The 87,038-nt window shown below is 56.8% G+C and carries 83 protein-coding genes and 1 tRNA gene (1 of these 84 cut by a window edge); 32 read left to right on the forward strand and 52 right to left on the reverse strand.

The genetic code is table 11. The features are described 5' to 3' along the window. Both EDC26_RS04195 and EDC26_RS04200 read right to left on the reverse strand, forming a co-directional pair. Positions 1 to 648, reverse strand: the start of a protein-coding gene (locus EDC26_RS04195) for an MFS transporter (RefSeq protein ID WP_132579991.1). Its footprint begins 660 nt before the window's first position; the window shows 648 of its 1,308 coding nt (coding positions 1-648); the start codon lies at positions 646 to 648; its stop codon lies off the left edge, out of view. Positions 649 to 750: 102 nt separating this feature from the next. Continuing rightward, positions 751 to 1,980 (reverse strand): M20/M25/M40 family metallo-hydrolase, encoded by a 1,230-nt coding sequence (locus EDC26_RS04200; protein ID WP_132579992.1) that lies wholly within the window; start codon positions 1,978 to 1,980, stop codon positions 751 to 753. Positions 1,981 to 2,469: 489 nt separating this feature from the next. Between EDC26_RS04200 and ahpC the strand changes: the two genes are divergently transcribed. The 13 genes from ahpC (at position 2,470) to EDC26_RS04265 (ending at position 16,926) form a co-directional block, all read left to right on the forward strand. Continuing rightward, on the forward strand, positions 2,470 to 3,033 hold the full coding sequence (ahpC, locus tag EDC26_RS04205; protein ID WP_132579993.1) for an alkyl hydroperoxide reductase subunit C: 564 nt from the start codon (positions 2,470 to 2,472) through the stop codon (positions 3,031 to 3,033). 136 nt (positions 3,034 to 3,169) lie between these two features. After that, the gene (gene ahpF / locus EDC26_RS04210) at positions 3,170 to 4,753 is read left to right on the forward strand and encodes an alkyl hydroperoxide reductase subunit F (RefSeq protein WP_132579994.1); all 1,584 of its coding nucleotides are present in this window, start codon (positions 3,170 to 3,172) and stop codon (positions 4,751 to 4,753) included. A gap of 627 nt (positions 4,754 to 5,380) precedes the next feature. After that, on the forward strand, positions 5,381 to 7,834 hold the full coding sequence (gene pgaA, locus EDC26_RS04215) for a poly-beta-1,6 N-acetyl-D-glucosamine export porin PgaA (protein WP_132579995.1): 2,454 nt from the start codon (positions 5,381 to 5,383) through the stop codon (positions 7,832 to 7,834). Between the two features lie 9 nt (positions 7,835 to 7,843). Continuing rightward, the gene (gene pgaB, locus EDC26_RS04220) at positions 7,844 to 9,874 is read left to right on the forward strand and encodes a poly-beta-1,6-N-acetyl-D-glucosamine N-deacetylase PgaB (protein ID WP_132579996.1); all 2,031 of its coding nucleotides are present in this window, start codon (positions 7,844 to 7,846) and stop codon (positions 9,872 to 9,874) included. After that, positions 9,871 to 11,208: a poly-beta-1,6-N-acetyl-D-glucosamine synthase gene (pgaC, locus tag EDC26_RS04225; RefSeq protein WP_132579997.1), complete on the forward strand. Its 1,338-nt coding sequence runs from the start codon at positions 9,871 to 9,873 to the stop codon at positions 11,206 to 11,208. The genes pgaB and pgaC overlap by 4 nt, the downstream gene beginning before the upstream one ends. Further along, positions 11,205 to 11,675, forward strand: coding sequence for a poly-beta-1,6-N-acetyl-D-glucosamine biosynthesis protein PgaD (gene pgaD, locus EDC26_RS04230; RefSeq protein WP_132579998.1), 471 nt, complete (start codon positions 11,205 to 11,207; stop codon positions 11,673 to 11,675). The genes pgaC and pgaD overlap by 4 nt, the downstream gene beginning before the upstream one ends. Positions 11,676 to 12,342: 667 nt before the next feature. Further along, entirely contained in the window at positions 12,343 to 12,792 is a 450-nt protein-coding gene (locus EDC26_RS04235; RefSeq protein WP_132579999.1) for a curli production assembly/transport protein CsgE, read from the forward strand. Continuing rightward, positions 12,793 to 13,257: a curli assembly protein CsgF gene (locus tag EDC26_RS04240; RefSeq protein ID WP_243700771.1), complete on the forward strand. Its 465-nt coding sequence runs from the start codon at positions 12,793 to 12,795 to the stop codon at positions 13,255 to 13,257. Further along, on the forward strand, positions 13,254 to 14,195 hold the full coding sequence (locus tag EDC26_RS04245) for a CsgG/HfaB family protein (protein ID WP_132580000.1): 942 nt from the start codon (positions 13,254 to 13,256) through the stop codon (positions 14,193 to 14,195). The genes EDC26_RS04240 and EDC26_RS04245 overlap by 4 nt, the downstream gene beginning before the upstream one ends. 47 nt (positions 14,196 to 14,242) lie before the next feature. Continuing rightward, positions 14,243 to 14,791 carry a hypothetical protein gene (locus EDC26_RS04250; RefSeq protein ID WP_132580001.1) on the forward strand — a complete coding sequence of 183 codons (549 nt, stop codon included), beginning with the start codon at positions 14,243 to 14,245 and terminating at the stop codon, positions 14,789 to 14,791. 53 nt (positions 14,792 to 14,844) lie between these two features. After that, the gene (locus tag EDC26_RS04255; protein ID WP_132580002.1) at positions 14,845 to 15,315 is read left to right on the forward strand and encodes a hypothetical protein; all 471 of its coding nucleotides are present in this window, start codon (positions 14,845 to 14,847) and stop codon (positions 15,313 to 15,315) included. Between the two features lie 100 nt (positions 15,316 to 15,415). Next, entirely contained in the window at positions 15,416 to 15,724 is a 309-nt protein-coding gene (gene csgH / locus EDC26_RS20070) for a curli-like amyloid fiber formation chaperone CsgH (RefSeq protein ID WP_165930903.1), read from the forward strand. Between the two features lie 395 nt (positions 15,725 to 16,119). Then, positions 16,120 to 16,926, forward strand: coding sequence for a response regulator transcription factor (locus EDC26_RS04265; RefSeq protein WP_132580004.1), 807 nt, complete (start codon positions 16,120 to 16,122; stop codon positions 16,924 to 16,926). Positions 16,927 to 16,932: 6 nt separating this feature from the next. Here EDC26_RS04265 and EDC26_RS04270 read toward each other — a convergent pair whose 3' ends face one another. Next, complete coding sequence (locus tag EDC26_RS04270) at positions 16,933 to 18,135, reverse strand: CaiB/BaiF CoA transferase family protein (RefSeq protein WP_132580005.1); 1,203 nt, start codon at positions 18,133 to 18,135, stop codon at positions 16,933 to 16,935. 35 nt (positions 18,136 to 18,170) lie between these two features. Next, the gene (locus EDC26_RS04275; protein ID WP_132580006.1) at positions 18,171 to 18,551 is read right to left on the reverse strand and encodes a cupin domain-containing protein; all 381 of its coding nucleotides are present in this window, start codon (positions 18,549 to 18,551) and stop codon (positions 18,171 to 18,173) included. 196 nt (positions 18,552 to 18,747) lie between these two features. Between EDC26_RS04275 and EDC26_RS04280 the strand changes: the two genes are divergently transcribed. Further along, positions 18,748 to 19,722, forward strand: coding sequence for a Bug family tripartite tricarboxylate transporter substrate binding protein (locus EDC26_RS04280; protein WP_165930904.1), 975 nt, complete (start codon positions 18,748 to 18,750; stop codon positions 19,720 to 19,722). 182 nt (positions 19,723 to 19,904) lie between these two features. Here the strand turns inward: EDC26_RS04280 and sufT are convergent, their stop codons facing one another. The 8 genes from sufT to EDC26_RS04320 form a co-directional block, all read right to left on the reverse strand. Next, positions 19,905 to 20,462 (reverse strand): putative Fe-S cluster assembly protein SufT, encoded by a 558-nt coding sequence (sufT, locus tag EDC26_RS04285; protein WP_132580007.1) that lies wholly within the window; start codon positions 20,460 to 20,462, stop codon positions 19,905 to 19,907. 12 nt (positions 20,463 to 20,474) lie between these two features. Continuing rightward, positions 20,475 to 20,930, reverse strand: coding sequence for a Fe-S cluster assembly sulfur transfer protein SufU (gene sufU / locus EDC26_RS04290; RefSeq protein ID WP_132580008.1), 456 nt, complete (start codon positions 20,928 to 20,930; stop codon positions 20,475 to 20,477). After that, positions 20,927 to 22,186 (reverse strand): cysteine desulfurase, encoded by a 1,260-nt coding sequence (locus EDC26_RS04295; RefSeq protein WP_132580009.1) that lies wholly within the window; start codon positions 22,184 to 22,186, stop codon positions 20,927 to 20,929. Before EDC26_RS04295 ends, sufU begins: the two co-directional genes overlap by 4 nt. Further along, positions 22,183 to 23,490, reverse strand: coding sequence for a Fe-S cluster assembly protein SufD (sufD, locus tag EDC26_RS04300; RefSeq protein ID WP_132580010.1), 1,308 nt, complete (start codon positions 23,488 to 23,490; stop codon positions 22,183 to 22,185). The genes EDC26_RS04295 and sufD overlap by 4 nt, the downstream gene beginning before the upstream one ends. Beyond that, positions 23,487 to 24,257: a Fe-S cluster assembly ATPase SufC gene (gene sufC, locus EDC26_RS04305; protein WP_132580011.1), complete on the reverse strand. Its 771-nt coding sequence runs from the start codon at positions 24,255 to 24,257 to the stop codon at positions 23,487 to 23,489. The genes sufD and sufC overlap by 4 nt, the downstream gene beginning before the upstream one ends. Positions 24,258 to 24,269: 12 nt before the next feature. Continuing rightward, positions 24,270 to 25,718, reverse strand: a complete 1,449-nt coding sequence (sufB, locus tag EDC26_RS04310; protein ID WP_132580012.1) for a Fe-S cluster assembly protein SufB — start codon at positions 25,716 to 25,718, stop codon at positions 24,270 to 24,272. Further along, entirely contained in the window at positions 25,715 to 26,212 is a 498-nt protein-coding gene (locus EDC26_RS04315) for an SUF system Fe-S cluster assembly regulator (protein WP_132580013.1), read from the reverse strand. The genes sufB and EDC26_RS04315 overlap by 4 nt, the downstream gene beginning before the upstream one ends. 159 nt (positions 26,213 to 26,371) lie before the next feature. Further along, a complete protein-coding gene (locus tag EDC26_RS04320; protein WP_132580014.1) occupies positions 26,372 to 28,156 on the reverse strand; it encodes an ABCB family ABC transporter ATP-binding protein/permease in 1,785 nt (594 codons plus the stop codon). A gap of 297 nt (positions 28,157 to 28,453) precedes the next feature. On the opposite strand from EDC26_RS04320, the gene EDC26_RS04325 reads away from it, so the two are divergent. Both EDC26_RS04325 and EDC26_RS04330 read left to right on the forward strand, forming a co-directional pair. After that, on the forward strand, positions 28,454 to 28,990 hold the full coding sequence (locus EDC26_RS04325; protein ID WP_132580015.1) for a sigma-70 family RNA polymerase sigma factor: 537 nt from the start codon (positions 28,454 to 28,456) through the stop codon (positions 28,988 to 28,990). Next, positions 28,987 to 29,724 (forward strand): anti-sigma factor, encoded by a 738-nt coding sequence (locus EDC26_RS04330; protein WP_132580016.1) that lies wholly within the window; start codon positions 28,987 to 28,989, stop codon positions 29,722 to 29,724. The genes EDC26_RS04325 and EDC26_RS04330 overlap by 4 nt, the downstream gene beginning before the upstream one ends. A gap of 42 nt (positions 29,725 to 29,766) precedes the next feature. On the opposite strand, the gene EDC26_RS04335 is transcribed toward EDC26_RS04330, so the two are convergent. Continuing rightward, entirely contained in the window at positions 29,767 to 30,540 is a 774-nt protein-coding gene (locus EDC26_RS04335; RefSeq protein ID WP_132580017.1) for a sulfite exporter TauE/SafE family protein, read from the reverse strand. 348 nt (positions 30,541 to 30,888) lie between these two features. On the opposite strand from EDC26_RS04335, the gene EDC26_RS04340 reads away from it, so the two are divergent. After that, the gene (locus tag EDC26_RS04340; protein WP_165930905.1) at positions 30,889 to 31,350 is read left to right on the forward strand and encodes a MarR family transcriptional regulator; all 462 of its coding nucleotides are present in this window, start codon (positions 30,889 to 30,891) and stop codon (positions 31,348 to 31,350) included. A 99-nt stretch (positions 31,351 to 31,449) separates the two neighbouring features. Next, positions 31,450 to 32,967, forward strand: coding sequence for a DHA2 family efflux MFS transporter permease subunit (locus EDC26_RS04345; RefSeq protein ID WP_132580117.1), 1,518 nt, complete (start codon positions 31,450 to 31,452; stop codon positions 32,965 to 32,967). A gap of 137 nt (positions 32,968 to 33,104) precedes the next feature. On the opposite strand, the gene EDC26_RS04350 is transcribed toward EDC26_RS04345, so the two are convergent. The 9 genes from EDC26_RS04350 to EDC26_RS04390 form a co-directional block, all read right to left on the reverse strand. Next, on the reverse strand, positions 33,105 to 33,497 hold the full coding sequence (locus tag EDC26_RS04350) for a MerR family transcriptional regulator (protein WP_132580019.1): 393 nt from the start codon (positions 33,495 to 33,497) through the stop codon (positions 33,105 to 33,107). An 87-nt stretch (positions 33,498 to 33,584) separates the two neighbouring features. Further along, positions 33,585 to 33,899 carry an integration host factor subunit alpha gene (locus EDC26_RS04355; RefSeq protein ID WP_425012266.1) on the reverse strand — a complete coding sequence of 105 codons (315 nt, stop codon included), beginning with the start codon at positions 33,897 to 33,899 and terminating at the stop codon, positions 33,585 to 33,587. Positions 33,900 to 33,912: 13 nt separating this feature from the next. Further along, complete coding sequence (gene pheT, locus EDC26_RS04360) at positions 33,913 to 36,327, reverse strand: phenylalanine--tRNA ligase subunit beta (RefSeq protein WP_132580021.1); 2,415 nt, start codon at positions 36,325 to 36,327, stop codon at positions 33,913 to 33,915. A 44-nt stretch (positions 36,328 to 36,371) separates the two neighbouring features. After that, the gene (pheS, locus tag EDC26_RS04365) at positions 36,372 to 37,394 is read right to left on the reverse strand and encodes a phenylalanine--tRNA ligase subunit alpha (RefSeq protein WP_132580022.1); all 1,023 of its coding nucleotides are present in this window, start codon (positions 37,392 to 37,394) and stop codon (positions 36,372 to 36,374) included. A 68-nt stretch (positions 37,395 to 37,462) separates the two neighbouring features. Further along, complete coding sequence (gene rplT / locus EDC26_RS04370) at positions 37,463 to 37,822, reverse strand: 50S ribosomal protein L20 (RefSeq protein WP_132580023.1); 360 nt, start codon at positions 37,820 to 37,822, stop codon at positions 37,463 to 37,465. A 16-nt stretch (positions 37,823 to 37,838) separates the two neighbouring features. Next, entirely contained in the window at positions 37,839 to 38,036 is a 198-nt protein-coding gene (gene rpmI / locus EDC26_RS04375) for a 50S ribosomal protein L35 (protein WP_132580024.1), read from the reverse strand. A gap of 529 nt (positions 38,037 to 38,565) precedes the next feature. After that, positions 38,566 to 39,252, reverse strand: a complete 687-nt coding sequence (locus EDC26_RS04380) for a TetR/AcrR family transcriptional regulator (RefSeq protein ID WP_132580025.1) — start codon at positions 39,250 to 39,252, stop codon at positions 38,566 to 38,568. A 97-nt stretch (positions 39,253 to 39,349) separates the two neighbouring features. Beyond that, positions 39,350 to 39,712 (reverse strand): DUF6285 domain-containing protein, encoded by a 363-nt coding sequence (locus EDC26_RS04385; RefSeq protein ID WP_132580026.1) that lies wholly within the window; start codon positions 39,710 to 39,712, stop codon positions 39,350 to 39,352. Beyond that, on the reverse strand, positions 39,705 to 40,736 hold the full coding sequence (locus EDC26_RS04390; RefSeq protein ID WP_132580027.1) for a phosphotransferase family protein: 1,032 nt from the start codon (positions 40,734 to 40,736) through the stop codon (positions 39,705 to 39,707). The genes EDC26_RS04385 and EDC26_RS04390 overlap by 8 nt, the downstream gene beginning before the upstream one ends. 388 nt (positions 40,737 to 41,124) lie before the next feature. On the opposite strand from EDC26_RS04390, the gene EDC26_RS04395 reads away from it, so the two are divergent. Then, positions 41,125 to 41,487, forward strand: coding sequence for a PAS domain S-box protein (locus EDC26_RS04395; RefSeq protein ID WP_132580028.1), 363 nt, complete (start codon positions 41,125 to 41,127; stop codon positions 41,485 to 41,487). Positions 41,488 to 41,601: 114 nt separating this feature from the next. Here EDC26_RS04395 and EDC26_RS04400 read toward each other — a convergent pair whose 3' ends face one another. After that, positions 41,602 to 43,146: a YifB family Mg chelatase-like AAA ATPase gene (locus EDC26_RS04400; protein WP_132580029.1), complete on the reverse strand. Its 1,545-nt coding sequence runs from the start codon at positions 43,144 to 43,146 to the stop codon at positions 41,602 to 41,604. A gap of 324 nt (positions 43,147 to 43,470) precedes the next feature. On the opposite strand from EDC26_RS04400, the gene kynA reads away from it, so the two are divergent. Beyond that, on the forward strand, positions 43,471 to 44,313 hold the full coding sequence (gene kynA / locus EDC26_RS04405; protein ID WP_132580030.1) for a tryptophan 2,3-dioxygenase: 843 nt from the start codon (positions 43,471 to 43,473) through the stop codon (positions 44,311 to 44,313). A gap of 13 nt (positions 44,314 to 44,326) precedes the next feature. Here the strand turns inward: kynA and EDC26_RS04410 are convergent, their stop codons facing one another. Beyond that, a complete protein-coding gene (locus EDC26_RS04410; protein WP_132580031.1) occupies positions 44,327 to 44,566 on the reverse strand; it encodes an accessory factor UbiK family protein in 240 nt (79 codons plus the stop codon). Positions 44,567 to 44,664: 98 nt separating this feature from the next. Next, positions 44,665 to 45,045, reverse strand: a complete 381-nt coding sequence (locus EDC26_RS04415; RefSeq protein WP_132580032.1) for a hypothetical protein — start codon at positions 45,043 to 45,045, stop codon at positions 44,665 to 44,667. Positions 45,046 to 45,680: 635 nt separating this feature from the next. On the opposite strand from EDC26_RS04415, the gene EDC26_RS04420 reads away from it, so the two are divergent. Beyond that, positions 45,681 to 46,019 carry a P-II family nitrogen regulator gene (locus EDC26_RS04420; protein WP_132580033.1) on the forward strand — a complete coding sequence of 113 codons (339 nt, stop codon included), beginning with the start codon at positions 45,681 to 45,683 and terminating at the stop codon, positions 46,017 to 46,019. Positions 46,020 to 46,116: 97 nt separating this feature from the next. Further along, a complete protein-coding gene (locus EDC26_RS04425) occupies positions 46,117 to 47,343 on the forward strand; it encodes an ammonium transporter (RefSeq protein WP_132580034.1) in 1,227 nt (408 codons plus the stop codon). 4 nt (positions 47,344 to 47,347) lie between these two features. Here EDC26_RS04425 and ptsP read toward each other — a convergent pair whose 3' ends face one another. The 6 genes from ptsP to thrS all read right to left on the reverse strand — a co-directional run bounded on the left by ptsP (position 47,348) and on the right by thrS (position 53,405). After that, the gene (gene ptsP / locus EDC26_RS04430) at positions 47,348 to 49,102 is read right to left on the reverse strand and encodes a phosphoenolpyruvate--protein phosphotransferase (RefSeq protein WP_132580035.1); all 1,755 of its coding nucleotides are present in this window, start codon (positions 49,100 to 49,102) and stop codon (positions 47,348 to 47,350) included. Between the two features lie 34 nt (positions 49,103 to 49,136). Then, positions 49,137 to 49,406 carry an HPr family phosphocarrier protein gene (locus EDC26_RS04435; RefSeq protein ID WP_132580036.1) on the reverse strand — a complete coding sequence of 90 codons (270 nt, stop codon included), beginning with the start codon at positions 49,404 to 49,406 and terminating at the stop codon, positions 49,137 to 49,139. Positions 49,407 to 49,449: 43 nt separating this feature from the next. Continuing rightward, positions 49,450 to 49,851 carry a PTS sugar transporter subunit IIA gene (locus EDC26_RS04440; protein WP_132580037.1) on the reverse strand — a complete coding sequence of 134 codons (402 nt, stop codon included), beginning with the start codon at positions 49,849 to 49,851 and terminating at the stop codon, positions 49,450 to 49,452. Then, positions 49,852 to 50,811, reverse strand: coding sequence for a glutathione synthase (gene gshB / locus EDC26_RS04445; RefSeq protein ID WP_132580038.1), 960 nt, complete (start codon positions 50,809 to 50,811; stop codon positions 49,852 to 49,854). Positions 50,812 to 50,883: 72 nt separating this feature from the next. After that, positions 50,884 to 51,429 (reverse strand): translation initiation factor IF-3, encoded by a 546-nt coding sequence (gene infC / locus EDC26_RS04450; protein ID WP_132580039.1) that lies wholly within the window; start codon positions 51,427 to 51,429, stop codon positions 50,884 to 50,886. Positions 51,430 to 51,467: 38 nt separating this feature from the next. Next, entirely contained in the window at positions 51,468 to 53,405 is a 1,938-nt protein-coding gene (gene thrS / locus EDC26_RS04455) for a threonine--tRNA ligase (RefSeq protein WP_132580040.1), read from the reverse strand. Positions 53,406 to 53,936: 531 nt separating this feature from the next. Here thrS and EDC26_RS04460 point away from each other — a divergent pair. Next, positions 53,937 to 54,013 (forward strand) — tRNA-Val (locus EDC26_RS04460). Positions 54,014 to 54,154: 141 nt separating this feature from the next. Here the strand turns inward: EDC26_RS04460 and EDC26_RS04465 are convergent. Together EDC26_RS04465 and EDC26_RS04470 are read right to left on the reverse strand one after the other, a co-directional pair. Next, on the reverse strand, positions 54,155 to 54,928 hold the full coding sequence (locus EDC26_RS04465) for a DUF2182 domain-containing protein (RefSeq protein ID WP_243700772.1): 774 nt from the start codon (positions 54,926 to 54,928) through the stop codon (positions 54,155 to 54,157). 18 nt (positions 54,929 to 54,946) lie between these two features. Then, entirely contained in the window at positions 54,947 to 55,579 is a 633-nt protein-coding gene (locus EDC26_RS04470) for a DUF1326 domain-containing protein (RefSeq protein WP_132580042.1), read from the reverse strand. A gap of 253 nt (positions 55,580 to 55,832) precedes the next feature. Between EDC26_RS04470 and queC the strand changes: the two genes are divergently transcribed. Beyond that, on the forward strand, positions 55,833 to 56,540 hold the full coding sequence (gene queC, locus EDC26_RS04475) for a 7-cyano-7-deazaguanine synthase QueC (protein ID WP_132580043.1): 708 nt from the start codon (positions 55,833 to 55,835) through the stop codon (positions 56,538 to 56,540). On the opposite strand, the gene EDC26_RS04480 is transcribed toward queC, so the two are convergent. Genes EDC26_RS04480 through EDC26_RS04495 form a run of 4 tightly spaced genes read right to left on the reverse strand, consistent with a single transcriptional unit; the run spans position 56,537 to position 60,474 of the window. Then, positions 56,537 to 57,343, reverse strand: coding sequence for an ABC transporter permease subunit (locus EDC26_RS04480; protein WP_132580044.1), 807 nt, complete (start codon positions 57,341 to 57,343; stop codon positions 56,537 to 56,539). The genes queC and EDC26_RS04480 overlap by 4 nt on opposite strands. Then, positions 57,340 to 58,251: an ABC transporter permease subunit gene (locus EDC26_RS04485; protein ID WP_132580118.1), complete on the reverse strand. Its 912-nt coding sequence runs from the start codon at positions 58,249 to 58,251 to the stop codon at positions 57,340 to 57,342. The genes EDC26_RS04480 and EDC26_RS04485 overlap by 4 nt, the downstream gene beginning before the upstream one ends. A gap of 5 nt (positions 58,252 to 58,256) precedes the next feature. Next, a complete protein-coding gene (locus EDC26_RS04490; RefSeq protein WP_132580045.1) occupies positions 58,257 to 59,384 on the reverse strand; it encodes an ABC transporter ATP-binding protein in 1,128 nt (375 codons plus the stop codon). 4 nt (positions 59,385 to 59,388) lie between these two features. Continuing rightward, positions 59,389 to 60,474 carry a polyamine ABC transporter substrate-binding protein gene (locus EDC26_RS04495; RefSeq protein WP_425012272.1) on the reverse strand — a complete coding sequence of 362 codons (1,086 nt, stop codon included), beginning with the start codon at positions 60,472 to 60,474 and terminating at the stop codon, positions 59,389 to 59,391. A 227-nt stretch (positions 60,475 to 60,701) separates the two neighbouring features. On the opposite strand from EDC26_RS04495, the gene EDC26_RS04500 reads away from it, so the two are divergent. Both EDC26_RS04500 and EDC26_RS04505 read left to right on the forward strand, forming a co-directional pair. Further along, the gene (locus EDC26_RS04500; protein WP_207915050.1) at positions 60,702 to 62,078 is read left to right on the forward strand and encodes a chloride channel protein; all 1,377 of its coding nucleotides are present in this window, start codon (positions 60,702 to 60,704) and stop codon (positions 62,076 to 62,078) included. Positions 62,079 to 62,316: 238 nt separating this feature from the next. Then, a complete protein-coding gene (locus EDC26_RS04505; protein ID WP_132580047.1) occupies positions 62,317 to 63,114 on the forward strand; it encodes a class I SAM-dependent methyltransferase in 798 nt (265 codons plus the stop codon). On the opposite strand, the gene EDC26_RS04510 is transcribed toward EDC26_RS04505, so the two are convergent. The 6 genes from EDC26_RS04510 to EDC26_RS04535 form a co-directional block, all read right to left on the reverse strand. Beyond that, the gene (locus EDC26_RS04510; protein ID WP_132580048.1) at positions 63,021 to 63,872 is read right to left on the reverse strand and encodes a DeoR/GlpR family DNA-binding transcription regulator; all 852 of its coding nucleotides are present in this window, start codon (positions 63,870 to 63,872) and stop codon (positions 63,021 to 63,023) included. The genes EDC26_RS04505 and EDC26_RS04510 overlap by 94 nt on opposite strands. A 158-nt stretch (positions 63,873 to 64,030) precedes the next feature. Beyond that, the gene (locus EDC26_RS04515; protein ID WP_132580049.1) at positions 64,031 to 64,834 is read right to left on the reverse strand and encodes an ABC transporter permease; all 804 of its coding nucleotides are present in this window, start codon (positions 64,832 to 64,834) and stop codon (positions 64,031 to 64,033) included. A 5-nt stretch (positions 64,835 to 64,839) separates the two neighbouring features. After that, positions 64,840 to 65,613: an ABC transporter ATP-binding protein gene (locus tag EDC26_RS04520; RefSeq protein ID WP_132580050.1), complete on the reverse strand. Its 774-nt coding sequence runs from the start codon at positions 65,611 to 65,613 to the stop codon at positions 64,840 to 64,842. Positions 65,614 to 65,628: 15 nt separating this feature from the next. After that, a complete protein-coding gene (locus EDC26_RS04525; RefSeq protein ID WP_132580051.1) occupies positions 65,629 to 66,633 on the reverse strand; it encodes an ABC transporter substrate-binding protein in 1,005 nt (334 codons plus the stop codon). A gap of 67 nt (positions 66,634 to 66,700) precedes the next feature. Continuing rightward, positions 66,701 to 68,419 carry a hydantoinase B/oxoprolinase family protein gene (locus EDC26_RS04530; RefSeq protein ID WP_132580052.1) on the reverse strand — a complete coding sequence of 573 codons (1,719 nt, stop codon included), beginning with the start codon at positions 68,417 to 68,419 and terminating at the stop codon, positions 66,701 to 66,703. Then, a complete protein-coding gene (locus tag EDC26_RS04535; protein ID WP_132580053.1) occupies positions 68,416 to 70,536 on the reverse strand; it encodes a hydantoinase/oxoprolinase family protein in 2,121 nt (706 codons plus the stop codon). The genes EDC26_RS04530 and EDC26_RS04535 overlap by 4 nt, the downstream gene beginning before the upstream one ends. Positions 70,537 to 70,835: 299 nt before the next feature. Here EDC26_RS04535 and EDC26_RS04540 point away from each other — a divergent pair, with 299 nt between their 5' ends. Continuing rightward, positions 70,836 to 71,450 carry a TetR/AcrR family transcriptional regulator gene (locus EDC26_RS04540; protein ID WP_243700773.1) on the forward strand — a complete coding sequence of 205 codons (615 nt, stop codon included), beginning with the start codon at positions 70,836 to 70,838 and terminating at the stop codon, positions 71,448 to 71,450. A gap of 151 nt (positions 71,451 to 71,601) precedes the next feature. Here the strand turns inward: EDC26_RS04540 and EDC26_RS04545 are convergent, their stop codons facing one another. Both EDC26_RS04545 and EDC26_RS04550 read right to left on the reverse strand, forming a co-directional pair. Next, positions 71,602 to 72,501 (reverse strand): LysR substrate-binding domain-containing protein, encoded by a 900-nt coding sequence (locus EDC26_RS04545; RefSeq protein ID WP_132580055.1) that lies wholly within the window; start codon positions 72,499 to 72,501, stop codon positions 71,602 to 71,604. Positions 72,502 to 72,520: 19 nt separating this feature from the next. Beyond that, entirely contained in the window at positions 72,521 to 73,726 is a 1,206-nt protein-coding gene (locus tag EDC26_RS04550; protein ID WP_132580056.1) for a M20 aminoacylase family protein, read from the reverse strand. 256 nt (positions 73,727 to 73,982) lie between these two features. On the opposite strand from EDC26_RS04550, the gene EDC26_RS04555 reads away from it, so the two are divergent. The 4 genes from EDC26_RS04555 (at position 73,983) to EDC26_RS04570 (ending at position 77,974) form a co-directional block, all read left to right on the forward strand. Next, positions 73,983 to 74,834 (forward strand): transporter substrate-binding domain-containing protein, encoded by an 852-nt coding sequence (locus tag EDC26_RS04555; RefSeq protein WP_207915051.1) that lies wholly within the window; start codon positions 73,983 to 73,985, stop codon positions 74,832 to 74,834. A 71-nt stretch (positions 74,835 to 74,905) separates the two neighbouring features. Then, entirely contained in the window at positions 74,906 to 76,201 is a 1,296-nt protein-coding gene (locus tag EDC26_RS04560; protein WP_243700774.1) for an NAD(P)/FAD-dependent oxidoreductase, read from the forward strand. A gap of 16 nt (positions 76,202 to 76,217) precedes the next feature. Beyond that, positions 76,218 to 77,186 carry an amino acid ABC transporter permease gene (locus EDC26_RS04565; RefSeq protein ID WP_132580058.1) on the forward strand — a complete coding sequence of 323 codons (969 nt, stop codon included), beginning with the start codon at positions 76,218 to 76,220 and terminating at the stop codon, positions 77,184 to 77,186. Between the two features lie 38 nt (positions 77,187 to 77,224). After that, a complete protein-coding gene (locus EDC26_RS04570) occupies positions 77,225 to 77,974 on the forward strand; it encodes an amino acid ABC transporter ATP-binding protein (RefSeq protein WP_132580059.1) in 750 nt (249 codons plus the stop codon). A 187-nt stretch (positions 77,975 to 78,161) separates the two neighbouring features. On the opposite strand, the gene EDC26_RS04575 is transcribed toward EDC26_RS04570, so the two are convergent. From EDC26_RS04575 to leuC, 7 genes are all read right to left on the reverse strand, one after another. Continuing rightward, positions 78,162 to 78,821 (reverse strand): phosphoribosylanthranilate isomerase, encoded by a 660-nt coding sequence (locus tag EDC26_RS04575; RefSeq protein ID WP_132580060.1) that lies wholly within the window; start codon positions 78,819 to 78,821, stop codon positions 78,162 to 78,164. A 166-nt stretch (positions 78,822 to 78,987) separates the two neighbouring features. Beyond that, a complete protein-coding gene (truA, locus tag EDC26_RS04580) occupies positions 78,988 to 79,800 on the reverse strand; it encodes a tRNA pseudouridine(38-40) synthase TruA (protein ID WP_132580061.1) in 813 nt (270 codons plus the stop codon). A gap of 1 nt (position 79,801) precedes the next feature. Further along, the gene (locus tag EDC26_RS04585; protein ID WP_165930908.1) at positions 79,802 to 81,733 is read right to left on the reverse strand and encodes a type IV pilus assembly protein FimV; all 1,932 of its coding nucleotides are present in this window, start codon (positions 81,731 to 81,733) and stop codon (positions 79,802 to 79,804) included. A gap of 41 nt (positions 81,734 to 81,774) precedes the next feature. Continuing rightward, positions 81,775 to 82,905 carry an aspartate-semialdehyde dehydrogenase gene (asd, locus tag EDC26_RS04590; protein ID WP_132580063.1) on the reverse strand — a complete coding sequence of 377 codons (1,131 nt, stop codon included), beginning with the start codon at positions 82,903 to 82,905 and terminating at the stop codon, positions 81,775 to 81,777. An 84-nt stretch (positions 82,906 to 82,989) separates the two neighbouring features. Next, complete coding sequence (gene leuB / locus EDC26_RS04595) at positions 82,990 to 84,066, reverse strand: 3-isopropylmalate dehydrogenase (protein WP_132580064.1); 1,077 nt, start codon at positions 84,064 to 84,066, stop codon at positions 82,990 to 82,992. Between the two features lie 475 nt (positions 84,067 to 84,541). Beyond that, the gene (gene leuD / locus EDC26_RS04600) at positions 84,542 to 85,204 is read right to left on the reverse strand and encodes a 3-isopropylmalate dehydratase small subunit (RefSeq protein WP_132580065.1); all 663 of its coding nucleotides are present in this window, start codon (positions 85,202 to 85,204) and stop codon (positions 84,542 to 84,544) included. 9 nt (positions 85,205 to 85,213) lie between these two features. After that, a complete protein-coding gene (gene leuC / locus EDC26_RS04605; protein WP_132580066.1) occupies positions 85,214 to 86,617 on the reverse strand; it encodes a 3-isopropylmalate dehydratase large subunit in 1,404 nt (467 codons plus the stop codon). A 169-nt stretch (positions 86,618 to 86,786) separates the two neighbouring features. On the opposite strand from leuC, the gene EDC26_RS20205 reads away from it, so the two are divergent. Further along, positions 86,787 to 87,038, forward strand: a 252-nt coding sequence (locus EDC26_RS20205) for a hypothetical protein (RefSeq protein ID WP_207915052.1), incomplete at its 3' end; no start/stop codon positions are given.

Genomic DNA, 87,038 nt, shown 5'->3' on the forward strand with positions numbered 1-87,038 from the left:
GGGTGTCTCATCAAGTCCCTGGCGGATCCAATACCCGAACGGCACGACGACCAAACCAAGGATGAAAGGCAGTCGCCAGGCCCAGCTTGTGATTTGTTCCGGACTGAAGTGCGAGTTGAGCCCCAGACTGACCAAGCCGGCCAGCCCAGTTGCGAGGCCGATTCCGACCACCTGATAGCTGGCGAAGTAACCGCGCATATGCTTCGGTGCATGCTCGGTCACGAATGCCACGGAGGTGCCGAATTCACCTCCGGCCGAAAAGCCTTGAATGAACTTGCCAAGCACCACCGTGATCGCACCGAATATGCCCCATGATGCATAGGACGGCGCAAAGGCAATGATTCCCGTGCCGACGCCCATTGCCCAGATCGTCAGTATCATCCCGGCCTTGCGTCCATGCCTGTCCGAGTAGCTGCCGATAAGAATAGCGCCCAGCGGCCGCACAAAATAGCTGATGCCAAACGTGGCCAGCGTTATCAGCAAGGAGGTGTAAGGATCATCGGTAGGGAAAAAGATATTTGAAATGTAAACGGCCAAAAAGCCGAACATGAACAAGTCGTAAAACTCAAGCATGTTGCCTACGAGCGCCGACGCAATGATCCTTCTGAAATAACGTCTTTTCTCTGGCGTCAATTCTGTCGCTGACATGGTGTTGTCTCCTTATAATTACATTTTTAAATTACCCGGCACTCGTCGTTGCGGGGCCGATAAATCAGTACAACCGTTTCGCGTTGCAGCCTTCGGCCCCGGCTACTGTGCCGGAAGGTTCAGGAAGTCAAGCGCGGTCAGCGCAAAAACCTTGGCCAGAGCACGCAGTTCGTCCACATCGACGTGCTCGTCGGCGCTGCCCATGTTGTACGAAGTCAGGCCGCATACGACGGCCGGCACTCCGGCGTACCGATAGAGTCGCGCGTCCGATGCGCCGACGCGCATGTTCACGGCCGGCGTAGTCTCAAGCACCGCTTCGCAGTTCGAGACCAGTGAACGAATCACCGGATGCTGCGGGTCCGTCCAGTTCGGTTCGTATCGGCGCGCAACATTCACGCTCACACCCGAATGCCGGGCGACTATTTCACGCACCCTGGCTTCGATCGCTACGGCGGCAACACCGACCGGTATGCGGACATCAGCGGTCGCCTCCGCCTGATCCGCAACCAGGTTCGAAAGCGTGCCGCCTCTAATGGTCCCAAAGGTGACCGTGACGTTCTTGAGCACCTCCGATTCGCCTGCACCGGAACTCGCTTCCGACACAACGCTCGAGGCGTCGATCGACGCGACCACTTCGGGAATGGCTTGGACCGGAAAATCCCGTAGTGATTTCAGCTCGTTGACGACGTCAATCAGCTTTTCGATTGCACTATCCCCGCGATGCACGTGCGCGGCATGGGCAGACTTTCCTTCCGCCAACAGGCTAAGCCACACCATGCCCTTTTCTCCAAAGCGCAGCACATAGGGCGATCCGGTATCGGCGCTAATCATCGCGTCACCGCGTGCATGCGGCACGTTCTCCAGCAGCCACTGCGTGCCCTCGGTGCCCATGCTCTCCTCATCGCCCACGAATGTGGCAACCACTTCCCCGTGGAAAAGATCGCGATGACCCGCCAGGAAGCGCATGGCCGTCAGGATGGCGGCGATACCGCCTTTCATGTCCGAGACTCCCAGGCCATAGAGCCTGCCATTGCGTTCTTCTCCGGCGGGATCGGCCGTCCAGCGAGAGGCGTTGACGAGGGGAAAGGTATCCATGTGCCCGTTAAAAACCAGTCGACGTCCGGGGCGATTTCCGCGCAGGCGCAACACCAGATTGGTGACATGCGGCAAAGTGCAGTAACGCTCTACTTCGATTTCAGGGACATCCGCGATGGCTTGGGCCACAGCGTCGGCCATCAGATGGGTATCGCCAGGTGGATAAGCGCTCGGCACGCCAACCAGGTGACGTGCGAGCGCCGCCACGTCATTGCCTGCCGCGTCAAACCATGCCATGGGGTTGCCGGTCTGTGCTGTAGTAAGGGAAGAGCTTGTAAGATACATATTGTCCTTATCTGTTAACGGCGTACGTGCAATCGAGCCTCTGATGGAAAGTATGGTGGACGCAACGTGACAAGACCAGTTACCAAAGCGGGGTAAGGTATAAGGGCGCCTAATACCTTACCGTTCGGGTGCACGGCGATTGCGCTGGCATGACCCAATGGTTCGCCCGGATGGGCTGAAAAAAATGGCACCCACAAGGGGTGCCGCTACAAAAACGTTGTCACACACCGGTACAAAAACGTTGCCACGCGGACGGTATCTACAAAAACGTACTCGTCACACGTAGCGGCAGCCCTTGTGGGTGCCAGGCTGGCCCGGTATTCAAGCTCTCTCAATAGCCTAAAACCATTAGTTTTATAGTAACTATCAATTTTACTTATTACTAGAGATCGCCTAAAGTAACACCATCATCTGTTGTTAACCACTGAACAAGGAGTTCTGATGTCTTTAATCAATACCAAAATAAAGCCTTTCAAAGCAACGGCCTTCCATAATGGCAAATTCGTCGAAGTCAGCGATACCTCCGTCGCGGGCAAGTGGGCGGTATTCGTTTTCTATCCCGCCGATTTCACCTTTGTATGCCCGACCGAGCTTGAAGATCTGGCCGATCATTATGCCGAATTCCAGAAGCTCGGCGTCCAGGTGTACAGCGTTTCGACCGACACGCATTTCGCCCATAAGGCCTGGCACGACACGTCTGAAGCGATCAAGAAGGTCACCTACCCAATGATCGGCGACCCCACCCAAGTGCTGACGCGCAACTTCGACGTGCTGATCGAAGAAGAGGGTTTGGCGCTGCGCGGAACCTTTGTGGTCAATCCCGAGGGTGAGATCAAAGTCCTGGAAATCCATGACAACGGCATCGGCCGCGACGCTTCCGAGTTGCTGCGCAAGGTCAAGGCGGCTCAATATATTGCTGCCCACCCCGGCGAAGTATGCCCGGCCAAATGGGAAGAAGGCGCCAAGACACTGACTCCCTCGCTGGATCTGGTCGGCAAGATCTGACCCGGGCACTGCCCAACTGCATGGCTCGCCGCGCTTGTATCCTGGCACGGCGGGCGATCCCTCAACCCAAAGCAAAGCCAAAACCGTGCCCAACGGCACGGTTCGCGGACGTTTGCATAACTAAAAGGACATGACTATGTTGGATGCAAGCCTCAAAGGTCAATTAGGAACGTATCTCGAACGGGTCACACAGGCCGTCGAATTGCGCGCGTCGCTCGATGACAGCGCGAAGTCGCAAGAGCTGCGCGCTTTCCTCCAGGACATTGCCAGCCTGTCGGACAAGATCACGATAGTAGATGACACAACGGACGATCAACGCGTGCCGTCCTTCGCCATTGCCCGTACCGGTACCGATATTTCGGTGCGCTTTGCGGGAATCCCGCTGGGCCACGAGTTCACCTCGCTGGTGCTCGCGTTGCTGCAGGTAGGCGGCCACCCCCCGAAGCTGGACGAGGCAACCGTCAATCAAGTTCGTAGTCTACCCGGCGAATATCTGTTCGAAACCTATTTTTCGCTGTCGTGCCAGAATTGCCCGGATGTGGTCCAGGCCTTGAACGCCATGTCGGTCATCAACCCGAAGATTCGTCACGTGGCGATCGATGGCGCGTTTTTTCAGCAGGAAGTCGAAAATCGCGAAATCCTGTCTGTGCCCGCGGTGTTTCTGAATGGCAAATTGTTCCACCAAGGCCGTGCCGGCGTCGAAGAATTCCTGGCCCAGCTGGATGCCGGAGACGACACACGCAAGGCGGCAGAGCTTAATGCCCGCGATGAATTCGATGTGCTGGTCGTCGGCGGCGGCCCGGCAGGCGCGGCGGCGGCGGTCTATGCGGCGCGCAAAGGCATTCGCACCGGCGTCGTCGCCGAACGTTTCGGCGGTCAGGTTCTCGACACTATGGCCATCGAAAACTACATCTCGGTGTTGGAGACCGAAGGGCCCAAATTCGGTGTCGCGCTCGAGCAGCACGTCAAGGCTTACGAGGTCGATATCATGAACTTGCAGCGCGCCAGCAAGCTGGTGCCGGGCAAGTCCATCCAAATTGAACTGGCCAATGGCGCGACCTTGAAGGCGAAGTCGGTCATTCTATCTACCGGTGCACGCTGGCGCGAGATCAACGTACCCGGCGAGCACGAATACCGCAACCGCGGCGTGGCCTATTGCCCGCACTGCGACGGCCCCCTGTTCAAGGGTAAACAGGTCGCGGTGATCGGCGGAGGCAACTCCGGCGTTGAGGCGGCGATCGATCTGGCAGGCATTGTGAGTCACGTCACCTTGATCGAATTCGGCGATGCCTTGCGTGCCGACGACATCTTGCAGCGCAAACTGCGCAGCTTGACCAATGTGGCTATTTTGACCTCGGCGCAGACCACGGAAGTCCACGGCGATGGCAAGCGCGTCACCGGGCTAAGCTACAAGAACCGCAAAGATGGAACGACGCATCAAATCGAACTGGACGGCGTGTTCGTGCAGATCGGCCTGGTGCCCAATACCGAATGGCTCAAAGGCGCCCTGGATCTTACGGCTCATGGCGAGATTATCGTTGATGCGCGCGGCCAGACTTCGGTGCCCGGTGTATTTGCGGCCGGGGATGCGACGACAACGCCCTACAAGCAGATCATCATTGCCGCTGGCGAAGGGGCCAAGGCCGCATTGGGCGCATTCGATTACCTGATCCGTAGCTCGGTCAGCGACGAAGCGCCGGCGGATGCCAAGGCCGCCTGATTGCCGGATTCGAAAATGGCAGCCACAAGGGCTGCCGCTACAAAAACATGCCCGTAACCCATGTAGCGGCAGCCCTTGTGGCTGCCATTCGACGTCTCATCACGGTTCGCGGGGAACTCAAAAACCATACAAAGCGTAACCAGACCTCTCGCTTATTTTGCTTCCTCACATAAATAGCGACACACGGCAAGGCCAAGTCAAAAAGCACCAGGCCGCACACTAGGCACCCACCACGCTATACGCCGCCAGACAGGCTATCGCTTCGATGCCGATTACCCGAGGGAAGCCCGGTGCCGCAGGCTCAACGCCCTGCCCGAGAAACATCGGGAACAACACACGCAGATTAAGGAGTAAGGCTTACAGCCAATGGTGATCTAAACCATATAGCGCATGCCGACGCTTCCTTTCATCCCTATGATTGACCTCATAGTGCCTGTGTCAAAACGTTAAAGAAGTGTCCACGGAAATATGAACCGTGCGATGTATTTGTATCGAACCCATACATCGCCTGCTCATCGTGTTCCCTGCGACCCGAAAACAACGAATACGAATCGTCAAGGGGAAAACAAAATGCCCAAGCACAACAAGCCTTCCACCCCGATTGTCGCCATCGGATAATGGCCAGCCATGAATACGCCTAGGCGCTATTACTGGGTATTTGCCGCGATGTTATTGGCAAGCGCACCCTCCATGGCTGCATCGCCAAAATCCTACGACACGCTCATCAACGAAGCCCGCGCCGGGAATTACGAGCCGGCTCTTGCAATGCTGCGCGAATACACACAGCAGCATCCATCGGATCGCCGCGCCGCTTACGACCATATCATTGTTGCGCAGTGGGCCGGCAAGAACGACGAGGCGTTGAACGTCTATGAAACGCTCGGGCCATCCTCTGCGCAAATGCCGCCGGCCGCCCTGTCGGCCGTTGCGCGCGCCAGCCGCGACACGCGGCGCTGGACTCAGGCGCTGGCGCTTTATCGCCAAGGCAGGCAGCGTTTCCCACAGGACTCCACATTTGCACTGGGCGAAGTCATGGTTCTGGCCGACTCCGGCGAAACCGACCAGGCGATGGCGACCGCTCAGAGCCTGGTTGACGCAGAGCCGGCAAACCCCGCCTACCGCCTTGCGCTGCAGTACGTGTATGAAAGTACGCATTCCCCCTACGACGCACTGCACGAAGCTGACCGCGCCATCACCCTGGCCCCCAAAAACACCTCGGCAATGCGTGGTTATATTCTGGCATTGCAGCGCGCAGGCCTGCCCGAGCCGGCCCTGCGCCTGGCACAGAGCCATCCTGCACTTCTGAACGCCGCCGAACTGCGACGGCTGCAGGGTGACTATGCAGCCGAACTGGCGCGCCTGGCCGACATCCCCACCCGCCAGGAGGCGGAACGGTTTGCAATCGCCGACCGGGCCCTGGCCCAATATGACAAGTTGATTCCCGCCTGGCAGGCGCTGGGGCCCGACGCCCACGACGATCTCGTGCGAGCCCGCATCGACCGGCTCAGGGCATTGAGTGCCCGCATGCGCATGAAAGACGTCGTGAGCGAATACGAAGCCCTGCGTGCCCAGGGTGTCGAGATTCCCGATTACGCTCTGAGCGACGTGGCGACGGCGTATCTTTATTTGCGTCAACCTGAAGCCGCGCGCGATCTCTACCAAAGGGCGGTGGACAGCCCTGCCAATAAAAACAACAGTGCAAACAAGCAGGTTACCGACGAAACCGGGCTGTTCTATTCATTGATGGAAAGCGGATCGTACGACGATGCAAACCGGCAAATGCAAGCAGCGCAAGCTCGCCAAAGCACCTGGCTTTATTTCAAGGGACAGCCCGAGCCCGAACCTAATGAGCAGAAGTTGGCTGCGGAACAAACCGCGATTTTGGGCCGCTACGATGCCAACGACACCGAGGGTGCGCAACAGCGGCTCGCCCGGCTCGTAACGCTGGCCCCCGCCAATATCGGACTGCGCACTTCGCTGGCCGCCGTCGACCGCGGGCGCGACCAGCCGCGCCAGGCCGAGCGGGAGTTGAAAATGGCCGAAACACTGGCTCCGCGCAATCTGGGCGTAGAGTCGGAACAGGGGTTTACGGCCTTGAGCCTGCAGGAATGGCGCCAGGCGGAACAGCTCAGCCGCGATACGCTGGCGCGCAATCCACAAGACCCTGGCATCCGGCGTCTGGCACGCGAATGGGAAGTCCATAATAAAGCGGAACTACGGGTATCGGGCTATCGTGATGTGGCATCGAACAGCCCTGTTGCCGGCAACGGCGATTTCGGATTCGACACCGTGCTGTACTCGGCACCGATCGATTACAACTGGCGCGTATTCGGCGGCGGCGGCTACGCCAGCGGCAACTTCGACGAAGGACGGGCCAACTACCGCTGGTTGCGCACCGGCGTCGAATGGCGCGGCAGAGACCTTACAGTAGAAGCCGAAGCCTCAACCAACAACTACGGTCACGGAATCAAGCCGGGCGTACGCCTGACGGGCACATACGACCTGAACGATCATTGGCAGATTGGCGGATCCGCCGAGATCCTGGCGCGAGCCACGCCCTTGCGTGCATTGATGAACGACATCTCGTCCAACAGCGTGAGCGTCTTTGCGCGCTGGCGGGAAAATGAACAGCGCGAATGGAAAATTGCACTTGCGACGTCGCATTTCACCGACGGCAACAACCGCTATGAACTGGACATAAGCGGGCGCGAACGGCTCTATACGGCGCCGCGCGTCAAGTTGGATCTGGAAATGAATGTGTCCACATCAGGCAATTCAAAACAAGACACCCCTTATTTCAATCCGCGCTCCGACCTGACCGTGCTGCCCACCCTGAATCTGACCCATGTTCTTTATCAGCACTACGACACCGAACTGGAACAAAAGCTCATGCTGGGCGCCGGAACCTATACGCAAAAGGGCTTCGGCACGGGCGCCATCGGGTCTATCGGCTATGGGCTGACCTATCGCAGCAATAAGGTGTTTGAGATCGGCGCCAGCGTAACGGCCATCAGCCGTCCGTATGACGGCGTGCGCGAACGTGACATTCAGTTCGTCCTGAACATGACCTACCGTTTTTAGAGAGATACGATGTTTACCCGATATCCATTCGTACGATCTTTGTGGGGCCTTTTATGCGCACTGGCCCTCATAGCCGGCTGCGCACGCGACATCCCCGTCTACACGCCGCCCGATCAACGCCCGGTGCAAGCCTCCCAATTACCCTGGCCGGCAAACCAATTCCTGACGCTGGCCTATCACGATATCGAAGACAGCGATCCCGACCAGACTTTCGTTGCTGTACGCACCGACCATTTTGTGCAACAGATGGCGTGGCTGCGTGAAAATGGCTATCAACCGGTCTCGGTCGATCAGATCCTGGCAGCCCGGCAAGGCGGCAAGCCGCTTCCCGCCAAAGCCATATTGCTTACCTTTGACGATGGCTTCAGCAGCTTCTACACACGCGCATTCCCGATTCTGAAAGCTTACGGATGGCCTTCCGTTCTGGCGCCCGAAGGCGCCTGGATAGATACGCCGGCAAACCAAAAGGAAGATTTCGGCGGTGTGCCGATCAAGCGTGATCGCATGCTCACCTGGTCGCAGATACGGGAAATGTCGCAATCGGGGCTGGTAGAAATCGGGGCGCACACCGACGCCTTGCATCACGGCATGCTGGCCAATCCACAAGGCAATATGGAGCCTGCCGCGACAATTCGCAGCTATAACCCCGAGACCCATCAATATGAAACCGAAGCTGCCTTCAAGGCTCGGCTCGCGCACGACATAGAACAGATCACACAGAAGGTGCGTCGAGTCACCGGCCGCGCGCCCCGCGTATGGATCTGGCCCTATGGTGAAGCAAGCGGCACCGCATTGACGATCATCGGCGCCCACGGCTACTCGATGGCGTTCACCCTGGACGATGGCGCAAACACGCTTGATCGGCTGATGAGCAGCCCCCGCCTGTTGATAACGCCCGACCCGCCCATCCAGGACTTTGCCAGCGCGGTGGCCCGCAGGGCCGATAGCCCCGTCATCCGGGTGGCGCATGTTGATCTCGATCAGGTCTACGACCCGGATCCCGCACAAACCGAACGCAATCTGGGCAAGCTGGTGCAGCGGATTTCCGATATGCAAATCACCACCGTTTTCCTGCAGGCCTTTGCCGATCCCGCCGGTGATGGGCTGGTGAAATCGGTGTACTTCCCCACTCACGTCCTTCCGATGCGCGCCGACCTGTTCAATCGGGCCGCCTGGCAGCTGCGCACACGTGCGCATGTGGAGATCTACGCCTGGATGCCGGTGCTCAGTTTTGATCTGGATGCCAAACTGGCCCGCGTTACCCGCTGGGTTCCGGCCACTGGCAAGGCCACCGTCGACCCGCGGCAATACCGTCGTTTGTCGCCGTTCGACCCCAATGCGCGCAAACAGATCATTCAACTCTATGAAGACCTGGCTCGTTCGGCAATCTTTGACGGGATCCTGTACCACGACGACGCCACCTTGTCCGATTTCGAGGATGCCGGGCCTCAAGCATTGGCGGCCTACCGCGCGGCAGGGTTGCCCGGCACGATCGAAGCGCTGCGCAGCGATCCGGCAACCCTGCAACGCTGGACACGCTTCAAAAGCCGCACCCTGATCGACTTCACCAACACGCTTACCCAACATGTGCGCGCCATACGAGGCCCAAGAATTAAAACGGCCCGCAATATCTTCGCCATGCCAATACTGAACCCGAAAAGCGAAGCGTGGTTCGCCCAGAACCTGGACGATTTCCTGGCCAACTATGACTGGACCGCACCGATGGCCATGCCTTTGATGGAAAATGTTCCCGCCCGCGAAGCCGACGCATGGCTCGATCATCTGGTCGACACCGTGGCCACCCGCCCCGGCGCTTTGAAGAAAACCGTATTCGAACTGCAAAGCCGCGATTGGCGCGCGCAGCCCGGGAAAATTGATACCGGGCACATCGACTCGGCCCTGCTTGCTCACTGGATGGAACGCCTGCAGTTGCGCGGAGCAGGCAGCTTTGGCTATTACCCCGACGATTTCGCGCAAAATCAACCCAGGCTGGAGATAATCAGGCCGGCGATTTCGACCGCCTGGTACCCGTTCAAATGATCGACCGACTGCTTGCCCTTCTGGTCCTGTGCGTCGTACTTGGCGCGCCTCTTGGCATGGCCATGGCGTTCACCAGCACGATGCTGCTGAATTTCATCTTTTTCTACCCGCTTTTCATGTCCGGGATCTGGATTGCGGGCGGCCTCTGTTTCTGGCTCCACTGGGAGAGGCACTGGACGTGGGGCCCAGGACAGCCGGCTCCGATCCTGCCGGGCAACCCTCTCATCACCATTCTGGTTCCCTGCCACAACGAAGAGGAACATGGCGAAGAAACCCTGCTGGCCGCGCTGGGCCAACGCTATTCGAACATCGAAGTCATTGCCGTCAACGATGGCTCGACCGACAACACAGCCGCCCTGTTCGATGCAATGGCCGCTCGCCACCCGCGGTTGCGGGTCATTCATCTGGCGCAGAACCAGGGTAAAGCCATGGGGCTGTGCATGGGTGCGATGGCGGCGCGCGGCGAATACATCGTTTGCATCGATGGCGATGCATTGCTGGACCCGGACGCCGCCGCCTATCTGGTTGCCCCTCTGGTAAATCATCCGCGCGTGGGTGCTGTGACGGGAAACCCGCGGGTTCGAACCCGCTCCACCCTGATCGGACGCATCCAGGTGGGCGAGTTTTCGTCGATTATCGGCCTGATCAAGCGCACTCAACGCCTTTACGGCCAGGTGTTCAGCGTATCCGGTGTGGTCACGGCCTTTCGGCGCCAGGCGCTTGACCAGGTGGGCTACTGGAGCCTGGACATGATCACTGAAGACATCGACATCACATGGAAACTGCAGCGCGATCAGTGGGAAGTTTTCTATGAGCCACGCGGACTATGCTGGATTCTCATGCCCGAAACACTGCGAGGCTTGTGGAAGCAGCGCTTGCGTTGGGCACAGGGAGGAGCGGAGGTATTCCTGAAAAATCTGGATTGCATCGGGCGTTGGAAAAGCCGCCGCCTGTGGCCCTTGATGTTCGAATTCAGCCTGTCAACCGCCTGGGCCTTTTCCCTGACTCTGTCCATTGTCCTGTGGAGCTTGGGCCAGGTTGTCGAATTGCCTGCGGCAATTCGGGTTACGGCCCTGTTTCCGCCTTCGTTTACGGGCCTGGTATTGGCCCTGGTGTGCCTGTTGCAGTTCGCCATCAGCGTCCTTATCGACCGTCGGTACGAGCCCGGTTTAGTACGTTCGCTGTATTGGATTATTTGGTACCCCTTCGTATATTGGATCATCAGCCTGTGCACGACTTTGTGCAGTTTCCCCAAGGTTGCGCTGCGTATCCGCCGCCAACGCGCACGCTGGACCAGTCCCGATCGCGGCATCAAGGAATTGAGGAAATCATGATTATCAATACACGCTGTTCCCTCTTTGCAATGATTATCGACGCCCTGATGACGGCCGTTGGCTGGGTCGGCTTCTATTATCTGCTGAGCCAAGGCTTCCCGACGTTAAGCGCAAGCCCGCTTGATGTGGTGCAAGCACCGCTGCCGACGCCGTGGCTGCCGACGCTCCTCACCCTATCCATTTACCTCACCGTTGCCGCATTCAACGCGCTCTTGCTAATGCTCTGGGTGCGATATCACAAATTGTTTTTCATCAAGCTGAGGCGCCATGGGACGCCGTCAAATCTGAACGATAATGCAGTAGCGTCCAGTTTCATGTTGTCATGTAATTTGTTGCACAAGCTGCAAGACAGCCGCGTTTCGGTGATCCATCATAATGCCCGCGGCGATATCGCCCGCCTTGAGCTCGACGAGCTCCTGCAGCCGCCCAGCAATTGCGAAATCTTTGAACTCACGCGCGCAGCCTAAGGGCTGGCGTTGCGGTTTCGATTTGCGGCGATCGTGGCAGCCACAAGGGCTGCCGCTACATGATTCCTGCGGGTGATGGTCGTATTTGGCTCGTGGAATTTTGGCAGCCACAAGGGCTGCCACTACATGATTGACGGGTACGTATTTGTAGCGGCACCCCTTGTGGGTGCCATCCAAACGACGATTATGTTTTTGTGGCGGCACCCTTTGTGGGTGCCATCTCACCACGCTTATAAACACCCTCTCATCACGCACCTTGCTGGTGCCCCATCACCGCACCTTCCGCGAGCATTACCTCACCGCGCACCTTACGAGTGCGATCTCACCGCGCATTCATACCGACGGTTTACCTCATCCGGCGGATAAGCAGCGCGCCGGCAGCCTGCATTCCAACCGATGGTCTAGAACGTCCGGCTGGCAAGGGTTTACATCATCTAACCTATTTTTTAAAGCACTTGTCACGCCTAAGATTTGCCTCATCAACCGCGATTTCAAAACGTTAAAACCGTAGCAGTTGTAAGCGAAAGAAATAATACGAGCAGGGGCGAAGCAAACAAAATTCGGTAGTGACCCAGGGCCTGGAACATAACGCATTGCCACATTCCATTTGGCTTGTCCGCAATAAAGAACCTGGAACATGTATTGCAATAGATAAAGGAAGAACAAGGTGCAATTGACGATAAAAAAATTGAGCGCACTGATATTTCTTATTGTGACTCCAGTTGCGTACTCAAAATCCTTGCCGCCTGCCGCCGACAGCCAAAGCCTGGACCACGGAAGCCTCAGCGACGAGCCCCTGGCCGGTGTGGTCATCAACCGAACCGTCACGGTTCTGGGCTGGGATTTTTATCAGAATTTTGCGGCGATATGGCGGGCCAAGTTTGCGGACAGCCGATATACGGTTTCAGTGCATGAGCGGCCCACGGCCCAGTTTGGCAGCGAAATGTGGGTTGAGTACAAGCAGAAACGCATGTTTCACGCGTTCCTGGCACCGGCCAGATCCGCCACAAAGCCCGTAGCGGCTGCGGCGGTGGATATGGTTTACAAAAATATCATCGATAGCAATGTTCAAAGTTTGTTGTTTACCGATGTGGACTTAGCACCTGAGGAGATGTAAATGAAAAACACAAGGATGTCCACGCAAATCAAATCCGGCTTGCGCGTGTCCATGGTGCTTCTGGCATGGGCCGCTTGCGGATCTGCATACGCCACAGAAATGGTCTATGTTCCCCTGAACCCGTCGTTCGGCGGCAACCCGCTCAATGGCCCCAATCTTCTGAACACGGCCCAGGCAACCAACACGCACACCGATCCGAATGCGCCCGACCTGAGTGCGCTTGGGGCGGCAACGCAACAAACCCCCTTGCAACAGTTCAACGATACGTTGCAGCGCTCGATTCTCAGCAGCGTGGCAGCGTCGGCCACTTCGTCGATCATCGGCCCTAACGGCACGCTGCACCCCGGCACAATCCAGACGGGCAACTTCACCATCAGCGTTGTGGATGCGGGCGGCGGGCTGCTGACGATCACCACCACCGACAAAACCACCGGCGCTCAGACTTCCTTTCAGGTGGGGCAATGAACGCGCCGCGCAGGTCCCGCGCCCTAGGGCTTCGCAGGCGATCCAGCCTGGTGTGCACGGCTGCCCTGGCAACAGTATTGCTGGGCGCGTGTGCCGCGCCACGTACACCTTCGCAGGTAATGGATGCCGCGCAACTCACGCCCGCCACACCATCCACAAGCGATTTGCTCAAGCTTCCTTTACCGGCGAAAAAAACCGTGGTGGCCGTTTACGGCTTCCGGGATCAGACAGGGCAATACAAGCCCAGCCCCGACAGCTCTTTTTCAACCTCGGTGACACAAGGCGCGGCCTCCATGCTGATCAAGGCGCTCAACGATTCGCACTGGTTCATACCGGTCGAGCGCGAAGGCCTGCAAGAACTTCTGACCGAACGCCGGATCATTCGCGCCGAAGCGCCGCCGGTGCCCAAGGGAGCGCCGCCGATCAACAACGTACCTGCTTTGATGCCGGCGTCGATCATGATTGGCGGAGGCATCGTCGCCTATGAAAGCAATGTGCGTACCGGCGGGGCAGGCGCCAATTTCCTGGGTATAGGGTTATCGACGCAATACCGGGTCGATCAGGTCACGATAAACCTGCGCACCATCAACGTTGACACGGGCCAGATACTGGAAAGCGTCTCCACGACCAAGACTATCTTTTCCTATGAAATCAATCCAAGCGTATTCAAGTTTGTCAATTTCAAGGATTTGCTGCAAATCGAAGCCGGCGTCACCAACAACGAACCCGGACAACTTTGCGTGAAAGAAGCCATTGAAGCGGCCGTTTTGCATTTGACAGTGCAAGGCCTGAAAGACCACACCTGGGCGCTGAAAAATCCTAATGATTGGAACTCGCCCGTTATTCAGCACTACGTGAATGCGGAAAGAAACTATGCGATAGCGGCGATGAAACCCGCCAACACCGCGCCCAGTGTCACCCCTCAGCCAACCCCCTGAGCGGACGACCCACCCGAAATACACAAATTGACCATTTGGAGAACGCCATGATCGATTCAATACGCTCACGATACGGTGGAAGCGAACCCCGTCGATACGGGCACGCCCTGCTGCTCGCATTGGCCTTGACGGCTCTGGGAACTCAGGCCGGGTACTGCCTCGACACCGATCTGGGCGCCCCGCCCGAACTGACCCTGGGCGATTCCACTGCAAGCATATTTCAGATTGGACGGCAAAACACCGCCGGCGTGCAACAGCAAGGGTCATTGAACACGGCGCGACTCAGCCAGGCGGGGTCCGACAACGGGATCAGCGCCGCGCAACAAGGCAACGGCAACTCGGCGTTCCTGACCCAGGCTGGCGCGGAAAACCTGATCAGCCTCGCCCAATACGGGAATGCCAACTATGCCTCGGCGGCGCAATTCGGTTACGCCAACACCGCGGCCGTGGCGCAATTCAACAATGCGGGCGATGCGCGAATCGCCCAGGTCGGCAATCTGGATTCCGCCACCGTCATCACGCTATCGGCAGGGGCTCCGCCCGTGAAACTTAACCAGTACGGCAACGGAGCCGTTGCAAAAGTTATCCAGTACTAAAGACCGCTGGGTTGGGCTGCACGTTTCAGGTCTTAATTTTGAGGAGAATCACAATGAAAACCAGTCTTTCCGCACTTGCTCTAGGTATTGCTGTCGCATTTGGGGCTCCGGCCATGGCAAGCAATACTGCAACCGTCGGTCAAACCGGCTATAACAACGACGCTAGCATTACGCAAGCGTATAACGATTCGGGGATGTCTTCGATTAGCCAAAACGGCACCTACAACATCGCCAAATCCAACCAGCAAGGCAACGACAGTGCGACCAGCCACATTACTCAAAGCGATTACAACAATTTCGCCGACGTAGACCAGACGCATAATTGGTCGGCCGATTCAACGGTCATGCAGGATGGCACGTACAACATCGCCAAGGTTAAACAATGGGACGGTTGCGACCTCTCGTCGACGGTGAGCCAGACGGGGTATAACAACTACGCCAATGTCAGCCAGACAGGCTGGCACCAAACCGCAACAGCAACCCAGGTCGGTACCTATAACGTCGCCAACATTTCGCAAAAATAATGAATCGACGCTAGCAACAGACGGCAAGCGTGCGGGCGGGTATTTTTTACCTGCCCGTGCGGCCCTCTTTAGTAGTAAGCAGTTATTCCAGGAGAACAAAATGGTCGCGGATACCAACTTACAGGTTTGGCTGGAAACCAATGCCAACACAACGCCAAGCATTGTCGTGCCTTATGTGCAAAGTTCGGAAGAAAAAAAGATTCACTACGAACTGCACGCCATTAAAAAAGGCCGGGCCGGCACGTCGGAAGTAAGCCAGAGCGGCATCGTCCGGGTTCTTGCCAAGATGCCGACGGCCCTGTCGGGAATGGCATTGAGCGCCAGCAAGGATGACACTTGCCAAATCGTACTCATTCTGGCCGAAGGCGGCGTGCCTGTCGGCAACTACCATTTTGATTGCCCAAGATAGGCCTAAAAAGAAACCATCAGACGCAAACATGCCGTCAACATGAAAACCGAATAAATTGTTCCCGATGTAATAGAGTATGTACTCAAGAAGAAGGAATTGACAAATGAAAATCGCTAAAATTATCATGCTAACCGTATAAAATCGCTACGATAATGCCAAAAACAAGAACATAGCTTACTCATACACAACACGTTAATTAAACCTGAAAGTATCGGCGTTCATCTGGCCACGATTAATTGGGACGAATGCAGAAAACATATTGCGATGCAATGTTGTATTGATTAACCTTTGACGATTTTCGAACCACTCGACGCGACAATGCCAAAAACCCAATGATTTTTGGGGCCTCGAAGGCTCCGAAACTTGAATAAAAACCGTATAACGGAAGAATTAAAATGATCAAAATCATTGTAATTGAACCGCAACACTTGCTTCGGCTTGGAATCATGCAGGTTCTGGCTGCCATAGAACCTGACGCTCAAATCGAAGGAGTCGACTACAGCTTCACCGCGCATGAGGCACCGGCCGACCGGGAAGTGGACCTGGCCGTCGTTTCCGTCTCATCGGCACAGGAAATGACCGGGTTGGTACAAGCCGCAAAACGCGTATATTCCCCCAAATGGACTCTGCTATTGTCCGATACCGCAACAGCACCGAACTGCTTGCTGGATTTTCCAGCCGTTATCGCGGGGTGCATCAACAAACACGCGTCTCCCGAGGTGCTGGCTGCATCCATCAAATTGATCTTGTTGGGAGGGAGCTGTTTTCCGGCGCCAACCAAAAGCGACGCATTCACGCCCATGAGCAACAGTGCGGCGGTGGCGCCGCCCATGATGCTGCAGACCGACCTCAATCCCGCCGCCCAATTCGTCCCGTCAGATCCGGCCTGCAAACCCATTTATATTCCGGCCCAGATCCGCTCGGAAAACAAGCCGTCAACGATGACAAATGCCGAGGCAAAGATGCTGAACATCACTCAGCGTCAATACGAAGTATTGGTGCTCCTGGCGCGAGGCTATCCCATCAAAACCGTCAGCCGGCACCTGAATATTTCGGTAGCAACGGCCAAGGCGCACACTGAAACGCTGTATCAGCGCCTGGACGTACACAATAGAAACGAGGCTGTATACGCCGCTATCTCTCGTGGCGCGTCGCTAGGCTGGACGCACACGGAAGCCGACGGCCATGCGCAGGCGGCATAGGCGCGCCTATGCCGCGGCGCCGCTGGCCAGCATTGCGTCGATATCGGCCGCGTTCAAGCCTGCCTCACCAAGGATTTCCCGGGTGTGCTCGCCCAATTTTGGCGCACTGCGGCGTATGCTCAGTGGAGTTTTAGAGTACGAACCGATAGGCGCAGGAGTGCGAATCGCACCTTCGCTGGGATGCTGCAAATCAACCAGTTGGCCTACCGCTTGCATGTGCGGATCATCGATAAGATCGTCCACGCTATACAAAGGCGACACCGGAATATCAGCCTGCGTAAAACCCTCCAGCCAATATTCGCTGGTGTGGCCGATCAGGGTTTCGGCGACAAACCGGTAGACCTCGGCAATATGTTCACCCCGGGCCGTGTGGTTGGCAAACACCGGGTCATTGGCCAGTTCGGGTCTGCCGATCAGGTCAAAAAATGAGCGCCACTGCTTGTCGTTATAGATCAACAGGCACACGTAGCCATCCGAGGTTGCATAAGGCCGACGGTTTTCCGTCAGCATGCGTGCGTAGCCCGACGGCCCGATCGGCGGCTTAAAGGTCTGCCCTCCCAAATGATCGCCCAGCACCAGTTGCGACATGGCCTCGAACATGGGCACTTCAATTTGCTGGCCCACGCCCGAGGATCGGGCTTGCAGCACGCCGGCCAGCATGGCGATGGCAACGTGCATGCCCACGACACGATCGGCCAGCGCCAGAGGCGCGTAGCGCGGTACTTCGCCCGAGCTCTGTTGATATAAAGAAGCCAGGCCTGTCATGCCCTGAATCAGATCATCGTAAGCGGGTTTTCCGGCATAAGGCCCGCGCCCGCCAAAACCGTACGCCCCGACATATACCAGCTTCGGATTGACGCGCTCCACATCGGCATAAGCCAAACCCAGGCGAGCCATCGCTTGCGGCCGCGTGTTGTACAGCAATACGTCGGCCGTTTTGGCCAATTCCAGGCAAGCATGACGCCCTTGGGGCGTTTTCAAATCCACCACCGCCGAGCGCTTGTTGCGGTTCAGATGCAAATAAATAGCACCCATGCCCGGATTACGCATCGGGCCCGCCGCACGCATATTGTCGCCCGAAGGCGATTCAATCTTGACCACATCGGCCCCGAGATCACCCAGAATCTGCGTGGCAAAAGGCCCCATGATCACCGAGCTTAAATCCAGAACCCGTATTCCCGCCAAAGGGCCTGTGTTCGAAACAGCCATTGTTTTATCTCCCGTAGCCAATCCGCAAAACGTTGTTATCTGACCACCCTGGCCGGATTTTCTTCATAAGGGGGTGAATAGATTACCAGCACACGAGCGGGTTCGTCGCTGGTAACCGTGAATACGTGTTTTTCGTCGGCCGCAAAATAACAGCAATCGCCCGGTTCCAACTCGCCGCGCTCGCCGTTGAACTCTACCACCGCACTGCCGGACAACAGATAGCAAACCTGCTCGATGCCGGGATGCGCATGAGGCAAGGCGCCCTGGTTTTTTTCAATCACCCCCAGCAACACCTCGACATGCCGGGAACCCACTGTTTCCGGGCCGATAAGCCGACGGTTCAGGGTACCGGTGTGATTGGCCGGATGGTAACCCGGCACTTCGTTTTCTTTAACAATCCAGCGAGGGTGAGTCATGACGGGTTTCCTATGTATCCGAACCGAGCGTCAAACTCCGCTCAGGCCAGCTCTCCAGCGCAGCCAGCGTTTGAATGATACATCGGTCGACGCACGTCAAGCCGATTAAGCCGCCTGTCAGAGCGGCTTCAGTATAGTAGCCGGGCTGCCGAACGTAGCAGCCCGGCCGTCCACGCTAATTACAAAGGAGATCGTTTTGCGTACTTTCAAATTAGGAACATGCGCCCTGCTTGTCGGCACCGCGCTCGTTGCGCTACCAGCATGTGCCGCCGGCACCTGGCCCGATCACACCATCGTATTCGTAGCGCCGTTTTCCCCTGGCGGAGCCAATGACCTGGTCGCGCGCATCTTCGCCAAAGAAGTCAGCAAGGAACTCAAACAATCGGTCATTGTCGAAAACCGTCCCGGCGCAGGCGGCGTGGTGGGGGCTGCGCATGTCGCTCATAGCAAACCCGACGGCTATACCTACCTCGTGGGCGCAAACGGCACTATCACCAATAGTCTGATCCGCGCCACCCAGCCCTACAAGGATGCGCAGTTGACGCCTGTCGCCCTGATGGGCGTGGCGCCATCGGTTATCGTCACCAACGCGTCGAACCCGGCGAACAATCTTAAAGAATTCGTGGAAAACGCCAAAAAGAATCACGTCAACCGCATTACTTTCGCGGTGGCCGGCGTGGGTAGCACACCCGATTTCGTGGGTGAAATGATGAAAGAAGAAACCGGGCTACCGATGCAGGCGATCCCTTACAAAAGCGGCTCCGAAGACGTCAATGCGGTGATGGGCAATCAGGTGGACGCCACCTCGGAGGCCAGCATCGTCACATTGCCGCTCGTCAAGGCCGGCAAGCTCAAGGCGCTGGCGACAACCTGGGGAGGGAAACTGGCGAGCGCTCCCAATATTAAAACCACGGCTGAAGAAGGCTATCCGAACATCCGGATTGGTCACTGGGAAGGGCTTTTCGCTCCTACTGGTACACCCGCAACCGTGCTCGATAAAATGAATGCGGCGATACAAAAGGCGGCAAAATCCAAAGAAGTGCTTGATGCCCTGGACAAAAGCAGCATCGAGCCTGGCAGGGGCACCCGTGCGGAATTCATCAAATTTACTCAGGATGAGCGCGCGAGGCTGGGTAAAGTCGTGGCCAAAGGCCACATGAAGGCGAGCTAATCGCCGGAAATTTGCGCGGCTTTCGTTTTTTTAGATGGATGGCAGCCACAAGGGCTGCCGCTACATGAACGACGGATTCGTTTTTGTAGCGGCAGCCCTTGTGGCTGCCATTTTCGATTCTGTAATCACGTAGCGGCACCCCTTGTGGGTGCCAAACACCCACGGCGCAAGCTACCGACCGATCAATACAAACCCATTTCCAGCCGCGCCACCTCGCTGATCATATCGCGGCTCCACGGAGGATCCCACACCAGATCAACCGTAACGTCTTCCACTCCATGTATGGCCAAAAGCTTGGCGCGCGCTTCATCGGCCAGCAAGGTGCCCATGCCGCAGCCGGGAGCGGTCAAGGTCATTTTAACGACAATATTAAAATGAGCGTCTCCCATCTCGCTGACCAGGCAGCTATACACCAGGCCCAGGTTGACGATGTCGATGGGGATTTCGGGATCGAAACAAGTCGCCAGCTGTTCCCAGGCGGCCGCTTCGACTGATTCGGCCGTGGCCGGCCCCTCGGGGGCGTCCATCTCTTCCCGCTCGGCGGCCGACAGACCCAAAGCATCGGCATTGCTGCCATCGATGCGATACAGGTTGCCGCCCACCAGGACCGTGTAGCTGCCGCCCAACTGCTGCGTAATCTGTGCACGGCTGCCCTCGTCCAGCGTCACCGCCGAACCCCAGGGCACCTGAACTGCCGCACAATCGCGGGTCAGCTCTACTTCATGCATACGACTGTCCATTCCATCTCTTCCTTATTCCGTTTGCGCCGTCTCGCGCGCCGCAACCAGTGCGTTGTGCAGCGTGTGCCAGGCCAGCGACGCACACTTGACGCGCGCCGGAAACTCGCGCACTCCCGCCAATACTTCAAGCTTGCCGAAATCGCGGCCTTGCGGCTTGGTCTGCGTCAGCATCGCGTGCACGTCGTTAAACAGGGCCTCGGCCTGGGCCACCGGCATTCCCTTGACGGCTTCGGTCATCAAAGACGCCGAGGCCGTTGAAATGGCGCAGCCGTGTCCCACAAAACTGACATCGGCAATCAGGCCATCTTCGGTACGCAAATACACCGTCAGCTGATCGCCGCACAAAGGGTTGTAACCCTCGGCCGTATTGGTCGCATCGGCCATGGCATGAAAGTTGCAAGGGTTGCGATTGTGATCGAAGATCACCTCTTGATAGAGTTCGCGCAAATCACCGCCGAAATCGCTCATGACCGTTTCTTCCCGCCAAACATATCCTGAGCCTTGTGTATCCCGGCCACCAGCGCATCGATATCGCTTTCAGTGTTATACAAGGCCAGCGAGGCACGAGCCGTGCCCGGGATGCCAAAGCGCGTCATGACCGGCATGGCGCAGTGATGCCCCGCGCGGATGGCTATCCCTTCGGTATCCAGAATAGTGCCCAGATCGTGGGGGTGTATGCCATCGAGCACAAAAGACAGAATAGCGGCCTTGTGGGCGGCCGTGCCGATCAGCCGCAAACCCGGTACGCGCAACAGGGCTTGGGTGCCATAAGCCAGTACGGCCTGCTCGTGAGCGGCAATCCGGCCCATGCCCAGCGCTTGCACATAGGCAATGGCGCTGGCCAGGCCCGCTACACCGGCGATATTGGGTGTGCCCGCTTCGAAACGCTGAGGCACGTCGGCGTAGGTGCTGCGTTCAAAGCTGACTGTGCGGATCATGTCGCCGCCGCCTTGCCAGGGCGGCATGGCGCGCAGCAGTTCATACCGCGCGTACAACGCGCCTGTGCCGGTTGGGCCATATAGCTTATGCCCCGAGAACACATAAAAATCGCAATCCAGCGCCTGGACATCCACCGCCTGATGCGCCACGGCCTGGGCGCCATCGACCAGCACCTTGGCGCCGACCGCGTGGGCTTGGGCGACAATATCGGCAACAGGATTGACCGTGCCCAACGCATTGGAGACATGCGCAATAGCCACCAGGCGGGTTTTGGAACCCAGCAAAGACCGGTAGGCGTCCATATCCAGCTCGCCTCGGTCATTGATAGGCACCACTTTCAGAACCGCGCCCGTCTGTTCGGCCATTAATTGCCAAGGCACGATGTTGGAGTGATGCTCCATGCCGCTGAGTATGATTTCGTCGCCGGACGCAAGATTGGCCCGGCCCCAACTATAGGCCACCAAATTGATCGCCTCGGTCGTTCCGCGGGTGAAAACAATTTCTTCAGATCGGGCAGCATTAAGAAAGCCACGTATCTGCTCACGCCCCGCTTCATAAATATCGGTTGCCCGCTGCGACAGCCAGTGCACCCCACGATGAATATTGGCATTATCGTTGAGATAAAAGTTACGCTCGGTCTCGATCACCACACTGGGCTTTTGCGTGGTCGCGCCGTTATCCAGGTAAACCAGACGCTTGCCGCGCACAGATTGCTGCAAAATGGGAAAATCTTGCGCCTGTTGCACGCGTTCGGCCGCCAGCGAAAAAATTTCAGGAGCACTCATGCCAGTTCCTCCAGCATTTCACCGCCGGGCAGACGCGCGCGTATGGCCTTCGCCGCGCGGCGGCGCAGGGGCTCCAGCGGAATACGTGCCAAAGCCTCGGCCGCAAACGCATAGGTCAGCAGATTGCGCGCATGAGCAACGTCGTAGCCGCGCGTGCGCAAATAAAACAGACTGTCCTCATTGATCTGGCCGACCGTCGCGCCGTGCGCGCATTTGACATCGTCGGCGTAGATTTCAAGCTCGGGTCGCGTGTCGGCCTCGGCCATGCGCGACAGCAACAGGTTGTCGGAACGCTGTACGGCGTCGGTGCGGTCAGCGCCTTCGGCCACATAGATACGGCCGGCAAAGACGCCTCGCGCAGAACCATCGAGTATGCCGCGATAATATTCGCGGCTGGTGCCATGGGGCTTTGCATGATCGATGCGCGTGTGATGATCGACATGGCGGCGCCCATTGGCGTAATACAAGCCATTGAGCAAGGTTTCGCAACCGTCGCCATCAAAGCGCGTGCCGATATCCGTACGAGCCAGCCGGGCGCCGAAAGACAGCGCATGCGAATTGAATACCGAGCCCTTGGTCTGCGTGGTCTCGATGGCCTGCAAATGAAATGCCTGCTCGCCTTCTTCCTGCAATTTGGCGTGCGTGATACGGGCACCCGCGCCCAAATGAGAGCGGGTGACCGCATTGGTAAAGGTGACCGCGCCTTCAGCGCCCAGATAATGCTCAACGATCGTCGCCTGAGAGTTCTCCGCGGCGATGATCAGATTGCGCGGAAAACTGGCGCCCTGCGCGCTGGCAATGAAAACCAGATGAACGGGCGCGTCAAGCGCCACGCCAGCGCCCAAGCGAATCACGGCGCCGTCGGTGGCCAAGGCAAGATTAAGCGCCTGGGTGCTGGCGCCATCATCATCGGTGCCCAAAAAAGCTTGCATGTCGTCATCGCCGCCATCGAGCAGCGCAGCCAGCGTATCGATGCGCGCACCGTCAGGCAAGGCGCCTGTCTGCGACAGCCCCGACGCATGGCGGCCGTCTACAAAGACCAGCCAGTGACCTTCTTCACCCTGACGCAGAGCATCGAGCAGTGCTTTGGAATCGGCCTGAACCTGCGGCGTCTCGAACGTTTGCTGCGCAAGCAAAGCCAGCGACGTATGGTGCCAGTTTTCCTGCTTGGAATGCGGCCAGCCCTGCTGGGCAAAACGATCGATGGCCCGCTGGCGACAGGCCGAAAGCCACGGCGCGCGTGCACCCGGCAACGTGGCAGCGCGACGTTGAAACTCATCTACCCAGGTTTGCACGGCGCTCATAACGCGACGCCCTCCTGCGCCGGAACGGGAACATCCAGCCAGCCATAGCCACGCTCTTCGAGCTCGAGTGCCAGTTCGCGTCCGCCCGAACGCACAATGCGGCCCTGCGCCAGCACATGCACATAATCGGGCACGATATAGTCAAGCAAGCGTTGATAGTGCGTGATGACAATCAGGGAGCGCTCAGGCGTGCGCAGGCGATTGACCCCATCGGCCACGATTTTAAGGGCGTCGATGTCCAGCCCCGAATCGGTTTCGTCGAGAATCGCCAACTTCGGCTCGAGCAGCGACATCTGCAGTACTTCGTTGCGCTTTTTCTCGCCGCCCGAAAAGCCCTCGTTGACCGAGCGATACAGGAACTCCTGGCTCATGCCCACGGTCTTCATTTCGCTCTTGACGCGTTTAAGAAAGTCCATGGCATCGAGCTCGGGCAGGCCGCGATGACGACGCACCGCATTGACCGCCGCCTTCAGAAAATAGGCATTGGACACTCCGGGGATTTCAATGGGGTACTGAAACGCCAGAAACAAACCGGCGCGCGCCCGCTCTTCGGCCGGCATCGCCAGCAAGTCTTGCCCATACCACTGCACCGAGCCGCTATCGACCCGGAAGCTGTCCCGCCCCGCCAACACTTGCGAGAGCGTGCTTTTACCCGCGCCATTGGGTCCCATGATGGCGTGAACTTCGCCGGGACGCACGACCAGATCAAGGCCGCGCAAAATAGTTTTACCTTCAACCGAGGCGTGCAGATCTTTAATATCCAGCATGTTTCTTTCTCCTTAACCTATGCTGCCTTCCAGGCTTACGCCGAGCAGCTTCTGCGCCTCGACTGCAAACTCCATGGGTAGTTCCTTGAATACTTCTTTACAGAAGCCGTTAACAATCATCGATACTGCATCTTCGGCCGACAAGCCGCGCTGCATGGCATAAAAAAGCTGGTCTTCGCCAATTCGCGAAGTGGTCGCTTCGTGCTCGACCTGAGCGCTGGGGTTGCGCACCTCGATCGTGGGAAACGTATGCGCCGCACAGGTTTTCCCGATAAGCAGCGAGTCGCACTGGGTATAGTTGCGCGCGCCTTCGGCTTTGGGCGTCATGCGCACCAGGCCGCGAAACACATTGCTGCCATACCCGGCCGAAATCCCTTTGGACAAAATGGTGCTGCGGGTATTGCGGCCCATATGGATCATCTTGGTGCCGGTGTCGGCCTGTTGCCGATGATTGGCCAGCGCGACCGAGTAGAACTCGCCCACCGAATCGTCGCCGCGCAGAATCACGCTGGGATACTTCCAGGTAATGGCCGAGCCGGTTTCAACCTGAGTCCAGGCAATATGAGAACGCGGGCCGCGGCAATCGCCACGCTTGGTCACGAAGTTATAGATGCCGCCCTTGCCGTCCTTGTCGCCGGGGTACCAGTTTTGCACGGTGGAATACTTGATGCGCGCATCATCGAGCGCCACCAGTTCGACCACCGCCGCATGCAGCTGATTTTCATCGCGCATGGGCGCCGTACAGCCTTCCAGATAGCTGACCGACGCGCCTTCTTCGGCAATGATCAGGGTCCGTTCAAACTGGCCGGAATCTTTGGCATTGATACGGAAATAGGTCGATAGCTCCATGGGGCAGCGCACCCCTTTGGGAATAAAGACAAATGAACCGTCGGTGAACACCGCTGAATTCAATGCGGCGTAAAAATTATCGCCCGGTGGAACCACGCTTCCCAGATACTTGCGCACCAGATCCGGATGGTTTTTGACAGCCTCGGAAAACGAACAGAAGATCACGCCGTGCTCGGCCAACTGCTTCTGAAATGTGGTGGCGACCGATACCGAATCAAATACGGCGTCAACCGCCACACCCGCCAAACGGGCGCGTTCATGCAAGGGCACGCCCAGCTTTTCGTAGGTGCGCAACAACTCGGGATCGACCTCATCCAGGCTTTTTGGGCCGTCTTTTTTCTGTTTCGGAGCCGAGTAATAAATAATGTCCTGAAAATCGACCTTTGGATAGCTCACGTGAGCCCACTCGGGCAGGCTCATCGTGAGCCAATTCCGATACGCCGAAAGCCTCCATTCGAGCATGAATTCAGGCTCGCCCTTCTTGGCCGAGATCATGCGTATGGTGTCTTCCGACAGACCCTTGGGCACGCTATCGGTTTCCAGTTCGGTCACGAAACCGGCCGCGTACTCACGATCAAGAAACGAGTCGATCTTGTCGGTAACGGTATTCATTTATGCAAACTCCATGTCGTAAGGGTAATATCCTTGCCGCCGGCTTGCGGCTTGATGACCGGGCGTTCGTGCATGGGATAGTCAAGAGGGATCGGGCGCACCATATCGGCGATACTAATGTCTTCGAGGGTGCGCCGTACAATGGCGTTAATACGTTGCCAGTTCGAGCGGCCGTGGCAATTGGCCTCGAAACTGCAGGCGCCCGGCGTGGAACTGCACTCGGTCATGCCAAAGGGCTGGTCTTCCAGTGCATCGACTACCTGGGCGATGCTGATCTGGCTGGCGGGCCGCGCCAGGATATAGCCGCCATGCGAGCCGCGGCTGCTTTTGACCAGGTCGCGGCGGCCCAGTGCCTTAAGCACTTTACTGACCGTGGGCTGGCCCAAGCCGATAACCGACGCAAGATCGGCCACGCTAAACAGCCGCTCAGGGCTGCTCGCCATGTGCGTGAGCACAAGGGTGCCATAATCGACGATTTTGCTGATGCGCAACATTCAAGGGCTCCAGAACCCGTTGGTTAAACATACAGTACTTGTTTAGTCCTATATGTGTCAAGAATCACCCTAATGCGAAAAGGGCTAAATACATCGACGATGTTGCCGCGCAACAAAATCACCCGAATACGGCTTTATAGGCGGGTCAGCCAAACACAGCTACGAAAGAGCGTGCCCGGCCTGCTGCAAGCGCCACATTTGCGCGTAGCGCCCGCTTTCCTGTAACAAGCTCTGGTGCGAACCGCGCTCGATGACCCGGCCATGATCGAGCACGATAATTTCGTCCGCGTTGGCGATGGTCGACAGGCGGTGGGCAATGATCAGCGTCGTACGGTTTCTGGCGATCTGGTCAAGCTCCTTTTGTATGGCCCTTTCCGTGCGCGTATCCAACGCACTGGTCGCTTCATCGAAAATCAGGATAGGTGGATTTTTCAACAAAGTGCGGGCAATCGCCACGCGCTGTTTTTCGCCGCCCGACAGTTTCAGTCCACGCTCGCCCACCTGCGTCTCGTAGCCGTCGGGCAGGCTCATGACAAAGTCATGGATGCTGGCTGCCTTGGCGGCCCCAATGATGTCATCTTGACTGGCGCCGGGGTTGCCGTAGGCAATGTTGTACAAAATACTGTCATTGAACAGCACCGTGTCCTGAGGCACGATCCCTATATGACGGCGCAGGCTGGCCTGGCTCAGATCGCGCGTATCGACGTCATTAATCTTTATGGCGCCGGCACCCACATCGTAAAAGCGGAACAACAGGCGGGACAATGTCGACTTCCCCGCTCCGGATGAGCCTACGACGGCCAGTGTTTTTCCGGCAGGAATGGTGAAACTCACGTCAAACAGAATCTGCCGCTTCGCCTCGTAGCCAAAATCGACGTGATCAAATGTAATGCTTGCCTGCGGCGTGTCGAGCGTCTGCGCATTGGGTCTGTCCGCCACCTCCTGGCCCTGATCTAGCAGGCTGAACATGCGCTCCATATCGGCCAGCGCATGCTTGATCTCGCGATACACGAAACCCAGAAAATTCAAGGGCGCATAAAGCTGAGTGAGATAAGCCGAAACCAGCACGACATCGCCCACCGACATCGTTTTATTCACCACTCCGCGGGCCGATAGCCACAGCAGCAGAGTAATGCCAACGGTAATGATGGCCCCCTGCCCCATGTTCAGAAAGTTCAGTGAGACCTGATTCTTGACCGCCGAATCGACCCACTTGCCCAGATTGCGATCGTAGCGATCCAGCTCATAGCCCTCATTGCCAAAATACTTGACCGTTTCATAATTGATCAGGGCATCGATGGCGCGGCTGTTGGCTTTGCTGTCGAGCTCGTTCATGCTGCGCCGATACACCATGCGCCGTTCGGTGACCAATAACGTAAAAACAATATAGGCGGCGATCGTGCCCAGCGTCACCACTGCGAACCAGAAATCGTAGCGCCACAGCAAAATCGCCGTCACCATGCTGATTTCCAGCAAGGTTGGCAACACATTGAAGATGGTGAAATTGAGCAAAAAACCAATACCTTTGGTGCCGCGCTCAATGTCGCGGCTCAGGCCGCCCGTCTGACGCTGCATGTGAAAGCGCATCGACAAAGCAAACAGATGCTCGAACAATTTGGCCGCGATACGCCGGATCGACCCTTGGGTCACCCGTGCAAACAAGGCGTCGCGCAACTCGCCGAACACACTGCTGGCCAAACGTGCAAAGCCGTAACCCAATAACGCCGCGACAGGCAGGATAATCCGCGTGGCCGGCAGGCTCAGGGTATCGACCACCTCTTTCAAATAGATAGGCAAGATGACGCTGGCGATTTTCGCCGTGACCAAACAGGCCAATGCCAGCAACACCCGCCCCTTGAATTGCCAGATGTAGGGCAAAATCGATTTGATGGTCTTGATGTCGTTGCGGTTTTTGGGCGCAGGCCCGGTGTGGGTGAGTCTCATGCGCAAATGAACAGTAATTAATTGCCAGGCGGGGATTGTAGGTCCAGTTGCGGCCTGGTGCCTGGTATCTGCGACTTGGCACCCACAAGGGGTGCCACTACATTAACAGCGAGCACATTCTGTAGCGGCACCCCTTGTGGGTGCCAAAATCCCGGCAAACAGAACGACGTCAACCAACCAGATCCGCTACTGTTCATATGGCAACGTTTTGTTACCTCCGTCACGTCGGGCGGAATTTTTACATCGGTCAACACCTAATACAATAACGCCAGCCCGATAGGGAAATCCGGAGAATGTATGCCCGTTTCACACTTCGATTACGAAGCCAAGCTTGCCGACTGTGCCCAAACCAATCACAAGGCGCTTCAGGATCTGTTCCACCAAGAGGCGCCGCACATGCTGGCGCTGGCCGTCAAGATGTTGTCGCAGCGCGACGATGCCGAAGACATCGTACGCGATTCGTTTGTGCTGATATGGAAAAACTCGGCCAGCTACGACCCCAAAATCGGATCCGCGAGAGCCTGGATGTACAGCATTATGCGCTATCGCATCCTGAACCGCCTGCGACAATCCGGACGGCCCGCGCCGGTCGACGCTGAATGGATAGACAACCTGCCCGACAGCGCCGTGGTCGATCCCGAAACGAGCACGCCCCGTAGTTTGGCACAGCGCCTGGCGGCGCTCGACGACACTCAGCGCCGCCCCATTCTGATGGCGTTCTACAACGGGTTTACCTACGATCAGATCGCGGCCCGCCTGGCCGTGCCCGCCGCGCAAATACGGGAGCAGGTACGTGCCGGCTTGAGCACCCTTGCACAGGGTGAGCCAGCATGAGTATCGAGCAAGCCTCGCACGACAAGCTGCTGATCGCCGAATACACCCTGGGGCTGTTAAGTCTGCAGGAAGCCGCACAAGCACAAGCCTTGTTAGGCAATACACCGGACGCGGTCGTGGAAGCATTGAAATGGGAAGATCACTTTCTGGGCCTGGTCGATCAACTGCATCCCATCACACCGCCAGCCAACCTCATGCAGCATATACAAGACTCTTTGGGGCAGAAAACCACGCCCGCTCGCGGCCCACGCCGCTGGCCGCACATCCTGAAGGAAATTATTGCCACGCCGTGGCGCAGCATCTGGTTATGGCGCGTGCTATGCGTGGCGCTGGCTCTGGCCGCCGTCACTTTCGCATTAAAGCCCAAGCTGTCCATCGTGCAGCTCGTACCGACACAGGCGGCTATTTTGCAGGCGCCCGGTCAAAGCTCAACGCCGGGGTGGGTCGGCACCTTCGACAAGCAACATAATCTGGTGCTAAAGCCGTTGGTGCAAACGGATGTGCCCGCCAGTTCTTCGGCGCAACTATGGACGCACGCCACTGAAACCGCGCCCCCGCAATCGCTTGGCGTCATCGATCCCAATCAGACCGTGACAGTCCCCGCCGCCACGATTGGCCAGATCAATCCGGGGCAACTGTTTGAAATCACCCTGGAAGCCAAAGGAGGCGCGCCATCGGGCACGCCCGGAGGGCCGATTCTATTCATTGGCCGCCTGGTGGAAATCGGCCGGTAAAACTCAAGGGGCTGCCATCAATACGATTCAGATTCTATCGAGTCAGACCACCAATTTGACGGCAACAAGCGTCAACGTGGTGACTAGAGTCAAACGGACGAATCGTTCGGGCAGGCTGCGGGACAACCTGGCACCCAGCCAAATCCCCGGCACCGAGCCCAGCAGCAAGGCGCCAAGCAAATCCCAATGCACGTGCCCCAACCATAAATGGCCCACTGCGGCCAAAGCCGTCAGCGGCACCGCATAGGCGATATCGGTGCCGACAATCTCCGAAGGTTTAAGCGTGGGATGCAGTAAAAATATCAGCGTGGCCCCCACCGCCCCGGCACCAATCGACGAAACAGTGACCAGGGCCCCCAGAACGGCCCCGACAAAAATCGTCACCCACGCTTGAGTACGTCCCTTCAAGGGATACCCAGGGCGATGCTGCAAAAACGCCAGCAAGCGTGAGCGCAGGGCAATGGCCAGCACCGTCAGCAACACAGACACAGCAATACTGATTTTTATAAACTGCAATAAAGCCTCGTTGGCCGAACCCACGTGGCGCAAGCACCACAAAGTCAGCAATGCCGCCGGCAGGCTGCCCAGGCACAAGCGCTTGACGATCGGCCAGCGCACCTGTCCATGCATCCCATGCGCCAACGTTCCGGCTCCTTTGGTGATGGCCGCGAAGGCCAGATCAGTGCCCACGGCCACCGTTGGCGCATATCCAAAGACCAGAGTCAACAAAGGCGTCATGAGAGACCCTCCACCTACGCCCGTCAGACCTACCAGCAATCCGACCGCAAACCCGCTAATGATTTGATATTCGTTCATCGAGTCATCGTAAAGAATCAGGACGCAAACCCAAACGATTTAAAAATTACTTATTTATGCCGCTTGCATGACTTGGGCTTCGCTGGGGGGATTTTGGCACCCACAAGGGGTGCCGCTACAAAACCAGTCGGAATGTTATGTAGCGCCACCCCTTGTGGGTGGCACCACCGATTCGGTAAACACCATCGAGCTGGCTTTCTCGCCATATAAGTAGTAACCTACGTTACTATAAATACGCCGTCTTCCAACAATGAATACGTCCTCTTTCCATAGCAAACACACCGTCTGCCAATAATGAGCCCCCCCTCTTCCAACCCACCCTCGTCCTTCAATTCGTTCGAACAGGCCATGAGGGATTTGTCCCGGCGTCTGTCTTCGCGCGGGGTAATGCGCGAATCGGTTATCGCTCGACTGATCCAGCACGTTGCCTCGGCATTGAACGACTACATGGACGAGCCGTTCAAGGCACACGGTCTGAACACGACGCTGTGGACCTCCATGGTCGTGATCTACGCCAGCCAGAACCATTGCCTCAAACCCTCCGAATTAAGCGTTTTCATGAATTCGTCGCGCACCAACAGTACGCGGGTGGCGCGCGAGTTGCAGCGGCATGGGTTCGTCAACCGGGTCGCCGACGAGAACGACCGGCGCCAGCTGTTTCTGCAATTGACCCCTAAAGGCGTGACGTTTGTGGAAACATTCCTACCCACGCGGCGTGCCTACATCAAACACGCACTGGAAGAATTCACGGCTAAAGAGGTCGATGAGTTTGAGCGTTTGCTGCACAAGCTATTGCATAAGCTGGATTAAATTTTTTTGCCCAGGTAATAACGGACGTTATCACTTTGATGCCATGCAGAACCTACTGTGATCGATAACTCGCAAGACGCCCCTGAGCCGCATCGGGCCATGATCACGATATCGATCATGCTTGCCACGATCATGCAAACGCTGGACAGCACGATCGCCAATGTGGCATTACCGCATATGGCCGGCGGCCTATCGGCATCGCAGGATCAAATCACCTGGGTGCTGACGTCTTATATCGTCGCGGCCGCCATCACCACACCGGTTACCGGCTGGCTGGCCGGCCGCTACGGCCGCAAAACGATTTTCCTGATTTCGATTGCCGGCTTTACCGCCAGCTCGCTGCTGTGCGGCATGTCCGGAAACCTATTCGAAATGGTTTGCGCCCGCTTGCTGCAAGGCGTATTCGGTGCCGCACTGGTGCCATTGTCTCAATCCGTGATGCTGGACATCAATCCTCCCGAACGCCATGCCCGCGCCATGGCGGTATGGGGCATGGGCGTCATGCTGGGCCCCATACTGGGGCCGACAATGGGAGGCTGGCTAACGGACAACATGTCATGGCGCTGGGTATTTTTGATCAATTTGCCGGTGGGAATTTTGTCGTTCCTCGGCGTTTATTTCTACATCCGCAACTCCGCCACAAAAATCCTGAAACGTTTCGACTGGTTCGGCTTCTCGATGCTGGCCCTGGCCATCGGCCTATTGCAATTGCTGCTGGATCGCGGCGAGCAGCAGGACTGGTTCGGCTCGATAGAAATCCGTCTCGAAGCGATAGGCGCCGTTATCGCCTTTGTCTATTTCTTGCTGCACACGGCCACCGATAGCGGCGATACGTTTTTCAACACCAAACTGCTGAAAGACCGCAATTTCGTTACCGGCCTGGCATTCTATTTTCTGCTCGGCCTGCTGCTGTATGCAACGCGTGCGCTGCTGCCTCCCCTGCTGCAGAATCTGATGGACTACCCAGTCACCACGACCGGACTGGTGACCGCGCCCAGCGGCCTGGGCACGATGATTGCGATGTTGATGGCAGGGCGCATGGTGGGCCGCATGGACAGCCGTCTGATACTGGCGCTGGGATTTGGGCTGACCGCGGTTTCGCTTTGGCAAATGTCGGAATATGCCCCGCAAGTTGCCCAATGGAACATCATATGGCCGGGATTCATACAAGGCATGGGTATCGGGTTCACTTCCGTGCCGCTGACCACCATGACGTTCTCTACACTGGACAGGCATCTGAGGTCCGAAGGCACCGCCATCTACAGCCTGTCGCGCAACATAGGCAGCAGTATCGGCATCTCGGTCATGCAGACGCTGCTGGTCCGCAACACAGCGACCATGCATAGTTCGCTGGCCGAGCATATTACCCCCGGCGCGTTGGCGACGGGGCACTACGCGTTCGCGAACACCTTCGATTTAAGCACCACTACCGGCATGGCCGCCCTGAATTCGATATTACAGAACCAGGCCTCGTTTATCGCGTATATGGATGATTTCCGGCTGATGTTCTGGATGACCCTGCTGTCCATTCCCTGCCTGTGGCTGATGCGGGAAAAAAAAGCAGAAAATCCGGTATCGGCTGAGGACAAGGACGTCGTGATTGCGGCGGCGGAATAGGCATGGGCTGTTTTGATTGGCCTAGTCATTGCGCGGCGCTGATTTGGCACCCACAAGGGGTGCCGCTACATGAGCGACGGGTAGGTTTTGTAGTTAGGTAGGTTTTGTAGCGGCAGCCCTTGTGGCTGCCATGCCAATCAATGCGAAGACTCACCCAGAGCCTGCGCAAGCTGCTCTCGAACGGCCATCAGGTCAGCGCGCAGTGACTGTAATTCCTGGCCGCTCAGGCGCACGGCGGCGTCCTGATCGTGCGGCGCTTCGCGCGTGTCGCCCAGGCGATTGCGTGCGCCGCTGATGGTGAAGCCCTGCTCGTAAAGCAAATCGCGTATACGGCGAATCAGCAGGACCTCGTGGTGTTGATAATAACGACGATTACCGCGACGCTTGACTGGCTTGAGCTGGGTGAACTCCTGCTCCCAATAGCGTAATACATGAGGCTTGACGCAACATAAGTCGCTGACCTCGCCGATCGTGAAGTAGCGCTTGGCGGGTATGGGCGGCAAAGTAACGGGTGGTTCGGTTGGGCTCATGTGCGGATTGTATGCTGATTAGTTAACAACGCAAAAATCGAGTTCGGCATCCTCACGCTGGCGTCGAAAGACTGGCCGAGCCCGAAATCAATCAACGGCGGCGGGCGGTTCAACCACTCCTTTAAGCTTTTGACTGGCGTGAAAAGTCACCACTCGCCGCGCCGCAATAGGAATGATTTCGCCGGTCTTGGGGTTGCGTCCCGGACGCGGCGGCTTGTCGCGCACCTGGAAATTACCGAACCCGGACAATTTGACCTCGACACCGCGCGCCAGGGAGTCACGAATCTCTTCAAAAAAGGTATCCACAATATCTTTGGCTTCGCGCTTGTTCAAACCAACACGATCAAACAACAGTTCCGCCAACTCTGCCTTGGTTAAAGTGGAAGTGTCTTCTTGGGCCATTAATGTAATCTCCTCATGCACGCAAACGTACCCCATGAGCGCTAACCAGCGCCTCTAATAATCGATTTATACACTGTTCTACACGTGCATCGTCCAACGTTGCCGCCGGATCTTGTAACCAAAAGCGAAATGCCAGGCTTTTTTCCGGGCCATCGGCTTGGGTCGCCTTATCACGCCAGACATCAAACAATCGAATGTCTTGAACTATACCTAATTTGGCATCCGATGCAATCGTCTGGTTCAAGGTATCGTGCAAAGCCTGGTACGAAATATCCGAACGAACCCATACAGCGAGATCTCGCAACACCACAGGCTGGCGCGACAACTCGACAGGCTCGGCCAAGCGGACCGTGGAAATCGCCGCCACATCCAGTTCAAACACCACCGGCGCATGATTCAATTCAGACAACTGAACCCAGCGCGGATGCAACTCTCCGATCCAGCCTATCTCATGACCCTGCAGAACCAGACGCGCGCAACGACCCGGATGCAGCGCCGGATGAGGCGCCGCGACACAAAGCAGATCGTGGGCACGTGCGCCCAGCAAGGTTTCGACGTCTTTCTTGACATCGTAGAAATCGACCTGGCGCGATGGAGCGCCCCATTGCTCATCGAGCACCGGCCCCCAGGCAGCCCCCGCCAAATGCTGCGGCTGACGAACCCCGGCGACGCTCAAGTCGCCGTCGATCACGCCGGCATCGCGGGCAAAGACCCGGCCCAACTCGAATACGCGCACCCGGCTTTGTTTGCGATTGGCGTTATACCGGATGTTGGCCACCAGGCCGCCCATCAAGCTCGATCGCATCACCGCCAATTGGCTGGCGATGGGATTGAGCAATTTGATGGGATCGGCATTGCCCGCGTAGTCGTGCTCCCAGGATTCTTCGACAAAGGAAAAATTGATCACTTCCTGGTAATCCAGGTCGGCCATGTTCTGACGCAAGGCATGAGGGCCACGCAAGGTTTCGGGCACCGTACGCATTTGCGCGCGCGCCATGGGCGCCACGGCGGGGATCCGCTCGAAACCGTAAACCCGTGCAATTTCCTCGATCAGGTCTTCTTCAATAAACAAATCGAACCGATAGGAGGGCGGAGTGACGATAAAGGCGCCGTCCTCCATGCGGAAAGGCAGACCCAGACGGGTAAATATTTTCTCGACTTCTTCACGCCCAACGGGCACTCCCAGCACACGATGGCAGCGGTCAAGGCGCATTTTCACCGGCTGGCGGGCAGGCAAGTTGACCACCTGATCATCGATCGGGCCCGCCTGGCCACCGCAAATGTCGACCAGCAGGCGCGTCATGTACTCCAGATGCTCGACCACGGATTCAAAATCGACGCCGCGTTCAAAGCGATGGCTCGCCTCCGAGCTGAATTTGTAGCGCCGGGCCCGGCCCATGATGGCGTCGGGCCACCAGAACGCCGCCTCGAGATAAATATCGGTCGTGTCCAGCGTTACGGCTGTCGCTTCGCCGCCCATGATGCCTGCCAGGCTTTCGACTGCCTCGCCCGCCGTGATCACGCCAACATCGGCGCCCAGCGCCACCGTTTGGCCGTTGAGCAGTTCGAGCGATTCGCCCTCGTGCGCCCAGCGCACCGTCAGGCCGCCCTGAATCCGCTGCAGATCGAAAACATGGGTCGGCCGGCCTAATTCCAGCATGACGTAATTGGAAATATCGACCAGTGCCGAAATCGAACGCTGTCCCGATTTTTCAAGACGCGCCTTCATCCACGCCGGCGTCGCCGCTCGCGCATTGACCCCGCGCAGGATGCGGCCGGCAAAACGGCCGCACAAATCCGGGGCCTCTATCGAGACAGGCAAACGATCGGCCAGCGTCGCGGCTACGGGCTGGGCTGTTGGCGGCGTCAACAGCGCGCGGGTCAGCGCGGAGACTTCGCGTGCCACGCCCAGGATCGACAGGCAGTCAGCGCGATTGGGCGTCAACTTCAGGGTAAACAGGGTATCGTCAAGATCGAGCGCGTCGCGCAAGGGCTGTCCGGCTACCGAGCTGGCGTCCAGTTCCAGCAGGCCCGCATGGTCTTGCGACAAGCCCAGCTCACGCGCCGAACACAGCATGCCGAACGACTCCACGCCGCGCATCTTGGCCTTGCCGATTTTCATGCCGCCCGGCAACTCGGCCCCGATGCGCGCCAGCGGCACGGTCAAGCCCGCCGCGGCATTGGGAGCGCCACAAACAATTTGCAACGGCGTACCCGTCCCGTCGTCAACCTGACAGATATGCAGCTTGTCCGCATTGGGATGCGGTGCAATCGCCGTGATGCGCGCTACCACGACGTCACTGAAAGGCGGCGCCGCCGGGCAGGTATCTTCCACTTCCAGCCCGGCCATCGTCAGGAGATGCGACAAAGCCTGAGTATCGAGATCGGGATTAACGAGGGTACGCAGCCAGGATTCAGGAAATTGCATAGTATGAGTTCGATTCGTTTAACGTTTAAAACCGCAGCACGGTGCTAGCGATTGAACTGGCGTAAAAACCGCAGATCGCCTTCGAAAAACTGGCGCAAGTCGTTAACGCCGTAGCGCAGCATGGTCAGGCGCTCCAGCCCGGAGCCAAACGCAAAACCAATATAGCGTTCAGGGTCGAGACCAAAATTGCGTACGACTTCGGGATGCACCTGGCCCGAGCCCGAAATTTCCAGCCAGCGCCCCTGATTCGGACCCGACGTAAACATCATGTCGATTTCGGCCGAAGGTTCGGTAAACGGAAAAAACGAGGGGCGAAAACGCACCGACAAATCGTCGGTTTCAAAAAACGCCCGCAGGAAATTGGTATAAACGCCTTTGAGATCCGCAAAGGAAATATCCTCGGCAATCCACAAGCCTTCGACCTGGTGGAACATGGGCGAATGGGTGGCATCGCTGTCGACGCGGTAGGTGCGCCCCGGGGCGATCACCTTGATGGGCGGCCGGTTCATACGTGCATAACGCACCTGCATGGGGCTGGTATGGGTACGCAGCAGCAGCGGCAAGCCATGCTGATCCTGCATGTCCACATAAAACGTGTCCTGCATGGACCGCGCCGGGTGATTCTCAGGGTTATTCAGCGCCGTAAAGTTGGTCCAGTCATTTTCGATTTCGGGGCCATCGGCCACATCAAATCCGATCGAACGAAAAATCGCCTCGACGCGCTGCCAGGTTTGAATCACCGGATGTATGCCGCCCATGCCTCGTCCGCGTCCGGGAAGAGACACATCGATGGTCTCGGAGGCCAGGCGCCGGTCGAGGTCGGCTTGCGCCAATTGGGCGCGCCGGCCGTTGAGCAGTTCCTCGATTCCCTGCTTGAGCTGATTGATGCGGGCGCCTTCGGCCCGCTTCTGTTCCGGGTCGAGCCGCGCCAGGCCCTTGAGCAAGGTGGTCAGAGCCCCTTGCTTGCCCAGAAATTTTGCTTTGGCATTTTCAAGCGCCGCCGCATCGGCGGAAGCGGCGAATTGTTCTTCGGCCTGAACCAGCAGGTCATCACGCGCAGAGGTCATGTGTGGTTTTTCCAAATACAAACGGAGCCCAGATAGAGCCCCGTTCGCAGCAATACGGAATCGAAGGGTCAGGCAGCTAGAGCAGATTGCGCCTGAGCGACGACAGCGGCAAAACCCGCCTTGTCATGCACGGCCATATCGGCCAATACCTTACGATCCAACTCGATAGAGGCTTTTTTCGTGCCAGCGATAAACACGCTGTACGAAACGCCCAGTTCACGGCAGGCCGCATTGATACGCGTGATCCACAAAGCACGGAACGTACGTTTTTTATTGCGACGATCGCGATAGGCATATTGCCCGGCGCGCATGACCGCCTGTTTGGCGATACGGAACACATTACCGCGGCGACCGCGATAACCTTTGGCTGCTTTAATAACTTTTTTGTGACGGGCACGGGCAGTAACGCCGCGTTTTACGCGAGGCATAGTAGATCTCCGATTATCAAGCGAAAGGCAACATTGCCTTGACCGAGGCGACGTCTGATTTATGCACTGCGGTTGAACCGCGCAGCTGGCGCTTGCTCTTGGTCGTTTTCTTGGTCAATATGTGGCGCTTGAACGCCTGACCTCGCTTGATCGATCCGCTACCGCGAACCTTAAAGCGCTTGGAAGCGCCTTTCTTGGACTTCATCTTGGGCATGATGCGCACTCTTTGATTATGACAGCGGGTGATTGCCAAACACACTGACAATACTTGCACAACCCTGCAATCACTTATTTAGGCTTATGTCCCAGGTATTCTTGCGCGGTTATCACGTGGTTGACACGTAATGGATACGCCCGCCGCCATATCCGACAGGTACGAAAACATGCACCCGAAAGCTTTGTTGGGAAGAATATTGGGAAAGCCCTTGATTATATGATGTTTTCGTTCAGCTTGTCCAACTTGCCTCTTTCCCTTCCTTTGGAGTGACGGAAAAGGATGTGCGCGCGAATTTTGTAGCGACAGGTTGTAGCGACAGGTTGTAGCGACAGGTTGTAGCGACAGGTTGTAGCGACAGGTTGTAGCGACAGGCCTTGTGCCTGTCATCGATGCAAGGCACTACCTTTTGGTGGCCAAGGATTATGGCAGCCACAAGGGCTGCCGCTACAGAAGCTCACGGCTGCCGTCGCAGATATGCACGGCTGCCGCTACAGAAACGTGGCATAGTCTGCCGCCGCCAAAGCGGCTACCGCAGCAAGTAACTTGCCAGCACATCCCTGACGAACTCGGGGTACTGCTCGACGCTGACGCCCTGTTTACGGTATTTATGCCGTTTCAGGTACCAGTCCTGCATCATGGCCTTGGTCAGCGAGGCAAGCAAGCGCGCATCGACCGCCCTGAAAAGGCTGGACGCGATGCCTTCCTGGATAATTCCGAAAAAGATGTCCTCAATTTCCAGCTCGATGGCGACGGCTTCCCTTTTGTGCCTTTCGGGAAGGCTCTTGGTCTCCATATACGAAAAATAAAACCAGGCAAGCATCAACTCGCTGAGGTACACATGCGCCTTCAAGGCTGCAGACAACTTATCCATCGGCGACTCGATATCCTGAATATACGCAAGCATCGTTCGCCGCAACAGCAAAATGCCATGGCTCTGAATCAGATAGAGCAAGTCATCCTTATTCTTTATATAGGCGTACAGGCCGCCAATGCTGAAACCCGAATCGGCGCAGAGATCGCGCAAGGACATGGCGTGAAACCCTTTGGAGCGGGTCAGGCGCAAAGTCGAATCAATAATGCGCACCAAATTCTTCACCGCCACATGTTCCTTCTTTATGCGGATCAAGCCTCTGTTCTGATGGTATAGCTCGCGACAAATTTCGACTTTGGATAAACTAAGCTCGATCTTGAAAGTTTCGAAATCGGCAATCATCGGATTTTCCACCTGAATTTTGAGCACACGGGTATAGGGCTGTCCTGAACGGATGTATCTGGCCCGGATTGAAATCCATTCATGATGAAAACAAGGCTTACTTGCGAAGATGTTTCGGGTTGCTGATGGCGAGCTTTTCACGAGTCATGGCCAAAAGCAAAACACGCAGACGTGGATATTGCGACTTATCAATCAGGCGATTTCTGATTTTCAGCGCAAGGCCTGCTTCGCTTGCACCAGCGTCGCCCAAGCCCAAATCGCGATAGAACCGGGCGATCTGATCATTGACACGATCATCAGGCCACCCGCGGGATTCCAGTTCGCGCGCGGCAATAGCCATTGCGTTGGCGATCATCAACGCATCATAGGTTCTATCGGCAGGCAACAGCGGCAAAAGCCCATCGAGCAAAGCCTGGCGCGCAGCGTGAAGCAGCTCGTTGCCATACGGACGATTATTCATGGCCCGACTCCAACTCGTCAATTTGAGTAAGCAGATCAAACTCGATTTCGGGCAGCAAGCGCCCCGTCAGGGCCAGCTCCAGCGACAACTGTTCACCCGACAAATACCGCCGCGTCTGCTGCAGGGCAATGATCGCCCAGCGAGTCATACCCATCACTTCCCAATAAAGCACCTTGCCTGAGTCGACCAGCCTGCCCGACAGGCTCGAATAGCTATTGAAAAACGTTTCCTTGTCGCCCACGCCGCCCACCGCCTTGGCGTTGGCGCCGAACCGCCAGCTTTTCGAGCAGATCCAGCCCAAGTCTTCGTAGGGATCGTTCCACGCAGCAAACTCCCAATCCAGTATCCCGGTCAATTGTCCGTCGTCGACCATATAGTTGCCGGTTCGAAAATCGCCGTGGCAAAGCGTTATATCGTATTTTTCGGGTGCATGATCTTGCAGCCAGTTCAGAGACAACTCAAGCGCCGGGTGCGGTTCGGGTATCGCGCCAAGCGCCCGGCGATATTCCTGTACGCGTGCCAGCGCAGGCGATTGTCCCGGCACAGGCAAAAAATCAAGACGCGTATCGGGCGGCTGAATCTGGTGCAGTCGTGCCAGCTCAAGGCCCAACCGCCGCGTCAGGCTGTCGGCCTGGCAGGGAGTCAGGCCGCCGCGAACCAGCTTGCGCGCATCGGCGGCGCCCTTTACCCGCGTCATAACGGAAAAGACATGCCCCATGATGGATTCATCCATGCACAGGTATAGCGGTTGTGGAACCGTTACTGCCGCCTCGTGGGCCACGCTCAAAACCCGAAACTCCTGCTCACGCGTCAGGCTGAAATCGATCTGCGACGGCGAATCGCTGCGCACAACCAGCTCCAGCCGCCCAGGGCGATGCCCACCGGCACAATCGACCGTTAACGCATAGTTGCTCTGTATCGCCCCACCCGATAAACGATAAAACTCTATGACATCGACACGCGTGGCACCGGTTTGATCTTTGATATAACGCGCCAGAGCGCGGCCTATTTCATCAGGATCCACGCCTAGCCTCCGGCCGGCGCAATTTTTTCTGTCGGGCGGAAATCCTGGTTCATGGCGAGCTCCCGGGGAAACCATAAAAATAGAGTAAGTGTTCTATGTTAGCAAAAACATGGAGCTCCATTTCTTGCGTCGATGACAGGCACAAGGCCTGTCGCTACATTCACATCCACGCTTTTGTAGCGGCAGCCCTTGTGGCTGCCATTTTCACGAATACCCCCCCGATTACTACCCGCCCGCTACCACGCCATATTTGCATTTCACATACCAGATTCTTCATACCACAATTGACAATTGTTCCAGCGAAGAACAAAATCGGCCACATAGCCATGCCGACAAGTTGATGCATCGCCGCACTTAACCCCGCTTTTCCACAAACACCGAACCCATCATGACCGACCTTCACACCTTGGCCCTTGAACAGACTGCGGACGCAGTCATCGTCATCGATAAACAAGGGATTATCCGTATCTGGAACCAAGCCGCAGAGCGCTTGTTCGAGTTCAGCACCGCCGAAGCCATTGGCGCGAACGTCGACCTCATTATTCCCGAACGTTTACGAGAGGCTCATTGGCGAGGTTTTTCCCATGCAATAGAAGCAGGGAAGACTCGACTGGGTGGGGTTCCCACCCGAACCCGCGCCCTGTGTAAATCAAACAACAAGCTATACGTGCAGATGAGCTTCGCCGTCGTCCTCGATGCCTCCGGGCAATCCATAGGCGCAGTCGCCATGGCGAGGCGAATGGATGCCTGATGACAGGCACGAGGCCTGTCGCTACATGATCCACGCACACGTTTCTGTAGGGGCAGCCCTTGTGGCTGCCATTGTTCTTGCGCCGATGACAGGCACAAGGCCTGTCGCTACATATCATTGCGGATCGGGCCGGCTTCCCCAGGGCTGACGGTACTGTATCGCCTCGGCCACCTGGGCGGCCCCGAGCGTATCGAGTTCGCTCAAATCGGCCAAGGTGCGCGCCACTCGCAACACGCGGTGCACGACCCGCGCCGACCAGCTCCAGCGCAACATGGCCTGCTTGAGAAGATTTTTCGCCGCGCCGTCAAGCACACAATAGCGATCCAGGTCGCCGACGCCCAACTTTGCGTTAGGCAGCGCCTGGCGCGCCAACTGCCGGGCGCGGCAGCGCTCTACCCGCTCGCGCACCGGAGCGGACGCCTCGCCCAGCGGCGCATCGAACCAACCGTCGTCAACGGCAGACAGGGCAATCTGCAGATCGATTCGATCCAGCAACGGGCCGGAGATCTTGTCGCGATATTTCTCGATGCGATCGGCGCTGCACGCACAGCGCATCTTTCTGTGCCCCAACCATCCGCACGGGCAAGGATTCATGGCCGCAATAAGCTGGAATGCGGCCGGAAAGGTAAGCGTGCGAGAAGAACGCGCGATCGAGATACGGCCCATTTCGATAGGCTCGCGCAGAGACTCCAACACGCGCCGATCGAACTCGGGCAGTTCGTCGAGAAACAAAATTCCGTGGTGGGCCATACTTATTTCACCTGGCCTGGGAAGCGCGCCTCCGCCCACTAGCGCCGGCGCGGAGGCGCTATGATGCGGGGCACGAAATGGCGGCAAATCGCTTACCGTATAACCGCGACCGCTGACGCTGGACAGGGCCGCCACCTCTAGCGCCTGCTCGGCGCTCAAACGTGGCAGCAAACCCGGCAGACGATGCGCCAGCATGCTCTTGCCGGCGCCGGGCGGGCCGGCCATCAGTAAACTGTGGCCGCCCGCCGCGGCAATTTCCAACACGCGACGGGCCATTGCCTGCCCTCTCACGTCGGACAGGCACGGCGTGCTGGAAACGGCTGCGGGCAGCGCCTCGGGCTGCGCACTGGGCAAGTTGGCCGCCCCTGAAAAATGAGCGACCACATCGAGCAGACGTTGCGCCGCGAGCACCGTTAACCCTGGCACGCGGGCCGCCACTCCGGCGCACGCGGCGGGCAGAATCAAACGCACCAAAGGATCGCGGCGCGCCACCGCCAAGGCAATCGCCAACGGCGCGTTCACCGATACGACGGCGCCCGTCAGCGACAACTCTCCCGCGAATACATAGCCTGACAAATCGACATCCGGGCCGGTGCCTACCCCACCCTGCTGCCACGGCGTTACCTGACCGGAGGCAAGCAAAACACCCAGTGCAATGGGCAAATCAAAGCGGCCGGAGTCTTTGGGCAGATCGGCGGGCGCCAAATTGGCCGTAATGCGCCCGGCAGGAAACTCCAGCCCGCTGCTGATGATGGCCGAGCGCACGCGCTCGCGGCTTTCGCGCACGCCGGTGTCAGGCAAACCTACGATGTGAAAGGCGGGCAACCCCGGCCCTACGTGGACTTCAACCCGTACCGGAAAGGCCTCCAGCCCATAGAGCGCCAGGCTCGCCAACGCCGCCAATGACATGTTCTTCTCCCGACCCCGGATGCCCGGCTATATGGAACAGTATCGTGCGGCGGACACGCTGCCTGGCGGCGAAATGACTGTTTTTATCCGTTGGGAGAGGTACGCTGGAACGCGCGTTGGCAGCCACAAGGGCTGCCGCTACAAACGCTGTCCGTCGTTAATGTAGTGGCAGCCCTTGTGGCTGCCAAAATCGTGGATAGCCAAGGTGGTATCTTGCATCGATGACAGGCACAAGGCCTGTCGCTACAGATCTGCCGCTACAAAATCACGGTACAGCTTGGCCGCAGTACCATATCAGGCAATCCCCAAACAAGGAAACCCGCGATGTGTCCCCATTCCGAAGAACCTGCCGCCTGGCATGACGCCAGCCTGGATTTTTCCAAAGACATGAGCTATAGCGACTACCTGGCGCTGGATCAGTTGCTTGCCGCGCAGCATCCACTCTCACCCGAGCACAACGAGATGCTGTTTATCATTCAACATCAAACCTCCGAACTGTGGATGAAGCTTATGCTGCATGAATTGCGCGCGGCTCGAGATCATATCGGGCAGAGCCTTCTAGGGCCGTCCTTCAAAATGCTGGCGCGCGTCTCGCGCATCATGGATCAACTGGTGCAGGCCTGGACGGTTCTGGCCACGATGACGCCGCCTGAATATACGGCGATGCGCCCCTACCTGGGGAAATCGTCAGGGTTTCAATCGTACCAATATCGCGAAATCGAGTTTATTCTGGGCAATAAAAACGCCGCCATGCTAAGCCCGCACGCGCACCACCCCGAACGCCTGGCGCATGTGCAAAAAGCGCTCGAGACACCCTCGCTTTACGAGGGCGCCATACAACTGCTGGCGCGCAAGGGCCTTGCCATCAGCGCCGAGCGACTGAATCGGGACCCAACCAAAGGAACCGAATACGACCCTTCAGTGGAAGCCGCCTGGCTGCAGGTGTACCGGGATCCGACCCATTATTGGGACTTATATGAGCTGGGCGAAAAGCTGGTCGATCTGGAAGATTCGTTTCGCCAATGGCGTTTTCGGCACGTCACGACCGTAGAGCGGATTATCGGCTTCAAGCGTGGCACAGGCGGCACCGACGGAGTGAGCTATTTGCGCAAGATGCTCGATGTCGTGCTGTTCCCCGAGCTGTGGCGCCTGCGCACTAATCTTTAACAATCGGCCGAGGTCAGTCCGGATTTGATTCCAGCGTTTTGATCCGGGCTTCCAGCGCATCGATGCGGGCCAATGCACGTTCGAGCAGGCCGACTTGTATGTCGAACTCTTCGCGGGTAATCAGGTCGAGCCGGGAAAAGGTCTGCGCCATCATGGCTTTGACATTGCGTTCGATATCGGCAGCCGGGCTTTTGGCAATCAGGTCGGACATATTCTTTTGAAAGTCTTCGAACCAATCGGTACGGTTGATCATGGCAGGCTCCGGATAATAGGTTGGAAGCGATCAGTGTAGTAAAAAAATGGGCCGTCCGGCCCATTTTTCGTATCCCGCATTTTACATTGGGATTGGCACTATTTGCTCGGTGTCGGTGCGGGCGGCGTCGCACCGTTACCCACCTTGTCCTGAATAGCCTGATTGGCATCGGCCGCACCTTTCTTGATGGCGTCGCCCATCTGGCCGGCCTTCTCTGCAGCGCTGTCCTTCAGCTGACCTGCTTTGTCAGCCACGCTGCTTGCCGCATCCTTGACCGACTCTTTCGCTTTGTCGATCGAACCGCTCGAAGGCGCGGGCGTGGGCGGCGTCGTTGACGGAGTCGGGCTTGGGGCGGGCGCTTCCGAGCTTGGTGCGGAGGAAGCAGCAGGTTTGGTGTCTTCCCCTTTTGAGCATGCCGCGAGCAAGCCCATTGACGCGACCATTGCAATGATAGCGAGATGTGTACGGGTCTTTTGCATAATATGTTCCTTCCTTATCCAACGTCGCCTGAAAATCTTGTGCCGACTCCGATGCGACTAACGGTTCAGCAGCGAGCTCGTTACAACTGGCTTAGTTACAATTCTAGCCACAGAGTCTCGTTTGAGAGCGGCATTAGTGTAAATCCTGATTTCAATAAAAATTATTATATGTTTGGCATTTCTCCCGCAGGCCGTGCATAGCCCGGGTCTTTACGGTTATTTGCCCAATCCAGTTTCGTACACCAAGACACAAATGCCTCCATACACCAAGGTTTGGTTACCATTTTGTGCGGTAAATCGCCAAACTAATCTGGCTGGTAGAGGAGGAATTGTGTCAAAGCTCCGCTTTGAATAATCGGATTGAACAATAAGTGCATTTATGGCCCAAGGAATGCGCACTGGTTTGGTGCGTTTCTGGATGAGTTGCACCGATTGTGGGCTTTGCGTATGGGGGCGGCCTGGGATCAGGTTGGAGATGGCACCCACAAGGGGTGCCGCTACAAATATGCGTCGCATGTAGCGCCACCCCTTGTGGGTGGCAAGCCCTTCGCAATCAAAACGGCAATTGAGCCGTATCAAAAATCTGGCACGGAAGTTGCTTATTTGAATGCACAAGCCTACTTCCGGAAGCCACTATGAAACTGATCACCGCCATTATCAAACCGTTCAAGCTCGACGAGGTGCGTGAAGCGCTCTCGGAGCTTGGCATACAGGGAATGACCGTTACCGAGGTCAAAGGGTTCGGGCGCCAGAAAGGCCACACGGAACTCTATCGCGGCGCCGAATACACCGTGGACTTCCTGCCCAAGCTGAGGCTGGAAATGGCCGTACCCGATAGCGCTGTGGAGCTCGCCATTGAGAACCTGAGTGCAGCGGCTCATACCGGCAAGATTGGCGATGGAAAAATATTCGTGACCCCGATCGAACAAGCCGTACGAATTCGCACGGGCGAATCAGGCGACAGCGCACTGTAGCCACCCTACCCGGATCAGGATCCATGCCGCCATCAGCTGCGCCGGCCAACACGCACTGCCATGACGCAATCAATACAAACCATTTTCGGAGAAACATATGGATAAAGCAGATTTAGTCTGGGTAAGCCTGTCGACAATACTGGTTTTGCTGATGATCGTGCCCGGACTGGCGCTGTTTTACGGCGGCCTGGTGCGCAGCAAGAACGTGCTGTCCATCATGATCCAGGTGCTGACCGTCTTTTGCCTGGTCACCGTCTTGTGGTTCATCTACGGCTACACCCTGGCGTTCACCCCTGCCAGCGCGGTGATCGGCGGCTTTTCACGCCTGTTCTTCGGCGGCATGCTCAATTTGTCGACCCAAAAATTCACACTGGCCGGAACCATCCCGGAAATCACCTTCGCGTCATTTCAGGCGACTTTTGCCGGCATCACCTGCGCGCTGATCGTGGGCGGATTTGCCGAGCGCGTCAAATACGCCGCCGTACTGGTATTCACCGCCATCTGGATGACATTCGCCTACCTACCCATTGCCCATATGGTCTGGGGGTCGGACGGCTGGCTATTCAAACAAGGCGCCCTGGACTTTGCCGGCGGCACGGTCGTGCACATCAATGCCGGGATAGCCGGCCTGGTCGGCGCCTACTATGTCGGGCCACGCGTAGGTTATAAACGCGAGTCGATGCAGCCCCACAACTTGCCTATGGTCATGATCGGCGCAAGCCTGTTGTGGGTAGGCTGGTTCGGCTTCAATGCAGGCTCGGCGCTAAGCGCCAACGAAACCGCCGCGCTGGCCTTCTTCAACACGCTTCTGGCAACAGCAGCCGGTGTCATCGCGTGGACGGTCGTGGAATGGCGCTACAAAGGCAAACCCTCGCTGCTGGGGGCGGTATCAGGGATGGTGGCCGGACTGGTGGGCATTACCCCCGCCGCGGGGCTGGTAGGCCCCGGAGGCGCCCTGGTTATCGGCTTGCTGGCCGGCGCGATTTGCGTTTGGGGCGTCAACGGCCTGAAACGCCGCCTGGGAGCCGATGATGCGCTCGACGTTTTCGGCATCCACGGTGTGGGAGGTATCGTCGGAGCCCTGCTCACAGGCATCTTCAACGCACAACCGCTGGGCGGCCCTGGACTGAAGACCTTGTCTGAGATACCCCACCAGCTGTGGATTCAGTTCGAAGGCATTGCCATCACCCTGGTGTGGTCCGGGCTATGCGCCCTCTTTGCCTACTTCGTTGCGGACAAGATATGCGGGCTGCGAGTCGCCAGGGATGTGGAGCGCGAAGGGCTGGACGTACAGTCGCACGGCGAATCCGCCTACCATCCGTGATTTTTCAGCTATCGAGGTCGGCCAGATCAATGCGCTCGGCGCGATTCAGCGCCGACGCCACCTTGACGCGCAGTGCGTTGGTATGGGCCAGGCGCACTTCTTTCTTTACATCGAGCAACTGCTGCGGGTGCATGGAGAATTCTTTGAGGCCCAGGCCCAGCAGCATGCGCGTAACGCGTGCATCGCCTGCCATTTCGCCGCAAACCGCCACCGGCTTGCCGGTTCGTTCTCCCGCATTGATGGTGTGCGCAATCAACCGCAAAACCGCCGGATGCATCGGATCGTACAGGCTGGCCACATCGTTGTCGCCGCGATCGATGGCCAGCGTATATTGAATCAGGTCGTTGGTGCCTATGGATAGAAAATCCAGATTTTCCACAAAGGGGTCGATGGCGATGGCGATGGCCGGAATTTCGACCATGGCGCCTAAAGCGATGTTGCCGGAATAGGCCTGGCCGCGCGCATCAAGCTCGGCACGCGCCGCCGCAATGGCTTGGCGCGTTGCATAAACCTCGTGCATATGCGAGATCATGGGAATAAGAATGCGCACCGGGCCATGCGACGAGGCACGCAAAAGCGCCCGCAACTGCGTTGCAAATAGCTCGGGATTGGCCAGGCAATAACGGATTGCGCGCAGGCCAAGCGCCGGATTGGTCGCGACTGTCACCTCGCCATCGAGGGTCTTGTCGGACCCGATATCCAGCGTACGGATGGTAACGGGCCGCCCTGCCATGATCCGCACCACCGACGCGTAGGCCTGATATTGCTCGTCTTCACCGGGCAAATCGGACCGGCCCATAAAAAGGAATTCGCTGCGAAACAAGCCGATGCCGTCGGCCCCTGCCGCCAATGCGGTCGTCGCCTCTTCAGGCAATTCGATATTGGCTTCGAGGCGAATGGCGATGCCGTCGAGCGTAACAGCTGGAGCGTCCCGCAGCAAACCCAGCGTGGCCCGCTCGTCGGCATAGGCAGTCTGGCGCCGGCGGTATTCGATCAGAACCTGTTCTGAAGGATTGACCAGGACCGCGCCCGTTGAACCGTCGGCGATCAGGATGTCGCCATCGCGCACCAGCGTACGCACATGACCCAGCCCCACCACGGCAGGCACGTTCATGCTGCGCGCAACAATGGCCGTATGCGAGGTGGGGCCGCCCAGATCGGTAAGGAAAGCGCCAAAACGCGCGCCGCGCAAACGCAGCATGTCGGCGGGCGAAATATCGCGCGCCACCACGATGAGCAATGCATCGGGGTCTTGGGAGTCCAGATGCGGCAACAGCACCGTGGAACCCGACAGCACGCGCAGGACACGCTCGATGACCTGACGTATGTCGGTGCCGCGCTCACGCAGGTATTCGTCTTCCATGGCGGCAAACTGCTCGCCCAGCAGTTGACCCTGCGTCGTTAATGCCCACTCGGCGTTGTACTGCCGCTGCACGATAAGTTCGCAGGTTTGCGCCGAGAGCATGGGATCGCCCAGCAGCATGCTGTGCACCGTCAGCAAGGCCGCGAGCTCTCGCGGAGCATCGGCAGGCAGGCTATTGGCCATGTTCTGCAATTCGCTGCAGGCATGCTCCAGGGCGTTTTTCAGGCGTGTGCATTCAGCCGCAACGTCGGCTTCCTGAATGCGATAGTGAACGACTTCAAGCGCTGCGGCCCCCATGACCACCGCACGGCCAATGGCCACCCCCCTGACAACGCCCTGACCCTGCAGGCACAGCATCGGGCCGCAGTCGGGAGAAGAGCGCATGGAGGCTGTCATTCAGAGGTCCCGCATGAAGGGAAGGCGGCCAAGCCTATTCTTGTTCGCCGAATTTGTTATCGAATAAATGCTGGATAGCTTCAAGCGCCGGCCCGGCATCGGCGCCCTGCGCGTCGACCTTGACGGTAACGCCCAAGCCTGCAGCCAGCATCATGACTCCCATGATACTCTTGGCGTTGACCCGCTGAGCCCCGCGGGCGATAAAAATATCGGCGCTGAACTTGCCGGCCAGCTGTGTCAGTTTGGCCGCCGCCCGAGCGTGCAAACCCAATTTGTTGCGTATAACGATATCGATAGTTGGCATAGGATTTTTTTTAATTTAAGGCACAAAGCTAACACACGGAAAATCAAGGTTTCGAATCAGCCGCCACAATCCCCTTCAGAGCTCCCAGCCGTACACTCTCGCAGAGTTCGTCCGGGCTTTTCTGTTGATCGGTAAGGGCCTTTAGCACCATGCATAAATTGGTGCCCGTCACAACATGGCCTGATGTACCCTGCTCGGCAGCCAGTTTAAGCGCCTTCTGGGCAATATTGAACGGCGTCGCTCCAAATATATCGCATAAAACCAATACCCCTTCCTGGCCGGCTTCGGTCAGCAGCCGCGCAAGGCGCGGCGTTAGCTGATCAGGCGAGTCCTCAGGCTTGACATCGAAGACAGCAAGGTCCGGCTTGGCGCCCAGCACGTGCCGGGCGCATTCGGAAAAGGCGCTGGCAAGCGGAGCATGCATGACGAGTACGACCCGAGCCATTTATGCCTCCGCCGCCTGTTCCAGCGCCACAGCAAAACAGTCGGCGACATTGAAGTCGGTCTGCTCGGTGATTTCCACAAAACAGGTGGGGCTGGTAACGTTGACTTCAGTCAGATAATCGCCAATGACATCGAGCCCCACCAGCAAAAGGCCGCGTTCAGCCAGCCGCGGCCCGATCGTCTCGGCAATTTCGCGGTCGCGCGGCGACAAGGCCTGAGCCACACCACGGCCGCCCGCGGCGAGATTGCCGCGCGATTCGCCAGCCAGCGGAATACGCGCGAGCGCATAGGGCACAGGCTTGCCGCCAATCAACAAGATGCGCTTGTCGCCATTGACGATTTCGGGAATATAACGTTGCGCCATGATCGTACGACGGCCGTTATCGGTGAGGGTTTCAAGAATGGAGCCCAAGTTTGGCTCGGTTTTCTGCAAGCGGAAAATACCCGTGCCGCCCATGCCATCGAGCGGCTTGACGATGACATCCTGATGGTGGGCATGGAAAGCCTTCAGACGCACCATGTCGCGCGACACCAAGGTGGGCGAGGTAAATGACGAGAACTCGGTAATGGCCAGCTTTTCGGGGTGGTTGCGGATAGCTGCGCCGGAATTGAAAACATGCGCCCCTTGCGTCTGGGCGTACTCCAGCAAGTGCGTGGCGTATACGTATTCCATGTCGAAGGGAGGGTCTTTGCGCATTACTACAGCGCCAAACGAAGCAAGTACAACTTCGGCGGGCGCACCGCGTTCGGTCCACCACGCATGGCCATGCATGTCCGCGCCGGCCAGCAGGTCGATAGCCGTGGCGACCACTTTGACGGTGCCTTCGTCGATATACAGATCGCCCTGCAGCGCCACGCTTAGCACATGGCCCCGAGCCCGCAAGGCTTGCATCATGGCAACCGAAGAATCCTTGTATGCCTTGAGCGAAGGTAAAGGGTCAATTACAAATAACACATGCATAAGGCACCCGCAAGCGCCCGCCCATCAAAAGCGGGCTAAATTAAAGCAATGGTCGGTTTCACGAATTGAATATCAGGCGGCAACCTCTTGTTTGCCCACCGCTTTTTTGCGCGGCGACAAAACCATTACCATCTGACGGCCTTCCAGCTTGGGCATGGCCTCGACCAGGCACACCTCGGACAAATCGTCACGCACGCGCTCAAGCACTCGCATGCCCAGCTCTTGGTGAGCCATTTCGCGGCCGCGGAAACGCAAGGTGACCTTGGCCTTGTCGCCCTCGTCGATAAAGCGGCGCAAATTGCGCAGCTTCACCTGGTAGTCGCCTTCGTCGGTGCCCGGGCGGAACTTGACCTCTTTGACCTGTATGACCTTCTGTTTGGAACGCGCCTCTTGCTGACGCTTTTGCTCCTGGTACTTGAACTTGCCATAATCCATCAACCGGCAAACCGGCGGCTCTGCATTGGGGGCGATTTCGACCAGGTCGACTTCGCTTTGTTCTGCTAGATGGAGAGCATCCACGGTTTTTACAATACCCAACTGCTCGCCGTCTACTCCAATAAGCCGCACTTCTAAAGCACGGATTTCAGCGTTGATGTGATGAGGTTTTTCGGTAGCGATGTCTTAAACTCCTAGAATTAATAAAAATAAGCTTTGGGTCAAACTTGACCGACATTACGCCGGTCTTTGATATCCTGCCGCAATCGGTCGGTAAAGTCGTTCAGGGGCATGACTCCCAGATCGACTCCGCCACGGCTGCGTACCGCCACCGTCGAGGCGGCGCGTTCTTTTTCGCCCACCACCAGAATGTACGGCACCTTTTGCATACTATGCTCCCTGATTTTACGGGTGATTTTTTCCCCACGCAAATCGGAAGACACCCTAAACCCTTGTTTTTTCAGGCTTCGGGCGATTTCGTCGGCATATTCGGCTGATGGATCGGAAATACAGCACACCACGGCCTGTTCGGGCGCCAGCCACGGCGGCATCGCCCCCGTGTAATTTTCGATCAACATACCGATGAAACGCTCCAGCGACCCGAGAATGGCCCGATGCAGCATGACCGGCGCGCGCCGCTGGTCATTGGCATCGACATACTCAGCGCCCAGGCGTTGCGGCATCGAAAAATCAACCTGAATCGTGCCGCATTGCCATTGCCGCCCAATGGCGTCTTTCAGCGTGTACTCGACCTTGGGACCATAAAAAGCGCCCTCGCCCGGCGACACTTCAAATTGGCAATTCGTGCGGCTCAAGCTCTCCATCAGGGCGTGCTCAGCCTTGTCCCAGACCTCGTCGGAGCCGATGCGCTTGTCAGGCCGCGTCGCCACTTTATACAAAATGTCGGTAAAACCGAAATCGGCATAGACCTTTTGCAAAAGCGTTGTATATGCCGCGCACTCATCCTGCAGCTGCTCTTCGGTGCAGAAAATATGGCCGTCGTCTTGCGTAAAGCCGCGCACCCGCATCATGCCGTGCAAGGAACCCGAAGGTTCATTGCGATGGCACTGCCCAAACTCGCCGTACCGAATCGGCAGCTCGCGATAAGAGCGCAGCCCGGCATTGAAAATTTGGACATGGCCCGGGCAATTCATGGGTTTCAAGCCGTAGACACGGTTTTCCGACTCGGTCGTGAACATGTTTTCGGCGTAATTATCCCAATGGCCCGTCTTCTTCCACAAAGACAGATCGAGAATTTGCGGCGCCTTGACCTCTTGATAGCCATTATCCTGATAGACCGTGCGCATGTACTGCTCGACCTGCTGCCACAAAGCCCAACCCTTGGGATGCCAGAAAATCAGGCCCGGCGCCTCATCCTGGAAATGAAACAGATCCAGTTCGCGCCCCAGTTTGCGGTGGTCACGCTTTTCGGCCTCTTCCAGCATGATCAGATAAGCGGCCTGCTCTTCCTTGGTCGCCCACGCCGTTCCGTAAATGCGCTGGAGCATTTCGTTTTTGCTGTCGCCGCGCCAATAGGCGCCAGCCACCTTCATCAGCTTGAAGACCTTCAGCTTGCCGGTAGATGGCACGTGCGGGCCGCGGCACAGGTCAATAAAGTCGCCTTCGCGATACAGGCTGATAGGCTCGTTGGACGGTATGGCGCCAATGATTTCGGCTTTGTAGTGCTCCCCGATACTCTTGAAGAAAGCCACCGCGTCATCGCGCAACCACTCTTCGCGCGTTACGGGCTCATCTTTTTTAGCCAGTTCGGCCATCTTCTGTTCAATGCTCTCCAGATCCTCGGGCGTGAACGGGCGCTTATACGAAAAGTCGTAATAAAAGCCGTTTTCGATGGCCGGGCCGATAGTGACCTGGGCCTCCGGGAACAGGGACTTGACGGCATAGGCCAGCAAATGCGCTGTGGAATGACGGATCAAATCCAGGCCCGCCGCATCCTTGGCCGTAATAATGGCCAGGCCCGCGTCTTTTTCAATAAGAAAACTGGTGTCGACCAACCTGGGTTCAGCCCCCGCCACCGTCACACGCCCGGCCAGCGCGGCACGCCCCAGGCCCGCGCCTATGGATTGCGCAACATCGCTGACAGATACGGGGCCGGGAAACTCGCGCTGCGAGCCGTCGGGCAAGGTAATGTGAACCATAAATTATCCTGAAAAACAAAATACGCGGCCCTGGCCGCGTATTGTGGAGACTTGAATGAGCTATTTGGCTGATGCACGATACGCTAGCGGCTACAACGGAGTCCGGGTAGTAGTTCGCGTGGCGTTTGAATTCATATCAATTTTGTACCGTTGTGTGTTGTTTTAGTGTAACACCGGAACCTTGCGGGTTCCGCCTTCCATAGGGCTAAGCCGGTCAAAAGCGGGTTTTTTCGTGCGATCTGTTGTGAAAAAGCCGATTATTCGTGGATGGTGCATGCGGTGTGTTCATAGGCGGCGCATATTGCGCATTCATATGCTGGGTACATTGCGACGATGGCAGCCACAAGGGCTGCCGCTACAAGCTGCGGATACGTTTTTGTAGCGGCAGCCCTTGTGGCTGCCATTTTCGCCAATACACAAACACCCGCCGACCAATACACAAACACCCGCTGCCAACAACTACGACCACCACTCGCCAGCCGGGCTTTTTGACAAACCCGCCGCAAATGGGCTAGAATCTTCTGCTCTTTAAGGCGGTTAGCTCAGTTGGTTAGAGCGCTACGTTGACATCGTAGAGGTCGCTGGTTCGAACCCAGTACTGCCTACCATTACATTCCTCAATGCGTCCCGTCCGGTCGCATTTCTCGACCAAAATTCCATAGCAGGCTCACGTGGCGAACACGGCCGCAATACGTCCGGGCAAGGCCTTACACGGCGGGCCGGGCCAACAACGATCCGCGTTTTTACTACTACAAAAACCACTTGGCCAGGCCGAGCAAAGTCGCAACGCCCCATGCCACCAACAGGACTCCGGCTCCGTAGCTGATCCAATGGCCGGCGGGCGCAAGTTTCTCGATCAGGACAAACAAAGCGAGGCCGCCGATCCACGCCAGGTTCATGACGCCGCCGACAAAGAGCAGCAGCATCAGCGACCCGCAGCATCCTACACAATAAATTCCGTGCCGAGAACCCATCCAGAATGCACCACCCACTCCCGGCCGCCAGTGCTCCGTGATGAACTCCAGCGGCGAGCGGCAGCGCCGCAGGCAGGCCTGTTTCAGCGGTGTCCACTGGCACAGGCCGACTGCGATCAGCACCGTGCCCGCCACGGCAATGCTCGTCGTTTCCATCATGGACGAAACCAGCGCGGCACGCTCGAGCCCGAATTGAAGCGCCACGGCCGCCAGACTGAACGCCGCCCAGACAACCGCATAGCCAAAAACAAAGGCACTTGAAGCGGCGACCAATGCGTTTCCTTTGCCCCGGCGCCGCGCAATGACGCCATAAAGCAGAATGGTCGGCGCGGCGCTCGGCAGCATCATGGCGACCATCATCACCGCCCACATGGCGAACACGAGAACCACATGGCCGAACGTCCACGGCCTCATGTTCATCGGCATCAGCATGCCGCCCATCTCCTGCATCATCCCGGCGCCCATGAGCAGATACGCCCACGACAACAGAATCACCACCAGCAAGCCGGAGGCGACGACCACGCGGTCATGCCGCAGTGCCCATTCCATGAACGAGCCATCTGCCATTCAGGCCTCGACCCCTTGCGGCGTTTGCACGACGTGAGCCAGCGTGCTGTGCCCGCCCCGCATCTCGAACTTGATCGCCCCAGTGCTCTGGATATTGGACGAAGCGACTTCGCCCATGCGGTGTTCGAAGCCGGCCGGCATCACGACCTGAATGCGGTGCGCTGCACCGGTCACCGGGTTCTTGATCGGTTCAACTTCGGTTTCGAGCACGCCCGGAATGGTCAGATGCGCAGTACGGGCTGCCTGGTCAAACTGGAACGTGACGGGAGCGAAGATCGGGTCGTGCATCTTGGTCACAATGAGACTGAAGATATTGAACAGCGTCCCTTCCGCCGAGTTTTCCCCCGACAGGATGTTGAACAACGCCTCGCGCTGCGCCGCGCTGGCCCGCTCGTCGATAATCGGTTGCAGTTGTCCGTTACCTTCGTGCAGTGCACCGGGGAAGGACACCACCACGAAAAAGCTCAACCCATCCAAACTTGTGCTATTGAAATGCCCCTTCGTGATGCGCATGCCCGCAAGGCCTTGGCAGTTACCCGCGGTCGGCCTTGCATTGAAATCGCAGGGGCAACCGTATGCACAAGTACAATTCTTGATCCATTCGCCTTCGAGGCGCCAATTCGCGTATGCCATATCGTTCTCCCGTAAGGGTATGTGGGCAAATCAAAAAGGTTAGTCAAGATAGACCTATGCATTCTTTTAGCATAAAGAACTTTGCGGTTGAGAACTCTTTAGGCTTAGGCCAAAAGTACTAGAAAATGGGCTTCCTCCTGGTCACAGGCGCGCACACTCGCCGCTACAATGGCACCCACAAGGGGTGCCGCTACAGGCATATGAGCCGAATTTTCGTAACAAACAGAAATTCCCGTAACAAATAGATCATCCTATGCACACTAAAGCACTTGTATTGTTTTCCGGAGGCCAGGACTCCACCACTTGTCTTGCCTGGGCCCTGAAACACTACGCTCATGTCGAAACAGTGGGTTTCGATTACGGTCAGCGGCATTCCGTCGAGCTCGAATGCCGGCGCACCATTCTTTCGAAAATACGCACCGACTATCCAGAGTGGGCCTCGCGTCTCGCCGACGACCACCTGATCGATCTCCATGTCCTGGGCGATATCAGCGATACCGCGCTGACCAGGGAAGCCGGCATCGCTTTCGAGAAAAATGGCCTTCCCAATACCTTTGTTCCCGGCAGAAATCTCCTGTTTTTTACCTTTGCGGCTACCATCGCCTATCGCCGAGACCTATCGGTGCTGGTCGGAGGGATGTGCGAAACCGACTACTCGGGCTACCCGGACTGCCGCGACACCACGCTGAAATCTCTGCAAGCAAGCCTGAACCTGGGTATGGACAAGCCCCTGGTCATCGAGACGCCGCTGATGTGGCTGGACAAACGGCAAACCTGGCTTATGGCCGAGCAACTGGGCGGTAAGGAATTCGTAGGGCTGATCTGCGAAGACACCCACACCTGCTACCTCGGAGACCGCAGCACCCGTCACGCCTGGGGCTATGGTTGCGGCATATGCCCGGCATGCGAATTGCGGGCAAACGGATTCAAGGCGTATGCGGCCGAGCCTGCCCCCGACTAATTAGCCGGCGGCTTGCGCCACTGCATGCGATTGGCCACGACGACAAAAATACCGACGACCAGAATAAACAAAGTGGCCAGGGCGTTGACCTCGGGACGCAGCCCCAAGCGCACCCGCGAAAACACCTCGAGCGGCAGAGTGGTATAGCCGGGCCCGGACAAAAAAGAGGCTATCACCACATCGTCGAGCGACAAGGTAAATGACAACAGCCACGCGGCGGCCAGCGCCGGGGCGATCAAGGGCACGGTAATGACAAAAAACACCTTGAGCGGGGAGGCTCCCAAATCCAGGGCGGCTTCCTCCAGGGAACGGTCCAGATCGCGTATGCGAGCCTGAATGATGACCGCCACATAGGCTACGCACATTGTGGTGTGCCCGACCCAGATCGTAAACATGCCATTGCCATCGGGCCAGCCCAGCACCTTGCTCATTTCCACGAACATGAGCAGCAGCGAGATACCCAGCACTACGTCGGGAATGACCAGAGGAGCGCTCAGCATGCCTATATACAAGGCAAATCCCCGGAACCGCCCCATCCGCACCAGCACATAGGCGGCCCAGGTTCCAATCACCATCGCCGCTGTGGCGGTCAACGTCGCAATCTGCAACGATAGCCACGCGGCGCTGAGCAGAGCCTCATCGTGAAACAGCTGGTGATACCACTTAAAGGAAAACCCGGACCAGGATGTCATCAACGACGATCCGTTGAAGGAAAACCCCATCAGGCACAAAATAGGCACATACAGAAAAAGGTAGCCCAGCGTCAGGACCAAGGCGCGCCAGGCGCGATTACGTGGCCTCATGGCTCCCCCCGGCGCTCGGCTTCAAGCTGCCTGACCTGGTTGTATTGGAACAGCGCCAGTGGCACCAGCAGCAACAGCACCATGACGCAGGTTATGGCCGCCGCCATGGGCCAATCGGCATTGTTAAAGAATTCCGTCCACATGACACGGCCCATCATGAGCGTATTGGCGCCCCCCAACATCTCGGGAATCACGTATTCGCCCACCGCCGGGATAAACACCAGCATTGCCCCCGCAATAACACCAGGCATCGACAGCGGCAAGGTGACACGCAAAAACGCCCGCCAGGGCTTCGCACCCAGATCGTAGGCGGCTTCAAGCAGGCGTTCATCGAGCTTCACCAGATTGGCATACAAAGGCAAAATAAAAAACGGCAGATACGCGTAGACCAAGCCAATGTAGACCGCCAGATCCGTACGATAGATTTCAAGCGGCGTCTTGATAAGCCCCAGCCACAGCAATACCTTGTTGAGCAAGCCGTCGTTGCGCAGAATCCCCACCCAGGCGTAAACACGCAACAGCAGCGAAGTCCAGAAAGGCAATATCACGCCCAGCAGCAGCACATTGCGGACAGCCGGATTGGACCGGGCTATGCAATAGGCCATGGGGTAACCGATCAGAGCACAGCAAAGAGTCGTAATCGCCGCAATCTTGACTGAACTCAAATAGGTTGCAATATACAGGCTGTCGCTGAACAACAAGGCGTAGCCGCGTAAATGCAAAGCGATCGACAGCGTGTGATCTTTCAGTTCCACCAGGGAGGTATAAGGCGGAATTCCGAACTTCAGGTCGGCGAAGCTGATTTTAAAAACCAGCACAAACGGCAGCAGCAAAAACAGCAGCAGCCAGACAAAAGGCGGCGCAACCACCAATGAGTGCCTCGACCACCACGCGCGGCGACGCAGCAGGCTCTTCACGTTGGCAACACCGTGGCGCTGTCGTTGGCCCAGCTCACGAACACTTCCTCATCGATGCCTGGCGCATCGGCCTGGGCCAGCGTCATGCCGGGCACGCTCGCGTTAATCACCAGGCCGGAATCGAGACGGATCTGATATAGCGCATAACTGCCCAGCCACGCCACATGGCTCACCATGCCATGCCCCCAATTGAATTCGGCTGCAGGCTGCTGGCGCAATACACGCATCTGCTCAGGCCGCACCGAAACATGCACTTGCATGCCCAGAGGTTCGCTGATGCCATGGCTGACGTACAGGGGACGCATAAGGTCGGCGCTTTCGATCAGCACATGGTCGGACTCATCGACGATGATCGTGCCGCTGAAAAAATTGGTCGACCCGATAAAACCAGCGACGAAACGCGAATTGGGAAACGCGTATACATCGTGCGGCGTGCCGCACTGGACGATCTGCCCTTCGGTCATGACCGCCAGCCGATTGGCCATGGTCATGGCCTCTTCCTGATCGTGCGTCACGATAATGCAGGTCACCCCGACCTGCTCGAGAATCTTGACCAGTTCGATTTGGGTTTTTTGACGTATCTGTTTATCCAGCGCCGACATGGGCTCGTCGAGCAAAAGCAGCTTGGGGCGTTTGATCAGGCTGCGCGCGAGCGCCACCCGCTGCTGCTGGCCGCCCGACAGTTGCTGCGGCTTGCGGCGTGAAAAGCCGGCCATCTGCACCAGATCCAGCGCCTCGAAAACCCGTTCGTGTATTTCGTTTTTAGGTATGCCTTCCTGCTTCAAGCCAAAAGCCACATTGGCCTCTACCGTCATATGCGGGAACAAGGCATAGGACTGGAACATCATGTTGACCGGCCGCCGGTACGGGGGAAGATCCGTGATGTCTTCGCCATCCAGATAAATCCGCCCCGAAGTCACGGCTTCGAAACCGGCCAACATGCGCAACAAGGTCGATTTGCCGCAACCGGAACTACCCAGCAAGGCAAACAGCTCATTGCGCTGCACAGACAAATCCACCGACTTCACGGCTACCGTGTCGCCGTAAATCTTGACCAGATCGCTGACCCGGACGAACTCGTCCGGATCGGACGGCCGCGCATGCCCCGTCAACCGGCTGTCCATATGCCTAGCGGCCCGACTTGAGTTCGGCCCACATGCGTGTTTGAAGCCGTTGGATCGCCAGGGGCTGCGGTTTGATTACAAACAGGGTCTTGGCTACGTCTGGTGGCGGGTAGATCATGGGGTTATCGGCGACTTCCTTCCGTACGTATTTGCGCGCCTCTTTATTGGCATTGGGATAAAACATGGTGTTGGTAATGGCCGCATGCACCTGCGGAGTTTCGATGTAATTGATGAATGCCAGGGCCTCGGCAACATGAGGAGCGTCCTTCGGGATGGCCATGGTGTCGAACCAGGCAGGCGCGCCGCCATTGGGAATGTAGTAGTTGATGTCGTAGGCCTTTTTGGCCTCTTGAGCCCGGTGGCGTGCAATCAATACATCGCCGGAATAGCCGTAAACCATGCACAGGTCGCCGCCCGCCAATTCGTCGATATAGCCCGACGAACTGAACTGCCGGATATACGGGCGTATTTTTTTCAGCAAATCGAGCGCCGCCTTATAGTCCTCCGGGTTGCTGCTGTTGGGATCCTTGCCCAGATAGTGCAGGACGGCCGGAAATACCTGGGCCGCTTCGTCCAGCATCGAAATGCCGCAAGCCTTGAGCTTTGCCGCATTTTCCGGCTTGAACAGCATATCCCAGCTGCCCAGCGGCGCATCGGCACCCATAATCTCCTTGACCTTGGTGATGTTGTAACCCAGGCCATCTGTGCCATAGCCCCAAGGCACCAAATACTGATTGCCCGGATCGACTTTGGCCACCAGCGCCATGATATCGGGATCCAGGTATTTCAGATTGGGCATCTTCGTCTTATCGAGCTTCTGAAAAATGCCGCCTTCAATCTGGCGCGCGGCATAATTAGTGGTAGGCACCACCACGTCATAGCCTGATTTACCTGCCAGCAATTTGGCCTGCAACGTATCGTTGCTATCGTAGACATCGTAGTGAACCTTGATGCCTGTCGTTTTTTCAAACCCCGAAATCGTGTCCGGTGCGGTATATTCCGCCCAGTTGTACACATTGACTACCCTATCCTGGGCGAACGACACGCCAGCCAGCATGGCCATTGCAGCACCCATTACCAATCGCGGCATCAAACAGAACCTCATCGCAAGAGCCCTCCGGCTATAAAACAAAGCACGAAAAACCGTGATGATAAAGCCTTTTAGGTTCAATGTTGGATTTTTTAACGCGCAACATGCCGGGCCGACCCGCCCGGCTGCGCATTGCAATGCCGCAACGGATTACGGAACTGTACAATTGACCGCCCACAACAAATATGGTCGAACCTGACGATAATCTCCACAAGGTGTAAAACTCGATGCGAGCCAACTATATCGAGCCGCTCGTCATGCTGGCGACAATTGTGCGATGGCTTTTTCTGGCGATCATTACCGGGCTTATTGCAGGAACCGGAACCAGCGCTTTTTTACATGCCCTGTTTTACTCCACGGCGCAAACGGCTCACATCCCATTATGGTTCCAGATGGTTCTCCTTCCACTGGGCGGCATACTGAATGGGCTGATTCTGTATTACGGCTATGGCAAATCAACCAGCGGCACGAACGACTCGGTCATTGCCGTCGTGCATACCCGCTCGGGCATCATGCCCTACAGAACGTCACTGATCAAACCCATCGCAGCCATTATTACTCTGGCGCTGGGCGGATCGGCCGGCAAGGAAGGCCCCTGCTCTCACATCGGGGGGACGCTCGCGTCCTGGTTCGGGCGGTTGATCCGGTTAAGTCCCGAGCTGCAAAAGCGCATCGTTGCCTGCGGGGTGAGCGCGGGCTTTGCCAGTGTCTTTGGCACCCCTATTGCCGGCGCCATATACGGCGTGGAGATGCTGGCCATTGGACGCATACGCCACGATTTCATTTTCCCCGCCGTCATCGCGGCGATCACGTCCTTCGAGGTCAGCAAATTTTGGGGGATCACTTACGATTACTTCCCATTGAACATGACGGTGCACTTCTCGGACTCCCTGTTTGCGAAAGTCATTCTGATCGGGATTTTGTGCGGGCTCGTCTCCTGGCTATTCATCGAATTCATTGAACAGATACGTTCGTTCTTCACATTCGTCCAGCGGCAGTTTCATATCTGGATGCCGCTCATTCCCTTCATGGGCGGCCTGATACTCGCGGCTCTGATCCTCGTCATTCCCACAGGTTATCTAGGCCTGAGCCTGCCATTGATGAACGACGCCCTGCACGGCAAGGACATTGCCTTCCTGGGCTTCCTGTGGAAGTCGCTGCTCGTGGCCATCACGCTGGGGTCGGGCTTTTACGCCGGCATCGTCACACCCCAGTTCGTGATTGGCGCACTGGCCGGAAATGCGTTTGCTCATTTGCTGGGGATCGACCCCGCGCTGGGCGCGGCCATCGGGATGGTGGCCGTCGTAGCCGCCGCATCCAATACACCGATCGCCGCCGTTTTCATGGGGCTTGAATTATTCGGCAGTTCATCGGGCATGTATGTGGCATGCGCCTGCGTCACGGCCTATATCATCGTAGGACACCGCAGCGTGTACTCGGGCCAGCTCCTTGCCTACTCCAAATCATCCTGGATGGTTTACACCCCCGATGCGGCCCTGAGTCGGGACAAAATTCATATTTCCTACGGCCTGCTGAAAAAAATGCAATTCTTTCGGCGCCGCAAATCAAAGGGGGCCAGGAATACAAAGCCAATACAGAAATAGAAAAAAGGGTAGTAAGAACTAATACCAGTATAAATAATGGCCTTGTTCCAGTATTGAAGCGCTCCTACACTGAACGCTCCGCACCTCGGTTTTGGCAGCCACAAGGGGTGGCATTCACCTTTTTTGTAGCGGCAGCCCTTGTGGCTGCCATTTTGCCACCCACAAGGGGTGGCACTACAGAACATCCCGACCAGCCCTTGTGGCTGCCACCGGCATTTCGTTGACAGAAGAAGGCATCATGGACCAATACGATTTAGTTAACCGACAATTCGGCAGCACCGCCAAAAACTACCTGACCAGCGCTGTTCACGCTCAGGGCGCCGATCTGCAGCGCCTGACCCGCCGTGTCCAACAGCAACAACCGAACCGAATTCTGGACCTGGGCTGCGGCGGCGGCCATGCAAGCTACGCGGCGGCGGCAGGCGCGGTCGGGCAAGTCGTGGCGTATGACCTGTCCGAAGAGATGCTGGGCGTCGTTAAAGAAGAAGCAACCCGGCGCGGCCTGGGCAATCTGACCACACAGCAGGGTTCGGTGGACGCGTTGCCCTTTGCCGATGCCTCTTTTGAATTGATCGTAAGCCGCTACTCGGCCCATCACTGGATGCAGATTGAGGCGTCGATAGCCGAAGCCGCCCGGGTCCTGGCTCCCGGCGGCACATTAATCATCATCGATGTCGTCGCGCCGCAAACGCCGCTCTACGACACCGTGCTGCAAACCATCGAGTTGCTGCGCGACGCCTCGCATGTGCGCGACTACCGCGAGTCGGAGTGGCGCGCGATGCTGGGCGCGGCAGGCCTTTGCGTGGATAATAGCGACACTTGGAAACTGGCGCTGAATTTCGACGCCTGGATCAAGCGTATCGGCACAGCGCCCGCTCGCGTGGCGGCACTACAGACCACCATGGGCGCCCTGCCCAAGGAAGCTCGCGACTACTTTTCAATTCAGGCAGACTGCTCGTTTGCCATCGACACAGCATGGATAGAGTCGAGCCGCCCCGCCGGGGCCGTAGTAGCGGGTTGTGCCACAACGACTTGAACACCCGCCTTGACCAGCTGCTGATTCAGGTCGGCATGCGGCATGGTGTCTGAAATAAAATAGGTCAGGTCGCCCGCATCCATTAGGCGAACGCTGGCCTGACGGCGATAGGTGTTCGCATCGGCAATGCCCACCACAGCGTCCGCGCGCCTGATCGCCGCCTGTTTCACCAATACTTTATTGATGTCGAAATCCATCGGCGACCCGTCGGCATCGAAATCGGAAAAGCTGATGAAGGCATAGTCATACTTGAACATATTGACCACCGACGTGGCCAAATCGCCAATCACCGCACCATCGAGAGTCTTTACGGACCCGGCAACCACGATTGTTTCAATCTGTGTTTGTTCGGTCAGGATCAAAGCTACCACCAGGCTTGATGTCACCACGCGAAACGCCGCGTTATTGGCCAACAGACTGTGGGCCAGCGCTTCGGCCGTGGCGCCCACATCGATAAACACCGTCATTTTGGCTTTGACCCATTGGGCCGCCGTGTCTGCGATGGCCTGTGTTGCCTCTATTGCCGGATTTTGCACCTCGACGGATAAAGGCTGAGCGTCTTCGTTGATCACCCCAACGCCACCATGAAACCGCTGCAAAATCTGCCGCTCATCAAGCGCGATGATATCGCGGCGAATCGTTTGCTGCGACGTATTAAAGCGTAGCGCCAAAGCCTCTATCGTTGCATAACCTTCTCGCGTCACCATCTTGACGAGTTCAGCCTGCCGCTTGTTCAGTTTTGCGGGTTCGGAATTCATAGCGAATGAGACTCAGTTTTCATGGCAAATCGTCAGTAAATATGTAATTAAATTATATGTTTATTACATGATAACGTAAATTACTTTACACGAAAACGTTATGCCAGGCCTGGCCCTATCCCGCCAACGAACAACAACTCAGTAAGACAAACCCGACCTCAAGGTCCCACTGGCACAACACCGCCAGGCGGTGGATTGCGCTGTGAGGCATGCCAGCCGAGCAATTTCTTTTCAAAAATCTCAATTAATTTGAACAGAAACACGCCCAAAACGCATAACAGTGCCAACGCTACGAATACCGTCGGCGTGTCGAAACTGCCTTGTGCAACCAAAATCACGTGGCCCAACCCCGAACCACCTGCCACAAATTCCCCTACAATCGTACCGACCAGGGCAAACGAAACCCCCACCTTCATGCCAGAGAAAATGCTGGGCAGCGCATTCGGAAATCGTATTTTCCAAAGTATCTTGGCACGGGAAGCCTGATTCACTCGAGCCATATCCAGCATTTCCGGATCAGCCGACTTCAGCCCAAGAACCGTATCGATCAAAATAGGAAAAATGGCGATCAGCATGGCAACGGCAATTTTTGGCGCGGCGCCCGTGCCAAGCCATATGATAAACAGCGGCGCCAAGGCCACTTTAGGCACGGCATTCAGCGCAACCAGCAATGAATACAGCGTGCGGTCAAGAAATCGGGACGACACGATGCCAATTGCCACTACAACGCCCAAAACAACGGCCAAGGCAAAGCCGACAACGGTGGTCTGCAAAGTGCTCAGACTTTGCATCAAAAGATAACGAGGCGACTGAAAAAATTCGACTATGATTTTGGAGGGCGCAGGCAGCATGAATTCCCTGATTTCGAACACTCGTACCCCCGCCTCCCAGATACAAAGGAGCACCAGTACGGTTAGCAATATCAATCGACTGCTCTCGGTTTTGGCCCACAGATATTTCACAGCGCTCACCCTTTATAAATACCCAAGTCACGAAAGGTTTCCCGGATTTGCACAACGCAATCAGCAAATTGGGCAGTGTCGCGCACATCCAGCCCGCGAGGCCGCTCGAGAGCAATCGGAACGATTTTTTCAATATGCCCGGGGTTGCGCGACATGACGACTACCCGATCGCCTAAATACGCGGCCTCTGTAATGGAATGCGTAATAAACACGATGGTTTTTTTAGTCGCCAGCCAGGTACGCTGTAATTCCGAATTGAGCTCATCCCGAGTGAACGGATCGAGCGCACCAAAGGGCTCATCCATCAACAGCAACTGCGGATCGGTCAGCAACGCCCGGCAAATCGAAACACGCTGACGCATGCCGCCCGACAGCTCACGAGGATAACGATCCAGATAAGCATCCAGCCCGAACAGGGTCAGCAGCTCACAAGCCCGATCCTTGTAATCACTACGGCGAAGGTCATGCAGCTCGGCGGCGATCAAGACATTATCAAGAATGTTTCGCCATTCAAGCAATAAATCGCGCTGAAACACAACCCCCATGTTTTGCGGAGGCGCCGTAATCAGTTTTCCCTGCAAGGCCAGCCGGCCTCCCGAAATCGGCTCTAACCCTGCCATACACCTGAGCAAAGTACTTTTACCGCAACCGCTGGGCCCTACAATGCATACGAATTCGCCCTCGGAAATTTCCAAATCGATATTCCGCAAGGCGTGTACAGGCGCCCGCTGTGAACGATAAGTCTTATCGAGCCCCGCGATTTCCAGAAAACCAGCCACAACACATCTCCTTTATTAATTCGCCAATAGCGAATTAGTGTAGTAGTCGGCGGGCTTATGTCCGGGCTTGATCTGGCCGGTCTGCTCCATCGATTTAATCGCAGCGGCCCAGTCCGCATCGGTCTGAACGCCAAACGGAACGTCTTTGCCGCTCGGGCTGTTGAAAAAAGGCCGATACGCTTCGATTTGGCCCTTCAGCACGGTCGGATCAAGTTTGGCATTAGGGCGTTGCGCCAGAATGGCGGCCACAGCTTCGTCGATATGGCCATCATAAATATACTTCCAGGCTCGCACTTCAATCTGGACCAATTTTTTTACGGCATCGCGCTTTGCCGAAATCACCTTCGATGTCGACACCAATCCATAACTGGGAAAACTGATTCCGCTGTCAGCAAGCAACAAAGCACTGGCCGGCCGGGCTTTTTTTACCATCGGCTGGCCAAAAGGAGCTTGCGACATGAATCCATCGGCATTGCCTGATGCATAGGTAGACACCATGGCACTGGGCGCCACCATGACTACATTTACGGCCCCATCGGGGATCCCATTCGCCTTCAGATAAGGTTGAATGAACGGTGCCCATGGACTCGCGGTGAAGCACACGATTTTTTTGCCGATCAAGTCTTTCGGCTTCTTGATGCCCAGCTTTTCGTCTGTCATCACCGCCAGGTCGCCACTGCGAGCAAAGCCCGCAATAGAGATCAAATCCAGACCATGCTCTTTGGCCACCGCCATAGTGCCTAGCGACACCTGGCCTACATCGACCTTACCGGCCGCCAACAACTGCAACGTATTGATCGTCCCGGTACCATCCTGGATTTCAACGTTCAATCCCTCCTTGGCGAACCAGCCTTTCTCTTTGGCCAGATGCATCGCGCCATGCATGCCCCATGGTGAAAAATCCAGGCGTACCAACAACGACTCAGCCGCCTGGGCGGGCGCCGCGATAGTCAGTGCGCCGATTACTGCACCGGCCAACAAGCCTGTCAGATATCGAAAAACTCCAGTATTCCTCTTCATGTCCCTCTCCTGTTATAGCCTTAACGTTATAAATCCCTATGCAAGCCACCACATAAACCATTTTCCTTTACCTGTTGGCGCGCAAGGCGTGCGTCGCTGGTTCGTCGACCTGACCCGTCTTTTCGTCAACCACCACCCAATAATGTTGGCGCGCAAATTGCGCACTGATTTTCTGATCCCATACATCGTGGCCAATGGCTTTCAGCTCGCGCTTGATCGGGTCGCCAAAGCCACCGCCGCCTGGCTGGCAATGGGTAACCAAGTCATCACGCAAGATCGCCATTCCGACCTTGCTGGCAAGGTGCTGTACATTACTGCCTCGTTGCAATAGATTTTTTGCGGCACTGGCACTGCCACCGCCTGCCAAGCCATACGGTTGAAACTTCATGCGATCGGCGCGTAACTGCAATAACGCTTCAGAGGCCAGCACACGATAGCTTCGGCGTATGCCCAATCCGCCCCGAAACTGGCCAGGACCGCAGGAATCGGGAATCAGCTCGTAGCTCTCGACGCGGACGGGATGGTTGGCTTCAAGTGTTTCCACCGGGGTGTTCGACAAATTCTGCGATGCATTGGTGATCGCTTCAATACCATCGCTATCTGGCCGCGCACCCCACGCACCGCATATCATGTCCACAATAATGTACGACTTCCCTTGATCGGTTTTACCCGAAAGACATACCACCGTGTTGCCGCCCTCGCCCGCCGCCGGAATCCGGTCAGGAACGACTTGGGCCAATGCACCCAGCATGGCATCGAACACCCGATAGCCGGTCAGAGCTCGGGCCGCAACAGCTGCCGGCTCATGCGGGTTCAAGACCGAACCGGCCGGCACGTGAATTTCCACACACCGAAAAACCCCTGCGTTATTGGGTACATCGCCCTTTAATGCGCACCGTATGCTCAAGTATGTGCACGATTTGGTATAAGAAAGCGTGGAATTGATTGCCGCACGAACCTGATCCGAAGAGCCTGTGTAATCAACGCTCACGTAGTCATCGTGAACGGTCAGCGCCACACAGATGGGGATGGGATCGGGGGAAAGGCCATCGTCATCGATATAGTCCTTGAACGTGAACGTTCCTTTGGGCCACCCCCGAATCTCATCGCGCGTAAGGCGTTCGGCATAATCGAGCAATTCCGAAAAATAAGCACGAGCCGGCTCGCGGCCATACCGGTCCAATAACGTCGTCAGCTCGCGAACGCCCACCTGCGCTGCCGCATACTGAGCCCGCAAATCGCCCAGAACACGGTCTGGAACGCGGACATTACAAGCTATCAGGCGTTCGATCGCTTCATTAATGCGACCCGCGTCATAAAGTTTCAGAACCGGAATGCGCAAACCCTCTTGGTAAATCTCAGTCGAATCGCTAGCGTTCGATCCTGGCACGCGTCCGCCCATATCCGTATGATGACAAATGACTACGCAAAAGCCCTCAATCTCCTTCTTGTAAAAAAAGGGGACAAACATAAAAATATCCGGCAGATGCATTCCTCCTTCATACGGGTCGTTCAAAATCACTGCATCGCCAGGATTCAGGTCGCGGCCGAAACGCTTCAGCACTTCATCCATGGCCTCGGGGACGGCTCCCAGATGCAATGCAATCGTTTTGGCCTGTGCAATCATACGGCCTTCGCGATCACAAATGGCCGCCGAATAGTCCATGACGTCTTTGACAATCTCGGAGCGCGCCGTGCGCAATACCGTGTAAGCAACCTCGTCGACGATGGCATCCATTGCATTTTTGATGACCGCAAAGGTAATGGGATCAATGGATAGGGTCATACAGGCTCCTGATCAATGTCTATAACAATATTGCCCACAGCATCAGCCCAGGCGCTTGCACCAGGGGGCACGACAATCGTAGTGTCATAGGACTCGATGATCACCGGGCCTTGCCTGCGTGCGGCGTTCATTTCGCCGCGGGAGATCAGTTCCGTATCACACGGCGGAAAATCAGGGTCGAAACTTACCTTGCGGCTGCCCGACAAGCCCGATAGCGCACTCGCATCAACCTGAATACGGGAAAAATCCAGGCGCTGGTCGCTACGTCCGTACACCTGCACACGCACATTCACCAATTCAAGCGGCTCATCGCTGCGATAGCCAAACGTACGTTCGTACAGCTCACTAAAATCGCCCACCAAACGGGCAATCGTTTGTTTCTCGCCAAGCTGGCCTGCCAAGGGTACAGTCAATTCGGAGCTTTGACCCAGGTAGCGCAAATCCATGCTAACCGTCGTATCCACCGATGCCGCGTCATACCCTTCTGCAGCAAGCACAGACTTTCCCTGAGCTAATAAATCGTCGACCGCTTTCTGAACAAGGGACGAGCTTATAGAATCAAGCGGGCGCAATATAGCCTTGACGAAATGATGCTCTGCATTGGCCGTCAGCATTCCGGCCGAACAGAAAACCCCGGCCATCACGGGAGCAATCACTCTACTGATGCCCAGCAATTTGGCCACACCCACCGCATGCAGGGGGCCTCCTCCACCAAACGCAATCATGGTCATCTCACGTGGGTCACGGCCCCGTTCGATCGTCACAGCCCGAATGGCACGCGCCATGTTCACATTAGCCACACGGCGTATGCCATGCGCAGCGACCAGTACATCAAGACCCAGCGGATCGCCTATATGCATCTGCACTGCCTGACGCGATAACTCCGGATCGACTTTAAGACTCCCGCCGGCCAATGCGTGAGTGTTCAGATAACCCAAAACCATGTTCGCATCGGTAACCGTAGGGTAATCATTGCCAAGCCCATAGCACGCAGGGCCGGGAACGGCTCCGGCCGATTCCGGTCCGACGCACAGTAATCCTCCCGCATCGATCCACGCCAGGGACCCGCCACCGGCGCCCACTTCGGCAATATCTATGGCAGGCACCTTCAATACGTACCCCCCTCCTTTGATAAAACGACTCGGCGCGCTGATGCCGTCGCGAAATTCGTATTCTGTCGTCAGAGAGGGCACCCCATCGATAATGATCGATGCTTTGGCCGTTGTGCCGCCCATATCAAAAACGACCAGCTCTTTGTCATGATTGAGCAGACCAATTTGCGCTGCCCCCGCCACACCCCCCGCCGGACCAGAGGCCACGGCGAACACAGGCTTTAACGTAGCCGAAGCAATTCCCATCATGCCGCCATTAGAGGCCATGACCTGCAACGACGCTTTGACCCCCATGCGTTCCAGTTCGGATTTAAGACGGGACAGATAATCGCGCATTGCCGGCAGAATATATGCATTGACTACCGTGGTGCTGGTGCGTTCGTACTCCTTGATTTCAGGCAACACCTCGCAAGAAACGCTGAGCAGCACATGAGGGAACGCCTTCTCAATAATGGCTTTGGCGATCTGTTCGTGAATTGGGTTGATATAACTATTAATAAAACAGATGGCAATGGCCTGGACGCCCTCATCAACCATTTCCTGAACCGTATTGATTACCTCGTCTGCATCAAGAGGCGTCACAATGTCGCCGCTGGCGCCAATACGTTCTTTCAACCCGCGTCGATAACGGCGCGTTGCCAATGGCACAGGTTTTTGCCACGCCAGATCGAACATGGTCGGAGTGCGTATGCGCCCAATCTCCAGCACATCGCGAAAGCCCTCGGTTGTCAATACACCCGTTAACGCACCCGCCTTTTGCAAAATGGTATTGGACGCAGTGGTCGTGCCGTGCACAATCTCGGTAATATCGCCAGGGTCAATTCCGGACTGCTCGATAAGGCGGCTCAAACCCTGAACAATAGCCAGGCCAAGATCATGCGGCGTACTAGACGTTTTATTGACAAACAGGCGGCCATCGGGCATTGCCAATACGATGTCGGTAAATGTACCGCCTATATCGCAACCCACACGTACTCCATGGACGGCGTTCACTGGATTGTTCATCTAGCTGTCATTCCCTATTTAATCGTCAGGCCGTAACGCAATTTGCGAACAAAGGCGCAAAGAATATTTCGTCAACACAAGTAACTAACTAGTTAGTACAATAATGACTTGATACTCTATCGTCAAGCTTTTCAATCTAGGGTTTCCACTTAGATGTTCAACTGCAAGAGACACCGCTCCGTGTAAACTCGCCGTTAACAAGAAGGATTTACAAAAACGCAATGCAACCCGCGAAACTCGCCAAAACAACAAAACCCCGCGTTCGTGATGCCAAGGCGACGCGTGAACGCATTTTGTCAATGGCCTATAAAGAATTTGCCGTGCGCGGTTACGACGGCGCGCGCATCGACGCTATCGTGGCGCGCTGCAAAATAAGTAAAAACCTGCTGTACCACTACTTCTCCGGAAAAGAAGCGTTATTTATCGAAGTCATGGAGCGAGCGTACGGCGCAATGCGCGAACGGCAGAATGAACTGGCTCTTCCCGGTGAGGATCCCATCGCAGATATGCGAACATTAGTGATACAAACCGTTCAGCACTTCATTGACCAGCCCGAATTTATTCAGTTGTTGTCAACGGAAAACCTATACAAGGCGAAGCACATCAAGAAGTCCCAAAAGATCACGGCCATGTTCAATCCGCTTAAATCTGCGCTGGACAATATTCTTGAAAAAGGCAAGCATAAAGGCGTCTTTCGACAAGACGTCGACTGGATCGACCTTTACATATCCATATCAGGCTTGGGCGCATACTGCATTTCAAATCGCCATACCTTGTCTTATGTCCTAGGAACCGATCTGGGAACACCCGAGCGCACCGCCAGCCGACTCAAGCATATCCCTGACATGGTGCTCAGTTATCTGTGCGATCTGGGTACGCGTACGGCAAATGGCGCGGCCGCCAAGCCTTCCTGACCCGTCCGCCCTGTGGCAATCAAAATGCTGTCAAAAAATCGTTGATGGCACCCACAAGGGGTGCCGCTACAACAAGGGGTAAATGGCAGCCACAAGGGTGACGGGTACGTTATGTAGCGGCAGCCCTTGTGGCTGCCAAAATCCGCAGCCCTCAAACCCCCTCGTTGCAGCGGCCCCGCAACCAGTAGCCGAAAACCTCCAGCGCCTCTTTGTTGATGGGGTCGTCGTTGTAGGAAACGTAGTATCCCTGCTCATTCGGAATGAAATGGGGGCTGGGGATAAGCAACGCGCCATTGGCCAGTTCTTTAGAAACAAAAATCTCGGGCACCAGCGCCACACCCAGCCCCGATATGGCCGCACTGGTCAACATCGTAAACAGTTCAAACCGACAGCCCCTCAGCGGCCTTGAATCATCGGCCAGACCAGCCGTCGCGAACCACTGCTTCCACGCCTCTTCTCGCGAAGACAGATGCAATAAAGGAAATTGGGCAATAATTTCGGCCGAAACTTCCGGTATGTCGTCGATCAGTTCGCGGCTGCAAATCGGAACCACCTTGCCTTCCCGAAGCAAGAGCTCGCCTCTCGTGCCATGCCACACATCGTCTCCATAATAGATGACGGCATCGAACTGACTATTGTTCAAGACAAACGGGTCTGATTTAACGGTCAGGTTTATATTGATTTTTGAATACTTGCTTCGAAAGTCTTTCAGCTTCGGGATCAGCCATTGCGTGGCAAAGGTGGCGCCAATGGCAATATCCAGCGACGAGCCTTCGTCGCGCTGGATGATCAAATCGGAGGTCGTGCGCTCAATACGCTCAAGGCAGCCTCTTATCTTCATCGCGTAATTCTGGCCGTAGTGGGTCAGCTCGATCCTCTTTTTTACGCGCCTGAACAACACCACGCCCAGCTTGTGCTCGAGCCCGATCATTTGCTTGCTCACTGCGCTTTGTGTGAGGTGCAATTCTTCCGCGGCCCGGGTTAAATTTTCATGCCGCGCCACACATTCGAATATTTCCAGGGCTCCCAGGCTGGGAATCATTTTCCGCATCGTCTGTCGTCCTTCGAATTTATTGATTCGGCAACTTTGCCAAGGCAAGCCGTACCCAATACCTGGCGCCGACTTTTATTAATTGATCGTTGAAATCGTAATGGCTGTTGTGCAAGGCGCAGGACATGGTCCCGTGGCCGGAGCCGGGCTGCGTCAACGCACCATTGCCTATCCATATGTAGCAGCCTGGTTTTTTGAGCAGCATCCAGGAAAAGTCCTCCGCAGCCATGCTGGGCTCGATATCGGTATGAATTTCATTTTCGCCAAAGCTGCTCTTCAAGACCTGCAGACAGAATTCGGCTTCTTCATCATGGTTTATCGTCGGTGGATCGTTGCGCACAAAATTCACTTGTGCTTCGCATCCGAATGCCTCGGCAATCGTCAGAGACAGTTCCTTGACCCGTTTCTCAATGAGATCAAGAACATCCACAGCAAGCGTACGCACCGAACCCACCAGGGTTCCAGCCGCCGGAATCACGTTGTGTGCGCTGCCGACATTCATTTGAGTAATGCTTAAAACGGCCGACGACACGGGGTTCAAATTCCTTGACACCACCGTTTGCAAGGCCAGGGCCAGCTGCGCAATGGCAACGACCGGGTCGTTGGATAGTTGGGGCATCGCGGCATGCGCCCCTTTTCCTTTGACCGTTATGTGGAAAGAGTTGGTAGAGGCCATAATAGGCCCCGGCTTAATGCCGAAATGCCCCAGGGGTAGGCCGGGCCAGTTGTGCATTCCAAAAACGGCATCCATGGGAAAGCGGTCAAACAAGCCTTCGGCCATCATTTTCTGGGCGCCGCCCCCGCTCTCCTCGGCCGGTTGAAATATGACGTAAACCGTTCCACAGAAATCATTATGCAGGGCCAAAAATCGGGCCGCCGCCAATAACATCAATACGTGCCCATCATGACCGCAGCCATGCATTTTATTTGCATGAACACTGGCGTGGGCAAAGGTATTTTCTTCTTTCAGCGGCAAAGCATCCATATCGGCCCGCAGCCCGATGGCCCGAGCGCCCGTCTGCCGCCCACGGATAATTCCAACGACTCCGGTGAGCGCTATCCCGTCGGCCACCTCAATGTGCCACTGCTCCAGCTTGTCCTTGATAAGAGATGAGGTCCGATGCTCTTCAAAGGCAAGCTCCGGATGCGAATGCAAATCCCGGCGCAGCGCCTTCATTTCCTCGTGCCACTCATCCAGGGTCTGGTCAATCTCGACAATATCCATGGCTTTCATTCTTAAATTGTGCCTTTCCGTACCTAGGGTAAACACGTGGTCCATTCCCAGCCGCGACAGAGCTAAACCCGATACAAAGCGGTTCGATACGAATCATTCCATAAGCTCATGACAATCACACCAAACCTCACTTTTCTTATATTCGGTTTACGATTAAGCTTCAAAAGGCCAATTTTGATGCTAGCTACATTTAAACGCAACGAAATAGTACCCATAAGCCAAAACAGCCCTCATAGGACATTCAGCCATGACGAATAAAGCTTTTATCCGAACGGTAGGCAAAATGGCGCTCGCCGCAGCCATTTCAGCCATTTCAATCAGTGCCATCGCCGGTGTGGTTCTCGACCGCGTCGAGAAAACCAAGCAATTGGTCGTGACTGTTAGCGCCAAATGGCCACCCCACGCCTTTTTGAATGATAAACATGAACTGGCTGGCTTTGACATCGACGCCGCCAACGAAATCGCCAAGCGCATGGGCGTCAAAGTCAAATTCGAAACACCCGATTTTAAATTGGTGACCGGCGGCCATTGGAATAACCGCTGGGATCTGGCTGTATTTTCGATCACCCCGACCAAGGCACGCGCCCGCAACATCAACTTCCCCGCCATTTACTACTACAGTTCGTACGTATTTGTCGTCCACAAAGACTCCAAAGCCAAGACCCGCGAAGATCTTAAAAATGTCACCTTCGGTGTCGAAGGCGACACAACGGCCGATGACTATATGCATCACGCCATGCAGCTGGACATGAGCACGGTGCCGCCGTTCAAGTATCTGGACTTCACGCCCAAGATGATCACCTATAAATCGTCCATGCTGCCCTTCGAAGACCTTCGTTTGGGCGATGGGGTACGTATTGGTGCGGTCATTGCCGAAAAAGCAACCGCTGAAAACGCCATCAAACACGGATATCCCGTAAAAATGATCCCTAACGACACCGCGTTCCTGGAACCGGTTGCCATCGTTACCGACAAAGGCGATCCGGAATTCGACAAGAAAATCGCAACCGTGGTCGACTCAATGAAAAAAGATGGCACTCTTAAAGCCATCAGCGAAAAATGGTACGGCGCGGACTATACCCAAGCCACCCCTCAATAACTTCTTGGAGGCGGCGCAAATCGCCTCAAACCATTAACCTGACAGGCGGGGATCTCCCCGTCTGCGAAAACGTGCCTGAATATTCAAACAATTATTACGTCCAAACAATCTCCGTCCATACCCCCTACCCCCGTCTGACCCAAACTGAAGAAGCAGATGTCTGCGTCATAGGCGCTGGCCTGGCTGGACTAACCGCGGCGCTGACGCTGGCCCGGGCAGGAAAACGGGTAGTTTTGCTCGAAGCCGAAAAAGTTGCCTGGGGTGCCTCGGGGAGGAACGGCGGCGTTGTCAGCCCCGGTTATTCAACCAGTTTTGCCAAAATCGCCAAGCGGGCCGGATTGGACGGCGCCAAACAGCTTCATCTGCTGTCAATGGAAGGCGTCGACATTGTCAGAAAGAACATTGCGTCTTTGGATATCCAGGATGCCAATCCCATCGACGGAACTCTTAAGGTCAGCCGGTATGAAAACTCGGCCGAAGCTAAAGAAAATATCCAATGGCTGGAGAAAACGTTTAACTACCGCCTTGAATACAAATCGAAAGAAGAGATCCGCAGCCTCCTGGCATCAGATAAATACATGAATGGCGTGCTCAATCCTCATGCCTTTCATTTTCACCCACTCAACTACGCCCTCGGCCTGGCAAAGGAGCTGGAAAGACTGGGCGGCAAGGTATTCGAAGACTCACGTGCCCTGAAAATCAGCAAGGCCGGGGCAACCAGGCATATTAAAACGGCGCAGGGCACGGTGAAGGCTCCAGAGGTGCTGGTTACCTGCGGCGGCTATACCGATGATCTTGTTCCCCGGCTGGCTCGCAGCTACATCCCCATCTCTACCTATATGGTCGTTACCGAGCGGGCCAAAGATCTTATCGGCACGGCCATCAAATCCAGCTCTTCGATCGGCGACACTCGCCGATCCAGCGATTATTACCGGCTCGTTGACGATGGCGAGCGGATATTATGGGGTGGCATGATTACGACCAAACAGGCTGAGCCCACGCGTCTAGGCGCGCTGCTCAAGCAGCGCATGGTGGACACCTACCCGCAACTGGCCGACATTCGTATCGAACGTTCCTGGTCGGGGAAAATGGCGTATGCCAAGCATTTGATGCCGCAAATAGGCAAACTGGATGATGGCCTATGGTATTGCATGAGCTTTGGCGGCCACGGGATGAATACCACGGCCATCGGCGGCACTGTTATTGCCGAAGCCATTCTTGGGCAATCAAATCGATACACGCTTTTCAGCCCATTCGGACTGGAGTGGAATGGCAGCGTTGCGGGCACGGCGGCCGTGCAATTGACGTACTGGTACTATCAACTTTGCGATTTTCTGCAGGAACGGAAATCGCAGCGCCTGCATTAAGATTGGAGCCCGGAAAATGCCCCTCACTAATCGGAAAAAATACAAGAAAGCCAATACCTTCTACGCCGTTGTCGTTCTGGCGATTCTGATCGGGCTGTATTTTTACTTCTGCATTGAAAATACCTCGTGGCTTTCAGACTTGGTAAAACAGTCTTCCGGCGACCCGGGCCGGGTAAAGTTTTATAGCACTCTGGTCAAATGGGTTTTCGGCGTTGCCTTGTTCATCGCCAATTTCTTTTTGCTGGGAAAAATACCCAAGCGGATCCAGATCCTGATTACCTTTGCGGAATTGTTTGTGCTGCTGGGCCTGTTCATGGCCACCTTCCAGCTCAGCCTGACATTCATCCTGAGCAAAGTGGGCTACATGATTACGCAGGGGGCTTTCACCACCTTGTATGTGTCGGCCATATCCATCTTTATCGCGTTCTGCATCGCACTGGTCACCGCCATCGCCCGGCTATCGTCAAATGGCGTGGCGGTCGGGCTGGCAACCTTCTACACATCGCTCTTTCGCGGACTGCCGCTGCTGATACAGATATTCATTCTGTACCTCGGCTTGCCGCAACTGGGCTTTATCATCAACCCCATCCCGGCGGGCATCACAGCCTTGTCGCTGTGTTACGGCGCCTATATGAGCGAGGTGTTCCGGGCAGGCATTCAAAGCATCCCCAAAGGCCAGTGGGAGGCGTCAAAAGCGCTCGGCCTGCATAAGCGCAAGATCATGCGCCTGGTGATCCTGCCACAGGCCTTGAAAATAATTATTCCACCTACAGGCAATCACTTTATCGCCATGTTGAAGGACAGCTCGCTGGTATCCGTTGTAGGGGTGTGGGAATTGACCTATGTGTCCAGCACGCTGGGCAACCGCGAGTTCCGCAACATGGAAATGCTGGTCACCGCCGCCGCCATTTACTGGATTATGTCGATAACCCTGGAAATCATCCAAAGCCGTATCGAACGAAAGTACAACCCTGCTACCCGTTAACATAAAAATAGAGCGACGCTTCCGTCAGGATGAATCCTATGCAAGACGAAACAAAATATGCCATCACCATGGAGAATGTCAATAAATGGTATGGCAAACACCATGTTCTGAAAGACATCAACATCCGCATAAAAGACCAGGAGAAAGTCGTCATCTGCGGCCCGTCCGGGTCGGGAAAATCAACGCTGATCCGGTGCATCAACGGGCTTGAAGAACACCAGGAAGGGAAAATCGTCGTCGACGACATCGAATTGTGCGATGAGCTCAATTCCCTGGATCAAGTTCGTGGCAACGCCGGAATGGTTTTCCAGTCGTTCAACCTGTTTCCCCACATGACCATCCTGGAAAACTGCACCCTGGCCCCCATTCACGTCAAAGGCATGAAAAAGCACGAGGCCGAAGAATTGGCCATGAATTTCATTTCCCGTGTGCAGATAGCGGATCAGGCGCATAAATACCCCACCCAGCTATCGGGCGGGCAACAGCAACGTGTCGCCATCGCCCGCGCGCTGTGCATGCAACCCAGGATCATGCTGTTTGACGAGCCCACTTCGGCGCTCGACCCGGAAATGGTGAAAGAAGTATTGGACACCATGATCGAGCTGACCGACCTGGGGATGACCATGCTGTGCGTGACCCATGAAATGGGCTTTGCCAAGCAAGTGGCGGATCGCGTCGTTTTTATGGATAACGGCTCGATCATCGAATCCGGTACGCCTATCGAGGTTTTCGAAACTCCCCGGACCGATCGCCTGAAATTATTCCTTAGTCAGATACTGCATAATTGATGCGATTTTTGGCGGTCATGAGGGTTTTTGGCACCCACAAGGGGTGCCACTACAAAACATATCTGTGAATCATGTAGCGCCACCCCTTGTGGGTGGCATTAACCGTGGCCGAATGTCCTAACGCCACACAGACGTAGCGCCACCCCTTGTGGGTGCCAAACAGAATCCATTCACACAAACCATTTATTCAAAGCGCAGACCTGTCCTGCTCCGACACCGCTCGTATGAAAGCCTGGATTTTTTCGGCGGATTTGATGCCAGGCGACGACTCGACCCCGCTGCTGACATCCACGGCATAGGGCTGCACTAATTGGATTGATGCCGCTACCGACGCGGGATTCATGCCGCCCGCCAGTATGATCGGGCGGCTGTCGGGCGACCGCCTGACCGCTTGCAATAACGCCGGGTCCAGCGTCCGGCCGCTGCCGCCGTAGCCCGGGCTATAGCTGTCAAACAACCATCCCGCCGCCCCGCCAAACTGGCGGCATGTGCGCAAGACAGCCTCGGGGCTATCCAGATCGGGCGCGCCAAGCCGGAAAGCCCGCAGGTAGCGATGATGGAAGCTGGCACAGAAATCGGGGCTTTCGTCGCCGTGAAATTGCAAGAGATCGGGCCTGACCTGATCAATGACCGCCTGCACCTGTTCACGTGTTGCATTCACGAATAAAGCCACAACATCGACAAAAGCCGGCACGGCCGCTCGCAAGCTGTGCGCCTGGCCCAAAGACACGAAGCGCGCGCTGGCCGGATAGAACACTAAGCCGATTGCATCGGCGCCCGCCTGCACAGCGGCGGCCACGTCGCCGGCGCGAGTCAGCCCGCAGATTTTTACCCGGGTGCGCTTCATTGGAACACGGCTCCTGGGCCGGAAGCGGCGCCGCTTCCATAGCCATCCAAATGTGAGAAAAACAGAATCGCAACAACCATGAGAATCTGTACGCCTATAAAAGCGCCGGTTCGAAAAAATCGAGGAAAAAAGCCAACAGGAAGATTAGCACACCCACAACAATCGCTTAACTGTCGTTGGCGCAAAACCCCAAGTGCGAAGCAAAAAGCGTTTGCAGCGATGGAGCGGGCAAGCCGAACATGGCCGGGTACTCGACCTGGGCCAGATACAAACCGTCGGCGGCAAAAGTGGGCGCCGCCAATCGCCGGTCGCGTTGCGCGAGCAAGATTTCGATCCATTGCGGCGGCTGCCTACCCTGTCCCACATACAACAAGGCTCCGATCAGATTGCGCACCATATGGTGTAAAAACGCATTGGCCCGCAAGGTGAAAATAAAAAAATCCCCGCGTTGCTCAATCTGCAATTCGTGCATGGTGCGAATGGGGCTTGCCGCCTGGCACTGCGATGAGCGAAAACTGCTGAAGTCATGCTCGCCCAGCAAACACTGTGCGGCCTGTTGCATGGGCACTAAATCCAGGGGCTGATGCACCCATCCCACACGCCCATGCACAATCGGCGAACGCACCCGGGCATGGCGCACCACGTAAATATAAGTACGCGACACAGCCGAGAACCGGGCATGAAACGTATCGGGCACGGTGCAAGCCCATTGCACTGCAATCGTTGTGGGCAGCAAGGCATTGACGCCGCGCACCCAGGATTCCAGGCGCCGCTCGGCTACACCATCCAGATGCACAACCTGCCCCAGGGCATGCACCCCGGTGTCGGTACGCCCGGCACAAATCGTCGGCTGAGGTTGCGCCATAAACCGCGCCAGGGCGGCTTCAAGCGTGTCTTGCACGGTACAGCGATGCGGCTGCGTCTGCCAGCCCTGCCAGGACGCTCCGTCATACGACACGCCCAGCGCCATGCGAGCCATATCAGGTCTTGCTGGCAGGCGTTTCGTCGCTGGGGGGCTGGCTCAAGTCGAGATTGATCTGGTCCAGTTTTTCCTTGACCATGGCTTCGGTGATGGGAGAGGCGCGATCGTCGGAATCATCGTCGCGGGCAACATTGGCCCGACGCAACAGCCATGCAATAACCAGCACAAGCAAAGCCAGCAACGCGGTAATACTGCCCAATAAATGTTCCTGAAACCACGACACGGATTGTCCCGCCTTATTCAAAGCCTGTTTACCCACGTCTGCGGGAGGGTTGACGGCGCCGGGAGTCTTGCCGGCCACCGCGCCACCTGCAGCGCTATTCCTTGCAGAGTTATCCCCTGCCGTACTATTTCCTGCAGCATTATTCGCCGTAGCGCTACTTCCTGAGCTGCTGCTTCCTGAACTACTGCTTCCTGCACTGCTATTTCCTGAGCCGCTATTTCCTGTACCGCTATTTCCTGTACCGCTATTTCCTGTACCGCTATTTCCTGTACCGCTATTTCCTGTACCGCTATTTCCTGTACCGCTATTTCCTGAGCCGCTGCTTCCTGTACTACCGTTACCACTTCCTGAACTGCTATTCCCAGTAGCACTGCTTCCTGCAGTGCCATTCCCTGCCGCGCTACTTCCTGGAACGCTACTTCCTGCAGCGCTACTTCCTGCAACGCCATTCTCTGTAGCGGCACCCCTTGTGGGTGCCACTCCCGCGGCGGAAGACGCCGCCGACCCGCCCGAGGGCTGCCCATTGCTCGCCGCCGAACCCGATGAAGATCCTTGCCCGCCAGCCTGTGCTGCCACGCTTGCGGGGGAATTCGGGCTTCCCACCGCATTTCCCGTAGCACCGGCCACCACGCCCGCGGCATCGGCAATTGACTTGCCCAAGCCTTTTGCGGCCCCCACCACAACGTCTTTAGCGGCCTCTCCCTGCCCTTGCAAGGCCTGGTTGATGTGCTGAACATTTTCTTCCAGCTGCGACACGCGCTTCTGCGTATCGGCAATGCCTTTGTGCGTGGCCACGCGTTGGTCGGCGCGAGCATCGGCCGCAGACATCCCGCCGCTGGAAAGCTTGACCTGATCGCTGGGCTGCGCGGCAGCGGCTGGAGGAGGCGCGGCAGATTCTCGCGACACGGCTCCCTTGTTCGTGGAGCCAGTCCGCAACGGGGCGGATTTCCCACCCGCCAGACGTTGCCGGTACTGAGCAAACGCCAGCGCCTGCTCCTGAAAAATACGCCGCGCCTCGCGATCGCTGACGGCCGTCAGGCTGGCCATATCCGGAACCCACAGCGTCGCGCCCGCCTTGACCAGGTTCATGTTCTGATTGATGAACGCCTGCGGATTGGCGCGCTGTAACGCCACCATCATCTGATAAACGCTCACGCCCCGCACAGCATGGTTTTGGGCAATGGCAAACAGGGTATCGCCACGGCGCACGTGCACGCTCGTATGCGAACGATGGCCCGCCTGCGCCTGCCGGCCGCCCGTTCTTGCACCTGCCGCAGCACTTTGCCCCGCTGCGCCACCGGCCGCCAGGCTATACGGCGACGTTGCCAGAACGCTGACCTGGTACTGCTGCTGGCCGGTCGCCGTATGCACTTCCAGCAACAGATCGGCCACAGACCCACTGAAAGGTTGATCCGAACTGAAGCGAATGACCCTGGATGCGGCGACCGTGCCATGCACCACCTTAACGTGCAAACTGGACAGGGCAACGGGAGGCGTCAGGCCCGCCTGCGTCCAGGCCGCGGCGGGAGCCACGCTGACAGTAAAAGAGCGTAAATCATCGGCGCTAAGCTCATAGATAGGTACATCCATGCGTAGCGCCTGCCCGGGTTCGGACACAATGCGCGAATGGCCAAGCGTTGCCGCGTAGGCGCCCGAACCCATCAGCATGGCTACGGGCAAGGCCGCAACCCATGGTTTAGTGCGCAACCATAAGGTCGATGCAGCCCTGCTGTAGCACTTAGGCATTTTTAGAGTTCACCCAAAATAATACGCAACATGCGGCGCAAAGGCTCGGCCGCTCCCCATAAAAGCTGATCGCCCACCGTGAACGCGCTCAGGTATTCCGGGCCCATAGACATTTTGCGCAAGCGTCCAACCGGAATATCCAGCGTGCCGGTCACCGCCACCGGCGTCAATTCGTGCATGGTCGCCTCGCGCTCGTTGGCGACAACCCTGGCCCATTTCGAACCCTCGCGCACAATATCGGCCACTTCATCGACAGGCACATCACGCGCAAGCTTGATCGTCAACGCCTGGCTATGGCAGCGCATGGCGCCAATCCGCACGCACAGGCCATCGACGGGCGTGGATTGGGTGCCGAAGGCCGGGCCGCGGCCCAGAATCTTATTGGTCTCGGCCTCGGCCTTCCATTCCTCGCGCGACACGCCGTTACCCAAATCTTTATCGATCCAGGGAATCAGGCTGCCCCCCAAAGGTACGCCAAATTGATCATGCGCCAGGCTCGCGTCTTGCTGCTTTAACAAAACGCCGCGGTCGATTTCCAAAATGGCCGAAGCCGGATCATCAAGCAAGGATTTCACGGCGCCGTTGATCTCGCCAAATTGCGTCAACAGTTCGCGCATATGCTGGGCGCCGCCACCTGACGCCGCTTGATACGTCATACAGGTCATCCAGTCGACCAGATGGCTATTGAACAGGCCCGCCAGCCCCATCAGCATGCAACTGACCGTGCAATTGCCGCCTATGTAATTCTTGACCCCGCGCTGCAAGGCGGAATCGATGACCGGGCGATTGACCGGATCGAGCACAATAATGGCATCGTCTTTCATGCGCAAGGTGCTGGCCGCGTCAATCCACAAGCCGTCCCAACCCGCGGCGCGCAGCTTGGGATACACGGCCGTCGTGTAGTCGCCGCCTTGAGCGGTAACGATAATAGGCAATTTTTTCAGTGCGTCGATGTCATAAGCATCTTGCAAGGCCGCCGCACCATCGGCCCACCGGGGCGCGGGGCCGCCGGCATTGCTGGTGGAAAAAAATACCGGCTGGAATAAGGAAAAGTCATTTTCGTCGCGCATGCGCTGCATCAGGACCGAACCCACCATGCCGCGCCAGCCGACCAAACCTACTGCTTGATTCATCAGAGCTCTCAAGAAATCCCGGGCTTCCGGCCGGGGAAGATGTCAATTAAAGGTAAAGGGAAATAAAAAAACTGCCTGTTGACGCTATTTTAGTGCTTTCAAGACGGCATCGCCCATCTCCGAAGTCGACACCTTGCGCGTGCCCGCTTCGAAAATATCGGCTGTACGCAACCCCAGCTCCAATACCGCTTGCACGGCGGCCTCGATCCGGTCGGCCTGAGCCGTTGCGCCCAGCGAGTACCGCAGCAGCATGGCCGCCGACAAAATCGTTGCCAGCGGGTTGGCAATGTTTTTGCCCGCGATGTCGGGGGCCGAGCCGTGGCTGGGCTCGTACAGGCCCTGGTTGGATGCGTTCAATGAGGCCGACGGCAACATCCCGATGGAGCCCGTAAGCATGGCGGCCTCATCAGAGAGAATATCGCCAAATAAATTCCCCGTGACGATAACGTCGAATTCCTTGGGCGCACGCACCAGTTGCATGGCCGCATTGTCGACGTACATATGCGAGAGCTGGACATCCGGATACTCACGCGCAACGTCGATCATGATGTCGCGCCAGAACTGCGAGGTTTCGAGCACGTTGGATTTGTCGACGCTGCACAGCTTCTGACTGCGCTTGCGCGCCGCCTGGAAGCCGACATGCGCGATGCGCCGCACTTCGGATTCGGCGTAATGCATGGTGTCGAACCCCTGGCGTTCGCCCTTGAAGGGGCCATCGGCGACTTCGCGTACGCCCCGTGGCTGGCCAAAATAAATATCGCCCGTCAATTCACGCACGATAAGAATATTCAAGCCGGAAACGACCTCGGGCTTGAGCGATGAGGCGTTGGCCAATTGCGGATATAAGATCGCCGGGCGCAGGTTGGCAAACAAACCCATGGCCTTGCGCAAACCCAGGATAGCCTGTTCGGGCCGCAATTCACGCGGCAGGCTATCGTACTTCCAGTCGCCCACAGCACCGAACAAAACCGCCGAAGACTTTTTCGCCAATTCGAGCGTTGACGGTGGCAAGGGATGCTCCATCGCATCGTAGGCGGCGCCACCCACCGGGGCGGTTTGTATTTCCAGATCAAGATCCAGCGCGCGCAGCACGCGCACTGCCTGCTCAGTAATTTCAGAACCTATGCCATCGCCTGGCAAAACTGCTATTTTGTGACCCATATCCCTTCCTGAATTCAGCATTGGCAACGCGGCGGCGTGAATCGTCTGGATCGAGATCAACACTGTAGATGCTGTTATTTGGCAGCCACAAGGGCTGCCACTACAAACACGCATCCGTGAATCACGTGGAGGCACCCCTTGTGGGTGCCATCCCCAGCCAACCACTTCACCGCGCCCAATAGTCCTTTATAAGGTGTACGACTGACCAAGCCAAGCTTCGTCAGCCAAATGAAAGTAAAAAACGCCAGATTGTGCGATTCATGCAACCAACAGGATGTTTGGCAATGAAAACCCACGATGCCTGTCCGCCGCCCAGGTGGCACCCACAAGGGGTGCCGCTACGTGATTCACGGATACATATTTGTAGCGGCACCCCTTGTGGGTGCCATACCGGCAAACAAGACTGCATCCACAACCACCGCGGCACCTGTGCACCAAACCTATATGCGGCGATACCGCCCGTCAGCCGCACACATCAAGAACGCACCGCGCCTGCCGGAGCCCCTTCAAGCCACGGGTATCGCGCCAGATGCTCGGCCTCGAAGGCCCGTATCTTGTCGGATTTTTGCAAGGTCTGGCCGATTTCGTCCAAGCCACTAAGCATGCTTTGCTTGCGAAACGGCTCGATGTCAAAGGCCAGCTCACGCCCGTCCTGAGCAATCACGACCTGGCGAGCCAGATCGATGCGCAATTTATAGCCCACAAACGCCTTGACCTCATCAAACAGGCGCGCCACCTCCAGCTCGGACAACACAATGGGCAGCAAACCATTCTTGAAGCTGTTGTTAAAGAAAATGTCGGCATAGGAAGGCGCAATAATCGCGCGAAAACCATACTGCGTCAGCGCCCACGGGGCATGCTCACGACTCGATCCGCAGCCGAAATTCTTGCGCGCCAGCAACACCGACGCCCCCTGATAGCGGGATTGATTCAAAACAAAATCGGGATTGAGCGGACGCTTGCTATTGTCCATGCCCGGCTCGCCATGATCGAGGTAACGCAATTCATCAAACAGATTGGGGCCGAACCCCGAGCGTTTAATGGACTTGAGGAATTGCTTGGGGATAATCAGGTCCGTATCGACGTTTTCGCGGTCGAGCGGGGCCACTATCCCATGATGGGTGGTAAATGCTTGCATGATGGCTCCTTAACGAAAATTCCTGACATCGACAAAATGGCCGGCCAGCGCGGCAGCGGCAGCCATTGCCGGACTGACCAGATGCGTACGCCCGCCCTGCCCCTGGCGCCCCTCGAAATTGCGGTTCGACGTTGACGCGCAACGCTCGCCGGGCTCGAGACGATCGGCATTCATGGCCAGGCACATGGAACAACCCGGCTCGCGCCACTCGAAGCCCGCCGCGATGAAAATCTTGTCCAGGCCTTCTTGTTCAGCCTGCTTTTTGACCAACCCCGAGCCGGGCACCACCATCGCCTGCTTCACATTGGCCGCAACGTGCTTGCCACGCGCCACCAGTGCCGCCGCACGCAAATCTTCGATACGCGCATTGGTGCACGAGCCGATAAACACCTTGTCGACGCGAATATCCACCAAAGGAGTATTGGGTTTCAAGCCCATGTAATGCAGCGCACGCTCCATGCCGCTGCGCCGCCCCGCGTCTTTTTCCTTATCCGGATCGGGTACCCGCGCATCCACCGACAAAACCATTTCCGGCGATGTGCCCCAGGTAACCTGCGGCGTAATCTGCCGTGCATCGATGTCAACCACGCGATCGAACCGGGCGCCTTCGTCGGAATGCAAAGTGCGCCAGTACTTCACCGCCTGATCCCACAGCACGCCGGTAGGCGCATAAGGACGTCCGCGGAAATATTCGATGGTTTTCTCGTCGACCGCCACCATCCCCGAGCGCGCGCCCGCTTCAATCGCCATATTGCAGACCGTCATCCGGCCTTCCACCGACAAGGCTCGAATCGTACTGCCGGCGAATTCGATAGCGTGACCCGTGCCGCCCGCCGTGCCGATCTTGCCTATGACATACAGCACCAGATCCTTGGCCGTACAGCCAAAGGGGAGCTCGCCCTCGACACGAACCAGCATGCTGTGGTTCTTCTTCATCAGCAGCGTTTGCGTCGCCAGCACATGCTCGACCTCGGAAGTGCCAATGCCAAACGCCAACGTGCCCAGCGCGCCGTGAGTGCTGGTATGCGAATCGCCGCAAACCACCGTCATCCCCGGCAGGGTCGCCCCTTGCTCGGGCCCGATGATGTGCACGATGCCCTGGCGCAAATCATTCATGCGAAATTCGGTAATGCCGAATTTTTCGCAATTGCTGTCCAGCGTATCCACTTGCAGGCGCGAAATCGGATCGGTAATCCCCTCGCTGCGGGCCGTAGTGGGCACATTATGATCGGCCACAGCCAGATTGGCCCCCACGCGCCAAGGCTTGCGGCCCGCCAGCGCCAGCCCCTCAAACGCCTGCGGGCTGGTCACTTCGTGCACCAGATGGCGGTCTATATACAGCAGACAGGTGCCATCGGGTTCCTGGTGCACAACATGTGCATCCCAGAGTTTGTCGTATAAAGTTCGGGCCATAACAGTGCTCTTGCAAAAGACGGGTTGGACAAGGAAAACCCATTATGCCACCATCAGAACCTAGTACAAGAAGAGATTTTATACTGGTATTAAAAGTGATATCCTGAAGGTGGAAATGGCACCCACGAGGGGTGCCGCTACAAAAAAGCAACCGTAAACGAAACGGCCTGTGAGCCATGTAGTGGCAGCCCTTGTGGCTGCCAAAATCGTCGATAAGCGAAGCGGTATTTATAAAACGCCATGCCACCCACAAGGGGTGGCGCTACAAGCGACGGCCACGCCAATCAAATCCACCAACGATCCCCCAAACATCCACCACACGAGCATCGTGGCCAGTCAAGGTGGGGCGGGCGATTCGGGCACGCCGCGCGCAGGGCCGGCTTCGGGGATGCAAGGCGTGCGCTGTTTGAGTGGGACGATT

Origin of the sequence: Paralcaligenes ureilyticus (genome assembly GCF_004346225.1) — a bacterium.
GTDB classification, from domain to species: Bacteria; Pseudomonadota; Gammaproteobacteria; order Burkholderiales; family Burkholderiaceae_B; genus Paralcaligenes; species Paralcaligenes ureilyticus.

Coding starts and splice junctions, on each gene's coding strand:
- EDC26_RS04470 (WP_132580042.1), bottom strand. CDS start 55,579: ATGGCATACGCGAATTGGCGCCTCGAAGGCGAATGGATCAAGAATTGT.
- leuC (WP_132580066.1), bottom strand. CDS start 86,617: ATGGCCCGAACTTTATACGACAAACTCTGGGATGCACATGTTGTGCAC.
- EDC26_RS04425 (WP_132580034.1), top strand. CDS start 46,117: ATGGATAAAGCAGATTTAGTCTGGGTAAGCCTGTCGACAATACTGGTT.
- EDC26_RS04295 (WP_132580009.1), bottom strand. CDS start 22,186: ATGAGTGCTCCTGAAATTTTTTCGCTGGCGGCCGAACGCGTGCAACAG.
- EDC26_RS04530 (WP_132580052.1), bottom strand. CDS start 68,419: ATGACCCTATCCATTGATCCCATTACCTTTGCGGTCATCAAAAATGCA.
- EDC26_RS04525 (WP_132580051.1), bottom strand. CDS start 66,633: ATGAAGAGGAATACTGGAGTTTTTCGATATCTGACAGGCTTGTTGGCC.
- pgaC (WP_132579997.1), top strand. CDS start 9,871: ATGATCGACCGACTGCTTGCCCTTCTGGTCCTGTGCGTCGTACTTGGC.
- rpmI (WP_132580024.1), bottom strand. CDS start 38,036: ATGCCCAAGATGAAGTCCAAGAAAGGCGCTTCCAAGCGCTTTAAGGTT.
- sufT (WP_132580007.1), bottom strand. CDS start 20,462: ATGGACAGTCGTATGCATGAAGTAGAGCTGACCCGCGATTGTGCGGCA.
- queC (WP_132580043.1), top strand. CDS start 55,833: ATGCACACTAAAGCACTTGTATTGTTTTCCGGAGGCCAGGACTCCACC.
- EDC26_RS04510 (WP_132580048.1), bottom strand. CDS start 63,872: ATGAATTCCGAACCCGCAAAACTGAACAAGCGGCAGGCTGAACTCGTC.
- EDC26_RS04255 (WP_132580002.1), top strand. CDS start 14,845: ATGAAAACCAGTCTTTCCGCACTTGCTCTAGGTATTGCTGTCGCATTT.
- EDC26_RS04575 (WP_132580060.1), bottom strand. CDS start 78,821: ATGAAGCGCACCCGGGTAAAAATCTGCGGGCTGACTCGCGCCGGCGAC.
- csgH (WP_165930903.1), top strand. CDS start 15,416: ATGGTCGCGGATACCAACTTACAGGTTTGGCTGGAAACCAATGCCAAC.
- sufC (WP_132580011.1), bottom strand. CDS start 24,257: ATGCTGGATATTAAAGATCTGCACGCCTCGGTTGAAGGTAAAACTATT.
- truA (WP_132580061.1), bottom strand. CDS start 79,800: ATGGCTCGCATGGCGCTGGGCGTGTCGTATGACGGAGCGTCCTGGCAG.
- ptsP (WP_132580035.1), bottom strand. CDS start 49,102: ATGACAGCCTCCATGCGCTCTTCTCCCGACTGCGGCCCGATGCTGTGC.
- EDC26_RS04505 (WP_132580047.1), top strand. CDS start 62,317: ATGGACCAATACGATTTAGTTAACCGACAATTCGGCAGCACCGCCAAA.
- EDC26_RS04465 (WP_243700772.1), bottom strand. CDS start 54,928: ATGGAATGGGCACTGCGGCATGACCGCGTGGTCGTCGCCTCCGGCTTG.
- pgaB (WP_132579996.1), top strand. CDS start 7,844: ATGTTTACCCGATATCCATTCGTACGATCTTTGTGGGGCCTTTTATGC.
- EDC26_RS04535 (WP_132580053.1), bottom strand. CDS start 70,536: ATGAACAATCCAGTGAACGCCGTCCATGGAGTACGTGTGGGTTGCGAT.
- EDC26_RS04340 (WP_165930905.1), top strand. CDS start 30,889: ATGAGGGATTTGTCCCGGCGTCTGTCTTCGCGCGGGGTAATGCGCGAA.
- EDC26_RS04490 (WP_132580045.1), bottom strand. CDS start 59,384: ATGGACAGCCGGTTGACGGGGCATGCGCGGCCGTCCGATCCGGACGAG.
- EDC26_RS04550 (WP_132580056.1), bottom strand. CDS start 73,726: ATGGATATTGTCGAGATTGACCAGACCCTGGATGAGTGGCACGAGGAA.
- EDC26_RS04570 (WP_132580059.1), top strand. CDS start 77,225: ATGCAAGACGAAACAAAATATGCCATCACCATGGAGAATGTCAATAAA.
- EDC26_RS04330 (WP_132580016.1), top strand. CDS start 28,987: ATGAGTATCGAGCAAGCCTCGCACGACAAGCTGCTGATCGCCGAATAC.
- gshB (WP_132580038.1), bottom strand. CDS start 50,811: ATGCATGTGTTATTTGTAATTGACCCTTTACCTTCGCTCAAGGCATAC.
- rplT (WP_132580023.1), bottom strand. CDS start 37,822: ATGCCTCGCGTAAAACGCGGCGTTACTGCCCGTGCCCGTCACAAAAAA.
- EDC26_RS04435 (WP_132580036.1), bottom strand. CDS start 49,406: ATGCCAACTATCGATATCGTTATACGCAACAAATTGGGTTTGCACGCT.
- EDC26_RS04495 (WP_425012272.1), bottom strand. CDS start 60,474: ATGCCGCGATTGGTAATGGGTGCTGCAATGGCCATGCTGGCTGGCGTG.
- ahpC (WP_132579993.1), top strand. CDS start 2,470: ATGTCTTTAATCAATACCAAAATAAAGCCTTTCAAAGCAACGGCCTTC.
- leuD (WP_132580065.1), bottom strand. CDS start 85,204: ATGCAAGCATTTACCACCCATCATGGGATAGTGGCCCCGCTCGACCGC.
- EDC26_RS04245 (WP_132580000.1), top strand. CDS start 13,254: ATGAACGCGCCGCGCAGGTCCCGCGCCCTAGGGCTTCGCAGGCGATCC.
- EDC26_RS04275 (WP_132580006.1), bottom strand. CDS start 18,551: ATGACTCACCCTCGCTGGATTGTTAAAGAAAACGAAGTGCCGGGTTAC.
- kynA (WP_132580030.1), top strand. CDS start 43,471: ATGTGTCCCCATTCCGAAGAACCTGCCGCCTGGCATGACGCCAGCCTG.
- EDC26_RS04440 (WP_132580037.1), bottom strand. CDS start 49,851: ATGGCTCGGGTCGTACTCGTCATGCATGCTCCGCTTGCCAGCGCCTTT.
- EDC26_RS04500 (WP_207915050.1), top strand. CDS start 60,702: ATGCGAGCCAACTATATCGAGCCGCTCGTCATGCTGGCGACAATTGTG.
- sufD (WP_132580010.1), bottom strand. CDS start 23,490: ATGAGCGCCGTGCAAACCTGGGTAGATGAGTTTCAACGTCGCGCTGCC.
- EDC26_RS04415 (WP_132580032.1), bottom strand. CDS start 45,045: ATGCAAAAGACCCGTACACATCTCGCTATCATTGCAATGGTCGCGTCA.
- EDC26_RS04350 (WP_132580019.1), bottom strand. CDS start 33,497: ATGAGCCCAACCGAACCACCCGTTACTTTGCCGCCCATACCCGCCAAG.
- EDC26_RS04335 (WP_132580017.1), bottom strand. CDS start 30,540: ATGAACGAATATCAAATCATTAGCGGGTTTGCGGTCGGATTGCTGGTA.
- pgaA (WP_132579995.1), top strand. CDS start 5,381: ATGAATACGCCTAGGCGCTATTACTGGGTATTTGCCGCGATGTTATTG.
- EDC26_RS04395 (WP_132580028.1), top strand. CDS start 41,125: ATGACCGACCTTCACACCTTGGCCCTTGAACAGACTGCGGACGCAGTC.
- EDC26_RS04555 (WP_207915051.1), top strand. CDS start 73,983: ATGACGAATAAAGCTTTTATCCGAACGGTAGGCAAAATGGCGCTCGCC.
- asd (WP_132580063.1), bottom strand. CDS start 82,905: ATGAATCAAGCAGTAGGTTTGGTCGGCTGGCGCGGCATGGTGGGTTCG.
- EDC26_RS04545 (WP_132580055.1), bottom strand. CDS start 72,501: ATGCGGAAAATGATTCCCAGCCTGGGAGCCCTGGAAATATTCGAATGT.
- pgaD (WP_132579998.1), top strand. CDS start 11,205: ATGATTATCAATACACGCTGTTCCCTCTTTGCAATGATTATCGACGCC.
- EDC26_RS04320 (WP_132580014.1), bottom strand. CDS start 28,156: ATGAGACTCACCCACACCGGGCCTGCGCCCAAAAACCGCAACGACATC.
- EDC26_RS04420 (WP_132580033.1), top strand. CDS start 45,681: ATGAAACTGATCACCGCCATTATCAAACCGTTCAAGCTCGACGAGGTG.
- sufB (WP_132580012.1), bottom strand. CDS start 25,718: ATGAATACCGTTACCGACAAGATCGACTCGTTTCTTGATCGTGAGTAC.
- pheS (WP_132580022.1), bottom strand. CDS start 37,394: ATGACCTCTGCGCGTGATGACCTGCTGGTTCAGGCCGAAGAACAATTC.
- EDC26_RS04400 (WP_132580029.1), bottom strand. CDS start 43,146: ATGTCATTGGCGGCGTTGGCGAGCCTGGCGCTCTATGGGCTGGAGGCC.
- EDC26_RS04480 (WP_132580044.1), bottom strand. CDS start 57,343: ATGAGGCCACGTAATCGCGCCTGGCGCGCCTTGGTCCTGACGCTGGGC.
- sufU (WP_132580008.1), bottom strand. CDS start 20,930: ATGAGCGATTTCGGCGGTGATTTGCGCGAACTCTATCAAGAGGTGATC.
- pheT (WP_132580021.1), bottom strand. CDS start 36,327: ATGCAATTTCCTGAATCCTGGCTGCGTACCCTCGTTAATCCCGATCTC.
- EDC26_RS04200 (WP_132579992.1), bottom strand. CDS start 1,980: ATGGCATGGTTTGACGCGGCAGGCAATGACGTGGCGGCGCTCGCACGT.
- EDC26_RS04380 (WP_132580025.1), bottom strand. CDS start 39,252: ATGATTGCCGATTTCGAAACTTTCAAGATCGAGCTTAGTTTATCCAAA.
- EDC26_RS04385 (WP_132580026.1), bottom strand. CDS start 39,712: ATGAATAATCGTCCGTATGGCAACGAGCTGCTTCACGCTGCGCGCCAG.
- EDC26_RS04565 (WP_132580058.1), top strand. CDS start 76,218: ATGCCCCTCACTAATCGGAAAAAATACAAGAAAGCCAATACCTTCTAC.
- EDC26_RS04315 (WP_132580013.1), bottom strand. CDS start 26,212: ATGTTGCGCATCAGCAAAATCGTCGATTATGGCACCCTTGTGCTCACG.
- EDC26_RS04355 (WP_425012266.1), bottom strand. CDS start 33,899: ATGGCCCAAGAAGACACTTCCACTTTAACCAAGGCAGAGTTGGCGGAA.
- EDC26_RS04250 (WP_132580001.1), top strand. CDS start 14,243: ATGATCGATTCAATACGCTCACGATACGGTGGAAGCGAACCCCGTCGA.
- EDC26_RS04240 (WP_243700771.1), top strand. CDS start 12,793: ATGAAAAACACAAGGATGTCCACGCAAATCAAATCCGGCTTGCGCGTG.
- EDC26_RS04265 (WP_132580004.1), top strand. CDS start 16,120: ATGATCAAAATCATTGTAATTGAACCGCAACACTTGCTTCGGCTTGGA.
- thrS (WP_132580040.1), bottom strand. CDS start 53,405: ATGGTTCACATTACCTTGCCCGACGGCTCGCAGCGCGAGTTTCCCGGC.
- ahpF (WP_132579994.1), top strand. CDS start 3,170: ATGTTGGATGCAAGCCTCAAAGGTCAATTAGGAACGTATCTCGAACGG.
- EDC26_RS04270 (WP_132580005.1), bottom strand. CDS start 18,135: ATGGCTGTTTCGAACACAGGCCCTTTGGCGGGAATACGGGTTCTGGAT.
- EDC26_RS04345 (WP_132580117.1), top strand. CDS start 31,450: ATGATCACGATATCGATCATGCTTGCCACGATCATGCAAACGCTGGAC.
- EDC26_RS04325 (WP_132580015.1), top strand. CDS start 28,454: ATGCCCGTTTCACACTTCGATTACGAAGCCAAGCTTGCCGACTGTGCC.
- leuB (WP_132580064.1), bottom strand. CDS start 84,066: ATGGGTCACAAAATAGCAGTTTTGCCAGGCGATGGCATAGGTTCTGAA.
- EDC26_RS04540 (WP_243700773.1), top strand. CDS start 70,836: ATGGCCTATAAAGAATTTGCCGTGCGCGGTTACGACGGCGCGCGCATC.
- EDC26_RS04410 (WP_132580031.1), bottom strand. CDS start 44,566: ATGATCAACCGTACCGATTGGTTCGAAGACTTTCAAAAGAATATGTCC.